Genomic DNA, 112,232 nt, shown 5'->3' with positions numbered 1-112,232 from the left:
AGACGCCCCGGTCGGCCGGCAGCACCCGGGCCACGTCCTCGAAGCCGCGTACCGTCGCGTCGATCGCGTCCTGGAGCTGGGCGATCTCCCACTCGTCCTTGACCAGCTTCAACTCCGACACGGCGATGGCGAGTTCCCGGTCGCGGGCCGGCTGGCCGTCGGCCCGGGGCCCGTCGTACGGGCGCACGGCCGAGTCCACCGAGGCGTCGAACCCGCGCAGCACCCGGGTACGCGCCGGGGCCAGGTCGCCCAGCGCGGCCTCCAGCTCGGTCAGGTCGGCGGTGGGCAGCCCCAGCTCGGTCGACTTCTCCGCCAGGGTGTGCCGGCGGCCCACCCACAGCTCACCGTGGCGGCTGCGGAAGAACTCGTCGGTCTCCCGCGAGGAGCGGGGGCGCATGAACAACGTGGCGTCGTGCCCCGAGCCGTTGGGCCGCAGCACCAGGACCCCGTCCGGGTCGTAGTCCCCGGTCAGATACGCGAAGTCGCTGCCCGGGCGGAACCGGTACTCGGTGTCGTTGGCGCGGACCTTCTCGCCGCCGGTGGGGATCACCAGCGTCTCGCCGGGGAAGGCCGCGGAGAGGGCCGCGCGACGCTTGGCGTAGTTCGGTACCTCCGGCCGGGGGCCGACCGGCAGCCCGGTGTCCCGCCACCCCTGCCGCATGAACGACAGGAACGCCGGTGGGAAGTCCGGGTCGTGCGACTCCGTGCCGTCGGCCGGCTTGCCGTCGGTGCGTTCCTCGGTCATTCCCCGCTCCCTTCGCCGCATCGCTGGTGCCGACGGTACCCCGAAACCCGTTCCGGTCCAGAGCCCGGCAGTGCTGCGACGCCCGATCCGGACGCGTGGAAAGATGACGGCCATGTGCGGACTCCTGGCCTTTTTCAGTGCCCGCGGCGACGCCGCCGCCCACCGCGACAACATCGCCGCAGCGCTGGAATGCCTGCACCACCGTGGCCCGGACGAGACCGGCGTCGAGGTGGTCGGGGACGCCTCCGGCCGGTACGCGGACGGGGTGTTCGCCCACAAGCGGCTCGCGATCATCGACGTGGCGCTCAGCCACGAGCCGCTGCCCTACGCCGACGGCCGTTACCTGCTCACCTTCAACGGCGAGATCTACAACTACATCGAGCTGCGTGAGGAGCTGATCCGCGACTACGGGGCCCGGTTCGCCACCAACGGTGACGGCGAGGTGATCGTCGCCGGTTACCACTACTGGGGCGAGCAGGTGCTCACCCGGCTGCGTGGCATGTTCGCCTTCGTCATCTGGGACCGGCAGGAGCGCCGGGCGTTCGGCGCCCGCGACTACTACGGCATCAAGCCGCTGCACTACCTGGAGACCGCCGACGGGCTCTACCTCGCCTCGGAGAAGAAGGCCCTGCTGCCGTTCGCGCAGTCCGCGTACGCCGGGGACGCCGGGGTGGACACCGCGAACCTGAGCCACTACCTGACCCTCCAGTACGTCCCCGAGCCGGGCACCCTACACAAGGGGATCAGCCGGATCGGTTCGGGCGAGTACCTCACCTGGACCCCGGGCGGCCGGATCGACGTGCGGCGCTGGTACCGGCCGGTGTTCCGGCCCGGCCCGGTCGCCGACGAGCAGAAGCTCTACCACGAGATCCGTGAGACGCTGCGCGAGAGCGTCCGCATGCACATGCGCTCCGACGTGCCGGTCGGGTCGTTCCTGTCCAGCGGCATCGACTCCACCGCGGTGGTGGCGCTGGCCCGCGAGTTCAACCCGAACATCCTCACCTTCACCGTCGGCTACGACGTGCCCGGGTACTCGGAGATCGATGTCGCCCAGGAGTCGGCCCGCCACCTCGACGTGACCACGATCCCGACGAAGATCGGGCCGCAGGACATGATCGACGCGCTGCCGAAGATCGTCTGGCACCTGGACGACCCGGTGGCCGACCCGGCGCTGGTGCCGCTCTACTTCGTGGCCAAGAAGGCTGCCGAGCACGTCACCGTGGTGCTCTCCGGCGAGGGCGCGGACGAGTTCTTCGGCGGGTACACGATCTATCGTGAGCCGCTGTCGCTGAGCAGCGTCAACGGGCTGCCCGGCGGGGTCCAGAAGGGTCTGCGGGCGGTTTCCAAGGCCATCCCGCAGGGGGTCAAGGGCAAGAGCTTCCTGGAGCGCGGCACCACGCCGCTTGAGGAGCGCTACTACGGCAACGCGCGGATGTTCACCGAGGAGGAGAAGCAGCACCTGATGCGTCGCTACGACCCCTCGGTGCGCTACACCGACGTCACCGCGCCGATCTACGCCGAGTGCACCGAGCTGGACGACGTCACCAAGATGCAGTACGTCGACCTCTACACCTGGCTGCGCGGGGACATCCTGGTCAAGGCCGACCGGATCTCCATGGCGCACTCGCTGGAGGTGCGGGTGCCCTTCCTCGACCGCGACGTGTTCGAGGTCGCGGCGAAGATCCCGGTCGACCTGAAGCTGCCGCCCCGCTCCGACGCCACCAAGTACGCCATGCGTCAGGCGTTGCAGGGCGTGGTGCCGCCGGCCATCGTCAACCGCAAGAAGCTGGGCTTCCCGACCCCGACCCGGGTCTGGCTGCGCGGCGAGATGTACGAGTGGGCCCGCCACGTGCTGAGCACCTCCGGCGCCGGCGACCTGCTCGACCTGTCGTACGCGTTGCGCCTGCTGGACGAGCACAAGCGCGAGGAGGCCGACCACTCCCGCAAGGTGTGGACGGTCCTGATCTTCTGCATCTGGCACGCCATCTTCGTGGCCAAGACGCTGGACCCGGGCATCCAGCGCAACCAGTCCGCGCTGCTCACCAAGCCCGTCGTCGGGTCCATGGTGCGCTGACCTCGGACACGGACGAGCCCCCCTGCGGTACTCCGCAGGGGGGCCGTTTCGCGTTCGACCGCGTCAGCGGGCGGCGCAGGTGGCCGTTGGTAGCGAGGTGCTGCTACCGCTGGCCAGGAAACCGAACGTCGTGCTGCCGTTGGCGGCGACGCTTCCGTTGTAGGACACGTTCGTGGCGGTCACCGTCGACCCGGACGAGGTCTGGGTCGCGCTCCAGATCTGGTTGATCTGTTGACCGCTCGGCCAGGTCCAACTCGCGGACCAGCCGTTGAGCGCCGAGGTGCCGTTGTTCTTGATCTCGACCTCGCCCTGGAAACCGCCGGACCAGGTGCTGGTCACCCGCAGGGTGGCAGCGCAGCCACCGGTGCCGGGCGGCGGGGTGGTGGGCGGCGGGGTGGTGGGCGGAGGCGTGGTGGGCGGCGGAGTGGTCGGCGGGGGCGTGGTGGGCGGCGGCGTGGTGGGCGGCGGGTTGGTGCCGCCACCGATGCCGGTCACCTCACCGTTGCCGCCGTCGAAGGCCACGTCGGAGCATCCGAAGAAGTTCTCCTGGCTGTCCGAGCGGACCCACCGCGAGTAGATGATGTGCCGGCCGGTCTTGTTGGCCGGCAGGGTCCCGGTGAAGTAGTAGTGGCCGTCGTTGGTGCCGACCGCGCCGCGCTGCGGCGGGTTGGTCACCGTCAGGAACGGCTGCTCCTCCAGGTCGCTCCAGGCCAGCGCCCGGGTCGGGCTCCAGCTGTTCTTGGTCACGTAGAAGTAGAACGTGCCCGGGTGGTGCGCCCAGTTGCTGTACCGGAACTCGATGGACCGGCCGGCGGTCAGGTGCGTGATCGGCCAGTCGTTGCGGGCCAGGTCGAAGCCGCGGAAGCCGGTGGCGCCGCCGCTGCACAGCTGGCCGTCGGGGATGAAGCCGGTGGTCCGCCCGTTGGCGTCCGAGCGCAGCACGCTGAACCAGTTGTACAGCGAGTTGGCACCGGACTGGGCGACCGCGGCGGAACAGGCCGGGTTCTGCGGCCGGATCTCACCGGTGGGGGAGAGGCCGTCGCGCCAGCACAGGAACGTACGGGCGCCCGGCGTCATCGCCGCGCCGTGCGCGGCGGCCGGATCGGGGCTGGCCGTCACGGCGACGACCGCGCTCGCGGCGAGAGTGACGGCCGCGAAGAACATCGCGGCCAGACGAGGTCGGTGCACAGGTTCTCCTGACTCGCGGGGCACACCGTGCGGGGTGGCCCCGCCGAAGCGCGCGGGAGGGTGAAAGTTCGCTCCCGCAGCTAGGGGCGAATGCGACGATGCGGCGACGTGTGCACGGGGTCTATGCCCTCCCGGCACGATGCCGCCAGTGATATGTCGACGCGTATGTATGCCCTCGCGTGTCCATGACCCGGCGCCGATGACGCGCAGCCCCCGCGCCATCCGGCATCACCATCCCAGCACGCCGACGCCGTCGATGCAATAGCTCTTCCTCGATGTGCGCGATGCCGGCTCGCGTCGGCCGGTGCCCGCCAATACCGTGGCGTGCACGTCCGGCGGCAGATCGCTGTGCCAGCCTGGGCGGCAGCGGACGGCCGACGGAAGGGACCGGGATGGGATACGCGGTGGTGCTCGGCGAGGCGCTCGTCGACCTGCTCGACACCGAGAGCGACGGCGGGCCCGTCTTCCGGCAGGCCGTCGGTGGCGGCCCGCTGAATGTGGCCGTCGGTATCGCCCGGCTCGGCGGCGCGGTGCAGTTCGTCGGCTCGCTCGGCGACGACGTGCTGGCCGGACGGATCCGCGACCTGCTGGCCGCCGAGCGGGTTGGTACGGTCGGGACCCGCACCGCCCCGGTGCCGACCACGTTGGCCGTCACCACCTTCGCCGGCCCCGAACCGGACTTCCGTTTCTACGGCGACCCGCCCTCCTATGCGCTGCTCACCGCCGAGGACGTCGACGCGACGCTGGTCGAGGGCGCCGACGTGCTCTACTGCGGGTCGATCGTGCTGCTGGAGCCGGCCACCCTGGCCGCCGCCCGTCGGGCCTGGTCGCTGGCGTCCGGGCTACGGGTGTTCGACCCCAACGTCCGTCCCCGGCTGCTGGACGGTCCGCCGGCGCTGACCGAGCTACGCGGGGTGGTCGCCGAGTTCGCCGCCGGTGCGCACCTGGTCAAGCTGAGCGCCGCCGACGCGGAGCTGCTCTACCCGGGCGAGCCGGTGGAGTCGGTGGCGGCGTACCTGCGCGAGGTGGGGGCGGGCACCGTCGTGGTCACCCTGGGCCCCGAGGGCGCGGTGGTCGCCGCCGCCGGCGCCGATCCGGTACGCGTGCCCGCGCCGAGGGTGCACGCGGTCGACGCCACCGGCGCGGGCGACTCGGTGATGGCCGCGCTCGTCGCGGACCTGCTCGTCGACGGCGAGCCCGCCGAGCCGGGCGGCTGGACCGAGCGGGTGGCCTTCGCGTTGCGCGTCGCCGGGCTCGTCTGCGAACGGCCGGGCGGGGCCGTGGCCATGCCGACCCGGGCGCAGGTGCGCGAGCGCTTCGCCGACTGAGGGCACCGGATCAGGCGGTGCCGTCCAGCTCGGCGTAGCCACGGCGGGCCGCGATCAGCGCCGGACGGGCCGGGAAGGGCGCCTCGGCGGCGACCCGCTCCGGCGGCGCGCTGCCGGTGTGCCCGGCCCGGATCAGCCAGGCCAGCTCGGCCAACTGGGCGTGCTGTGCCCGGACGAACTCGGCGTCGACCGGCTCACCGTGCCCGGGCACCACCACCGTTGCCGGGGTGGTCCACCGCAACAGCTCGGCCACCGCGTCGGGCCACTGCAACGGGAAGGAGTCCTCGAACGCCGGTGGGCCGGACTGCTCCACCAGGTCACCGGCGACCAGCACGTCGGCGTCGGGCACCTGCACCACCAGGTCGGCGTCGGTGTGGCCGCGCCCGGGGTGCCGCAGCACCACCTGCCGGCCGCCGACGTCGAGGGCGGCCTCGGTCCGGACCGTACGGGTGGGGGCCAGCAGCGGCGTGTCGGCCAGTTCGGCGGCCAGTTCCGGATGCTCGTCGCGCAGTTCCGCGTACGCCTGGCGGCGCAGCCTGTCCGGGTCGCCGCGCATCGCCTCGGCGGCGAGGTCGTGTGCCCACACCGGGCGGGGCGGGTCGGCGGCGAACGTGGCGTTGCCGAACCAGTGGTCGTAGTGGTGGTGGGTGTTGACGATCGTCAGCGGGTCACCGGTGACCGCCCGTACGGCGGCGGCCAGTTCGGCGGCCTGCCGCGCGCTGGAGAGCGTGTCGACCAGCAGCGCCTCGCCGGCACCGCAGACCAGCGTGACGTTGACCGCGAGCAGGGGCTCGCGTAGCACGTGCACCCGGTCGGCGACCTCGACGAAGCGGACGGTCATGACGGTCGGCCGGCGCGTTCGACGAACCGCTGCCGGTCGACCACCACCCGTTCCACCCGGCCCTCGGCCACCCGCTGCCCGCCCTCGGTCACCTCGACGTCGAAGACCAGCCGGCGCCGGTCGACCGTGGTCAGGCTGGCCTGCGCCACCACCGTACGGCCCACCGGCGTGGCGGCCAGGTGCGTCAACTCGACCCGGGTGCCCACGCTGGTCGAGCCGGGGGGCAGGTGGGCCGCGCTCGCCGCCACCGTCGCCGCCTCGGCCAGCGCCACCACCCGAGGGGTGCCGAGCACGGGCACGTCACCGGAGCCGACCGCCTCGGCGGTGTCGGCGTCGGTGACGGTCAACTCGACCCGGGCGGACAGACCCGGCGTCAGGGCGAGATCCGACTGCGCCTGCATGGCCACAGCGTAGGGGCTCGCCGCGTCCTCGGCGACGCGTGCCGCCGGATGGCCCCCCGTCGGGCTCCGCTTCGCCGTGCCGACGGCGGTGCCGACACGACGGCACGGCACGCAGGTGGTCCTGCGTGGGATGCCTCAGGGTGCGCCGTTAACCTTGTCCGCGATGTCTGCCGTGACCGACCCCCAGCCCCCGGCCCCGACCGAGCCGTCCGCCTCGCCCGACGGCGGTCGCCGCCGTGTGATCGCGATGTCGGTGTGGAGCGTCGCCTTCGTGGCGGGCTGGCTCGTCATCGGCCTGCCCACCGACCCGCTGTACGCGTTCTTCTGGATCTGGGCGGGGACCATCGCCTGGAACTCCGCCCGCCCGTGGCGCAGTCACCTGCGCTTCGCCCGGGACTGGGTGCCGGTGGTGCTGCTGCTGGTCGCCTACAACCTGTCCCGGGGCTTCGCCTATCACGACGGGACGGTCCCGCACGCGTACGAGCTGATCCTGGCGGACCGGTGGATGTTCGGCTGGGCCATGGACGGCCAGGTGCCCACCGTCTGGTTGCAGCAGCATCTCTACCACCCCGAGGTGCGGTGGTGGGACGTCCTGGTCAGCTGGGTGTACTTCTCGCACTTCGTGGCGGCGTTGGCCGCCGCCACCGTGCTCTGGATGCGGGAGCGCAGCCGGTGGGCGGCCTTCATGCGGCGCTGGTTCTTCCTCTGCGCCACCGGCCTGGTGACCTACTTCCTGTACCCGGCCGCGCCGCCGTGGTGGGCGGCGCAGAACGGGCTGATCGAGGAGGTCGCGCGGATCTCCACCCGTGGCTGGCGGGCGTTCGGCATGCACGGCGCCGGCAACCTGCTCAACGCCGGCCAGCTCGCCTCGAACCCGGTGGCCGCGATGCCGTCGCTGCACACCGCCTTCGCGCTGTTCGTGGTGCTGTTCTTCATGAACAGCGTCCGACGCCGGTGGTGGCCGCTGCTGCTGGCGTACCCGCTGGCGATGACCTTCACCCTGGTCTACAGCGGCGAGCACTACGTGATCGACGTGCTGGTCGGTTGGGCGTACGTCGGGATGACCTTCCTGGCGGTCGGCGCGGCCGAGCGGTGGTGGGCCCGGCGCAAGGCCCGCCGGGCCGCCACCGACCCACCCCCGGACGACCGGGACGCACCGGCCGAACCACCGGTGGTCCCGGCCACCCGCTGACCGGCGGCCGTCAGCCGCGGCGGGCGGCCTGGCCCCGGGCGGTCAGCTCGGCCGCCAGCGCCCAGGCGTCGGCGAGGTCCCGGTCGACGGCCGCCGCGCCGGCCCCACCGGCGGTGTCCACGTGCACGGTCGCCAGACCGAGCAGCCGCTGGATCGGGCCCTGCACCACCCGGACGCTCTGGAACCGGGCGTACGGCACCATGGTCAGTTGACGGGTGAGCAGCCCGGACCGGACGGCGAAGACCTCGTCGGTCAGTCCGGCGCCGAGCACCTGGCGGCTCAGCGGGTTCACCCAGCGGGCCCGGCTCGGCGGCGGGACCAGCGGCAACGACGCCAGGGTGACCCCGGGTAGCACCTCGGCGAGGATGGTCTCACCGGTCGCCAGGTCCCCGACCGGCAGCAGCCGGTCCGGCCGGTTGCGCTGGTCCGGCTCGCCCGCCGCGTAGCCCGCCACCTCCAGTCGCATCCGCAGCCAGCCCTTCATCCGCCAGAGCAGCGGCCAGGTCATCCCCACCGTCTGCACCCGGTGCAGCGGCACCGTCTGCACCCGCGTCTCCAGCAGGCCGTTGCGGATGCGCAGCCGGTCGGCGTCCCGCGCGAGCTGGAACCGCCAGTCGTCGAGCACCCGACGAACGGGTTGCAGCAGGATGCCCGCCATCGCGGTCAGCGTGCTCGCCACCGCGATGAACGACCACGATCCCTCCGACAGGAACTGCACGGTGACGAAGGCCACGCCGAGCGGCAGCAGGAACGCCTGCGGCGTCAGCAACTGGCTGATCAGCAGGTCCCGGTTCTCGACCGCGTGTAACGGCCGTCCCGGCGATGGGCCGGCCGCCTCGCCGGCCGTCGTCTCCGGCTGCTGATCCGCCGGCCCGCCCGGCACCGCCGCGCCCGTGCGGGCCTGGGCGACGGCCGGCCCGCCCGCGAGCGCCAGCAGCCGCTGGCGCAACACCGACGCCTCGGCCACGCTGAGGTACGCCAGCGGCGCCTCCGTCTTGCCGCCCCCGACCACTTCGAGCCGTAGTTCGGCCAGGCCGGTGAGCTGGGCCAGCAGCGGGCGGACCACCTCGACGGCCTGGAGCCGTTCCAGCGGGATGGCCCGGGTCCGCCGCCAGAGCAGGCCCTCGTGGATGCGCAGTTCCCGGCCCACCACCTGGTAGCCGGTGTAGTACCAACTGATCACGGCCAGCACGGTGGCGCCGAGCGCGAGCACGATCACCATGGCCACGAACCACCCGAACCCGACCCGGGACAGCGTCGACCAGGACAGTCCGGCGATGACCACGGCCAACGACTTCGCGCCGTGCAGCGCCGGGCTCAGCGGATGCAGCCGCTGCCGCTCCTGCGCCGCGTCCGGCGACCCGCCGGGCGGGTACCCCGGGCCGACGGGATACGGCGGGTAGGGCGCGCCGTGCGGGTAGGGCGCTCCCGGCGGGTACGGCATCCCGTGCGGGTACTGCGCGCCCGGCTGGTGGGGTCCGCCGTGCGGGTACGGCGAGCCCGGCTGGTGCGGCTCGCCCTGCGGGTACGGCATCCCGTACGGATACGGCGTGCCCGGTTGGTGGGGCGTCGCCTGGGGGAACGGCGTGCCGGGGGCGACTGGCGGGGCAGAGGGCGCGGGCCCAGCCGGTGGTCCGCCCTGGGTCTGCTCCGGTGGCGGTACCGCCGAGGTGTCCGTGTCGGGTGGCCTCGGATCGGTGACCGGTGGCGCCAGATCGCCCGTGCGGGGCTCGGGTCGGTCCGGTGCCGCCCCGACCGGGCCCGTCACAGCCCTTCCGCCCGGTCCTCGCCCAGCGCGGTGAGCCGGTCCCGCAGCCGGGACGCCTCGGCCGGACGCAGGCCCGGCACCCGGGCGTCGCTGGCCGCCGCCGCAGTGTGCAACTGCACGGTCGCCAGGTCGAACGCCCGCTCCAAAGGGCCGGCGCTGACGTCGACGAACTGCATCCGGGAGTACGGAACGATGGAGAGGCGGCGCACCAACAGCCCGTGCCGGACCAGGAGATCGTCCTCACGTTCGGCGTAGCCCCAGGCGCGTACCGCGCGGACGATGGTCACCGCCCGCCAGACCGCGAACAGCAGCACGGCACCGAGCGCCGCGCCGAACGGCCAGGTGCCGCTGAGCGCCCAGCCGATGCCGATGCCCGCCGAGACGACGACCACCACGGCCGACAGGCGCAGCAGTTCCACCCAGATCAGGTCGGACGAGATCGACTGCCACCGTACGGTGTCCGGCCAGGGCTCCAGCGGACCGGACGACACCGGGGGGTCGTTGCTCACCATGAAAGTCCGTTGTACGCGTTCACTCTTCGAGCGTAGGCGATCCCGGGAGCGGGGTGACCTCACGCAGGAAGCCCCGCGCGGTGAGGAAGTCACCGAGAGAGGGGCGGTGGAGTTCGCAGGCGAGCCAGGTCTTGCGCCGCTCCGGCGTGTGCAGGCGAGGATTGTTCCAGCGCAATGACCATCCGGCGGGGGCGCGACACCCTCGGGCCGAACAGATCAGAGCCTCGACAGGAGTGTCGGAATCGTCCATCGCACCCAGTCTAGGGCGAGGGGAAAGAGTGAGCGCCGGGCGGCCACGGGGGAAGCCGCCCGGCGACGGAAGAATGGTACACACGCGGGGGCGGCATCTGTCCACTGGCGATCGGCGATTCGCCTAGCGCGCAACGGCGTGGCGGAAATCGGTCGCTCCCCCAGTCGGTACTCAGTCGGGCATGCGAGGCTTGGTGACGCACACGCCGCTACGACCGAGCACGCTGTGGAGGACCGGTGGCCCAGCCGACCACGCCCGACGCTCCGACGCCGAACGGGGCAACGCCCTCGGCGGTCTCTTTGCCGACCACTCCGGCGCAGGACGCCACGCTGCTGGAGCGGGCGCTGTTCGAGATCAAGCGGGTGATCGTCGGGCAGGACCGGATGGTCGAACGGATGTTCGTGGCGCTGCTCGCCCGAGGGCACTGCCTGCTGGAGGGCGTACCCGGGGTGGCCAAGACGCTCGCGGTGGAGACGCTCGCCCGGGTGGTCGGCGGGTCGTTCGCCCGGGTGCAGTTCACCCCGGACCTGGTGCCGGCCGACATCATGGGTACCCGGATCTATCGGCAGTCCAGCGAGAAGTTCGACGTCGAGCTGGGTCCGGTGTTCGTCAACTTCCTGCTCGCCGACGAGATCAACCGGGCGCCGGCCAAGGTGCAGTCGGCGCTGCTGGAGGTGATGAGCGAGCGTCAGGTCTCGATCGGCGGCGAGACGCACCGGGTGCCCAACCCGTTCCTGGTGATGGCGACGCAGAACCCGATCGAGCAGGAGGGCGTCTACCCGCTGCCGGAGGCGCAGCGGGACCGGTTCCTCATGAAGATCGTCGTGGGCTATCCCACCGACGCCGAGGAGCGGGAGATCGTCTATCGGATGGGGGTGGCCCCGCCCGAACCCACCGCGGTCTTCGACACCGCCGACCTGATCGCCCTGCAGCAGAAGGCGGACCAGGTCTTCGTGCACAACGCGTTGGTCGACTACGCGGTCCGGTTGGTGCTGGCCACCCGTACGCCGGCCGAGCACGGCATGCCCGACGTGGCGCAACTGATCCAGTACGGTGCCAGCCCACGGGCCTCGCTCGGGCTGGTCCGGGCGACCCGGGCGCTGGCGCTGCTGCGTGGCCGGGACTACGCCCTGCCGCAGGACGTGCAGGACATCGCGCCGGACATCCTGCGTCACCGACTGGTCCTCAGCTATGACGCGCTCGCCGACGACGTGCCGGCCGACCATGTGGTGCACCGGGTGATGTCGACCATCCCGCTGCCGTCGGTGGCGCCCCGGCAGCAGGCCACGCCACCGGGTCCGGTGGCGCCGACCTCGGGGTGGCCCGGGCAGCGGCCGTGACCCCGAGCACCCCTTCACCCCAGCAGTCACCGAACGCGGCGGACAACCGCTCCGGCGCGGTGCTGTCCCGGTTGCAGCTGATGGTCACCCGGAAGCTGGACGGGCTGTTGCAGGGCGACTACGCCGGTCTGCTGCCCGGCCCGGGCAGCGAGGCGGGGGAGTCGCGGGAGTACCGACCCGGTGACGACGTCCGGCGGATGGACTGGCCGGTGACCGCGCGGACCACCACCGCGCACGTGCGGCGTACGGTGGCCGACCGGGAGTTGGAGACGTGGCTCGCGGTGGACCTGTCGGCCAGCCTGGACTTCGGCACCGGCCGGTGGCTCAAGCGGGACGTGGTGGTGGCCGCGGCGGCGGCGATCACCCACCTGACCGTGCGCGGCGGCAACCGGATCGGGGCGGTGGTGGGTAGCGGTGGTGAGCGTCCCGCCGCCCGGCGGGGCTGGCGGGCGACGCCCGAGCCACCCGGGCCGGGGCGTCTGGTCCGGCTGCCCGCCCGGTCCGGGCGCAAGGAGGCACAGGGCATGTTGCGCGCCATCGCCGGTACCCCGATCGAGCCGGGCCGGGGCGACCTCGGTGCGTTGATCGACATGCTCAACCGCCCGCCCCGGCGGCGCGGGGTCGCGGTGGTCGTCTCCGACTTCCTCGCCCCGCCGGCCCAGTGGGCCCGGCCGCTGCGCAAGCTGCGGGTACGCCACGACGTGCTGGCGATCGAGGTGGTCGACCCGCGTGAGCTGGAGTTGCCCGACGTGGGGGTGTTGCCGGTGGTCGACCCGGAGACCGGGGAGTTGCACGAGGTGCAGACCGCCGACCCGAGCCTGCGGCACCGCTACGCGGCGGCGGCCGCCGCCCAGCGGGCCGAGATCTCCGCCGCGATGCGCGCGGCCGGCGCCGCGCACCTGCGCCTACGTACGGACCGAGACTGGCTGCTGGACATGGTGCGTTTCGTAGCCGCCCAGCGGCACGCCCGCACCCGGGGGACGACGCGATGATTCGACTGCTCCAACCGTGGTGGCTGCTGGCCGTACTGCCGGTGCTGGCCCTCGCCGCGCTGTACGTGTGGCGGCAGTTGCGCCGCCGCGAGTACGCGATGCGGTTCACCAACGTCGACCTGCTGCGGACCGTGGCGCCGAAGGGGCTGGGTTGGCGGCGGCACGTGCCGGCGACCGCGTTCCTGCTCGCGCTGCTGGTGCTGGCTGGTGCGCTGGCCCGTCCGGCGGTGGACACCCGGGAGCCGCTGGAACGGGCCACCATCATGCTCGCCATCGACGTGTCGTTGTCGATGCAGGCGGACGACGTGGCGCCCAGTCGGCTGGAGGCCGCGCAGGAGGCGGCCAAGCAGTTCGTCGGGGAGTTGCCCGAGACCTACAACGTCGGGTTGGTGTCGTTCGCCAAGTCGGCCAACGTGCTGGTGCCGCCGACGAAGGACCGCCCGGCGGTGACCAGCGCCATCGACGGGCTGGTGCTGGCCGAGGCGACCGCGACCGGTGAGGCGGTCTTCACCTGCCTGGAGGCGATCCGCTCGGTACCGGCCGACGGAGCGGCGGGTATCCCGCCGGCCCGGATCGTGCTGCTCTCCGACGGCTTCCGGACGGCCGGTCGGTCGGTGGAGGAGGCGGCTGCGGCGGCGCAGGCGGCGAACGTGCCGGTCTCCACCATCGCCTTCGGCACCGACACCGGGCACGTGGACATCGGTGGGCAGTTGCAGCGGGTGCCGGTGGACCGGATGGCGTTGGCCGAGTTGGCCGAGACGACCGAGGGCTACTTCTACGAGGCGGCCACGGTCAACGAGCTCAAGCAGGTGTACCAGGACATGGGCAGCTCGATCGGTTTCCGGACCGAGGCGCGGGAGATCACCCAGTGGTATGCCGGCATCGCCCTGCTGCTGGCGCTCTGTGCCGGGGCGTTCAGTCTGCTCTGGTCGTCCCGGATGCTCTGACCGGTGCGGCCGTGCGGTCAGTGGGTGCTGCTGGCCAGCACGAAGAGCACGGCCACCCAGACGGCGGCGAGGGTGAAGCCCAGCGGGGCGACGTAACGGCTCATGGAACGCTCCGGGTGGCGACGGCGGTCCGGGCGGGGTGGACCGCGTGGGGGTGGATCGAGGAGGCGCACACGAAGTCGTGACCGAACGGCTTCCGGTCGCACCCGCGGGTTCCGTCGCCCCGGCGGGTGGGCCGGGCGGTGGCGCAGGGGGTGCGTGGGGAGCGGTGCCAGCTCAGGCGGAGCGGTGCTCAGCGTGACTGGCTGTCGGCCCGGCCACGACTGGGAGGATCGCTATCTCGCACAGCGATCACCTCCTGCGGTCGGGGTCCGGACGCGCGGTGCCGCCGGGCGGCCCGCAAACGCGATGATCGTACACCCGTGGTGGCGTACGGGCCCACTCGGTCGCCCGGCCCTGCGGGCCCGGCCGTTCATCGGCGCGGACGGTGCCGGTGCCGGGCGGGGCGGGTTAGTGATTACCGTGCGGTAGCGCCTAGTCTCCAACCCGCAGCGATCTTCCGGAGAGGACCCCACCGTGTCTCGAACTGTGCTGGTTACCGGCGGCAACCGCGGAATCGGTCTGGCCATCGCCCAGGCGTTCGCCAAGCAGGGCGACCGGGTGGCGATCACCCACCGGGGCAGCGGGGCACCGGAGGGGCTGTTCGGCGTGCGGTGCGACATCACCGACGCCGAGTCGGTCGACGCCGCGTTCAGCGCGGTCGAGGCGGAGCTGGGGCCGGTGGAGGTGCTGGTCGCCAACGCCGGGATCACCGACGACACGCTGCTGCTACGGATGTCCGAGGAGCAGTTCACCCGGGTGGTGGACACCAACCTGACCGGTGCGTACCGCTGCGCCAAGCGCGCCTCGGGGAAGATGCTGCGGGCCAAGTGGGGACGCATGATCTTCGTGTCCTCGGTGGTCGGCCTCACCGGCTCCGCAGGGCAGGTCAACTACGCGGCCAGCAAGGCCGGCCTGGTCGGGGTGGCCCGCTCGATCACCCGGGAGTTGGGCACCCGGAACATCACCGCCAACGTCGTCGCGCCCGGATTCATCGAGACCGACATGACCGCGGTGCTGACCGAGCAGCGCAAGGCGGAAATCCTCAAGTCGATCCCGGCCGGTCGGATGGCCGCGCCGGACGAGGTCGCCGCGGTGGTCACCTGGCTGGCCGGTGACGGCGCCGGGTACGTCTCCGGCGCGGTCATCCCGGTCGACGGCGGCCTCGGCATGGGCCACTGATCCTGAGCACGGAGGAATGAGCGTAATGTCCGGACTGCTGGCCGGTAAGCGGCTGCTCGTCACCGGCGTCATCACCGACGCCTCCATCGCCTTCTCGGTGGCGAAGCTCGCCCAGGAGAACGGCGCACAGGTCGTGCTCACCGGGTACGGCCGGCTCTCGCTGGTGGAGCGGATCGCCAGGCGGCTGCCGGAGCCGGCACCCGTCATCGAGCTGGACGTGACCAACCCCGAGCACCTGGCCGGGCTGGCCGACAAGGTCCGGGAGCACGTCGACGGGCTCGACGGGGTGGTGCACTCGATCGGGTTCGCCCCGCAGAGCTGCCTCGGCGGCGGCTTCCTCGACGCCTCCTGGGAGGACGTGGCGACCGCGCTGCACGTCTCCACGTACTCGTACAAGTCGCTCGCGACGGCGGCGCTGCCGCTGATGTCGCCGGGCGGCGCGGTGGTCGGCCTGACCTTCGACGCCACCCAGGCGTGGCCGGTCTACGACTGGATGGGCGTGGCCAAGGCCGGGCTGGAGTCCGCCTCCCGCTACCTCGCCCTGCACCTGGGCAAGCAGGGCATCCGGAGCAACCTGGTCTCCGCCGGGCCGCTGCGCACCATGGCCGCCAAGTCGATCCCCGGCTTCGAGCAGTTCGAGGACGCCTGGTCCGAGCGGGCCCCGCTGGGCTGGAACCTGGCCGACCAGGAACCGGCCGCGCGGGCCTGCCTGGCGCTGCTGTCCGACTGGTTCCCGGCCACCACCGGCGAGATCGTGCACGTCGACGGCGGCTACCACGCCATCGGCGCCTAGGGATGTAAGGAGGGGTCCCCTGCTATCGCCTCAGGTATAGCAGGGGACCCCTCCTAACGTCCGGGACCCGGCGGCGCTACCGCCGGCGACCCGGGGGCGTTGCCAGGGCGCTGCCGGCCACCGGCAAGAATGGGCCCATGGCGTACGACGCGGTGGTCCTGCTCTCCTTCGGTGGCCCGGAGGGGCCGGACGACGTGCTGCCCTTCCTGCAGAACGTGACCCGGGGGCGGGGTGTGCCGCCGGAGCGGCTGGCCGAGGTGGCCGAGCACTACCAGCACTTCGGTGGGGTGTCCCCGATCAACCAGCAGTGCCGGGACCTGCTCGCCGCGATCCGCGCGGACTTCGCCGCCCACGACCTCGACCTGCCGGTCTACTGGGGCAACCGGAACTGGCACCCGATGCTCGCCGACACCGTGGCGCAGATGCGCGACGACGGCGTACGGCGGGCGCTGGCGTTCGTCACCAGCGCCTACGGCGGGTACTCCTCCTGTCGGCAGTACCAGGAGGACGTCACCGCCGCGCGGGCGGCGGTCGGTGCCGACGCGCCGGTGATCGAGAAGCTGCGTCAGTTCTGGGACCATCCCGGTTTCGTCGAGCCGCACGTCGACGCGGTCCGCGAGGCGCTGACCCGGCTCGACCCGGCCCGGCGGGACAGCACCCGACTGGTCTTCACCGCCCACTCCGTGCCGATCTCGGCGGCTGACAGCGCCGGACCGCACGGCGGCCGGTACACCGCACAGCTCGCCGAGACGGCGCGACTGGTGCACGCCGCCGCGGCCCCGGACCTGCCGTACGACCTGGTCTGGCAGAGCCGCTCCGGCCCGCCGCACGTGCCGTGGCTGGAGCCGGACGTCAACGACCACCTGGCCACCCTCGCCGAGCAGGGTGCGACCGGGGTGGTGGTCAGCCCGATCGGGTTCGTCTCCGACCACCTGGAGGTGGTGTGGGACCTGGACACCGAGGCGCTGGACACCGCCAAGCAGCTCGGCCTGGACTTCGTCCGGGCCGCCACCCCCGGCGTCGACCCGCGCTACGTGGCCATGGTGCGGGAACTGGTGCGGGAGCGGATCGACCCGGACGGCGCGCAACTGCGTCGTCGCCTCGGCGAGCTGCCGATGTGGGACACCTGCCCCACGGTCTGCTGCGTCCCGCCGCGCCGTCCGTCCTGACCGCACCGACGGCCCGACACCCCAGGGATGACGATCATGCATGACCGCAAGCCCGTGCAGAGCTGGCTCACCGACATGGACGGTGTGCTGGTGCACGAGGGGCAGCCCGTGCCGGGCGCGCCGGAGTTCGTCAACCGGCTGCGTGCCTCCGGCAAGCCGTTCCTGGTGCTGACCAACAACTCGATCTACACCCCGCGCGACCTCCAGGCCCGGCTTGCCCGGATGGGGCTGGACGTGCCGGAGCAGGCGATCTGGTCGTCCGCCCTGGCCACCGCCCAGTTCCTGGCCGATCAGCGGCCCGGTGGCACCGCGTACGTGATCGGGGAGGCCGGGTTGACCACGGCCCTGCACGCGGTGGGCTACGTGCTCAGCGACTTCGCGCCCGACTACGTGGTGCTGGGGGAGACCCGCACCTACAGCTTCGAGGCGATCACCAAGGCGATTCGGCTGATCGACGACGGGGCGCGGTTCATCTGCACCAACCCGGACGCCACCGGCCCGTCGGTGGAGGGCGCGCTGCCGGCCGCCGGGTCGGTGGCCGCGATGATCTCCAAGGCGACCGGCGTGGAGCCGTACTTCGTCGGCAAGCCGAACCCGATGATGATGCGCTCGGCGTTGAACACGATCGACGCGCACTCGGAGAGCACCGCGATGATCGGCGACCGGATGGACACCGACATCCTCTGCGGCCTGGAGGCCGGCTTGGAGACGATCCTGGTGCTGACCGGGATCAGCACCCGCACCGAGGCGGAACGCTACCCGTACCGGCCGTCCCGGATCGTCGACTCGGTGGCCGACCTGATCGACGAGATCTGATCGGGCGTGGGCGGTCTCAGGGCCGCAGGGGCGCGTTGCAGGCGGCGACCAGGGCCTGTCGGCAGGCCGTGGTGAGCGGACGCAGCGCGGCGTCGCGCTGCTGGGCCTCGTGGTTGTTCACCGCGCCGCCCGGTGCCGCGTGCCCGGCCAGCGCGAGCACCCGGTCGAGCACGGCGGCGCGGGCGAACAGCCGGCGGGAGCGCGGGTCGAATCCGGGCGGCAGGTCGGTGGTGCCGTCGGGGCGGCGCAGCGCTTCCAGGGCACCGGCCAGTTCGGGGCGCCACTGGGCCACGTCGAGCCGGGTGAGTGCTGCGGTGGTGTCGGCCAGGGCGGCGGCCAGTTCCGCCTCCGCCTCGGCCGCGCCGGGCAGGGTGAGTGACGCCGCCGGGGCATTGGGCGGCAGCGGGTAGACCCGCCAGAGCACCGTGGAGAAGGTGTCCCCGGAGCCGGAGGTGTGTACCCGCACTTCAGGGATCAGGCCGAGCGCACCGGCGATCACCGCCTCGCCGGTCACCAGCGCGGCACCGGCGAAGTCACCGGGGCCGGGCAGCCCGCGCGGGTCGCCGGGGGCCGGCAGCACCAGTCGGATCTCGTCCGGCGAGAGCTTGGCCAGGGTGGGCAGGGCGTCCCGCAGCGGCACGTCGGTCCAGGTGCCGGGCGCGTCGGCGACGAGGTGCTCCTCGTCACCGGCGACTTCGTCGGCGACCTCGTCGAAGGGCACGAGCCCGGCGCGCCATGCGCGCACCCAGGCAACGAACCGGCTCGACCGGCGCGGCGCGAGGATGGCCGCACCCGCAGCGGGGGTGGACATGCGGAAAGAGTACGTGCTGACGCCCGCCCCTGTCTCGACTGCCGCGCGCCCGCCTCCCCGGCGCGTCGATCATGCGACTCTGCCACGTGATTTGTTAGTGGACGCGGCTTTTGCAGTGCATCGCACCCGGTGGGCCGGGCGTGGCGGCGGCGAGTCGGCGGCGGCGCGTGCAGGACCGGCGGTTAGCGTGATCGGATGGGGCGGCGGTATGGCGACGACGTGTTGGCGGGGGACTGGCGGCGGCGGAAGGTGACCCCGGAGGTCGACGCCGAACCGGATCTGGTGGTGGAGGACGCCGACTCGGGCTTCTGTGGAGCGGTGGTCGGCTTCGACTCCGGCGCGGTCGTGCTGGAGGACCGGCACGGCAAGCGGCGCAACTTCCCGTTGCTGCCGGCCGCGTTCCTGCTCGACGGTCGTCCGGTGACGCTGCGTCGACCGGCCCGCGCCCCGGTGCCGGCCGCGCGTCGGCGTACCGCGTCCGGCTCGGTGGCGGTGGACGGTGTCCGCGCCCGGGTCGCCCGGGCCAGCCGGATCTGGGTCGAGGGCGTCCACGACGCCGCGCTGGTGGAGCGGATCTGGGGTGACGACCTGCGAATCGAGGGCGTGGTGGTGGAGCCGCTGGAGGGCGTCGACGCGCTCGACGAGCGGGTGCGGGAGTTCGGTCCCGGACCCGACCGCCGGCTCGGTGTCCTCGTCGACCACCTGGTGCCCGGCTCGAAGGAGAGCCGGATCGTGGCCCGGGTGAACTCCCCGCACGTGCTGGTCACCGGGCACCCCTACGTGGACGTGTGGCAGGCGGTGAAGCCGTCGGCGCTGGGTATCGCGGCGTGGCCGGTGGTGCCGCCGGGACGCCCGTGGAAGGAGGGTGTCTGCGCCGCGCTCGGCGTCGCCGAACCGGCCGGCATGTGGCGGCACATCCTGTCCCGGGTGAACACCTTCGCCGACGTGGAGACCCCACTGATCAACTCCATGGAACGCCTGATCGACTTCGTCACCGAGTGAGCCGGCCCGCCCCGGTTACGGGGTGTCGTCGGGGGTGCGGGTGAAGAGGAAGGTGGCGATGTCCAGGGTGACCGGGCGGCCGGCGGGGTCGCGGTGGACCCGGAGGAGCTCGCCGATCTCCGTGCCGCTGTGCCCGCGCCAGCGGTCCGGGCCGTCCGGGCGGTAGCGGCTGACCCGGTCGCCGCGCAGGGTGCCCACCAGGTCGCCGGTGCTGTGGTCCCAGGTCACGTCGAGCGCGGTGCCCATCCACCACCAGCGGCCGGTCAGCGCCGACACGTCGGCGGGGGGCGGGGCGTCGGCGGGTCGCCACGGCCGGACCGGTGCCGGCTCGGCGTCGAGCACCCGGTTCAGCACCTGGAGGCCGAGCGGACTGATGCCGCCGGTGCGGAAGCCGTACGAGTTGGCGAAGCCGACCAGACCGGTACGGCTGGACCGGTGCACCAGCAGCACGGCGACGTGGCCGGGCATCGAGCCGCCGTGCCCGACGTAGACGCGTTCGCCCTGGCGGGTGAGTTGGATGCCCAGGCCGTAGCCGCCGCGCCAGGAGTCGAGATCGCTGAGGAACACGGGGGCGCACATCTCGTCGAGGGTGTCCGGGGCGAGTACGGCGGGGTCGGGGTCGGCGAGGAACGCGGCCCATCGGGTCAGGTCGGCCACGGTCGACCAGAGTTGCCCGGCGGGGGCCATCGCCCCGGTGTCGGTGTGCGGCTCCTCACGCAGGGTGTCGTGCCACGGGTGCACCACGTACCCGGGGGCGTACGGCGTGGTGGCGGCGTAGGTGGTGCGGTGCATGCCCAGCGGCGCCAGGATCCGTTCCCGTGCCAACTGCGCCCATCCGGTGCCGGTGATCCGTTGCAGCGCGCCGCCGAGCAGGCCGAACGCCAGGTTCGAGTAGTGGTGGGTGCGGTACGCGGGCAGCGCGATCTTCGGGGCGCCGAAGTCGGCCAGCAGGGTGTGCAGGTCGACGCCCTCGCTCCGCTCCCACCAGGGACCGTCCGGTTCGCGTTGCAGCCCGCCCGCGTGCCCGAGCAACTGGCGCAGGGTGATCGGCCCGGCGGCCGCGGCCTCGGGCAGGTGCCGTCGCAGCGGATCGTCGAGCGCCAGCCGCCCGGCGTCGCGTTCCTGCATGATCAGCACGGCGGTCATGGTCTTGGTGATCGAGCCGATGCGATATTGCAGGTCGGCGTGCGGCGGGGGATCTTCGCCGGCGGCGGCCAGGTGCGCCAGCGTGCCGTCTCGCACCACGCCGACGACCAGCGACGGCACGTGGCCGGCGGACTGCGCGTCGGCTACCAGGGCGTCGACGTGCCGTATCGTTTCCGGACGCAGGGACACGAAGGCTCCTTCGGGGGCGATGGTCAGGCGCCTCCGATCATGACAGTTCGATGACACGTGCATTGTCATGTCACGATCGGTACGTGGATGCCGTGCTGTGGATCGTGCTGGGTGTGGTACTGGCGGTCGCTGAGATCTTCACGGCGACCCTTTTCCTGATCATGTTTTCGGTCGGTGCTTTCGCCGCCGCGGGCGCCGCCGCGCTCGGAGCGCCAGTGGCGATACAGGCGGTCGTCTTCGCGGTGGTGTCGGCGTTGACCGTGCTCGCGGCGCGGCCGGTCATCCAGCGGCACAAGCAGACCGCGATGGAGACCGGCGAGACCGCCTTCGGGGTGGAGGCCATCGAGGGGTCGTCGGCCCTGGTGCTGGAGCAGGTCGACGCTGCTGCGGGCATGGTGAAGATCGACGGCGAGGTGTGGAGCGCGCGGTCCTACGACGCTACGCAGGTTTTGGCACCCGGTGAACGGGTGCAGGTTATTCAGGTCAAGGGAGCGGTAGCCCTGGTCTGGCGGGACGTTGCGGCGCCCGGTGAGCTACCCGAAGCGGAGAGGTGAACGGATGGAACTAGTCGTACCCGTCCTTTTGATAGCATTTGCCCTGATCTCGGTGATCACCCTGGCGAAGTCGGTGCGGATCGTGCCGCAGCAGCGTCAGGACGTGGTCGAGCGGCTCGGCCGGTACAAGCGGACGCTCAACCCCGGGCTGAACATCCTGGTGCCCTTCGTCGACGCGGTGCGGACGAAGGTGGACATGCGCGAGCAGGTGGTCAGCTTCCCGCCGCAGCCCGTGATCACCTCGGACAACCTGGTCGTCTCGATCGACACCGTGCTCTACTTCAAGGTCGTCGACTCGGTCCGGGCCACCTACGAGATCTCCAACTTCCTCCAGGCGATCGAGCAGCTCACCGTCACCACGCTGCGGAACGTGATCGGTTCGCTCGACCTGGAGCGCGCGCTGACCAGCCGTGAGGAGATCAACCGGCACCTCTCCGGGGTGCTGGACGAGACCACCGGCCGGTGGGGCATCAAGGTGACCCGGGTGGAGATCAAGGCGATTGAGCCGCCGCCGAGCATCCGCGACTCCATGGAGAAGCAGATGCGCGCCGAGCGGGACCGCCGGGCCGCGATCCTGAACGCCGAGGGCCACAAGCAGTCGCAGATCCTCTCGGCCGAGGGTGAGAAGCAGGCGGCGGTGCTGCGCGCCGACGGTGACCGGCAGGCCCGCATCCTGCAGGCCGAGGGTCAGGCCAAGGCGGTCCGTACGGTGTTCGACGCCATCCACCAGGCCAACCCGAGCCAGAAGGTGCTGGCCTACCAGTACCTCCAGGCCCTGCCGCAGATCGCCAACGGCACGGCCAACAAGGTGTGGATCGTGCCGGCCGAACTGACCAAGGCCCTGGAGGGTATGGGCGGCGCGCTCGGCGGGCTGAACCAGATGGTCGGCGACGCACCCACCCGGCAGGCGTCCGAGGACGCCAGCGCGGTGGAGCGGGAGGCGGCCGAGGCCGCGCAGGCAGCCGCGCAGGCGGCCCAGGAGATCCACAACGAGGTACGCGTCGCCGAGGCGCAGGCCACCGGCGGCAAGGAGCCGCAGGGTCTGCCCGCGCCGGAGCCGGTCTCCCCGGGAAGTCTGCTGAACGACCCAGCCGACCAGCGCGAGCGAGGCTGATCCGGGACGGGTCCGGGTCGGGGTGACCCGGGCCGGACCCGCGTCCGGACAAATGCGAGAAACACTCATGAGGCGCTTCGGTGCCTGCCACCATCGGTCCTAGGCGGGTGGTGACCAGGCATCGGGGCGCCTCGGCGTGTCCCGGCACCGCTCGTGGATGAGCGAGGTGACCGATGGATCCGCTGAAACGGCTGTGGTCCCCGCCGGACGTACCCGGGGCACACGACCCCGCCGGGCCGCTCGGCACCCGACGGACCGGTGGGGGCTTCGGCGTCCTGCCCTTCGTCGACGATCCGGGACCACCCGGTCCGGCCACCAACGCGAGTTGGGCCTGGTCGCTGCGCCGTCTGGCCCGCGCCGCGGTCTGGCTGCTGCCCGCGTACGCGATCCTCTACGGCGCGGTGGCGATGGCCAGCGACGGCGGGGTGGGCAACGACCCGTACCCGGCCGACGGCCGCGCGGTGTACCTGATCGGTTGGGTCGCCGCCATCTGGCTCGGGCTGCTGGCCCTGCTCGGCCTGGCCGGTCTGCTCGCCGCCACCCGCAGTCGCCGCAGTGCCGTCGCCGGGCTGCTGGTCAGCATCGCCGGCACGGTGCTGATGCTGCCCTTCGCCGGGTTCGCCGAGGACACCCCGGTCTTCGGCGCCACCGCCCGGTCGCTGGTGCTGGTCGGTGCGACCTTCTACAGCGTCGGTTGGCTGCTCACCGGATGGGCGGTGGCGCGGTCGGGGATGTTCAGCATGGGCGACGGCACGATGCTGATGATCGCCAGCCCGCTGCTCGGTCTCGGTGGTGCGCTGATCGGCTCCCTGCAGACCTTCGGGGCGATCTTCGTGCTGATCGCCGGCATCGGCATCGCCTACCGGTCCGGTCGGCTGCTGCCCCGGGAGATCCTGCGGGACGCCACCAGCGCCAGCGTCGCGACGGCCGGTCCGACCGGCGTGGGCCCGGCGGGCCCCGGCGGTCCCGGCCCGCTGGGCACGGCCTGATGCCCGGATGTAAGGAAGGGACCCTTCCTATACACGAGGCGTTAGTAGGGGGCCCTTCCTTGCACCGGTCGTCTGCGGCGGGCGTCCTGTATGTGCGGGTTTCATCTGGCAACCGTCGCTGGCCAGCGCAAAGGCCCCTGGCATCTGGCCGTGAATTGCCTGACAACTGGGCCGATTCGGTGGTCGGATCGTGGCATTCGCGGCAATCCTGGTGACCATGGCCACCCCTACGCCACTGTCGCGACTGTTCACCGTCCTGCTGGCCGGCGGTCTCGTCGGTCTCGTCGTGGCGGGCCTCATGCTGCCGGTGAACCTGGTGTTCGGGCTGACCGCCAAGGCGGCGCTGGGCAGCTACGCCGAGCTGCCGGGCGTGCTGGAGACCCCGGCCACCCCGCAGCGTTCCTACCTCTACGCCAACGACGGCAAGACGCTGATCACCACGTTCTACGACGTCAACCGGACCGACGTGACGCTGGACGAGATCACGCCGGTGATGCGGCAGGCGATCGTGGCCGCCGAGGACCGGCGCTTCTACGACCACAGCGGGGTGGACCTGCGGGGCATGGCGCGCGCCCTGGTCACCAACGTCACCGAGGGCGGCACCGAGCAGGGTGGCTCGACGTTGACCATGCAGTACGTGCGCAACGTGCTCAAGACCGACTCGACCCGGACGACCGAGGAGCGGGCCTCGGCCACCGAGCAGACCGTCGGGCGCAAGCTCCAGGAGATCCGGTACGCCAACGCGCTGGAGCAGCGCCTCGGCAAGGACGAGATCCTCAACCGCTACCTCAACATCGCGTACTTCGGTTCCGGGGCGTACGGGATCGCCGCCGCCAGTGAGCGCTACTTCTCCACGGTGCCGGCGGACCTGACTCTCGCCGAGGCGGCGCTGCTGGCCGGTCTGGTGCAGGCGCCGGAGGCGTACAGCCCGATCGACGGTGACGCCGACGCGGCGCTGGCCCGGCGCGCGTACGTGCTGGACTCCATGGTCGCGACCGGTGCGATCACCGCGGAGCAGGCCGCCGACGCCAAGGCCGAGGAGTTGCGCCTCAACCCCAGTGAGCAGGCCAACGGCTGCGCCGCCACCGCCGGTGGTCGGGACGGCTGGGGCTTCTTCTGCGACTACCTGCGCCGGTGGTGGATGGAGCAGCCGCAGTTCGGCGACACCCCCACCGAGCGTGAGCAGGCGCTGCGTCGGGGCGGCTACACGGTGGTCACCTCGCTCGACCCGGAGATCCAGGCCACCGCGCAGGAGCAGGCCACCAGCGTCTACGGGTACCGCAACCCGCGCGCCCTGCCGATCGCGGCGGTCGAGCCCGGCACCGGCCGGGTGCTCGCCATGGCGGTCAACCGTCACTACAGCCTCGCGGAGAACCCGGACGGGCAGGCCAACTACCCGAACACGGTGAACCCGCTGATCTCCGGTGGACCCGGCGTGACCGGCTACCAGGCCGGCTCGACGTTCAAGCTGTTCACCATGCTCGCCGCGCTGGAGTCCGGCCGGCCGCTGGCGACCGGGTACGACGCGCCGAGCCGGCTGCCCACCCGGTACCCGGCGGAGGGGGACAGCAGTTGCGACGGCCGGTGGTGCCCGGCCAACGCCAACCCGGCCTGGATGGACGGGTACCGGATGATGTGGGACGGCTTCGGTCGCTCCGTGAACACGTACTTCGTCTGGCTGGCCGAGCAGGTCGGGCCGGACAATGTGGTGGAGATGGCGCAGCGCCTGGGCATCACGTTCCGGGCCGAGGCGGACGCGACCTTCGCCGACCAGCGTGCCGCCGACTGGGGCGCGTTCACCCTCGGCGTGTCCGCCACCACCCCGCTCGACGTGGCCAACGCGTACGCGACGGTGGCGGCGGAGGGGACGTACTGCTCCCCACTGCCGGTGGTGTCGGTGACCGGCCCGGACGGCGCCCGACTGCCGGTGGGTGACCCTTCCTGCCGCCAGGTGCTCGACGCCGACGTGGCCCGGGCCGCCACGGACGCGGCCCGCTGCCCGGTGGGCCAGCAGTCCGCGTTCGGGCAGTGCAACGGCGGTACCGCCACGGCGGTGAACGGGATTCTGGACGGCCGCCCGGTGGCCGGCAAGACCGGCAGCTCCGACGGTGCCGCCACGGAGAGCTTCGTCGCGTACACCCCGCAGGTCGCCGTCGCCGGCATCGCGGCGAACCCGGACGACCCGAACGACTCGGTCGGTGCCACCGTGCAGTCCCGGGTGATCTCCGGGGTGGCCCGGATCATCGCCACGGCGGTCGAGGGCAAGCCCGAGCAGTCATTCACCGCGCCCAGCCGGGAGTTGGTGGGTACGCCGCGCCGGCCGGTCGAGCGGGATCCGGTCGTCGACCGCCGTACCGGCGACAATCCGCTGTCCGAGCTGCGCCGCTGGTTCCAGGGCCGAGGCTGATCCCCGCTCACCCGCGCCGCATCCCGCGCGGGGCGTGCCGGGCGGGACGGTGCTGAAGTTAGGAAGGGTCCCCTGCTATACGCGAGGCGATAGCAGGGGACCCTTCCTTGCACGAAGGCTCAGCGGCGCGGGCGGTACGTGCTGACGACGCTGGGCAGGCCTCGGCGGATGATGCCCGCCCAGTCGGTGTCGCCGCGCAGCATGGCCGCAGCGGTCTTGCGGGCCTGCTCGGCGGTGAAGTGCGGCGGCATCATCAGCTCCGCCGGGTCCACCAGCGCGTTGATCACCGTCGGACGGTCGGCGCGCAACGCCCGCTCCCAGGCCTGCGGCACCTGGTCGGGGTGGTCGACGAGTTCGCCGCGCAAGCCCAGCACCTCGCCCCACTGGTGGTAGGCGATGTCGGGCAGTTGCTGGCTGTCCGGGAACATCGGGGTGCCCTCGGTGGAGCGTTGCTCCCAGCTCACGAACGCCAGGTCCCGGTTGTTGAGCACCAGCACGACGAAGCGCGGGTCGGTCCAGCCGCGCCAGTACTTGGCCACGGTGATCAGTTCGTTGACGCCGTTCATCTGCATCGCGCCGACGCCGATCAGGGCGATCAGCGGTCGGTCCGGGTGGGAGAACTTCGCCGCCAGGGCGTACGGCATCGCGCCACCCATGGAGAGCAGCGTGCCCGAGAGGCTGGCCAGCATTCCGGGTCGGACCTGGAGGTGGCGGGCGTACCAGGCGGTGGCGGTGCCGCAGTCCACGGCGAGCATCACGTCGTCGGGCAGTCGTTCGCTGAGGCTGGCGAAGATCATCTGCGGGTTGACCGGGTCGGCCTGCTGTGCGGCCAGGTCCCGCTGGGCCTGCCGCCAGGCGGCGGTGGCACCGGCGATGGTCTGCCGCCAGCGGGTCGGTCCCGGTCCCGGTCCGAGTTCGCGCAGCAGGGCCCGCAGAGTGGGTGCGGCGTCGCCGGTCAGGTTCACCTCGGTGGGGTAGCGCAGGCCGAGCTGCGTGCCGTCACTGTCGATCTGCACCGCCCGCGCCTGCCCGGGCGCCGGATAGAACTCCGAGTACGGCATGTTGCTGCCGACGATCAGCAACCGGTCGCACTCCTTCATGAGCTGCCAGCTCGGGCGGGTGCCGAGCAGGCCGATGGCGCCGGTGACCCAGGGTTCCCGGTGGTCCACCGCGGTGAACCCGAGCAGCGCGGTGGCCACCCCGGCACCGAGCCGGTGGGCGATCTCGCGGACCTCGTTCTCGGCGCCGAGGGCACCCTGCCCGACCAGCATGGCCACCCGCTCGCCGCTGCCCAGCACGTCGGCGGCGTGCCGGACGTCGGCCTCCGGCGGCACGGTCGGGCCGCTGCTCGGCACGCTGCTGGTGTGGTAGTAGCCGTGCGCGTGCGGCGGGTTGGGCACGGCGGCGAGGTCCTGCACGTCGAGCGGCAGGACCAGCGCGGTGACGGTACGCCGGGCCAGCGCGGTCCGGCAGGCCCGGTCGACCAGATGCCGTACCTGGGAAGGGTGGTCGAGTTGGGCGAGGAAGGCCGCCGCCACGTCCTTGTAGAGCGCGAGCAGGTCCACTTCCTGGTAGTAGCCACCGCCCTCGGCAGTGGTGGCGGTGTGTCCGACCAACGCCACCACCGGCTGGTGGTCCAGCTTGGCGTCGTAGAGGCCGTTGAGGGCGTGGATGGCGCCCGGTCCGCTGGTGACCAGGACGCAGCCGATCGGCCCGCCGCCGTACTTGACGTGAGCGGACGCGGCGAAGCCGGCGGTCTCCTCGTGGCGTACCTGGACGAACTGCGCCTGCTCGTCGGTGCGTTGCAGGGCGGAGGTCATGCCGTTGATGCCGTCACCCGGGAAGCCGAAGTACCGCCGCACACCCCAGCAGGCGAGCCGCTGCACGATGTGGTCGGCGACGGTGGCGTCCCGAGGCAGTGGCCACGGGTCCGCCGGTACGAGGGTGTGGTCTGTGCTCACCTGGTCCGCCTCTCCGGTCGGGCTCACCCCGCGAAGGGTGGGCCCGGCATTCCCCGGCTTCCCAGGACAAAACCACGCAACCTGCGGGTACGCGCCGAGGCGCCGACGTGGTGCGGCGGCTGACCTGCGGGCGCGGTGCTGCTCCGCACGGGCACCCTGGTGCGCTACCGCCCCACTTCGGGAGGCGCGGCCGGCAGTGATTCAGCGTTGGCTGACGATGACCCGGGCGGGGCCGTGGTGGCCGAGGGCGACGCTCACCGCGTCGGCGGCCTCGATCACCGCGGTCGCCAGGGCCGCCTCACGGGCGGCCAGGTTGATCGCGGACAGCGGGCCGGAGATGGACAGCGCGGCGACGATCTCGCCCGAGGCGTTGCGGATGGGTGCGGCGAGGCAGGCCCGGCCGAGGGCGAGTTCCTCCTCCTCGGTCGAGTAGCCGCGCGCCCCGCTGGTGGCCAGTTCGGCATCGAGGCGGTCGTGGTCGGTGATGGTGCGGTGGGTGAACCCGACCAGGGTGTCGCCCAGCAGGACCCGCCGCTGCGCCGGGTCGACGCCGAGTAGCAGCGCCTTGCCCAGGCCGGTGGCGTGCAGCGGGATCGACTGGCCGATCAGCGAGAACGCCCGGGGTGCCGAGCGGCCCTCGAAGTTGCCCAGATAGAAGCCGTGGTCGTCGCGGCGGATCGCGAGGTTGACGCCGAGACCGTGCTCGGCGGCGAGGTTCTGGGCGGTCTGTCGGGCGGCGCGGTAGACGGGGGACTGGTTGAGTGCCACGCCGCCGAGGGTCACCGTCTTCGGACCCAGCCGGTAGAGGTTGGAGATCGGGTCGCGTTCGACCAGGCCGAGGGATTCCAGGGTGCTCAGCAGCCGGGACGCGGTGGAGACACCGAGCCCGGCCTGCCGCGCCACGTCGGTGACCCGCAACTCGGGGCGCCCGAGCAGGAAGGCGTCGAGGATCGCCACTGCTCGCAGGATGCTCTGATTCGATCCGTTGTCGGAAGTCACGTGCGTCCTCTGATATCGGGTTGCGGCATCGACACTGTAGCGGCCGGCCGGGCCAATCTCGGTTTCAGTCCTCGGTATTTCGGACCCTTATCCGGGCGGTCAGCGCCAGCGACACCGGGACGTCGAAGGGCAGCGACGAGTGCCCCAGCGCCGACCGTGCGTGCCGCCCCCGCTCACCGAAGACGTCCCGCAGCAGCTCCGAGGCGGTGTCGGCGACCGGGACGTGCTCGGTGAACCCGGGGGTGGCGTTGATCGCCACGGTGAGCGTCAGCAACTGCTCCACGTGGTCGAGGGAACCGGCGGCGGCGCGCAGCGTGGCGAGCAGGTTCAGCGTCGCCTGGCGTACCGCGGCCTGCCCGTCGGGCACGCTCAGTTCGGCGCCGAGCTTGCCGGTGGGCAGCGGGTGTCCCGGGCGGACCGGGCCGTGTCCGGAGAGCACGGCCAGGTCGCCGCTGACCACCACGGTGTCGTACGCCCCGGAGGCGGTCCGGGCCGGCGGGAGCGTGATGCCGAGGTCGGCGAGGCGGCGCTCGGGGGCGGTGGCGTCGGTGCCGCTCATCCGCGTACGCCCCAGTCCGCGCTGATCGCGGCGGCCCGTTCGGCACTGATCGCGCCTGCCGTCGGCGCCTCGGCGAGGTGCCGGATCAGCGTGACCGTGCGGTCCCGCACCGCCTCGAAAAGTTTGCGGCCCTTCTCCACGTCGTGCTTGGCCGGGTCGCCGAGTGCGCCGTTGGTGCTGAACTCGGCCAGTGACCGGGGCGTGAACCCGCCGACGGCCCGGTCCGGGATGGCCTGGCCGCGCAGCAGCTCGTGCGCCGAGGGCAGCAGGGGAGCGGGGCCGCCCAGTTCCTCGGTCACCACCACGTCCGGCACCAGGTGCAGCGCCAGGCTCGTCTCCACCTCGCAGGCGTGTCCGTACATCTCGGACTGGGCGATGTCCACCACCACGTCGCGGCCCATCATCGACCAGTGGACCACCGCCACGGTGTGCCCCGTGCGCTGCTTGTACTCGGTCAGGAAGGCGGGTAGGAAGGCCAGGTTCCCGCCGTGGCCGTTCATGATGACGAACCGTTCCAGGCCGTGCCGGGCCAGGCTGGCCAGGTAGTCCTCCAGCAGCGAGCAGAGGGTGCTCACCCGGGCGGTCAGGGTGCCGGGGAAGTCCATGTGGTGCGGGGAGAAGCCGACCGGGATCGGTGGCGTCATCAGGGCCGTACCGTCGGCGGCGGCGACCACCTCCTCGGCCAGCCGTTCCGCGATCCGGTAGTCGATGCCGGCCTTGAGCGCGGGCCCGTGCTGTTCGGTGGCGCCGAACGGGATGACTCCGACGGTGGCGGTGGTCAGTGCCGCGCGTACCTGCGGCCAGGTCATGTGGTGGAGTCGGTAGTCGCTCATCGCGGTGCTCCTTCGTCGGTGTGCGGGACGTCGGACGGGAACGGATGCGGGGCGAAGACGTTGGGTGAGCCGCCGGTGTGCAGGAACAACCACGAACCCGGTCGGTCGTCGGCGAGCAGTGCCGCCATCGCCTTGCTGTTGTAGGTCAGGTCGAGGAACGCGCCGCTGGCCCGCGCGGTGGCCCGTTGTGCGGCGACGGCCGCCTCGGTGGGCACCCCGTGGCCGCCCCCGAGTTGGCCGTCGGTGACCTCCAGGTCCACCTCGTCGAGCAGGGCGGCGGGCAGCCCGACCCGGTCGAGCGCGGCGGCCGCCCGGTCGCGGACCAGTGCCCGCAACCGGGCTGCCGGGGCGAGTGCGGAGGCGACCACCAGGCCGACGGTGGCGCGGCGGGCGGCCAGCGCGGCGAGGACGCCGCCGGCGGTGTTGCCGGCCCCGCCGGCGAGCATGATCCGGTCCGGCGGTCGGTCGGCGAGGGTGTCGGCGAGTTCGTCGACGACTGCGGTGGTGGCCAACGCGCACAGGGTGCTTCCGGGCGCGGTGCGGACGTCGACGACGGCCGTGGTCGACCCGTTCGCCCGGGCCTCGTCGGCGATGGCGGTCATGGTCTCGGCCTGGACGGGATCGAACGCGTCGGTGGTCCGCACCCAGTGCAGCCGGGCGCCGGCGAGCTCGTAGAGCACCTGGTTGCGGCTGGGTTCGGCCGGTGGTTCGCCGCGCAGCACGAGATGGACGCCGAGGCCGGCGGCGCGGGCGGCGGCGGCCACCACCCGGCAGAGGTTGGACTGCGGTCCGGCCGAGGTGACGACGGTGTCGGCGCCGGCCTCGCGGGCCTGGCCGAGCAGGACATCGACCTGACGGACCTTGTTGCCGCCGAAGGCGAATCCGCCGTGCTCCTCGGCGATCACGACGTCGTTGCCGGCCGGGTGCAGGGTGGACGCCGGCCAGCAGGTGACCGGCCAGCGGTGGATCCCGACGCGGGGCAGGGCCCGCACGGTGTCGGTCAGCCGGGGCTCCGGGTGTCCCCAGGACGGTGCGCTGCCACCCATGGTCAGAACCGCTCGTACTGCTGGTAGAGGGCGCCCACCGACTCCCCGGCCTGGACCCGCTGGCGGATCTCCGTCTCGGTGCGGACCGTCGCCTCGGCCTCGACGAGCACGTCCACCGCGATGGCGCGGGGGACGACGACCACCCCGTCGCTGTCGCCGACGATGATGTCGCCGGGGTGCACCGGGACGCCGCCGCAGACCACCGGGGACTGCATGTCGACGACGTTCCAGCGGCCCTTGGCGTCGCGGGCGCTGCGGAACCGGTTGAAGACCGGGAACTTCAGCGGCAGGATCGCGCCGGTGTCGCGGACACCGCCGTCGATCACGGCGCCGACCGCGCCGCGCGCCATGGCGCCGTTGGTGAGCAGCTCGCCCCAGTGCCCGACCGTCCGGTCACCGGCGCAGTCGAAGACCGCGACCTCGCCTGCGGAGAGCTCGTCGATCATCCGGGCGCCCAGGCGTACGGAACGGTCGGTGCTTCGTTCGGGGCGGCCCAGCGCGGTGAAGGCCACGCCCGCCACCGCCATGTCGGTGGTCAGCGGCAGCACATCTGTCATCACCTGGTGCCACAGCCCGGCATCGTCCAGCGCGTCGGCGATCGCCGCCACGTAGAGCTTGCCGAAACGGCGGCAGATCTCCTCGACCGGCGGGGTTTCCATCGAACTCCATTCATAGATTGGAACGTGGTTGCACGGACAGTACATGACGTTCCATTCTCAGAACATCCCTTGCAGCCTGTGGAATGGGCTGGTAGGAATCCCTGCAACAGGTTGCGCTGGCTGCATCCGGGCCGACCGAACCGTGCGCCGACACATCCGGCACCGCCGAGAACCGACCGTCGTCGGGCTGATCGGCCCGCCGGGACCGCGAGAAACGGAGAGACGATGCTGAGAGCGGCAGTCGTGGGGATGGGCTGGATGGGTCAGCTCCACGCCGGGATCTACCACCAGCACCCACGGGTCGACCTGGTCGGTCTGGTCGAGCCGGATCCCGCTGCGGAACAGCCGCTCCGCGACCGGTTCGGCGTACCGGTGCACCGCGACGTGGAGGAACTGCTCGACCGGGTCGACGTGGTCAGCGTCTGCACCCCGGATCACCTGCACCCGCAGACCACCATCCCGTTCCTGCGGGCCGGGGTACGGGTGCTGGTCGAGAAGCCGCTGGCCACCAGCTCCGTGGACGCGCAGAAGATCCTCGACGCCCGACCCGACCCGCACGCCCTCTCGGTCGGCCACATCCTGCGCTTCGACCCCCGGGTGATCCGCGCTCGCGAGCTGGTCCGCTCCGGCGAGCTGGGTCCCCTGTGGCACGTCGATGTATGGCGCGACACCACCCGCGCGGTGGCCGTACGACCCTCCGAACGCACCAGCGTCGCGTGGTTCCTCGGCATCCACGACGCCGACCTGGTCCGCTTCGTCACCGGGCTGACCGCGGTCCGGGTCTGCGCCCTCGGCCGGGCCGTGCTCTCCGCCCACGCCGACGCCGTCTACGCCACCGTCCGCTACGAGGACGACGTGATCGGCTCGATGGAGAACAACTGGACCCTGCCCGACGGGCGACCCAACCGGGCACTGGCCGGACTGCGGGTGGTCGGTGAACGCGGCTCCGTCGAGATCGACCTCGGGCACGTCGACCTGCTGCACGCCACCGCCGACGGCGCGGTCAACGGCGACACCCGCAACTGGCCCAGCCGCGCCGCCACCGGCGTGTCCAACATCCGGACCGAGGTGGAGGAGTTCGTCCGGGCCGCCGAGGAGGGCGCACCGGCGCCGGTGCCCGGCGAGGAGGGCCTCGCCGCCGTCCGGGTGGTCGAGATGATCCACGCCTCGCTGGCCGCCGACGGCGCACCGATCGGTGCCGGAGACACCTGGTGAGCGCCGACGTCCGATCCTGGCTCGGCGGCCGGTACACCGACCCGGCCGCCGCGCGCTACCAGGTGCGCAGCCCGGTCGACGGCGAGGTCGTGGCCGAGGTGCACCGCGCCGGACCGGACACGGTGGACGAGGCCGTCCGGGCCGCGTCGGCGGCGGTCGTCGCCGACCGGCGCAGCAGCCCGTACGCGCGGCGCGACCGCTGCCTGGCCGTCGCCGACCGGCTGATCGCCCGACGCGAGGAGATCGCCGCCCTGGTCACCGCCGAGACCGGCCGCACCTATCAGGGCACGTTGGCCGAGGTGGACAAGGCCGCCGAGGGCTTCCGGCTGGCCGGTGAGGAGGCGGTCCGGCTGTCCGGGCGTACGCCACCGGTCGCCGCCACCGACAAGCTGGTGACCACCCGCTGGCGGCCGACCGGGGTGTGGGCCGTGGTCACCCCCTGGAATTTCCCGGTGAACATCCCGGTCGAGTACCTCGGCCCCCTGGTGGCCACCGGCAACGCCGCCGTCTGGAAACCGGCACCGACCACGGTGGCCTCGGCCGACCTGGTGCTGCGGTGCATGGTCGAGGCGGGCCTGCCCGAGGGGCAGGTGACCCTGGTCGCCACGGACGACACGACCGTGGCCGAGTATCTGGTGGGCCACCCGCAGGTGGTGGGGGTCGGGCTGACCGGCAGCACCGCCACCGGCACGGCGGTGGGTCGGCGGGCCGCCGGCAAGCGGCTCCTGCTCGAACTGGGCGGCAACGGCCCGATCATCGTCTTCGCCGACGCCGACCTGGCGCACGCCGCCGACGCCATCGCCGTCTCCTGCTTCACCGCATCGGGCCAGATCTGTAGTGCCGGCGGCCGGGTGCTGGCCGACGCGCGGATCGCCGGTCCGCTGGCCGAGGCGGTCGCCGCGCGTGCCGGGGACTATCCGACCGGCGATCCGTACCAACCGGCCACCGTGCTCGGACCGGTCCACCTGGCCGCGCTGGCCACCCGGTTCGAGGAGCAGGTCGGCGCGGCGGCCGGCGGTGGCGCCCGGGTGCTCACCGGCGGCCGGCACCTGTCCGGCTTCCCCACCGGGCAGTACCTGCCGGCCACCGTGGTCGGCGACGTCGCGGTGGACGCGGCACTGAGCCGCCAGGAGTCCTTCGCTCCGGTCGCCCCGATCGTCCCGCTGCCCGCGTCGGAACTTGTCACCGAGGCCAACCGGAGCGGGTACGGGCTCTCCACCGCCGTCTTCACCGCCGACCTGGGGCGGGCCCTGGACGCCCTCGACGACCTGGAGTTCGGCAGCGTCGTCGTCAACGACCGCTCCACCTACTGGGAACTGCACCTGCCCTTCGGCGGCTGGGAGGGCAAGGACTCCGGGACCGGCCGGGTGGGTGTCCCGGCCGTCGTCCGCGCCGTCTGCCAGCAGCAGACCCTCTCCCTGTCCCGCCCGTGACCCCGCCCAGCGGCAGAACCGGAAGGTGGTGACCCTTTGATCAACTACACGATCCGCAGACTCCTGCTCGCCGTGGTCATCCTGTGGGGCGCGCTCACCCTGGTCTTCGCGGTGGTCCGGCTGGTGCCCGGTGACCCGGTCAGCGTCATCCTCGGCCCCGACGCCACCGCCGAGGAGGTCGCCGACGCCCGCCGGGAACTCGGCCTGGAACGCAACGTCGTGATCCAGTACGCCAGCTTCCTCGGCCGGGTGACCCAACTCGACTTCGGACAGTCGTTCCGGCACAACCGGGACGCCTTCGAGATGGTCATCGAACGGCTGCCCGCCACCGTCACCCTGGCCCTCACCGCGATCTGCATCGCGCTGGTGGCCAGCTTCCTGCTCGGCATCGCCGCGGCGCTGCGTCCGCGCGGCCTCGCCGACCGGGCCATCTCGGTGCTGTCGCTGATCGGCCAGTCGCTGCCCAGCTTCTGGGTCGGCATCATCCTGCTGCTGATCTTCGCCCGGCAGCTCGGGTGGCTGCCCAGCGCCGGCAACAGCACGCCGCAACACCTGATCCTGCCGGCGGTCACGCTGGCGCTTCCCTTCACCAGCATCCTGGTCCGGTTGATCCGGTCCGGGCTGCTGGAGGTCCTCGGCGAGGGCTACATCCAGACCGCCCGCTCCAAGGGCCTGCGCGAGAGCGTAGTGCTCTTCCGGCACGCCCTGCGCAACATGTTGATCCCGGTGGTCACCGTCGCCGGGCTGCAACTCGGGGCGCTGCTGGGCGGCACGGTCGTGGTCGAGGAGGTCTTCTCCTGGCCCGGCCTGGGACGGCTGCTCGTGGACGCGATCGGCAACCGGGACTACACCGTGATCCAGGCCGCCATCGCCTTCGTCACCACCGCGTTCGTCCTGGTGAACCTGGTCGTGGACCTGCTCTACGCGTACATCGATCCTCGCGTGCGGGTGGTGAACTGATGGCTGACGCAACCTCGACCACGGCGCTGCGGACCCGGTCCCGCCGTCGCCCTCCGCCCCTGTTGTTCTGGTCCTGCCTGGGCATCATCGGCCTGGCCGTGCTGGCCGGCGCGATCGGTCCGTTCCTGGTGCCGTTCGACGTCACCGAGACCAACCTCGCCGACCGGCTGCAACCGCCGGGTGCCGTGCTCTCCGACGGCTCCCGGGCCTGGTTCGGCACCGACGACGTCGGACGCGGCATGCTCAGCCAGATCTTCATCGGCGCCCGGGTCTCGCTGCTGGTGGGGGTGGCGACCCTGCTGATCTCCGGCCTGTTCGGCACCGTGGTCGGCATCGTCGCCGGCTTCGTCGGCGGATGGGTGGACGGCCTGCTCATGCGGCTGGCCGACATCCAGCTCGCCTTCCCCTCCATCCTGTTGGCCATCCTGATCGCGGCCCTGCTCGGGCCCAGCCTGGTCAACGTCATCGCGGTGCTGGCGGTGACCATCTGGGTGATCTTCGCCCGGGTGGCCCGGGCGCAGACCATGGCCGTACGCAACCGCGAGTACGTCGACGCCAGCCGGGTGCTCGGCGCCCGGCCGCTCTTCCTGATCTGGCGGTGCATCCTGCCCGCCTGTGCCGCGCCGCTGCTGGTGGTCGCCACCGTGGAACTCGGCATGGTGATCATCACCGAGGCCGCCCTGAGCTTCCTCGGGCTCGGCACTCCGACCGCGACCCCGAGTTGGGGGCTGACCATCGCCAACGGCCGCGGCTACGTGGCCGACGCGTGGTGGATCTCCACTCTGCCCGGTGTCGCGCTCTCCCTGCTCGTCGTCGCCTGCGGGGTGGTCGGCGACGAACTCCGCGACCGGCTCGATCCACACCTGAAGCACCGGTGAGGTCGCGGCCGACCCTTCACGAGCGAACGATGGAGGAGACAATGACATGGATAAGCAGAGCACGTCGGCCCCTGGTGGCCGGCCTGCTCGCGATGACCCTCGTCGGTGTCGGCGCCGCCTGCGGCGGCGGTTCCGGTGACGGCGACCAGGACCAGACGCTGCGGGTCGGGGTGCCGATCCGGATGCTCTCGGTCGACCCGCACGGCACCGCCATCTCCGACCGCAGCACCCTGACCCTGGCCCTGCACCTGTTCGACCCGCTGGTCGCCAGCGACGGCGGCGAGATCACCGGCCGGCTCGCCGAGAGCTGGGAGAACGTCAACGACACCACCACCCGGTTCACCCTGCGCCAGGGCGTGACCTTCCACGACGGGTCGGCGCTGACCAGCGCCGACGTCAAGGCGTCGCTGGACCGGCTCTTCGCGGCGAGCACCGCCCTCGCACCGCTGTTCGCCACCATCGAGGAGGTCAAGGCCCCCGACGAGCAGACCGTCGAGATCATCACCAGCCGGGCCACCGGCTCGCTGCTGACCAACCTCTCGATGGCCTACATCGGCAGCAAGGCCCAGATCGAGTCGGGCGAGATCGAGAGCCGCCCGGTCGGCACCGGCGCGTTCAAGCTGGAGGACTTCCGCTCCGGCGAGCGGGCCCACATGGTCGCCAACGAGTCGTACTGGGACGGCGCGCCCAAGTACGAGCGGTTGGAGTTCCAGGAGATCTCCGAGGACGCCGCCCGGCTCACCGCGCTGCGCACCGGCGAGATCGACGTGACGTACTCGCTGCCGCCGGACCAGCTCAGCCAGGTACGCGGATTCGACGACGTCACCGTGGAGAGCGGACCGAGCGCCACGTTCTACGTCATCTGGTTGAACAACGCGCGCAAGCCGTTGGACGACCCGAAGGTCCGGCAGGCGCTGTGGCACGCGGTCGACTTCTCCTCCATCCAGGAGAACCTGTTCGGCGAGAGCGCCGTACTGGCCCAGGCGCCGGTGCCGCAGCCGGTGTTCGGCGCGGCGCAGTTGCCCGGCTACACCTACGACCCGCAGCGGGCCCGGCAACTGCTGGCGGAGGCGGGCTACCCCAACGGCTTCAGCACCAGCATCCAGTGGAGCGCGAACTGCTGCGCCAACATCCGTCCGCTGGTCCAGTCGATCCTCAGCGCCTGGAAGGAGGTCGGCGTGAACGTGGAGATGCAGGAGAAGGAAGCCGGGCAGTGGCTCGACGACCTGCTGGCCCTCGACTGGGACATGAACATCCAGGACGGCGTCGTGGTCACCCAGGACGCGGAGTTCGTGCTCGGCCGCCTCTACACCTGCGCCGCCAAGCGACTCGGCTACTGCAACGAGGAGTACGACCGGGTGATCGCCGACGCCTCGGAGGAACTCGACCCGCAGGAGCGGCAACGCAAGCTCCAGCGAGCCCAGGAGATCCTCTGGGCCGACGCGCCCGGCGCCTGGCCGTTCGAGCTGACCGCCTCGGCCGCCTGGCGCGACCGGGTCAGCGGCTTCGGTCCGCCGCCGACCAACGTGCCCGACTTCCGTGGTGTCTCGCTGAACTGACCGCACCGGTCGGGTGCACCGGCCGACGAGGAGGACCTGATGTCCCTGCTGTCCCTGCATGATGTCGTCGTCGAGTTCGACTCCCGGGTGGGACCGGTGCGGGCTCTGGACGGGGTCAGCCTGGACGTCGCCGAGGGGGAGACCCTCGCCCTGCTGGGCGAGTCCGGCAGCGGCAAGAGCGTCACCGCACAGGCCATCCTCGGCCTGCTGCCCCGGCCCGCCGGCCGGATCGCCGCCGGCCGGATCACCTTCGACGGTACGGAGCTGACCACGGCCTCGGCACGGCGGATGCGCGCCGTACGCGGTGGCGAGATCAGCATGGTCTTCCAGGATCCGCTCTCCTCGCTCAACCCGGTGCACCCGATCGGTCGGCAGATCGGCGAGACGTTGCGGGTGCACCGGGGCCTGTCCAAGGCCAAGGCCCGCGCCGAGGCGCTCGATCTGATGCGCCGGGTCGGCATCCCCGACCCGGCGCGCCGGATCGACGACTATCCGCACCAGCTCTCCGGCGGGATGCGTCAGCGCATCATGATCGCCATCGCGATCGCCCTGCGTCCGCGCCTGATCATCGCCGACGAGCCGACCACCGCGCTCGACGTCACCGTCCAGGCGCAGATCCTGCAACTGCTGTCCGAGCTGCAACGCGACTACCGGATGGCACTCATCCTGATCAGCCACGACCTCGGCGTGGTGGCCGCGCACGCCAGCCGCATCGCGGTCATGTACGCCGGGCGCATCGTCGAGACCGGCGAGCTACGCCAGGTGTACGAGAACCCGGCCCACCCGTACACCCGCAGCCTGCTCCAGTCGGTGCCGACACTCACCGCGCCGACCGCACGGCTCACCCCGATCCCGGGTGCGCCGCCCTCGCCGGAGGCCCTGCCACCCGGCTGCCCGTTCCACCCCCGGTGCGCGTGGCGGGTCGACCTGTGCACGCAGCAGCGGCCCACGCTGGAGGTGCTGCCCACCGCCGACGGCCCGGGACGCGCCGCGGCCTGCCACCGTTCCGAGGAGGTACGCGACGATGCCTGACCCCACCGCGCCGGCCCTGTTGGAGGTCGAGGACCTGCGGGTGCACTACCCGATCCGGTCCAGCGTGCTGCGTCGCACGGTCGGTCACGTCCGCGCCGTCGACGGCGTCTCCTTCCGGATCGGGGCCGGCGAGACGCTGGCGCTGGTCGGCGAGTCGGGCTGCGGCAAGACCTCCACGGCCCGCGCCCTGATCGGTCTGGAACGCGCCACCGGAGGCACCATCCGCTTCGACGGCCGGGACCTGACCCGCCTCAGCGCCGCCGAGCGTCGCCAACTCACCCGTCGGGTGCAGTACGTCTTCCAGGACCCGTACGCCTCGTTGAACCCACGGCTGACCGTCCGGGAGATCCTCCGCGAGGGCTGGTTGATCCACCGTGACCTGGTACCGCGCCGCGACCAGGCCGACGAGGTGGTCCGGTTGCTGGAACAGGTGGGGCTGACCGCCGCACACGCCGACCGGTACCCGCACCAGTTCTCCGGCGGCCAGCGGCAACGCATCGGCATCGCCCGGGCGCTGTCGATGCGGCCCGCCCTGATCATCTGTGACGAGCCGGTCTCCGCGCTGGACGTGTCGATCCAGGCGCAGATCCTCAACCTGCTCGCCGACCTGCGTGCCGAGATGGGACTGTCCTACCTGTTCATCTCGCACGACCTGCACGTGGTGCGCCACGTCAGCGACCAGGTCGCGGTGATGTACCTCGGCACCGTCGTCGAGCAGGGGCCGACGCGGGAGGTCTTCGAGTCGCCGACCCACCCGTACACCCAGGCGCTGCTCTCCGCCGCGCCCGACCCCTTTCCATGGCGGCAGCAGGGCCCGGAGCCGATCGTCCTCGCCGGGGACCTGCCCTCCCCGGCGGACCCGCCCTCCGGTTGTCCGTTCCGCACCCGCTGTTGGCTGGCCCGACCGGAGTGCGCCGAGCATCGGCCGCCGTTGGTGGGGGAGCGACACCAGTGGGCCTGCCCGGTCGTGTCCGCTCCGGCGGTCTCCCGATGAGCAGACGGGTCCTGGTCACCGGTGCCGCCGGGGCGATCGGCGGCGAGCTGGTCGCCGCCTTCCTGGCCCGAGGCTGGCGGGTCGCCGCCCTGGACCGACCGCCCGAGCCCTCGACCACCGCCGGACCGGCCCGGCGGCGACCCGAGCATACGGGCGCTACGGCGCTGGACACTCCGCCCACCGACGGGCTGACCTGGCTGTCCGCTGACGTGACCGACGCGTCGGCCGTAGAGGCCGCCGTCGACCGGCTCCGTGCCGACTGGGGCGGGCTCGACGTCCTGGTCAACAACGCGGCGGTCGGTCCGCCCCGGGCGCCGGTGGGCCGGGAGACGGCCGCGCACCTGCGGGCTGTGCTGGAGGTGAACCTCGTCGCCCCACTCGCCCTGGTCCAGGCCACGCTGCCCCTGCTCACGGTCGGGGACGCGCCCGCCGTCGTACAGCTCTCCTCGATCGGTGGGTCCCGGGCGTTCCGGGGCAACGCCGCGTACGTGGCCAGCAAGGGCGGCCTTGAGGCGATGACCCGCGCCCTGGCGCTGGACCTGGCCGGACGCGGCATCCGGGTCAACGCGGTCGCCCCCGCGATGGTGCGTACCCCAGGTTGGGACGACGCGGGCCCGGAGGAGGTCGCCCGGCGCGCCGGCCTCGTCCCCCTCGGTCGCGCGGGCACCCTCGCGGAGGTCGCCGCCGCGGTGAGCTTCCTCGCCGGACCGGAGTCCGGCTACATCACCGGGGTGGTGCTGCCGGTCGACGGTGGCCTGGGCGTTCAGGCGTACAGCCCGGTGGAGGAACCCGGGGTCGCCGCCACCCTCGACCCGTCCGCCGGGGACGACTGATGCGGATCGCCACGCTGGCCCGGCTGCTGCCGCACCCGGAGACGGTCTGCGTCGGCGCGGACGGGCACCTCTACGCCGGACTCGCCCTGGGCAGCCCACAGGGGCGCGGCCCGATCGTCCGGATCGACCCCGACGACGGCACCGCGCAGTGGTTCGCCGACACCGGCGGACGCATCCTCGGACTTGCCCGCGCCGAGGACGGCCTCGTCGGGTGCGACGTGGCCCGCGCGGAACTGGTCCGGATCTCCTCCGACGGCACGGTCACCGCCCGCATCGGCACCGCCGACGGCCGGCGGCTGCTCCGCCCGAACGGCTGCGTCGTCGACGCCGCCGGAGGCGTCTGGTTCACCGACTCCGGCACCGCCACGGCCGGCGAACCGACCGGCTCGGTCTGCTACGCGGCACCGGGGCAGACCGACATGTGCCGGGTGGCCGCCGCCGACCTGGTCTATCCCAACGGCATCGGGATCAGCCCCGACGGCACGATCCTGTACGTCTCCCTGACCCGGGACAACACCCTGCTCGCCTTCGACGTGACGGCTCCCGGTCGGCTCTGCGGCCGCCGGACGGTCGCCACCGGTGGCGCGCTGGCCGACGGGCCGGACGGGCTCACCGTCGCCCCCGACGGGACCTGCTACCTGGCCGTCACCCGGGGCTCCCGGGTCGTCCGGATCACCCCCGACGGCCGGGTCGACACCGTGATCGAGGCACCGGACCTGCTGCGGATGCCGTCCCACGCGGCGCTGCACGGTGATCGGCTGCTGGTGCCCTCGTTGTTCGGCGACACCGTCACCGCCGTCGACCTAGACGCATAACGCGTCACCGCAGCCGGGGTTGCATGGCGGGCTGGCGGTGGCTCAGTGGCACTTGGCGGAGGCGACGAACGACCGCCAGGCGGTGGGGTCGAAGGCGAGTACCGGACCGGTGAGGTCCTTGCTGTCGCGCACGGCGACCACCCCGGTCAGGTTGTCGGCGACCTCGATGCATTCGCCGCCGCTGGTGCCGCTGCGGGTGGACTTCCGCCAACGCGCGTTACTGAGGTCCATGCTGGCTCTCAACTTCCTTGATCAGGGCGACCGAGAGGGTTCTGGGAAGGGCGACGCCCCTTACGCATTCCCATCTGGCCAGCAGTGTAGCCACTCGCTCCTCTTTGTCGGCTTGCTCGCCACCGAGCTGGTTCTCCATGTGGCCGATCCAGGTGCCGTCGGCCAGGCGAGCCAGGGACAGCGCGCCGGACAGGCCGACGTGCAAGCCTGCGCTGGCCGGAACGATGTGGATGTGGACAAATGACAAGTCCGCCATCCGCAGCAGATGGGCGAGCTGTTCGGCCATGATGGCGTCGGTGCGGCGCAGGACGGACTCGTCGATCACCGCGACGATCTGTGGCGGGCGTTCGAGCTTCAGGATCTCCTGGCGCTCCAGTCGGGCCGTCACCTGTTGCTCGATCTCCAGCTCCGGGCGGGTGTCGTCAAAGCGCAGCACCGCTCGGGCGTAGTTCTCGGTCTGGAAGAGACCGGGAATCAGTGTCGGGTTGAAATAGCGAAGTTGAGTCGCGGCGCGCTCTGCCTTCAGCCAGGGCATGAACCACTCGGGCTGGGCGTCACGTTGGGCCGTGTGGAGCAGTGACTCGAAGAGCCCGCCGGTCTCCAGGATCTCGTCCGCGTGGCGGGCGTAGGGCAGGTCGACCGGGCGGGTGCCGGTCTCGACAGCGGACACGGTGGAGGCCGAGTAGTTCGTCCGCTTGCCGAACTCGTCCTGGTTCATGCCCGCCAGCGCACGCTGCTTGCGTAACTGGGTGCGGATCAGTTCCACGGTCTGCTCACGTTCCATCGGCCCTCCAGGGAATCGCCAAGATCACCAGATGTCACCGGCCGGCCTGATGTACGAGGCAATGCGCGACCTCTACCAACTCAACCCCCACGACGGCCCCGAACCCACCACCATCTTCACCCGCTTCCTCTCCTGGGCCCGACCCCGCCGCCCCACCACCGCCCCACCTCCATGACCCGCCCGCCGCAACCTCCCGGCTGGTCGGCCGGGTGGCGGCAGTTTCGGGGATGTTGCTGCCTCCGGTCCACTCGGAGGCAGCAACATCCCCGAAGATGTGCGGATCTTGGAGACCCGGACCGGCGGGCCGGCGTTCACGGGGTCAGCTCAGCGGGTCCGGGGTCGGCGGGGTGAGCCGTCGGGCGAGTAGGGTCGGCGGGTGGTCGTGTCTCGGCTGAGCAGGGGTGAGGCGCGTCGGGTCGCGGTGCACGCCCAGTTGTTGGCGGCGCCGCGCCCGACCGATCTGGTGGCGGTCGTCGAGCGTCTGACGTTCCTCCAGATCGATCCGACGGCGGCCATCGCGCCGAGTGCGGACCTGGTGCTGTGGAGCCGCATCGGCCCGACCTACGACCCCGCCGACCTGGTCCGGGCCGTCGAGACCGATCGGACCCTCGTGGAGACGGTCGCCTACATCCGCTCGCCCCGCGACCTGCCCGCCGTGATCGCCGAGACACGCGGTGCCGAGATGCACCCGACCATCGGGGAGTGGCTGCACGGCAACGAGTCGTTCCGCCGCGACATCCTGGCGTTGCTGGCGGAGTCGGGGCCGCTGCTGTCCCGGGACATCCCCGACACCAGCGTCGTGCCGTGGCCGTCGTCGGGGTGGACCAACAACCGCAACGTGACGAAGATGCTCGAATCCCTGGCGCTGCACGGACACATCGCGATCTCCGGTCGGAAGGGACGGCAGCGCTACTGGGATCTGCCCACCCGTGTCTACGCCGTCGAGCTGCCCGAACTCGACCACGATCACGCCGTCCGGCTCCGCAACGAACGCCGACTCGCGGCCCTCGGCATCGCCCGGTCCACCGGCCCGCAGATCCCGGGTGAGTCGCCGTACGTCGGTGACGCGGGTGAGGAGGTCGTGGTGGAGGGCGTGCCGGGCACCTGGCGGGTCCACCCGGCGTACGTCGGGCTGCCGTTCGAGGGCCGTACGGCGTTGCTCTCACCCTTCGACCGGTTGATCCACGACCGGGTACGCACCGAGCAGCTGTTCGACTTCGAGTACATCCTGGAGATGTACAAGCCCAGGGAGAAGCGCCGCTGGGGCTACTTCGCCCTGCCTGTCCTCCATCACGACCGGCTCGTCGGCAAGCTGGACGCGACCGCCGACCGTAAGGCCGGCCGGCTCATCGTCCACGCCGTCCACGAGGACGTCCCGTTCACCGACACGATGACCGCCGATGTCCACACCGAGGTCGAGAGCCTCGCCGCGTGGCTCGGACTCACCGTCGACGACTAGGTGTCGTACTCGCCGAGATCCCACGGTGGGCTGAACGCCATGTAGTCGCCGGGCTCGACGATGACCCACCAGGTGTCGTCGTCCTCCTCCGGCGCGCGGGGGATCAGCCCGAAGGTGGTGCCGTACCGGTCGACCGAGAAGGGTTCGACCTCGATGCGGTCGAAGGTGACGGTGCCCAACTCCGCCAACCGGGCTTCGTACGCCGTCCGCCTCGCCTCGCGGTCCATCAGCGCCCTCGGACCGAAGGCGTCGATCCTCGCCTCCAGGAACCGTCCGTCGGCGTCGAAGAGGTAGAGGGCGACGAACTCCTGGCCGTCGTGGTTGCCGTGAGTGCCGGGCTCGAACGGGGTGGTGAGGAAGAACTGCCGGCCGTCGCCGGTGCGTCCCACGTGCTCGGCGTGGTAGTCGTCATGGTCGATGACCAGGCGGGTCGGTGGTCCGGCGTCCATCCGGCGGGTCCTCTCGCGTCCACGGGTGAGCCGCAGCGGCCACCCCGGCGACATCATGGCCTCAGGGTGCGACACGGTCGCCGAAGCGACCCGAGCGGGAACGCCCTGACCTGATCGTCCACGAGCCGCTGGGCGAGGCCGGTGCGAGGCACTGCGCGTCGCCGCGCAGTCTCCGTGCTGAAAGAGGTCGCCGGTAGCTGACAGATCCCGGACCGTCTATGGATTCGGGTCCGCTGACGGCCCACAATCTGTTGTGGACTGTCGCGTGGCTCTGACGTAGCCAGCTCGGGCGGCAGGGGAGACAGCGAGCGGGCCGCCGACCACCGTCCATCACACCGGCGACAACGGGAGGCCACCGTGGCGTACCCCCGGCACCCCGACGAGGCGGGCAACTCGTCGTCGCATCCGTCTCCCGTTCCAGGGGCGGCGGCGTACCCCGGCATGCCGCCGCCGAGGTCCCGCAAGAACCAGAACGCGGTGCTGTGGATCGTCGGGGCTGTCGTCTGCCTACTGCTCCTCTGCTGCGGGATCGGCGTGGGCGGCGTGCTGCTGTATTCCCTCCGGTCGAACCAGGTCGCGGAGAGCGCCACGAGCCCGCCGACGACGCCGCAGGCGCCGACTGCCACGCCGACGAGCACACCAACCTCGTCGGCTGCCGCGCCCGCCCTGCCCGGCACCTTCGAGACGATCACCGAGCGGCAGTGGAGACGGATGGCCGAGCGGCCGGACGATCACACCGGCCGGACGTTGGTCGTGTACGGCCAGATCACCCAGTTCGACGACGCCACGGGTAAGGACAGGTTCCTCGCGCTGGTGGGAGCACGGAGAGCGACCGACGAAGGTGGCTACGACACGAACACGATGCTGTACGGCGATCCGAAGGTGCTCGGCGACATCGCTGCGGATGACGAGTTTCAGGCGGAGGTGACGGTGTTGAAGGCGTACACGTACCAGTCGTTGGTGGGTCCTACCAGGGTGCCGCTGCTGCTGGTGCACTCGTTACGGGTGTTGTAGCTGACCGAGGGGCGTGGCGGTCACCTCGGTCACTGCGGCGGAGGTGCTCCGTCGCAGTGACCGGAGGACGAGGCGTTCGACGTCGGCCCAGGTGGGGGTGGCGTGCCCGTAGCCGGGGACCGGTCGGCGCTGCGGCCCGAAGAAGTACTGGTGGGCGACGGCGCCCCGGATGGCGGAGTGCACCTCGGGGTGGTCGTCGACGAAGTGGGTGAGACCGAGGTCGAGACAGTGCCCCCGCTTGTCGGCCCGTGCACGACAGAACCGGACCCGTTCGCGGTCGACCCCGGTACGCCGGTGGAAGTCGTGGGCGTCGAGCCAGCGCAGCGTACGGGCCTGGATGCGCGGGCCGCACTTGGAGACCAGCCAGACCTGTCCGTCGAAGCGGGGAACGAGGCGGGCGATCGTGTCGAGGGCGCCGGGCACCTCCGGGGTGGCCAGCATGGTGGTCTCGTCGCCGGTGAAGAAGGCCGTGTCGCCTCCGCCGGGGTGGCGGGGGCCGTCGATGACGACTCGGCCGATGTCGATGCCGAGCCGGGGCACATGATCGTTCATGCCACCCAGGATGCGGGCCAGATGGTCGGGGCAGAACTATCGATCGATGTGTGTTCTATAGTTGCACGCTATGAACGGGCGGGACCTGCTGGAAGCCGACGCACTGCGGTCGTTCGCGGTCTTCGCCGAGCACCGCAACTTCACCGCCGCCGCTGCGGCGCTGCACATCAGCCAGCCCTCGCTCCACGTGAAGATCCGCAAACTGGCCACCGCGCTCGGGGTGGACCTCTACGAGCGGGACGGCCGTCGGCTGACCCTGACCGTCGCCGGTGAACGCCTCGCCGCGTACGCGTCGGACACCCGCCGCCGCACCGACGAGTTCCTGCGGGAACTGCACCAGGACTCCGCACCCACCATGACCATCGCCGCCGGCCGGGGCACGCTGCGCTGGGTGATCGCCGAGCCGATCCGGCAGTTCGGCCGCCAGGGCCGCCGGGTCCACGTGATCACCGCCGACCGGGACGCCGCCCTCGCCGCGATTTCCGCCGGTCGTGCCGACCTCGCCGTGGTCGCGCACGATCCACCGGGACGGCAGTACGAGTCGACGCAGATCGCCGCGTACCGGCAGGTGCTCGTGATCGACGACGGGCACCCGCTGGCCGAGCGGCAGCAGGTCCGACTCCGTGACCTCGACGGGCTGGACCTCGTCGTCCCCCCGGCCGGGCGCGCACACCGGCGGGCGCTGGACCGTGCGCTGCTCGACGCGGGCGTCACCTGGCAGGTCGCCGCCGAGGTCGACGGCTGGGACCTGCTCGTGCACCTGTCGGCGCTCGGCGTCGGCGCCACCGTCGTCAACGGTTGCGTGGAACTCCCCGACGGGCTGCGCGCCGTCCCCGTGCACGGTCTGCCGAGGATCCGCTACTGGGCGGCCTGGCGCCCACCACGCGAGCCGGTCGTGCGGGACCTGCTCGACCGGCTCGGGCCACGACCGTGACCGACCGAACCACCGCGGCCAGCAAGTTCCTGGCGTACGTGCTGCGTCACCAGCCCGCCGCCGTCGGGATCACACTCGACTCCGCCGGCTGGGTGGACGTGCAGGTGCTGCTCGCCGCGCTGGCCCGCCACGGTCGGCGCATCGACGGCGCGCTGCTGGCCCGGCTGACCGGCGACACCGACAAACAACGGTTCGAGGTCCGAGACGGGCGGATCCGGGCGGCCCAGGGCCACACCGTCCCGGTCGACCTGCGCCTGACGCCGGTGCCGCCTCCGCCGCTGCTCTATCACGGCACCGTCGCCCGCTTCCTGCCCGGCATCCGCGCCGACGGACTCCGGCCGCGCGGTCGTACCCACGTGCACCTCTCCGGCGACCGACGGACCGCCGTCACGGTCGGGGCCCGGCGCGGCGAACCGGTGGTCCTCACCGTCGACGCCGCCGGCATGCGGGAGACCGGCCACCTGTTCTACCGGGCCGCCAGCGGCGTCTGGCTCACCGCCCACGTCCCGCCCGACCGGATCGTCGTCGCTGAGTGAGGCGGTACGCCGGTGCGGAGGATGGTGACGTGTCCGGCAGAATCGGCGGGTGCCTGTCCACCTGATCACCGACCCGGACGACGAGCGGATCGGCGACTACCGTGCGCTGACCGACGTCGAGCTGCGGACCCGCTGGGAGCCACCGCACGGCCTGTTCATCGCCGAGGGCGAGCTGGTGCTGCGCCGGGCGTTGCGTGCCGGGTACCCGGCACGGTCGTACCTGGTCGACGCCAAGCGGGTCGACCAACTCGCCGACCTGGACACCGGTGACGCCCCGGTCTACGCCGCCAGCCAGGACGTGCTGCGCGAGGCCACCGGATTCCACGTGCACCGGGGGGTCCTCGCGTCGTTCCGGCGCACGCCGCTGCCGAGCGCCGCCGAGGTGCTCGCCACCGCCCGCCGGGTGGTGATCCTGGAGGACGTCAACAACCACACCAACCTGGGCGCGATCTTCCGTGCGGTCGCCGCGCTCGGGGTGGACGCGGTGCTGCTCTCGCCGTCCTGCGCCGACCCGCTCTACCGGCGCAGCGTACGGGTGAGCATGGGCGAGGTCTTCGCCGTGCCGTACGCGAAGCTGGAGCCCTGGCTGGCGGCGCTGGACGAGGTGCGGGCTGCCGGGTTCACCGTGCTGGCGATGACGCCGGCCCCGGACGCGGTGCCGATCCAGCGGCTCGCGCCGGAGCAGCGGGCCCGCGCCGCGCTGCTGCTCGGCGCGGAGGGGGCCGGGTTGACGTCGGCGGCGATGGCGGCCAGCGACGTCCGGGTGGTGATCCCGATGCGGCGCGGCGTGGACTCCCTCAACGTCGCCGCCGCCACTGCCGTGGCCTGCTGGGAGTTGGGCCGCGACGACGCCTGACCGTCGAGGTTCGGGCCGACCTGCGGGTACCGTGTCGCCCGTGTTCCCTACCGTCCGTGAGGTCCTCGCGCTGGACCCGGTCCGCCACGGTGCGCCGCGCCTGGTCGCCGGGGAGGCGGGGCTGGACCGGCCGGTTCGCTGGGTGCACGTGGCCGAGGTGCCGGACATCGCCACCCTGCTGCGGGGTGGCGAGCTGGTGCTGACCACCGGCATCGGACTACCCGGCGAGGACGCCGGGTTGCGGGCGTTCATCGCGGACCTCGCCGAGGTCGGCGTCTCCGGGCTGGTGGTCGAGCTGGGCCGTCGGTATCACACCGGGGTGCCCCGGGTGATGGCCGCCGCCGCCGAACGGCACGGGCTGCCGCTGGTGGAGTTGCGCCGGGCCACCCCGTTCGTCCGGGTCACCGAGGCGGTGCACGGACTGATCGTGGACGCGCAGCTCTCCGAGTTGCGGGCGACGGAGGAGATCCACCAGCGGTTCACCGAACTGTCGGTGGAGGGTGCCGACCCGGGTGAGGTGCTCCGGCAGGCCGCCGAGCTGTCCGGCTGCCCGGTGGTGCTGGAGAACCTGTCCCGGCAGGTGCTCGCGTACGACCCGGCGCGGGAGAACGCCGAACTGCTGCTCGACGGCTGGGAGCAGCATTCGCGGCGGATCCGGCCGGCCGGCCGGACGGTCTACGACCCGGACAGCGGCTGGCTGGTGACCATGGTCGGCGCGCGGGGGGAGGACTGGGGACGGCTGCTGCTGCGCTGGCCGGGCGGGGGCGAGTGGAACTCGGCGCGGGACGCGGTGACCGGCGGGCTCTCGCCGCCGACGCGGTTGACCATCCTGGTCGAGCGGGCCGCGTCGACGCTGGCGTTGGGCCGGCTGATCCGGCGGGACGCCGAAGGGCTGGAACGGCAGATCCACCGCACCCTGCTCACCGCGCTGCTGGACCGTTCCCGCCCGGTGGACGAGGTGGCCCTGCGGGCCCGGGGGCTCGGGCTGGTGTTGGAGCGTCGGCACCTGGTCGGGGTGGTGGTCCGGCATCGGGCCGACGACCCGGAGAGCGGCGCGACCGGGGCCGGTGACGGGGACGATCCCGGTCCGGCCCGGCTGCGGGATCTGGCCGAGGCGGTGGGTCAGGCGGTGCGGGAGGCGAACCTGACCGGCCTGACCAGTGCCGTGGACGACCAGGCGGTGGGGGCGTTGCTGGCCCTGCCCGACCCGGCGGCGGAGGAGCGGTCGCTGGCCTCGTTCGCCGCCGCGCTGCGCCGGCACCGTCCCGAGGCGAGATCGTCCGATCCGGCGGCGACCCGGGCTGCCCGGGGCGGGAGGGATGCCGGTGGGCTGATCATCGCGGCCGGTTCCGGGGTCAGCAGCCTGCGGGAGGCGGGCCGGTCGCTGATCGAGGCTCGGCAGGTCGCCGAGGCCGCCCGCAACGACCGGCGGGACCTGCCGATCTTCCGGCTGCCGCACGTCGGGCTCGCCGGGCTGTTGCACCTGCTACGCGACGAGCCGCGCCTACAGACCTTCGTCGAGCGTGAGCTCGGGGCACTGCTGGCGTACGACGCCCGGCACCCGCGTGAGCCCCTGCTCGGCACCCTGCGGGCGTACCTGGAGCAGGGCCGCAACAAGTCGGCGGCGGCCGCCGCGGCACACCTGTCCCGGCCGGCGTTCTACGAGCGGCTGGCCCGCATCGGCCGCATCCTCGACGTCGACCTCGACTCCGTCGACGCCTGCCTCTCCCTGCACGTCGCCCTGCTCGCCCTCGACGCCATCCGCACCTCCTGACCCGACGGGATGCGGTGGAACGGCGTGGCTCCACCCTGATCTCCACCCTGTGGTGGTGCCGGTCCACCCGGTGCCGTTCGTAGCGTTCCGGGACATGACCGAGCGGAACCACGGCAGGACCACACCCCGGACCGAGCGTCACGGCACCGTCGTACGGGCCGCGAACTATCTGCTGGCCGGCGACGGCAAGGGCAACCGGAGCACCCGGCTGGCCGGAGCCGTCATCGACCGGGTGATCGAGAAGGAGGGCGGCCGGATGACCGGTCGGGTGATCGTCGCGATTCTGGTGGTACTCGGCGTGGTGGGGCTCGCGTTCGTCGCCTACCGTCTGCTGGTGCTGGACCTGATCCTGACCCTGGTGCGGGAACGCGAGTGATCGTGGGCGGAGGACTGCGGCGGGCGACCCGCCGGGGCGTACGGCTGCTGCGGGCCGACGACCCGGAGACCGGCTGGCTGGTGCGGATCGTGCTCAGCGCGCTGCTGGTCTGGGCCTGGCTGTACCTGACGCCGCCGGGTGCCGGAGTGCGGCCGGTGCTCGCCGCCGCCCTCGCCTGCTGGGTGCTGTTCCTGGTGGCCGACAGCCGGTGGCCCCGGCTCGCCCGAGGCGCGTTGGCCCTGGTCACGCTCACGGCGTCCACCGTCGCCGGGGTGCCGGACGACGCCTCGGCGTTGATCTTCGTGTATGCGGGGCTGTTCACGTTCGTGCTGCTGCCCCGGATGCCGATGGCGGCCATCCTGACTCTCACCGGCGGGGTGATCGCGGTGCTGTCGGTCGTCCTCTGGTTCTCCGGGCGGGGACCGACGGCGATGCTGACCCAGCCGGCGTTGATCGCCGTGCTGGTGCTGTTCAGCCTGCACCGGCGTGAGTACCGGCTGCGGGCCGAGCAGACCGCGTTACTGCTGGAGCAGACCTCGCGTACCCAGCAGGCCCAGGCCCGGGCGGCGGCACTGGACGAGCGGACGCGGATCGCCCGGGAGCTGCACGACGTGCTGGCACATTCGCTGGGTGCGCTCGGTGTGCAGTTGGCGGTCGCCGAGGCGCAACTGGGCGAGCAGGGCGACGTGGTGGGCGCGACCGAGCGGATCCGCCGGGCCCGGCGGCTGGCCAACGACGGCCTGGCCGAGGCACGGGCGGCGGTGGCCGCGCTGCGTACCGACGTGCCGCCGCTGCCACGTGCCCTCGGTGACCTGGTGGCCGGGTTCCGTGCCGACCATGCGGCGACCATCACGCTGCGGACCGAGGGCAGTCCTCGGCACCTGCCGTCGGGGGCGGAGGTGTCGTTGCTGCGTACCGTCCGGGAGGCGCTGACCAACGCGGCCCGGCACGCCCCGGGTGCCCCGGTCAGCGTGGCTCTGGACTATCGCGGGCCGCGCACCCGGCTGATCGTGGACAACCCGGCCCCGGACCCGGCCGGCACCCGACCCGGACCGGGCGGGCACGGGCTGACCGGGGCGCGGGAGAGGATCGCGTTGGTCGGTGGCACCCTGGAGGCGGGCGTCGTCGACGGCGCATGGCGTGTCGCGGCGGAGGTGCCGGCATGAGCGAGCGTCAGCGAGCGGATGGTCAGTTGCGGGTGGTGGTGGTCGACGATCAGCAATTGGTTCGGGAGGGGTTGACCGCCCTGCTGGAACTCACCGACGGGGTGACCGTGGTCGGGGCGGCCGGCGACGGCGCGCGGGCCCTCGATCTCGTCGCCGAACACCGGCCGGACGTGGTCCTGATGGACCTGCGCATGCCGGTGCTGGACGGCATCGCCGCGACCGCCCAGGTCCGGGAGCGCTTCCCGGAGGTGGCGGTGGTGGTGCTGACCACGTACGCCGACGACGAGTCGATCGCCGGGGCGCTCGCGGCGGGGGCGTGTGGCTATCTGACCAAGGACGCCGGGCGGGCCGAGATCGGGATGGCGTTGCGCGCGGCGGCGACCGGGCACGGGTTGTTCGATCCGGTGGTGGCCGCCCGGCTGGTCGAGGCGATGGCCCGGCCGGCGCAGGTGGTGGCGGACCGGCTGCCGGACGGGTTGACCCAGCGGGAGGCCGAGGTGCTCGGCCATCTCGCGTCGGGGCGGACCAATGCCGAGATCGCGGCGGCCCTGTTCGTCGCCGAGACGACGATCAAGACGCACACCAACAACGCGTTCGCCAAGATCGGTGCGCGAAACCGCACCGAGGCGGCGGCGTACGCGATCCGGCACCGGCTCGCCTGACGCCCGTCACTCGCTGAGCGAGTGCAGGGCCTTGGTGTAGGCGGGCGGGACGAAGCTGGGGCCGCCGCCCGGGGTGAAGACGTCGGAGGTGGCGGCCGTGGCCCACGCGCTGTCCGGCACGGCGGCGACCAGCGTGCGGACGACCGGGGCATCCCGCCAGTCCGGCTGCTGGGCGAGCAGGCTCAGTGCCACCACCGACTCCTCCACCTCGCCGACGCACTCGAACGGCTTGTGCCCGTCCACGCCGAGCAGCTCCCGGTAGCCGGGGATCTGCGTGTCGTCGGCGAGCAGGTCACCGCCGAAGATGTGGGTGATCCGCTCGCGGGACATGAACGGGGCCAGAGCCAGGAAGACGAACCGGCACTTGGGGCAGTCGCGGCACCAGCGCTCGCTGGCGTCGCGCAGCTTGAACGCCGCGTTGCAACTGGTCACCACGTCGTCGTACCGGTCGATGGTGGCGAACAGCCGGGCGATGTGCAGCTCCGACAGCGGGCGCAGCAGGGAGAAGTACGGTTCGGTGAGCCCGGCGTGCTCGGCCAGCGCCGCCCGGAGCAGCCCTTCGGCCTCGACGCCCTTGGACCACTGGTGGTTGACCTCGTGGCCGTTCCAGATGAGGTTCGGGTCGGAGGCGGAGCGCTCGTTGGACATGACCACCGGTCCGAGCCCGTGCAGCACGGCGGTGGCGACCGCGATCAGCGAGTTGATCGCGGTGACCGGGATGTGCCCGTTGCGGGCGCCGGCCGCGTTCAGCTCGAACAGCACCGGGTCGAGGCGTCGCCGGGCGGCCAACGGGGTGAGTCCGGAGGCCGCGTTCACCGCGTTGATCACGTGGTTCGGGTTGACCGAGAAGGGGACCGGGTCCAGGCCGGCGCGACGCATCGCCTCCAGGCTGACGATCGAGTCCTTGCCGCCGCCGACCGCGCTGAGCGGTCGACGGTCCGAGTTGTCGTACTCGGTGACGGGGGCGACCCGGCCCTCCGGGATCACCGGGGACAGGTCGAGCACGTACGGCAACTGGTTGCGGTAGGCGTACTCGGCCAGGCCCTTGGTGTAGACGGCGGTGACGAACTCGGCGGCGGCCGGGCCCAGCGGCGCCGGCAGCACTAGCTGCCCCGGCGCGGCGGCCTTGTAGTAGCTGACGCCGGCCACGACGTGCAGCAGCTCCAGCACCCGGCCGAGCGCCGCCACGGCGGCGTCCGACGGTGACTCCTCCGGCACCGGGAGCGTGATCACCTCGGTGAATCGCTGCTCGCCCTCGGGCCCGGTCAGGGCGTAGTCGAACAACGCCTCCCCGGTCGAGAGATCGATCGAGTAGGACGGGAAGGTGAACGCGTCCATCCGCGCCAGCTGCGTATTGGGCACACGCCATACTAGGCCCTGGTTCGTCCGGCCGTGCCCGGCTCCGCCGGACCCCGCACGTGCCCCGTTGCCGTCGCACCCGAGGAGAAGCTGTGCGCCTGTCTGACCTGCGCGGACGTACCGTCGCCGTCTGGGGGGCGGGTCGGGAGGGCCGGGCCGCGGTGATCGCGATTGCCGCCCACGGCCCGGCCGACCTGGTCGCCGTCGACGACAGCGCCAACTTCCTCTCGCTGCCCTGGGAGGGGCCGCTGGCGGAGGCGGCCCCGCTGATCATCGGCGAGGAGGGCTTCGCCCGGTTGGCCGCCGCCGACGTGGTGGTCCGGTCGCCGGGGGTGCCGCAGACCCACCCGTGGCTGGTGGAGCTGCGCCGCCAGGGTGCCACCGTCACCCAGGGCACCTCGCTCTGGATGGCCGACCACGGCTCGCGCACCGTCGGGGTGACCGGCAGCAAGGGCAAGAGCACCACGTCGAGCCTGATCCACCACCTGCTGACCGCGGTGGACCGGCCGAACGTCTTCGGCGGCAACATCGGCGTGCCGACGTTGGATCTGCCCGACGCCGAGCTGTACGTGCTGGAGCTGTCCAGCTACCAGTGCAGCGACCTGACCGACTCGCCGCGGGTCGCGGTGGTCACCGCCCTGTTCCCCGAGCACCTCGACGCGCACGGTGGCGAGCGGGAGTACTACCGGGACAAGCTCAACCTGCTGGCGTACGGGCCGAACACCGTGGTCGTCAACGGTGGCGATCCCCGGCTGCTTGTCGAGTTGGGCGACCGCGCGGCGGTACGCGCCGGCACTGCGGAGTCGGTGAACGTGGCCGCCGGCCCGGACGGTACGCCCTGGTTCCATCGGGTCGACCAGCCGTTGTTCCCCCGGGCGGTGCTGCCGCTGGTCGGTCGGCACAACGAGGGCAACCTCTGCGTGGCGCTGGCCGTGCTCGACGCCCTCGGCGTGGACCTGGTCGACCGCAAGGACACCCTGGCCGTGGCGGTCGCCGGCTTCCAGGGGCTGGCCCACCGGTTGACCGAGATCGTCGACCCGTCCGGTCTGACCTTCGTCGACGACACACTGGCGACCAGCCCGTACGCGGCCATGCACGCCATCGACGCGTACGACGGGCGGCCGTTGACCGTGATCGTCGGTGGCGCCGACCGGGGCGTGGACTACACCCCGCTGCGCGAGCACCTGGCCGAGCGGGAGCTGACCGTGATCGGCATCCCGGACAGCGGGTCGCGCATCGTCGAGGCGCTGGACGGGCTGCCGAAGGTGCGGACCGAGCTGGTCGAGGACCTGGCCGACGCGGTCCAGTTGGCCCGGCAGGTCACGCCGGCCGGTGGCGTGGTCCTGCTCTCCCCGGCCGCGCCCAGCTACGGCCGGTTCCGCAACTTCGAGCACCGCTCGGAGGTCTTCGCCGAGGCGGTCCGCGCCACCGCCCCGGCCTGACCGTCAGCCGGTCCGGTCGTCGGGCTGACCGACCTCGGTCAGCGCGGCGTGCAACGTACGCATGGAGCGGATGGCCGAGCGGATCTCCTGCAGGTACCGGCCTGGGGTGAGGGTGGGCTCCGGCAGATGGTCCAGGTCGGGTCGGGCGGGGTCCACGCCTACGGTGTCGATCTCGCAGCCGTACGGCACCGCCAGGGTGCGCAGCGCGTCGCAGTGCTGGAACGGCACGTAGATCGGTGCGGTGACCAGCAGGACCGGCTCGCCGGGGGAGAGTCGGGCGTGCTCGGCCCAGAACCGCTGGGTGTCGGCGGTGTGCGCGCGTCGTCGTTGCGGCTCGCTCGACGGGGCGGCCAGCACCCGCACCGGCGGCAGCCCGGCCGGCTGGTAGGTCCGCGACGACCAGGAGTGGTGCGGATGTCCGGCGTCCACGCCGTCGCTGGCGTCCGGTTCGCGTAGCCCGAACGTGCGCCGGACCGCCGCGTCGAGCACGTCGACCTCGGTGTCTGCGCCGGCCACGTCGGCGTCGGCGAGGGTGCGGCGTTCCGCCTCGGACAGTGGCCGGAAGCTGCCCAGCACCGCCACCTCGCCAGTGACGTCGACCCGTTCCCGCAGCAGGTGGGCGGCGTAGGCCACCCGGCGCAGGCAGGCGTGGGCCAGGCCGCCCAGCACCACCAGGTGCGCGTACCGGGTGCGGGCCGGTGGCCGGGGCCGCACCAGACCGAGCGCGTCCGCGGCGGCGCGGACCCGGGTGCGGCGGTTTGCGTCGAGGTCGGGTTCCCGGGCCTCGGGTCGCTCCCGTCCTGCGCGGAAGTCCCAGTGCGCGGCGGAGAACTCGTCGAGCGCGGCGAGCACGGCACCGAGGTCGCCGGTGGGCCATCGGCCGCCGAAGCCGGCGACCAGGTCCCGTATCGGCGGGCTGTCGACCCAGCGGCTGATGCCGTAGGTGATCGCGGCGGCCGGGTCGGCGGGGTCGCTGCACGGCAGCGGGACGGGATCGCGGGTGCCGGCGGGCGGTGGTGGCCCGGCCGGTCCGGCGGCGGGAGGTGACGCGGCCACGGGCGGTGGGACGGGACGCTCGGGCACGGATCGGATCGTACCGGCCGACGGCCCGGCGCGACGGTCGAGCGGGCCGGTGGGCGGCGGAGCGGGCTGGCGGGTCGGTGCGGCTGGTCCGTGGCCTGTGGGTCGTACCCTGACCACAGTCCGTGACGGGAGGTGGTCGATGGCATCACCACTGCGCCGGGTACGGCACGGCGGGTTCGGTGCACCGGTCGGCATCGCCCGGCTGATGGCGTACGCCGATCCGATCGCCCTGATCGGCATCGCGTTGTCGGTCACGCTCTCCGTGACGTTGGACCTGACCGGTGCGGCCAGCGGGGTGGAGTCGCTGCTGGCCGGCCTGATGGGCATCACCATCTCGCTGCTGGTGGACTCGCTGGCCCGCGCCGAGCGCCGGTTCCAGCTGCGGACGCTGCTGGTCGGCCCGCCGTGGCTGGTGCAGGCCACCCCCGAGGTGGTCGCCGCCGCGCGGGAGGCGGTCGACCGTCATCCCGGGAGCCGGGTGGCCGAGGAGACGCAACGTCGGTTCGCCCGCTTCCAGGCCGACCTGGCCCAGTTGCGGCAGGGTCGCATCGTGCGTCCCGGCACCGACTACCAGGACATGCTGGCGGCCACCCGGGACTGCGTCCGGGAGGTGCAGGCGCTGACCAACGTGCTGCCACGGCTCGCCTGGTGGCGCAGCGACATCGGCCGGCAGTACTGGACGGAGAACCAGGCCGCGCTGGCCCGTGGGGTGCGGATCACCCGGATCTTCACCTACACCGACCTCACCGACGAGTTGATGGAGCTGGTGGCGGCGCAGCGCTGCGCCGGGGTCCGGGTGGGACTGCTGGCCACCGTCGTGGTCCCCGCCGACCTGCACGTCAACCTGATCCGCTGGGACGGCACGGCGTGCTGGACGGCGGGCATGAGCGCCCACGGAGTGATCACCGAGAACCGGTACTCGGTGCACCCGGACGACGTGGTCCGGGCCGGGGACACCTTCGCCGCGTGCGCCGCGCTGGCGACCTTCGACGGCTGACCCGGCCCCGCCGGTGACCGCGCAGGGCGTACTGCTGGTCACGGCGGTGGTCTGGGCGGTGAGCCTGATCCGCCCGCTGCACTGGCGGGCGTTCGTCGCGGCCCTGCCGGTGCCGATGACGGCGGCGCTGCTGGCCACCGACCACCGCGTGGACGGGGCGCAGGTGGTCGGGGTGGTCGGGCTCACCGTGTTCTTCGGCGTCGTGGCGGCGGCCCACCACCGGCTGCGCTGGCCGATCCTGCTGGCCGACGCGGCCGGCGTCGTGGCCTACCTGGCGCTCGCGGCGGCGGTCCGGCCGTTCGCCCTGCCGTTCCTTCCCACGCTGGCCGGCGTCCTGGCGTTGTGGCTGCTGGCCGTGCCGGTCCTGCGCCGCCGCACCGCGCGGCACACCCCGGCCATCCGGCACACCTCGACCACCGGGCACGCCCCGGCCGCGTGGCCCGCGCCGACGTCGGACACTCAGCCCGTCGGCGCGGTACGGCCGCCGGGCCGGCTGTCGGCGGTGCGACGCCTGCTACTGATCCTCGCCGGTGCGGTACTGACCGGACTGCTCGGCCAGCTGCTGCGCGGGTTGGTGGTGACCTTCCCGTACGCCGGCGTGCTGGTGGCGGTGGAGGTCCGGCGGGACCTGCCCGCGTTCTGTCGGCACTTCCTGCGCAACAGCCTCGCCCTGCTCGGTTTCCTGACCGGTGTCCACCTGGGACAGGACGTCTCCGGGGCGGTCGCCATCGCCGCCGGGTGGGTGGGCTTCGTCCTGGTCGCGGTGGCCCTGCACGCCTCGGCGTACCGGCGGAGGGCTGGCGGAAAACGCAAGCCGAGGCCCGGGGTCGCCACCGGAAACGTGGTCGAATCCGTTGTCGACGACGGAAAACGTTGACGTTCTGTCAACGGCTGCGGACCAGCAGGCGACACGTTGGCTCTTGTCCGGGCGGTGACGGTGGTGACACCGTCGCGGTGACCGCGAACCGAAGGGTGCGACGATGACCGACGATCTGCTGGCCCGGCACCGGGCCGTGCTGCCGTCCTGGATGCCGCTCTACTACGCCGAGCCGCTCGAAATCGTCTCCGGTGAAGGGCGCCGGGTCACCGACGCGCAGGGGCGCACCTACCTGGACTTCTTCGGCGGGGTGCTGACGAACATGATCGGCTACGACATCGCCGAGATCCGCGAGGCGGTGCAGCGGCAGTTGGGCACCGGGATCGTGCACACCTCGGCGCTCTATCTGATCCGGCAGCAGGTGGAGTTGGCCGAGAAGATCGCCCGGCTCTCCGGGATTCCGGACGCCCGGGTCTTCTTCACCAACTCCGGCAGCGAGGCCAACGAGGCCGCCCTGCTGATGGCCACCAACCACCGCCGCTCGCACCAGATCCTCGCGGTCCGCAACAGCTACCACGGCCGCACGTACGCGACGATGGGCGCCACCGGCAACCGGGGCTGGTCGGCCAGCGCGCTCAACCCGCTCCAGGTGGCCTGGCTGCACTCCGGTGAGCGGCTGCGCGGCCTGCTGGCCCGGCTGCCCGAGGGCGACCGGGTCGACGCGGCGGTGGAGGACCTGCGTGAGGTGCTCGCCACCCAGACCTCCGGCGACGTGGCCTGTCTGATCGCCGAGCCGATCCAGGGCGTCGGCGGGTTCGTGCACGGGCCGGACGGCCTGTTCGCCGGCTGGAAGAAGGTCCTCGACGAGCACGGCATCCTGCTCATCTCCGACGAGGTGCAGACCGGTTGGGGGCGGACCGGCGAGCACTTCTGGGGCTACCAGGCCCACGGCGTCACCCCCGACCTGCTCACCTTCGCCAAGGGCGTCGGCAACGGGTTCGCCCTGGCCGGTGTGGTCGGTCGGGCCGAGGTGCTGGAGTCGGTGCCGGCGATCAGCTTCTCCACCTTCGGCGGCAACCCGCTCAGCACCGCCGCCGGCAACGCCGTCCTGGACTACCTGCTCGATCACGACCTCCAGGCCAACGCCGCCCGGGTCGGCGCGATCATCGCTGACGGCCTGCGCGCCGCGGTGGCCGGTCTCGACCAGGTCGCCGAGGTACGCGGCAAGGGCCTGATGCTCGCCGTGGAGTTCGTCCGGCCGGGCACCGACGAGCCGGACCCGGCGCTGACCGGGCGGGTGTTCGAGGCGTGCCGGCAGGGTGGACTGCTCGTCGGCAAGGGCGGCCTCTACGGCAACGTGCTGCGGATGGGGCCGCCGTTGACGCTCACCGAGGAGGAGGCCCGCGAGGGGCTGGCCGTCCTGGTCGAGGCGATCCGGGCGGAGGTGGCCGCGTGAGCGCGAGGAGTGAGCCGGTTCTGCGAGCCCCGCAGTCGCGAACGGAAGGTGACTCAGTGAAACTGATCGGGCACTTCGTGGACGGCAAGCGGGTGGGCGGCGCCTCGACCCGGCGCGGGGACGTTTTCGACCCGGCCACCGGTCGGCGTACCGGCCAGGTGGAGCTGGCCTGTGCCGCGGACGTGGCGGTGGCCGTCGAGGCGGCCGCGCGCGCCGCGCGGACCTGGCGGGACGCGTCGCTGGCGAAGCGGACGGCGGTGCTGTTCGCCTTCCGGGAGCTGGTCAACGCCCGCCGGGACCGGCTCGCTGAGGTGATCACCGCCGAGCACGGCAAGGTGCTCGCCGACGCCGCCGGGGAGGTGCAGCGCGGCCTGGAGGTCATCGAGTACGCGTGCGGCATCCCGTCGGTGCTGCGCGGCGGGTTCAGCGAGAACGTCTCCACCGAGGTCGACTCGTACAGCCTGCGGCAGCCGCTCGGGGTGGTCGCGGTGATCAGCCCGTTCAACTTCCCGGTGATGGTGCCGCTCTGGTTCGTGCCGGTGGCGGTCGCCGCCGGCAATGCGGTGGTGCTCAAGCCGAGCGAGAAGGACCCGAGTGCGGCGCTGCTGCTGGCGGAGTGGTTCGCCGAGGCTGGCCTGCCCGACGGGGTGCTGAACGTGGTCAACGGCGACGCCGAGGCCGTCGACGCGTTGCTGGATCACCCGACGGTCAAGGCGGTGTCCTTCGTCGGCTCCACCCCGGTGGCCCGGCACGTCTACCAGCGCGGCACCACCGCCGGTAAGCGAGTGCAGGCGCTCGGCGGTGCGAAGAACCACATGGTGGTGCTGCCCGATGCGGATCTGGACCTGGCCGCCGATGCGGCGGTCAACGCCGGGTTCGGGTCGGCGGGGGAGCGGTGCATGGCGATCTCGGCGCTGGTCGCGGTGGAGCCGGTCGCCGACGACCTGGTGGCCCGGATCGCGGAGCGGATGGCCGGGCTGCGTACCGGTGACGGGCGGCGTGGCTGCGACATGGGTCCGCTGGTCACCGCGGCGCACGCGGACCGGGTCCGGTCCTACGTCGAGGCGGGCGTGGCGGCCGGCGCGGTGGCGGTGGTGGACGGCCGGGACGTGACGCCCGACGGTGACCCGGACGGCTTCTGGCTGGGTCCGACGCTGTTCGACCGGGTCACCCCGGACATGTCGATCTACACCGACGAGATCTTCGGCCCGGTGCTCTCGGTGTTGCGCGTGGGCTCGTACGACGAGGCGGTGGCCCTGGTCAACGCCAGCCCGTACGGCAACGGCACGGCGATCTTCACCAACGACGGCGGTGCGGCCCGCCGCTACCAGCACGAGGTGGAGGCGGGCATGGTCGGTGTCAACGTGCCGATCCCGGTGCCGATGGCGTACTACTCGTTCGGCGGCTGGAAGGCGTCCCTCTTCGGTGACCTGCACGCGCACGGCGCCGACGGGGTGGCGTTCTTCACCCGGGGCAAGGTGGTGACCAGCAGGTGGCTGGACCCCCGCCACGGCGGGGTCAACCTCGGCTTCCCCACCCAGACCTGAGCAGGCGCAGGACACCCGCCCCGGCCAGGTAGGCGACCAGGGCGGCGGCTGGCAGCCCGAGCGGCTCGGGCGCGGTCTTGGCGGTGGCGCTGTTGGCCACCAGGGCGTACCCGACGGCGGCGAAACCGGCGACGGCCAGTACGCCCCGCACGACCGCCCACCGGCCGGGCGGCTGGCGGTCCTCCTGCGGGTGGTGCGGGATCTCCGGGCGGCCGGCGTCGGGTGAGCCCGACGTGGGCTGCGGGGCGTCGGAACCGTCCCGACTCGCGGTGGAGCGGCCGGTGCGGGCCTCGATCGGGCCGAAGACCGCGACCAGCGCGGCGAGCACCACGGCGAGCAGCAGTACCCAGGGCAGCCGCCAGGCCAGCCAGGCCGCCGACCCGGCCGGTGGGGTGGGCAGGACACCCAGCCGGTCCAGCGCGCCGACCAGCAGGATCACCGCGCTCAGGTGCCACAGGAAGACGGTGAGCACGACCGAGTTGACGGCGATCACGACCTGCCAGGGTCGGCTGCGGTGCAGCCACCGTTCGGCCCGCTCACGCAGCAGCAGGATCAGCCCGAGCTGGGCGGTGGCCACGGCCAGCAACGCCACGCTCGGCGGAGCCGCGTTGTCCAGGCGCTGTCCGGGCAGGTTGATCATGCTGACCGGGTACGGGCCTACGCTGGTGAGCAGCACCGCGACGCCCAGACCCGCGACGGCCAGGACCAGGGCGGCACGGCGGGACATCGGCAGGCAGCGGGTCCACCGGCCCGCACCGGTCGGGTCGCAGTGCCCCCGGCGGGCGTCGTACCAGGCGAAGCCGACCTGGTGCACGGCCAACCAGCCGAGCAGGTAGTTGGGCAGGGCCGCCGTCTCGTAGCCGATCGCCCGCCCGACGTCCCCGGCGGCCACGAGTAGCGCCAACGCGACCGGTACGGCCAGTCCGAAACGGCGGTGTAGCGCGTACATGAGCGGGGTCAGCGGCACCACCACGAGATAGGCGGCGAGGAACCACAGCGGGATCGTGGCGAACCAGACGACGGTGCGGACCATGCTCGGCTCGACCCCGACCAGCCGGGCCGCCAACGCGCCCCCGGCCAACACCAGCACCAACGCGCTGGTCGGACGCAGCAGGCGGGCGCTGCGCCCGAGCAGCCACCCGGCCGCGTCGCCGCCACGGCTGCGGTGCGCGGTCAGCGAGGCGGCGTTGGCGTAGCCGCCGACCAGGAAGAACACCGGCATCACCTGGACCGCCCAGGTCAGCGGATAGGCCCACGGGATCGCGGGCAGGGCGGAGTGACCGTCGGGCTGCCCGCGCTCGTCGTAGCCGATCGTCGCGACCGCCCAGTGCCCGAGGACGACCATCATGATCGCCAAGGCCCGCAGCAGATCGAGGTAGCGCTCGCGGTCGGCCGGCGTCCGTGCGGCGAGTCGGGCCAGGCGGCGCATGGTCCGAGGGTATGCGCCCGTGACGCGCAGCGGGCGGCTGACCGTCGTCCGGGGCGGCCGACCGCCGTCCGGGCGGGGTCGCCGAGAATGGGACGATGAGATCGGCTCGACATCGATTCCCGGCCTGGCGGCGAAACCGATCATCGACATGTTGGCGCCGGTCCGCAGCCTCTCAGAGGCGGTTGCCGCCATCGAAGTGGTGACCGCACTCGGCTACCGCAATGGTGTGCACCGCCCGGAGGAAGCGCACTATTTCTTCAAGCCGGCGACCGACAACTGGTGGGAGCGCACTTTTCAGCTCCACCTCACCGAACCGGTTTCGCTGCTGTGGCGGCGACGGATCGCGTTCCGCGACGCGCTACGGGGGCGCGCGGACTACCGGTCCCGGTACGAGCGACTCAAGCGCGATCTCGCGCGGGCGCACGGCACCGACCTGGCGGCCTATGCGCGCAACAAGGACGACTTCGTCAACGAGGTCCTCGGTGTACGGGACAGGACGCAACCACCGACCGCCAGTCATCCGGAACGGTGACGACCTGATCGCGCAGCTCGTCGGCGCTCCGCCGCAGCCGCAGCAGTCCGCCCCGACGCGTGGACCCGAGGACGGCACCTGACTGCCCGCCGCTCATGGGGTCCTCCCAGCCCCCTTTGCTCTGCGTCAACCGACGCAATGAATCTGAGCCGATTCCGTCGCGTGGGTTGAAGCAGAGCAAAGGCGGTTGAGGAAGATGGACCGGCTGCTTTCGGGAGTGCTCGACTGCAACATTCGGCAATGCCCTCCATCGATGTCCGAAATATTGCCGCGAGTGTGAGTGCACATGCGAGCGTCGTGGCGTGGCCGTTGGCCGAGGTGGTCGGGGGCGGGTGGGTCAGGTGGGTGGGGGGACCAGGCGGGCGTGCAGGGCGGTCGGGTCGGTCACCTCGGGCAGTTCGCGAGCGGCCAGCCAGGCGGCTGCGGCCGCGCCGTCCCCGGCCGGTCGGACCGGGGCGTACGGCCAGCGTCGCCGGGCCTCGGCGTGGACGGCGGCGGCCAGCGGGGTGTCGCCGGTCAGCAGCCCGCCGCCGAGCACCAGGACATCGGTGTCGTCGGCCGGTCGGATCCGGCCGACCGTGTCGGCGAGGTGCGCGCTGGCCGCGTCCAGCAGCGCGACCCCGGTCGGCTCGCCGGAGGCGGCGGCATCGAGCACCAGCGGGGCGAGTCGGGACAGTTCCACCGGTGGGCGGCGGGTGACGACCTGCACGAGCGCGTCGACGGTGTCCCGGGGGCGGGGCGCGATCTCGGCGGATCCGGTCAGTTCGGTGAGTACCCGTCGGCCGAGGTCGCCCGGGTCGGTGCCGCTGTCCAGGGCGGTGAGCAGTCGGCGTACCGCCGCTCGGCCGAGCCAGAAGCCGGAACCGGCGTCGCCGAGCAGCCAGCCGTGCCCGTCGGAGACGCGGTCCAGGCACAGGTCGCGGACCTGGGCGGCGACGGCGCCGGTGCCGGCGACGAGAACGGTGCCCCGGGGTGCGGCGGTGCCCGAGGCGTACGCGATGAGGGCGTCGCCGTGCACCGCGTACGGGCAGTGGAGCCCGGCGGCCCGCCAGGCGTCGGCGAAGGCGGCGAGTCCGGCCGGGTCGGCCCGGAGGCGGCCGGCTCCGGCCAGCCCGATGGCGCCGGCGCGTACCCGGGTCGGGTCGATGCCGGCGAGTGCCGCGCGGAGGGCGGTCAGGAGTTCCCCGGCGGCGCGGGTGGCGCCGTGACTCGTGGGGTTGCCGCCGCCGGCTCGGCCGGTGCCGAGTCGGCTGCCGTCGAGGGTCACGACGAGCGCCCGGGTGGACGTGCCGCCGATATCGAGGCCGATCACGACGGTGTCGGACATCGGCGCCCACCTCCTTGATCGATCTGCGTTCATGCTGGTCGCGGCGTCTCTCCAGAGCAAGACGGGGATGGGTCCCCGGACGGTGCGCCAGGTAACAGTTTGAAAACTTCGCCCACGGTCTTGACACAGAGGTGGCTTCAGTAAGAACTTTTACCACTATCAGTTAACAGTCTTTTCCGAAAGGCGTCCCATGGTTGATCACGAGGCGGACACCTCCGCGGGCACCGCGGTGGCCGACGCCGACCGGGTTGACCGGCGGGGCGCCCTCGGCGTCGCCTCGGGCGGGATACTCGCTCGGGTGCGCAGCGGGTCCGACGAGCTGACCGGCGCGCTGCGCCGGGTCGCCGAGCACGTCCTCAGCGACCCGGAGGCGGCGGCGCGGGCCACCATCGTCGAGTTGGCCGAGCGCAGCGGCACCTCACCGGCCACGGTCACCCGGTTCTGCCGGGCGATGGGCTTCGACGGCTACGCCGACCTGCGGCTGGGCATCGCCGCCGAGACCGGCCGGGCCCGGTCGGCCGGGTGGACCGTCGACATCGGACGCGAGATCCAGCCCAGCGACCCGCTGGACCGGGTCCTGGAACAGATCATGGCGGCCGACACCCGAGCCATGCACGACACCGCCGCGCTGCTCGACCTCGACGAGGTGGAACGGGCCGCGAACGCCATCGCCGGGGCCAGCCGGGTCAACATCTTCGGCGCCAGCGGCAGCGCCCTGGTCGGCGAGGAGATGCAGTTCAGCCTGCACCGCATCGGGGTGGCCGCCTGGGCGTGGAACGACGTGCACTCCGGGCTCGCCTCCGCCGCGCTGCTGCGCCCGGGCGACGTCGCGCTGGGCATCTCGCACAGCGGCCAGACCCGGGAGGCCATCGAGATGGTGGCCGAGGGCGGCAGCCGGGGCGCGACCACGATCGCGCTGACCGGGTTCCGTCGCTCGCCGCTGGCCGAACTGGCCGACATCGTGCTGCTGACCGCCAGTCACGCCACCACGTTCCGCCCGGACGCGCTGTCGGCCCGGCATCCGCAACTGGTCGTCCTCGACCTGCTCTACATCGCGGTCGCCCAGCGCACCCACGACCGCGCACACGCGGCCTTCCGGCGTACCGCCCAGGCCGTCGACGGACACAAGGCCGCGAGGGGAGCCAGCGCATGATCAGCGCCCAGGGGTACGCGGACGCCGTCCGCCCCGTCCTCGACCGTCTCGTCGACCGGGGGCACGAGCCGCTCGGCCGCGCCGCCGACCTGATCGCCGCCAGCCTGCGCGACGGCGGGGTGCTCCAGGCGTTCGGCGCCGGGCACTCCGAGGCGTTCGCCGCCGAGTTGGTGGCCCGGGCCGGCGGGCTGGTGCCCACCAATCGGATCACCCTGCACGACCTGGTGCTGCACGGCGACGCCCCGCGTGACGTGCTCGCCGACCCGAAGCTGGAGCGCGACCCGGCCATCGCCCACCAGCTCTACGAGATCGCCGCGCCGCAGCCGCAGGACGTGTTCGTGGTGGCGTCCCAGTCCGGCATCAACGGCTCGGTGGTCGAACTGGCCCTGCTGGTCACCGGTCGCGGTCACCCGTTGATCGCGGTCACCTCGGTCGAGCACACCGGACGGGTCGCGCCGCGCCACCCGTCCGGCCGGCGGCTCGTCGATCTCGCCGACGTCGTGCTGGACAACGGCGCGCCGTACGGCGACGCACTGCTGCCGCTCGAGGGCGGCGGCGCGGTCTGTGCGGTCTCCTCGGTCACCTCGGCGCTGCTGGCGCAGCTGCTGACCGCAGAGGTCGTACGACGGTTCCACCAGGCCGGAGAGGCACCCCCTATCTACCTCTCCGCCAACGTCCCCGGTGGGGACGAGCACAACCTCGCCCTCGAGTCGCGGTACGCCGGACGTCTCCGGCGCACCGCCTGACCCGACACCACAAGGAGAGTCAGAGATGACCGTTTCCCCCGATCTGAACCGCCGGACCCTGCTGCGCCGCGCGGCTGCCGCGGGCCTCCTGGTGACCCCGGCCGCGGGTCTGCTCAGCGCCTGCGCGGGCAGCACGCCCAGCGAGAACACCGACAACGCCGGGGAGAAGAGCACCGACAACCCCTTCGGCGTGCAGGCCGACAGCGCCGTGAAGGTGGTCATCTTCAACGGTGGACTGGGTGACGCCTGGGCGAAGGAAGACCAGGCGATCTTCAACGCCAAGCACCCGAACATCACCGTCAACATGAGCTCGACCCAGAAGATCAAGACCGAAGAGCAGCCCAAGATGGCGACGCAGCCCAGCGACGTCGTGATGAACTCGGGCGCGGACATGATGGACATCAGCACCCTGGTCAACGAGGGTGCCATCGAGCCGCTGGACGACCTGCTCGCCGCCCCGGCCTGGGAGGGTGGGGGCACCGTCGCCGACACCCTGCTGCCCGGCACCGTCGCCGACGGCACCTTCCAGGGCAAGTTCTACGTGGTGAACATCGCATACACGGTCTGGGGCAACTGGTACAACTCGGCTCTGTTCGACCGGGAGGGCTGGGCCCCGCCGAAGACCTTCGACGAGTTCTTCGCCCTCGCCCCCAAGATCAAGGCCAAGGGCTTGTCGCCGTACGTCTACGACGCCGTGCACGGCTACTACCCGCGCTGGGCGCTGATGGCCACGGTCTGGAAGTCGGCCGGCAAGCAGGCGGTCATCGACATCGACAACCTCAAGGAGAACGCCTGGCGCGCCGACGGCATCCTGCCGGCCCTGGAGGTGTGGGAGAAGCTGGTCAAGGACAAGCTGGTGCTCCCGGGCAAGCTCGACCACACCCAGTCGCAGCAGGCCTGGCTCGACGGCAAGGCGGCCTTCATCCAGGTCGGCACCTGGCTCAAGAACGAGATGGCGGCGACCATCCCGCCGGGCTTCGAGATGAAGATCTCCGACTACTGGGGCCTGGGCGCCACCGACAAGGCGCCCAACGACGTCTACGCCGGTGCGGGCGAGGGCATCGTGGTGCCGAGCAAGGCCCCGAACAAGGCGGCGGCCAAGGAGTTCCTGCGGGCGGTGCTCTCCAAGGCCGGTTCGGCGAAGTTCGCCGAGCTGACCAAGTCGCTCGCCTCCACCGCCGGCTCCGGCGACAACGTCCAGGACTCGGCGCTGGCCAGCGCCAACGAACTGATGAAGAACGCGCCGAAGGACCTGGTCTCGATCAAGTTCTGGAACTTCTACGCGGACCTGGACAAGGAGAGCCAGAACCTCTCCCAGGAGCTGATGGCCGGCCGGCTCACCGCCGCGCAGTTCGTCGACAAGATGCAGGCCGCCGCCGACAAGGTCGCCAAGGACTCGTCCATCACCAAGCAGACCCGCGACGCGTGACACCCGTCGGACCCAACCGAACGAGGAAGTGAGAGACATGCGGCACGGTGTTGGCCGTTTCGTCACGGGTTTCCTGGCACTGCCGGTCGGCCTCTACGTCTTCTACGTGGTGTGGCCATTTCTGCAGGCCGCCGGGTACTCGCTGACCGACTGGGGAGGCTACTCCGACAGGCAGCAGTTCGTCGGGCTGGACAACTACATCCGGCTGTTCTCCGACGAGCTGATCAGGAAGGCCTTCTGGCACAACGTCTTCTTCCTGATCACCGTGCCGCTGTTCACCATCGCGCTGGCCCTGTTCCTCGCGTTCCTGCTCAACGTGGGCGGACGCGAGGACAAGGCCGGCATCCGGGGCGTCTTCGGCTCCGGGTTCTACAAGGTGATCTTCTTCTTCCCGCAGGTGCTGTCCCTGGTCGTCATCGCGGTGATGTGGCAACAGATCTACCGCGCCGACAGCCAGGGCCTGATCAACGGCCTCCTGATGAAGATCGGGCTGGTCAGCGAGGAAGACCCGATCACCTTCATGTACGACCCGGAGCCCTTCCTCGGCGTACCGGCGGTGTTGTGGTGGCTGTTGCTGATCGCGGTCTGGAGCGGCGCCGGTTTCTACATGGTGCTGTTCTCGGCGGCCATGCAGTCGATCCCGAAGGACGTCTACGAGGCGGCCATCCTCGACGGCGCGGGACGCTTCCACACCTTCTTCCGGATCACCCTGCCGCTGCTGCGGGACACCGTCTCGGTGGCCTGGGTCTACCTGGGCTTCATCGCCCTGGACATGTACGCCCTGGTCTTCGTGATGACCCCCAGCCAGGGCGGACCCAACCACGCCAGCGAGATCTTCGCGTCGGTGCTGAACTTCACCGCCTTCCAGAAGGGCCAGTTCGGCTACGCCTGCGCCATGGGCGTGGCGCTGGCGATCTTCACGATCCTGCTGGCCGCGCTCCAGCTCCGGATCACCCGTCGTGAGCGGATCGAGTACTGAGGAGACCTGGACGATGAGCACGGTGACCCACACCCCGGGTGGCCAGGCCGGGCCCGACCAGGCCCCGCCGCCGGGGCGTACGCCGGCCGACCGCGCCGCCGTCGGTGGCGGTCGTGCCGGGGCACGGTTCTTCAACGGCTTCTCGCACCTGTTCCTCGCCGTCTGGGCGATCATGGTGGTCTACCCGCTGCTGTGGGTGGTGATGTCGGCGCTCAAGACCGACTCGGAGGTGATCCGCAAGCCGCTGTCGCTCATCCCCGAGCAACTGCAGTGGGACAACTTCGCCCGGGCCTGGACCGAGGGCCACATCGGCGAGTTCTTCCTCAACACCGTGCTGGTGTTGACCGGCAGCGTCTTCCTCACCATGCTGCTCGGCTCGATGGCCGCCTACGTGCTCGCCCGCTACGAGTTCCCCGGCAACCGGCTGATCTACTACATGTTCCTGTCCGGCCTGACCCTGCCGATCTACCTCGCCGCGGTGCCGCTGTTCAAGGGCGTCTACAACACCGGTGTGGTGCTGCCGTTCCTCGGCCCGAACAAGCACCTGATGCTGATCCTGGTCTACGTGGCGTGGTCGCTGGCGTTCACCGTCTTCTTCATGCACTCGTTCTTCCGGACGCTGCCCAATGCGATCGCGGAGGCGGGCATGGTCGACGGGGCGTCGCACAGCCGGCTGTTCTTCAGCGTGATGCTGCCGATGGCCAAGCCTGGCCTGATCAGCATCGGCATCTTCAACGTTCTCGGCCAGTGGAACCAGTGGTACCTGCCGACCCTGCTCATGCAGTCGGTGGCCGGTGAGCCGAAGAACCAGGTCATCTCCCAGGGCCTGATCGAGCTCTCGGTCAACCAGGGCTACCGCTCCGACTGGTCCGGCCTGTTCGCCGGGGTGACGATGGCGATGCTGCCGGTGTTGATCGTCTATATCGTCTTCCAGCGCCAGGTGCAGTCCGGCCTCACCGCCGGCGTCAGCAAGTAACGCCTACCGTCCCGCCCCCGGCCCACCGGTCGGGGGTGGGACGGCGGCCTGGGATGGCCGGCGCCTGGTCCCGTGCACCAGCTCCGCTCAGACAGCCAGCACCGGTACGTCGTACTTCTGCACGACAGAGTCGCGTGTCGCCAGGACCAATTTCTCGCACTGGGCCTGAGCCACCAGCATCCGGTCGAACGGATCACGGTGGATGCCGGGAAGTCGACCGGCCACGACCGCGTGGTCAGCGATGATGGGCAGGTGCCGGAAACCGCTGTCGCGAACGAGTTCAGGTAGGTTCGCCGGCTCTTTGATCTTGCCGATCGCCTGTTTGATGGCGATCTCCCAGATCGTGGCGGCGCTGACGTAGACCTCCGGCTCGTGATCCAGGCGGTCCGTGATCTCTGACGACAGGCTCGGATCGTCGGTCAACCACCAGATGACGACGTGAGTGTCGAGCAAGAGCGTCACGCTGTCGTCCCGAAGTCGTCCGAGATGCGGTCGTTCACCTCAGGGGAGTCCCAGTCGTCCGAGAGCACCACCCTGCCGCGCAGGGACCCGCGTGCGGTGCGATTGACCCGTCGCACGAGTGGGATGACCTTCGCGACCGGCTGGCCGGCTCGGCTGATCACTATCTCCTCGCCGTGCTCGACGCGCTCGATGATCCGCGACAGGTTCGTCTTCGCCTCGTGGATGTTGAACTGGGCGGCAGCCTCGCTTCCCATCTGACCTCCTTGGCTAACAGGTTAGTCCACTCGGATGCCCCGGTCGAGGAACTTGACCTCGACTTCGGTTGAGGTTGCACGATGTCCTCTCGGTCCACCGAGGGAGCAACCGTGATCGACCCTGCCGCCAGCATCCGGATCGCCCGACCGTCCCGTGACCTCGCCGTCGCGGAGCGCTTCTATCGCGACGGTCTCGGCCTGCACGTGCTCTGGCGAGGACAGGGCGATCCCGGCGAGCACGACCTGATCATGCTGGGCTGGCCGGAAGCCTCCTGGCACCTGGAACTGGTCGGCGGCCCGCACCTGGCGGTACGACCGACACCGGGCCCCGAGGACCTGCTCGTGATCTATCTCGGTGAAGTCCCCGACGAGGCACTCGTCTCCCGACTCGAATCCGCCGGTGGCCGCCGGGTCTCCCAGGGCGCCTACTGGGACCGGTGGGGGGTCACCGTCGAGGACCCCGACGGCTACCGCCTCGTGGTGTCCCAACGTTCGTGGTCGAACGCCGACTGACTCTGCTCCTGCCCGCCGGGTTGTCGCACCCGAGCGGAAGAATGCTGTTCGTGCTGGTGGCGGTGGTGCCCGACGAGCGGGGCGGGGGAGTGCTGCAACCCCTCGACCCCGCCGGCACCGCCGTGGGGCCGCCGGAAACGGTCGCCGACCTGGCCGCCGCAGTGGGCGCCCGGGAGCGGGCCGACTCGCCGCGCTGGGTCTGGGCCTGCGGCGCCACCCTCTATCCGGCGCTGCTGCGGGCCGGGGTCCGGGTCGCGCGCTGCCACGACGTGGAGCTGACCGAGGCGCTGCTGCTCGGTTACGCCGGCCGCTTCGGTGAGCCCCGGGCGCTGGCGGCGGCGTGGGCGCGGTTGACCGGCGCGCCGGTGCCGGCCGATCCGCCACCGCGCGCGACAGCCCCGCCGGGCGGCGGGCAGGGCGCGCTCTTCGACGCCGTGCCCGGGCCGCCGGGTCCGGGCATCACGGCGTTGACCGGGGTGTACGCCGACCAGCTCGACCGGATCGCGGCGACCGAGGCACCGGGGCGGTTCCGGCTGTTGGTGGCGGCCGAGTCGGCGGGTGCGCTGATCGGGCCCGAGATGGGGGCGGCCGGCCTGCCCTGGCGCGCCGACGTGCACGACGCGATCCTGACCGAGCTGCTCGGGGAGCCGTCACCGGTGGGCGGGCCGCCCCGTCGGCTGGCCGAGTTGGCCGCGCGGATCGCCGAGGCGTTCGGCGTACGGCAGGTGCACGCGGACAGCCCGGCGGAGCTGTTGCGGGCGTTCGCGCGGGCCGGGGTGGAGCTGCCGAACACCCGGGCCTGGGTGTTGCGCGGGGTGGACCATCCGGCGGTGCCGCTGGTGCTGGAGTACAAAGAGCTCTACCGGATTTGGACGGCACACGGGCGGGCCTGGCGGGACGCGTGGGTCCGCGAGGGGCGGTTCCAGCCGGAGTACGTCCCCGGCGGGGTGGTGTCGGGCCGATGGGCGACCCGGGGTGGTGGCGCGTTGCAGATCCCGAAGGTGATCCGCCGTGCGGTGGTGGCCGACCCGGGGTGGCGGTTCGTGGTGGCCGACGCGGGGCAGTTGGAGCCGCGGGTGCTGGCGGCGGTCTCCGGTGACGCCCGGCTCGCGGCGGCCGGTGCCACCGGTGACCTGTACGCCGCGTTGGCCCGGGACGCGTTCGGCGGCGACCGGGGCCGGGCCAAGCTCGCCCTGCTGGGGGCGATGTACGGGCAGACCGGTGGCGCGGCGGTGCCGGCTTTGGCGGTGCTGCGGCGCAACTATCCGACCGCCTTCGGCCACGTGGAGGCGGCGGCCCGCACCGGTGAGGCGGGTGGCCTGGTGCGGTCGTGGTTGGGGCGTACCTGTCCGCCGGGAACGGCCGGGTTCGGCGCGGGTGACGACGGGCCGGCCGACCCGGACGAGGCCGGTGACCCGCAGTCGCCCCGGGCTCGGGCGGCCCGGTCCCGGGGGCGGTTCACCCGCAACTTCGTCATCCAGGCGACCGCCGCCGAGTGGGCCTCGACGCTGCTCGCGGTGTTGCGGGGCGAGTTGGTCGACTTCGATGCGGAGTTGGTCTTCTTCCAGCACGACGAGGTGATCGTGCACTGCCCGGCCGCGCAGGCCGAGCGGGTCGCCGAAGCGGTCGACCGGGCCGGGCGGCGGGCCACCGCGCTGTTGTTCGGCGAGACTGCGGTGCGGTTCCCGTTGGACCTGTCGGTGGTGGAGTGTTACGCCGACGCGGCGTGAGCGGCGTTCGGCTGACCGGATCGGGGCCGTCGACGTCCTGATGACGCCTATGGTGGGTGTTATGCGCAGTTCGGGGTGGGTGCGGGTCGACGGGGCTCGCCGGTGAGCGCGGCCGTCGGGCGGCGGCACACCCGGCTGGAGGCGTACGACAAGGTGACCGGTGGCGCCCGGTACGCGACGGAGTACCCGGCGGATGGTGTGGCGTACGCGTGGCTGGTGCCGGCGACGGTCGCGCGGGGGACCGTCGCCGAGGTGGACACCACGGCGGCGCTGGCGGTCGACGGGGTGTTGGCGGTGCTGCACCACGGCAACGCGCCCCGTCTGGTCCCCGGGGTCGACGCGGAGGTGTTCCGCCTCCAGGATCCGTCGGTGTACTTCCGGGGGCAGGCCGTCGCGCTGGTGGTGGCGCAGACCTCGGAGGCGGCCCGGGAGGCGGCGGGGCTGGTCCGTCTCCGCTACGACGTGCAGCCGCACCACACCCGGCTGACCGCCGGGGACGACGGCTTCTATCGGCCCGACCATGTGAACCCGAGCTACCCGACCGACGTCCTCACCGGTGACTTCGACGCCGGCTTCGACGCCGCCGAGGTGCGGCTGGACCTCACCTACCGCACGCCGTCCTACCACAACAGCCCGATGGAGCCGCACGCGTCGACCGCGCAGTGGCGCGACGGGTGCCTGGTGGTGCACGACTCCAGTCAGGGCTCCGGGCCGGTCCGGGACGTGCTGGCCCGGCTGTTCGGGCTGCCGCCGGAGTCGGTCCGGACGATCAGTCGACACGTCGGTGGCGGTTTCGGCGGCAAGCTCTACGTCAAGGTGCAGACGGTGCTGGCCGCGATGGCGGCGCGGCACGTCGACCGGCCGGTCCGGCTGGCGCTGACCCGTCAGCAGACGTTCGGCCCGGTCGGCTACCGGACCCCGACCATTCAACGGATCCGGCTCGGCGCTGACCGGGACGGGCGACTCGTCGCCGTCGGCCATGACGCGCTGAGTCAGACCTCGCAGATGACGGAGTTCGCCGAGCAGACCGCCGTCTACACCCGCCACATGTACGCCGCGCCCCACCTGCGGTCCACGCACCGGGTGATCCGGCTGGACGTGCCCACGCCGTTCTGGATGCGGGCGCCCGGGTTCACTCCCGGTTCGTTCGCGCTGGAGTCGGCGCTGGACGAGTTGGCGTCGGCCTGCCGGGTCGACCCGGTCGAGCTGCGCCTGCGCAACGACACTCCGGTCGATCCGGCGAGCGGGCAGCCGTTCACCAGCCGGAATCTGGCCGCCTGCCTGACCGACGGGGCGCGCCGGTTCGACTGGGCCCCGCGGGACCCGACGCCCCGGGCCCGGCGGTCCGGCCGGTGGCTGTTCGGCACCGGGGTGGCCGGCTGCACCTATCCCGCCCGGGTCCGGCCGGCCGCCGCGTCGGCCGCCGCCCTTCCCGACGGCAGTTTCGAGGTACGGATCAACGCCACCGACATCGGCACCGGCGCGCGGACCGCGTTGTGGCAGGTGGCCGTGGACGCGCTCGGCGCACCGCCGGACCGGGTCCGGATCGAGGTGGGTGACAGCGCCCTGCCGGCGGCGGACGTGGCCGGTGGGTCGATGGGACTGACCTCGTGGAGTTGGGCCGTGCTGCGGGCCTGCGAGCGGTTGTGTGACCGGCTCGGCGCGGCCTCCGGTCCGGTGCCGGCGGGAGGGTTGCTCGTCGAGGTGAGCACCGAGGAGGAGGTCGCGGCGCAGCCGACGCTGCCGCGCTTCGCCTATGGGGCGCAGTTCGCCGAGGTCCGGGTGGACCAGGAGACCGGCGAGGTGCGGGTGCTGCGGCAGCTCGGGGTCTTCGCGGTCGGCCGGGTGGTCAACCCGAGCACGCTGCGCAGCCAGTTGATCGGCGGGATGACGATGGGCCTGTCGATGGCGCTGCACGAGGTGGGCGCGTTCGACCACCGGTACGGCACCTGGGCCAACCACGACCTGGCCGGTTACCACGTCAGCAGCAACGCCGACGTGCCGGCGGTGCGGGCGTACTGGGTGCCGGACGCCGACGTCGCGGTCAATCCGCTGGGCATCAAGGGGGCCGGGGAGATCGGCATGGTCGGTGCCGCCGCCGCGATCGCCAACGCCGTGCATCACGCCACCGGGGTACGCGTCCGGGAGCTCCCGGTGACCCTGGACAAACTGCTCGTCGGCTGAGGTCGCGTCGCGCAGAGTTCACTCTGATTTCGGTTGTCGGGCATTGTGGAAAAGGGCCCGCTGACCGTCTCTCACCTGCGGTTTCTTCCACGCTTTCGGTGTGCCACCCTGGTGCCTCCAACTTGACCACTCCGGTCGGGGAGGTGACGATGCCGGGGAGGCGGAATGGCCAGACGCGTCTATGTGCACATCGGTGCGCCGAAGACGGGCAGCACCTTCGTGCAGAACGTGCTCTGGAGCAACCAGAACGTGTTGCGCAAGGCCGGGATCCTGCTGCCGGGCAGCGCGGTGGCGCACGACCAGGCGATGGCGGATCTGCGCGCGGCGCACTGGCGCGACGCCGAGGTGTACTGGACCTGGGACCGGCTGGCCGAGAAGGCACGCCGGTGGTCCGGCGACGTCATCATCAGTAACGAGGGGCTGGGTGCGGCGACCGGTGCGCAGGCGGCTCGGGCGATCGAGAGCCTGCAACCCGCCGAGGTGCACGTCATCGCGGCCGGGCGGGATCTGTGGCGGACGTTCCCGTCGACCTGGCAGCAGAGCATCCGGGCACGTAGCACTTGGCGCTTCGACGCCTTCCTCCGGGCGGTCGAGGCGGGCCGGTTCGACACTTTCTGGGACAATTACACCGCGCCCCGGATGCTGCGCCGCTGGGGTGATCTGGTGCCGGCGCAGCAGCGGCACCTGGTGGTCGTGCCGCCGCCCGGTGCACCGCGTGACCTGCTCTGGCGCCGCTTCGCCGGGGTGCTGGGCATCCCGGACGGCCTGTGCGAACTGACCGCGCCGACGTCGAATCCCTCTCTGGGTGCCGCGGAGAGCGAGGTGCTGCGCCGGGTCAACCAGGCGTTGGGTGACAGGTATCCGCTGCGTACGCCGTACCAGAAGGTGGTGCAGCGGCACCTGGTCGACGCGGTGCTCAAGGGGCGCGCCAACACGCTGCGGTTCAGTGTCGGACTGGACCGGGCCGGGTGGGTGTGCGACCTCGCCGAGCAGCAGATCGCGGAGATCCGGGACTACCCGTGCACCGTGGTCGGTGATCTGGACGAGTTGCGGCCGACCGGGATGGAGCGGACGGTCAGTCCCGACGAATTGGACGACGGGCAGTTGCTCGACGTGGCGATCGAGACGATCGTCGGCATGCTCGGACACGCCGATTCTCTCGGTCGGCGGGCCGAGGGCCAGGCCGACGAGATGCTGTCGCGGCTCAAGGCGCGAGCCGCCGGTGGCGTCAAGCGCCGTCTTCGGCTGGCCGGTCGACGTTCCTGAATTCCGCTGTGCACGCGCGGCGTCGGTGGGTGTGGCAGGTGAGGCGCGGGTGGGTGGTGCGCGGCGGGTCGGCGGCGTGGGCGGCCGACCCGCCGGTCGTGCGTGTCGTCAGGCTCCTGCGGCCGACTTGAGGTCGGCGGCCCGGTCCGTGTTCTCCCACGTCAGGTCCGGCAACTCCCGACCGAAATGCCCATACGCCGCAGTCTGCCCATAGATCGGCCGCAACAGATGCAGATCCCGAATGATCGCCGCCGGACGCAGATCGAACACCTCCGACACCGCCTTCTCGATCGACGCCACCGGCACCGTCTCCGTACCGAACGTCTCCACGAACAAACTCACCGGATGCGCCTTACCAATCGCATACGCCACCTGCACCTCACACCGCTCCGCCAACCCTGCCGCCACCACGTTCTTCGCCACCCACCGCATCGCATACGCCGCCGACCGATCCACCTTCGACGGATCCTTACCCGAAAACGCCCCACCACCATGCCGCGCATACCCACCATAGGTATCCACAATGATCTTCCGACCCGTCAACCCCGCATCACCCATCGGACCACCGATCTCAAACCGGCCCGTCGGATTCACCAACAACCGATACCCCTCGACATCCAACCCCAGACTCTCCAACTCCGGCCCGATCACATGCTCCCGCACATCCGGAGTCAACAACGACTCCAGGGAGATGTCCGCAGCATGCTGACTCGACACCACCACCGTGTTCAACCGAACCGGACGCAGACCCTCGTACTCGATCGTCACCTGCGTCTTACCATCCGGACGCAGATACGGCACCGTGCCGTCCTTCCGCACCGCCGACAACCGACGCGCCAACCGATGCGCCAACGCGATCGGCAACGGCATCAACTCCGGCGTCTCCGAACACGCAAAACCAAACATCATCCCCTGATCACCGGCACCCTGCGCATCCAACGCCGACTCCGACGAACCCGTCCGCAACTCGAAGGCGTTATCCACACCCTGCGCAATATCCGGCGACTGCGCCCCAATCGACACACTCACCCCACACGACGCCCCGTCGAAACCCTTCTTCGACGAGTCGTAGCCGATCCCCAGAATCGTCTCCCGGACGATCGACGGGATGTCGGCGTACGCCTTCGTCGTCACCTCACCCGCCACGTGCACCTGACCAGTCGTGATCAGGGTCTCCACCGCCACACGACTGTGCGGATCCTGAGTGAGCAGGGCATCGAGAATGCCGTCACTGATCTGGTCAGCGATCTTGTCCGGGTGGCCTTCCGTGACCGATTCGGACGTAAAGAGGCGGCGTGACACGCTTGTCCTTCCCAGAGCGAGACGGGGTCAGTGGATAGGGCGTTCCGTGGAATCACCCCTTCATGGCAGCCTGCCATGCGACAACCGGTGGCGGCGAGTCCATGTGTTCGGGAACGCGGCTGCGGACACCACGAGGGAGTGTGACAGCCGGCCGACCCCCTTGACGAAAGGTCGAGGTCGTTCTAAGCCCCGGCGACGGTGCGCGGGATCGGCCCGTCGCCTACCGGCCCGTCGCGGCCAGGTCCAGCAGCGTACGCACGACGGCGTTGCGGGCCAGCGGCACCTTGAAGGCGCTCTCCGGCAGCGGTCGTGCGTCGGCGAGCTCGGCCTCCGCGGCCCGGCGCAGTCTGTCCTCGGTGGGCGGTCCGCCGCGCAGCAGGTCCTCGGCGCGGGTGGCCCGCCACGGCCGGTGCGCGACGCCGCCCAGCGCGATCCGGACGTCGCGGATGCGTCCGTCGGTCAGGTCGAGCGCGGCGGCGACGGAGACCAGGGCGAACGCGTACGAGGCCCGGTCGCGGATCTTGCGATAGTAGGAGCGGGCGGCGAAGGGCAGCGGAGGCAGGTCGACGGCGGTGATCAGTTCCCCGTGGGCCAGCACCGTGTCCCTCTGAGGCGTCGATCCGGGCAGTCGGTGTAGCTCGGTCAGCGGGATGGTGCGGCTGCCGTCCGGCCCGGTGGTCTGCACCAGGGCGTCCATCGCGGCCAGCGCCACGGCCAGGTCCGACGGGTGGGTGGCGATGCACTCCGGGGAGACGCCCAGGATCGCCAGGTCGCGGTGGTGTCCCTCGACAGCGGAGCAGCCGGTGCCCGGGTCGCGCTTGTTGCACGCCGTGGTGACGTCCTGGAAGTAGGGGCAGCGGGTGCGTTGCAACAGGTTCCCGCCCACTGTGGCGAGGTTGCGCAACTGGGTGGAGGCGCCGTTGAGCAGGGCCTGCGCGACGACCGGGTAGCGACGCCGGATCACCGGGTCGGCGGCCAGGTCGCTGTTGGAGACGCCGGCGCCGATGCGGATGCCGCCGTCGGGCAGCTCCGTGACGCTCCGGGAGGTGACGTCCCGCAGGTCGATCAGGAGATCGGGGCGGGCCACGTCGAGCTTCATCAGGTCCACCAGGTTGGTGCCGCCGCCGAGAAAGGCCGCCTGTGGTGAGCGGGCCAGCAGGGCGACCGCGCCGGCCAGGTCGGTGGCGCGCGCGTACCGGAAGGGCCTCATGACCGGGCCACCTCCTGGATCGCCGGGATCATGTTCGCGTACGCGGCGCAGCGGCAGAGGTTGCCGCTCATCCGTTCCCGGATCTCGTCGGGGTCGGCGGTGAGGTCGACCGGTCCGTGCGCGGCCGGGTCGGTGCGGTCCGGGTCGCGTACGGTGACCGCGCTGGGCCACCCGGATGCCGCCTCGGCGAGCATGGCGACCGCCGAGACGATCTGTCCCGGGGTGCAGTAGCCGCACTGGAAGGCGTCGTGGTCGATGAAGCTCTGCTGCACGGGGTGGAGTCGACCGTCGCGGGCGAGTCCGGCGGCGGTGATCACCTCGACGCCGTCGTGGGCCACCGCCAGCGCGAGGCAGCTGTTGGCGCGTCGGCCGTCGAGCAGCACGGTGCAGGCGCCGCACTGGCCGTGGTCGCAGCCCTTCTTGGGGCTGGTATTGCCCAGTCGTTCGCGCAGCGCGTCGAGCAGGGTGGTGCGGGTGTCGACGGTGAGCCGGTGGTCGGCGCCGTCCACGCGGAGTGTGATCTCGGTGTCCATGCGGTCGTTCCCCGGAGGATCGTGGGCCGGCGAGTTAACGCTATTAAACGGATCCGTAACGTCCAAAGTCGTTGAAAGCGATAAAAAGGTACGCAACGACGTCTGGGAGGTGTCGCGGATGTTGGCGGAGGTGTGGCCGTTCGTCGAGCGACGGTACGCGGCCGGGCAGCGGGTCGTGCTGGCCCGGCTGGTGCGGCGGACCGGTCCCGGCTCCCGGCCGCTGGGCGCCACCATGGCGGTCGCCGCCGACGGCGGTTGGGCCGGCTCGGTCTCCGGTGGCTGCGTGGAGGGGGCCCTGCTGGCGGAGGCCCGCGCGGTGCTCGACGGTGCCCGCCCCCGCCTGACGGCGGTCACCCCCGGCGCGGAGTTGATGCCCTGGGAGGCCGCGCCCGCCTGCGTCGCCGAGTTGGGGGTGCTGATCGCGCCGGCGCCCTCCGGCGCGGTGTACGCGACCATCGGTGCCGCGTTGGCCGCGCGCCGTCCGCTGGCGGTGGCCGTCGCGTTGCGGGAGCCGTTCGACTGGTCGGTCGCGGCGAGCCGGGACGGGCTGCCCGCCGACGAGGAGTGCTTCGTCGAGCAATGGCGTCCCGGCCCGCTCCTGGTGCTGGTCGGTGCGACGGACCTGGCCGCCGCGGTGGCCGCGCTGGCCGTGCCGATGGGCTACCGGGTGACGGTGGTCGACCCGCGACCCGCGTACGCCCATCGGGAGCGGGTGCCGGCGGCCGACGACGTGGTCTGCGACTGGCCCGACCGGTGGCTGTCCGCTGCCCCGGTCGGGCCTCGCGACGCGGTGCTGGTGCTGACCCACGACCCGCGCATCGACGATCGCGCGATCCGCGCCGCGTTGTCCGGCCGGGCCGGTCATGTGGGGGTGCTGGGGAGCCGGGAGACGCATGCGCGACGGTTGGCCCGGTTGGGTGGTCTCGCCGGTCTCGACCGGCTCGCCGGACCGGCGGGCCTGGATCTCGGCGGGGACTCGCTGGCTCAGACCGCGCTGTCCATGCTGGCCGAGGTGGTGGCGGTGGCCAACCGGCGTACGGGCGGCCGGTTGCGGGACGCGTACGGCCCCATCCGGGTCGGTGGCGCGTTGCCGGTGCCGGGCTGAGTCGATCCGTCAGGGATCGGGTCGGCGGGTGCGGCATACGTCCGACGCGCACCGAAGGATGAGCTTGTTACCTACTTTATCCGATTTGCCCCGCCACTCTCCTCCGTCCGTGGTCGTTGCAAACGATGTGCGTCGGACGGGACGGACAGCGCCACGGTGCTCACCCGGTCCCACACTGGAGGGAGCGCGGTTCTGAAGCGGATCGCAGGAATGATCATCGCGGCGGGAGGTGGCCGCCGCATCGGCGGCCCCGAAGCCCTGCTGCACCAGGGCGACAAACCCCTGGTCGACCAGATGATCGACACGCTGACGGAGGCGGGCTGCGGGCAGATCGTCGTCGTCCTCGGGGCCGCCGCCGACCAGGTCCGCGACACCGCGCACCTGGACCACGCCACGGTGGTGGTCAACCGGGCGTGGGGCACCGGTGTCGGCTCGTCCATCCGCGCCGGCCTGGCCGGCATCGACGACGACCGGGTGGAGGCGGCGGTGGTGGTCCCGGTCGACATGCCCGGGCTGACCGCCGAGGCGATCCGTCGGGTCACCGCACTGCCCTTTCCCGACGTGCTGGTCTGCGCCACCTACAACGGGCTGCGCGGCTACCCGATGCTGTTCGGCCGTCGGCACTGGCCGGGCATCGCCACCCTGGCCAGTGCCGACGTCGGTGCCCGGCCCTACCTGCTGGCGCACAAGGACCAGATCGTCGACATCGCCTGCGACTCGGTGGCCGACGGCAGTCGGGTGGACACCCCCGAGCTGATGGCGCTGTACGGCCTGACCGTGCCCGAGCAGCGCGTCGGCGTCTGACCCCGAGGGCTCAGTCGGGCAGGACGTTGCCGGCCGCCAGCCGCTGGTACCAGTGGGCGCTGTCCTTCCAGAGGCGCTCCTGGGTGTCGTAGTCGACGCGGATGATCCCGAACCGGCGGTCGTAGCCGTACGCCCACTCGAAGTTGTCCAGCAGCGACCAGACGAAGTAGCCCCGCACGTCGGCGCCCGCCGCCATCGCGTCGTGGGTGGCGGCGATGTGCCGGCGCAGGTAGTCGACGCGGCGGTCGTCGTGCACCGCGCCGTCGGGCGAGACCACGTCGTCGAAGGCGGCGCCGTTCTCGGTGATCATCAGCGGCAGGTCGGGGTACTCGCGGTGCAGCCGCAGCAGCAACTCGGTCAGGCCGGCCGGCTCGATGTTCCAGCCCATCGCCGTGTACGGGCCCGGCTGGGGCAGGAAGTCGACCCGGTCGGCGCCGACCCAGGCGGAGTGCGCCGACCGGCCGTGGCCGTCCGCGCTCGACCGGGCCGAGACGCCGTCCCAGGCGCGGACCAGGGTGGTCGAGTAGTAGTTGACGCCGAGCACGTCGAGCGGGACGGCCGCGGTGCGCTCGTCGCCGTCGCGCACGAACGACCAGTCGGTGACCGCCGCCGTGTCGGCGAGCAGGTCGGCCGGGTACGCGCCGTCGAGCATCGGGCCGAGGAAGGCCCGGTTGGCCAGCGCGTCGGTGCGGCGTACCGCGTCGGCGTCGGCCGCCGAGTCCGAGGCCGGGCGGATCACGTGCAGGTTCAGCGTGACCGACAGCCGCGCCGCCGGAGCCAGGTCGCGGATCACCCGGCCGGCCAGACCGTGCGCCAGGTTCAGGTGGTGTACGGCGCGCAGCGCCGCCTCCGGTTCGGTGCGTCCCGGCGCGTGCACGCCGGAGGCGTATCCGAGGTACGCCGAGCACCACGGCTCGTTGAACGTGGTCCAGGTGTGCACCCGGTCGCCGAGCGCCCCGACGATCGCCGTGGCGTAGTCGGCGAAGCGCAGCGCGGTGTCCCGCTCCGGCCAGCCGCCGGCGTCCTCCAACTCCTGCGGCAGGTCCCAGTGGTAGAGCGTGGCGACCGGCTGGACACCGCGCTCCAGCAGCCCGTCCACCAGCCGGGAGTAGAAGTCCACGCCGGCCTGGTTGACCGGGCCGGAGCCGCCGGGCTGCACCCGGGGCCAGGCGATGGAGAAGCGGTACGCGTCCAGCCCGAGCGCGGCGATGTGGTCCAGGTCGGATTCCCACCGGTGGTAGTGGTCGGCGGCGACGTCGCCGGTGTCCCCGTTCAGGGTGCGTCCCGGTGTGTGGCTGTAGGTGTCCCAGATCGACGGTCCACGGCCGTCCACCCGGGCAGCCCCCTCGATCTGGTACGCGGCCGTGGCCGACCCCCAGACAAAGCCCTCAGGGAACACGACATCACTCACTCCGTCACCTCCGTGACCTCGCAGCGGTACCCCGACGAGTCGCCCGCCACCACCTCGGCGGTGGCCGTCCCGTCGCGGTGGTACACCTCGAACTCCGTGCCGGACCCACGGTCGGGCGCGGGCACGCGTACCCGGGTCCGCTGGCCCGGTGCCGGAGCGTACAGGCGCAGGGTGACGTCGTCCGCCCAGCGGTAGTCGGGCCGGTCGGTGACCGTCCCGAACGGGATCACCGATCCGGGCCGGGCCAGCACCGGGACGCTGTCGAAGCCGTGCTTCTCGGTGACCCAGCCCGGGCCGGTGACCTGCGCGCCGCTGGTCAGATGGGTCCAGATACCGGCCGGCACGTAGTAGGTGACCTGCCCGTCGGCGCTCATCACCGGGGCGACCAGCAGGTCCGGGCCGAGCATGTACTGCCGGTCCAGGTATGCGGCGGTCGGGTCGTCCGGGAACTCCAGGATCATCGGCCGCATCACCGGTACGCCCTCGCGGTGCGCCTCGTCGGCCGCCGCCGCCAGGTACGGCATCAGCGACATCTTGAGCCGGGTGAACCGGCGCAGCACGTCGACCGCCTCGGCGTCGTAGGCCCACGGCACCCGGTACGAGCCGGAGCCGTGCAGCCGCGAGTGCGAGGAGAGCAGCCCGAAGGCGATCCACCGCTTGAACACCGCCGGGTCTGGCGTGCCCTCGAAGCCGCCGATGTCGTGGCTCCAGTAGCCGAAGCCCGAGGCGGCCAGCGACAGGCCGCCGCGCAGCGACTCGGCCATCGCCACGAAGGTGGACTCGCAGTCGCCACCCCAGTGCACCGGGAACTGCTGACCGCCCGCCGTGGCGGAGCGGGCGAAGACGACCGCCTCGCCCTCGCCGCGTTCGGCGGTCAACAGCTCGAAGACGGCCTTGTTGTAGAGGTGGGAGTAGTAGTTGTGCATCCGCTGCGGGTCGGCCCCGTCGTGCCAGACCACGTCGGTCGGGATCCGCTCGCCGAAGTCGGTCTTGAAGCAGTCCACGCCCATGTCCAGCAGCACCTTGAGCTTGTCGGCGTACCACCGGACCGCGTCCGGGTTGGTGAAGTCGACCAGCGCCATCCCGGCCTGCCACTTGTCCCACTGCCAGACCGACCCGTCCGGGTTGCGGACCAGGTAGCCGGCCTGCCGGCCCTCCTCGAACAGGTAGGACCGCTGGGCGATGTACGGGTTGATCCAGACGCACACCTTCAGGCCGCGTTCGTGCAGTCGGCGCAGCATCCCCTCCGGGTCGGGGAAGGTCGCCGGGTCCCAGATGAAGTCCACCCAGTGGAACTGCCGCATCCAGAAGCAGTCGAAGTGGAACACCGACAGCGGCAGGTCCCGCTCGGCCATCCCGTCGATGAACTCGGTGACCGTCTTCTCGTCGTAGGAGGTGGTGAACGAGGTGGACAGCCACAGCCCGTACGACCAGGCCGGCACCCGGGCCGGGCGGCCGGTCAGCGCGGTGTAGCGGCGCAGCACGTCCTTCGGGGTGGGACCGTCGATCACGTGGTAGGTCAGCGACTGCCCCGGCACGCTGAACTGGGTCTGCGACACCACCTCGGAGCCCACCTCGAACGACACGTGCTCGGGGTGGTCCACGAACACGCCGTATCCGGCGCTGCTGAGATAGAACGGCACGTTCTTGTACGCCTGCTCGCTGGCGGTGCCGCCGTCGGCGTTCCAGATGTCGACGGTCTGACCGTTCTTGACGTACGCGCCGAAGCGCTCGCCCAGGCCGTAGATCGTCTCGCCGACGCCGAGCGAGAGCCGGTCGTGCACGTACTTGCGGCCCTCGGCGTCGGTGACCACGCCGATGCTGCGTTCGGTGGACGAGGTGACCAGCTTGTCGCCGCGTAGGAAGTCGACCCGCCACGGGCCGGTCAGCGCCACCCGCACGGTCAACTCGCCGGTGGTCAGCCGCGCGCTGAGCCCGGTGACCTCCACCTGCACCGGGTGTGCGGCGCTGTCGGCGAGGGCGAAGCGGGGCTGCTTGGGCAGCCCGCCGGAGTGGTGCCCGACGGTCACCCCGACCACGCCGGGGGCGGGGGAGAAGAACCGCACGGTGACCACCGGGCGGTTCAGGGTGTCGCCGCGTCCGGTGATCCTGCCGATCGGGGCGAAGACGGTGAAGGACCGCTCGTCCGGCTCCACCGACTCGACCGTGCCGGGGCGCAGCACGCTCACCCCGGGACGCAGCTGCCAGTATCCGTCGGTGAACTTCACTTGTCGGCTCCTGCCGTGATGCCGCGCGCGAGGGTGCGCTGGAAGACGAGGAAGAACAGGATCGCCGGGAGGAGGCTGAGCAGCGCGCCGGCATTGGTGGTGGGGGCGTCCATCAGCCGGTCGCCCTGCAACGAGGCGAGCGCGACCGGGATGGTCTGGGTCTGGTTGTCGATCAGCATGACGAGGGGGATGAGGAACTCGTTCCAGGTCCAGATGAAGAAGAAGACCAGCAGCACCGAGATGGTGGGCCGGACGTTGGGCAGCACCACCCGCCACAGGATCCGCCACTTGCCGGCGCCGTCGAGCGCGGCGGCCTCCAGCAGCGGGCGCGGGAAGGTGCTGAGCACGGAGGCGAGCAGGTACGTGCCGAAGGCGGCCTGGATGACGGTGAAGATGATGATCACCGCCAGGCGGGTGTTGTAGAGCCCGGCCTCCTTGGCGAAGTGGTAGAGCGGATAGATCAGGGCCTCCTGCGGCAGCATGTTGGCCAGCAGGAACAGCCCGATGATCCAGAGCCGGCCGCGGACCCGGCCGATGCCGAGCGCGTACGCGCTGAGCAGGGAGACGACCACGGCGAGCACCGCGACGGAGCCGGAGATGAGGATCGAGTTCCACAGCTTGACCGGGAAGTCGACCTGCTCCCAGTAGGTGCGCAGCCCGGTGGTGTAGAACTCGGTCGGCCAGCTCAGCGGGCCGTTGGTCGAGTAGTCGCCGGGCGACTTGAACGCGTTGAGCAGCATGAACGCGAACGGCACCAGCATGACCAGCGCGGCGACGGTGACCAGGGCCAGCACGATCCAGCGGGTGACGCCCCGGTGGTGCCGGTCGGGCACCCGGCGGGTACGGCCGCCGGCGCGGGGCGGGGTGAGCGTGACGGCCATCAGATTCCTCCGTCCCGGCGTTCGGCGCGGTTCTGCGCCCGGATGAACAGCACCGCCACCACGACGATGATCAGTGTCAGCACCATCGAGATCGCCGAGCCGTAGCCGACGTTGAGCCGCTTGAAGAAGGTGAAGTAGGCGAAGTAGGAGGGCACGTTGGTGGCGTTCTCCGGGCCGCCCCGGGTCAGCGCATAGATCGGACCGAACACCTTCATCGCGGCGATGGTGCAGGTCAGGCCGACCACGAAGGTCTCCGGCCGGATCTGCGGGAGGGTGATCGCGCGGAACCGTCGCCACCAGCCGGCGCCGTCGATCTCCGCCGCCTCGTACAGCTCGGGGTTGACCCGTTCCAGCGCCGCCATGAAGACGACCACCGGGTAGCCGAGCTGCACCCAGATCATCACGGCCATCACCATCGGCAGGGCGGTGTCCGGGTCGCCGAGCCAGTCGTGGCTCAGCGTGCCGAGCCCGATGGCGTCGAGCAGCCCGTTGAGCGCGCCGTCGGGTCGCAGGATCCAGCCCCAGACGATGCCGGCCACCACGACCGGCAGCACCTGCGGCAGATAGAAGGCGGCCCGCAGGGCGGCGGCGGTACGCGGGCGGAACCGGCGTCCGATGGTGTCGAACAGGACGGCCGCCAGGACCAGGCCGATCAGGGTGGGCAGCACCACCATCGCGACGATCATCGCGATGGTGTTCTTGAACGAGGTCCAGAAGACGTCGTCGGTGAGCAGGGTGCGGTAGTTGTCCAGGCCGATGAAGCTGGGGTCGCCGACGCCGGACCACTTGGTCAGGGAGAGGTAGCCGGTGTAGATCAGCGGGCCGCCGATGACGAGCAGGAACAGCACGGCGCCGGGCAACAGGTAGAGCCAGTAGCCGGCGTCGGGGCGTCGGGGGCGGCGTGGGGTCTTGCCCGTCGGGGGAGACGTGGTCGCCCCCGGGCGGGCAGCGACGGTGTCGGGCACTGCCATGGGAGGTCCTTCCAGGGTGGGGCGGGCGTCACCGGGTGACGCCGACGGGTACGCCCGCCCCGGCCGCCGCTCAGTCGCGCGTGATCTCCGCGACGCCGTCCTGGTAGGGCTTGGCGATCGCGTCGAGGACCTGCTCGGGCGACCGGGACTGGTTGATCAGGCCCTGGAAGCCGGAGACCAGCACGTCGTAGTAGCCGGGGACCGGCCAGTCCGGATAGAAGGCCAGGCCGTCCTGGCCGCTGATGGTGTTGAAGTTCTCGATCAGCTTGCGGTCCTTCTCGTCGCTGATCGCGGCCGGGTCACCGGCCACCGGCACGCCGCCGTTGTTGCCGATCAGCGCCTGGATCTCCGGCCGCATGGTGATGTCGATGAAGTCGTAAGCGAGGGTCTTGGCCTTGCTGGTCTCCGGGACCACCCAGAGGTTGCCGGAGGAGCCGGCGTGCATCGTGTTGCCGGGGAAGAGGAAGCTGTCCCAGTCGTAGGAGATCTCGCTCTTGAAGCGGCCGTACCACCAGCTGCCGGAGACGATCATCGGGACCTTGCCGGAGATGAACGAGGTGCCCATGTCCTCGGCCTTGAGGCTGGCGGAGTCCTTGGCGATGTAGCCCTTGCCGACCCACTCGGCGAAGGTCTCCGCGCCGTACCTGAGCGGGTCGGCCTTGAAGTCCACCGGGTTGGCGTAGAGCTGGTAGTTGTTCACGAAGGTGCGATCCGCACGGGAGAGCGCGAGCTGGTAGAAGAGCTGACCGGCCGGGTACTCGGCGCCGGACATGCCCAGCGGCGTGACGCCCTTGGTGACGAAGGTGTCCATCGCGGTGGTCATCTCGGCCAGCGTCGTCGGCACGGTGACGCCGTGCTCGGTGAAGAGTTCCTTGTTGTAGTAGACCATCACGTACTCGCCGTAATTGGGCACGCCGTACCAGTTGCCCGAGCCCATCACGCCCTTGTCGTACCGGGCGGTGGTCTGCAGGCTGGGGCTCAGCGCCTTGTCCCAGCCGCGCTCGGTGGCCTCGGCGGTCAGGTCGGTGAGCAGGCCCTGCGAGGAGAGCAGCCCGGCGGTGGCGTTGCCCTTGTTGTACTCCATGATGTCGGGGCCCTCGGCCGAGTTTATGATCATTCCGGCGTTCTGCTGGATCTGCTCGAACGCCTTGCGCTCGAAGCGCACCTCGACGCCGGGGTGTTCGTCTTTGAAGATCTCGATGGCCCGGTCCCAGGCGATGCCCATCGCGCTGTTGGCGCTCTCGTAGTGCCAGAGCTTGAGGACGTTCGCCCCGCTGTCGTCCCCGTCACCGCCGCAGGCGGCCAGGCTCGTCGCCGTGAGCGCGGCCACCGTGGCCGCCACGGCTACGCTGCGGAATCGTCGCATTGCTAGTCTCCCTGTTGAGTATCGAGCCGGTACTCCTCAAGCCCGTCGTCGCGTGGCAGCGCGACGGCGGGCTGCTTCACTGTCCGGAGCCGGCTGGTCGCCGCCGGCCCCCGTGTCACTCGTGTCGGCCGTGCGCGGCGGAGCGCTGGAACCCCGGACCTCCAGCGCGCACGGCAGCAGTTGCTGGTGGATCTCGCCTCGACCGCCGTCGACGTGGCGCAGCAGCGTCTCGATGGCGATCCGGCCCACCGCGGAGCCGGGCGAGCTCATCGCGGTCAGCGCGGGCGTCGCCAGTTCGGCGACCTGAGGTGAGGTGACCATCGAGACGACCGAGACGTCGTCGGGGACCGAGCGGCCCCGGATGGCCAGCTCGCCGAGCAGGCCGAACACGGCGTTCTCGTTCATCGCCAGGATCGCGGTCAGGTCGGGTGCCTGTCGCAGCGCGGTGTCCAGTGCGGCCCGGCCCCCGGCGGCGCTGTCCTCGGCGGGGATCATCAGTGGTTCCAGGCCGTGTCCGGTCATCGCGACGGTGAACGCGTCCCGGGTCCGCAGAGCCGGACCGTAGCCCTCGGCGAGGGTGTCGGCGGAGTGGTTGACGTAGACGATCCGGCGGTGTCCGAGGTCGACCAGGTGAGCGACGGCGTCCTGGACGGTCTGCGCGAAGTCGATGTCCACGTAGGACAGACCGGTGGTGTCCGCGGTGCGGCCGATGAGCACCAGCGGTACGCCGACCTCCCGCAGCACGTCCACCCGGGGATCGTGCAGCTGCACCTCCATCAGCAGCGCGCCGTCGAGCATCCGCTGGCTGGCCAGCCGACGCAGCTCGTCGAGGTCGCCGACGCCGATGGGGGAGAGCACCAGGTGGTAGCCGGCCGCACCGGCGGCGGCCGCCGCGCCGGTGACGAAGGCGGTCTCGGTGGCGCCGAGGCCCCGCTCGTCCATCGGCAGCAGCAGGCCGAGGATGCGGCTGCGGCGGCTGGCCAGGCCGCGGGCCATGGCGTTGGGCTGGTAGTCGAGCGCGGCCATCGCCGCGAGGACCTTGTCCCGGGTCGCCTGGGAGATCGGGCGGGTGCCGGTGAGCACGTACGACACGGTGCTGACCGAGACCCGGGCGAGGCGCGCCACGTCCTGCATGGTGGCCACGGCACCTCCCCACACGGGCCCGTCGAAACGCTTCGACTAAGCGGTTCGACAGAAGGTAGGTCACGTGTTACAGCCACGTCAATACCCCATGACGAACCGACGTCCAGGCCCCGGATGCCCGCCGCAGCACCCCACCTACCCGCCGATCATGAACGTGTGGTGCTCACAAATGCCACCTGTCGGGGCAATCCTTCAGCCACTACTCCATGATCGACGGCTGCTGGCGGTGCACCCCCCAGCCGTGCGGGCATTCCATGATCAAGAAGCGTGCTGCGGTGCGTCCAGCCCGAATCTTGGACAGTTTCCGTTATCAGCTAACGGAAACTGTCCTAGATCTCGCGTTGGAACCTCGGCCGAGCAGAAGTGGCCTGGGGGCTGGATGGTTCTCGTTGCAGGCAGGCGGTCAGATGTCGAGGTGGAACTTCTCCAGCACCGACGGGGCGACCAGGCCCAGCGCGGCCAGTGCCGAGACCACCATGAGCCCGGTGCGTACGAAGACGGTCTCGGTCCGTCCACCGGCCCGCATCGCGATCTTGTCGGGCAGGCTGATCGGTGTCCACATCCGCCGTTTGATCGGAATCGGCCACAGGATCGGTACGCCGGCTCGGGTGATCATGTCGCCGAGGATGTGCACGAACGAGCCCACCCCGACCGCCAGCCCGATCATCGGATAGCCGCGGTCACCGGGCAGGTTGACGGCGGTGAACACGGCGGCGCCGGCCGAGACCAGCGTGACGATGACCCAGCCGGCGCGCGCGGCCCACTTGTCGAACAGGCCGCGCAGCGCCAGACCGATCATGAAGAACAGGATGCCGATGACCGCCCACTTGCCGTACTGGACGCACAGCGTGGTGGTGCCCCAGCCGACCAGCACGGTGAACGGGATGGTGTGGGTCAGCGTCCGGTGGCCGTTGTTGCGCTTCGGGTCCCGGCTGAGTTTGGTGGCGTAGTAGACGCCCAGCGAGATCTTCTCCACCACCTCGGCGACGAACAGCGAGAAGACACCGAAGGTGCGGGCCACGGTCGCGCCGCCCCGGTTGCGGGTCACCTTGCCGGACAGGTCGATGTCCGGCAGCAGCGCGGCACCGGCGCAGACGGCGGTACCGACGGCCAACGCCAGCGGCGACTGCTCGTAGTCGTAGAAGTGCTGGAGCGCCCAGGACCCGCTCAGCCATACCGCCGCGCCTGACAGCGCGTGCGACGGACCCATCATCTCGGCTCGCCCTCCCCAGGGATCTTGAGCGCCAAAACTACGTCACTGTAGTTCTCCGCCACGCCGCAGGGGGACCGCCGTTGGCCTCCACAAGGGACAGCATGGTGGCGCTGCCCGGGGAACGGCCCGACCACCAGGGAGTATGGCAGCGCCGAAGGGCTCACCGAACCGCTTGTGTCGGCCATGGGACGCGGCGTACCGCCGACCTGTCGTAACCCGGCGGTACGGTCTCCGGGACGTCGTTGGCTACGTCCGGTGCGCCGGTGTCACGTGGGCGTGCTCTCCCTGCGGACCGAACAGCGTGAGCAGTTCCGCGGGCCGCTCGTCGGCGCTGCCGATCCAGTGCGGGATGCGGGTGTCGAACTCGGCCGCCTCGCCGACGCCGAGCCGGAACTCCTGATCGCCGAGGACGAACCGGACGGTGCCGTTGAGCACGTAGAACCACTCGTATCCCTCGTGGGTCTGCGGTTTCGTCGTCGGCGCCCGTCCCGCCGGCGGATGGATCACCTTGTACGCCTGGACGCCGCCGGCCCGCCGGGTCAGCGGCACCAGCACCAACCCGGCGTGCCGGATCGGCCGGAGGTGGATGCGCGGATCGCCGGTGGGCGGCGCCGCGACCAGATCATCCAGCGGTACGCCGTACGCCCGCGCCAGCGGCAGCAGTTGCTCCAGCGTCGGGCGCAGCTTGCCGTTCTCGAGGCGGGACAGGGTGCTCGCGGTCAGGCCGGTCTCGCTCGCCAGCGCTGCCAGCGTGGTCTGACGCGCCCGGCGCAGTGCCCGCAGTCGTGGCCCGACACCGGCCAACACGTCCCCGGCAGAGTCGTCCATGTCCCGATGATTGCGGATCCGCAAGAGAAATTGCAACCGGGCAACGGTGCTGGTGATGCTGGAGGCACCGCACCGCGCGATCGTCCTCTGGCGGACGCGGGCGCGCCGACCTGACGAAAGGGCACCAATGGACGCCACCGGAGCACGCACCGCTCACGAAGCATCGGACCCGAACGGGCCGGACGACGCCGTTCGGTTCTGGGAGCGGCACTACCGCTCCCGGCGTACCTGGGGCGGACGGGCCAACCCGCTGCTCGCCGAGACCGCCACGCCACTGCGTCCCGGCGACGCCCTCGACCTGGGCTGCGGTGCCGGCGGCGACACCCTCTGGTTGGCTCGCCACGGGTGGCACGTCACGGCCGTGGACATCTCCGCCACCGCCGTCGACCGGGTCCGGGCCCGCGCCCGCGAGCTCGGCCTCGGCGACCGGGTCGTCACCGAACGGCACGACCTGACCAGCGGCTTCCCGGCCGGCCGGTTCGACCTCGTCTCCGCCCAGTACTTCCACACGCCGTTCGCGATGCTGCGCAGCCGGATCCTGCGTACCGCCGCACGGGCCCTGCGCCCCGGCGGACACCTGCTGATCGTCGACCACGGCTCCACCGCCCCCTGGTCCTGGAACCAGGACCCCGACGTCCACCACCCGACCCCGCACGAGGTCGCCGCCGACCTCGAACTGGACCCCGCGCACTGGACCGTGCTGCGCGCCGATGCGCCCCGTCGTCGCGCGACCGGACCGGCCGGTCAGGTCGCGACCGTCATCGACCACGTCCTGCTCATCCGACGTGCCACCGGAACGGAGTGACGGACGTGTCGACCGACCGCCCACGACGAACCCGCGCCCGGGACACCGGACCGGCCTGGACCGGCCCCGACGAGAAGGCCACCCTGCGAGGCTTCCTCGACTACCTGCGTACCTCGATAGCGGACAAGGTCGCCGGCGTCGACGAACCGCAGGTCCGTACGGCCGGGGTGCCCTCGGGGACCAACCTCCTCGGGTTGATCACGCATCTCACGCACGTCGAACGCTTCTACTTCCTCGGCGAGACCGTCGACAACTGGCGCGCGGCCATGCGGCCGTCCGCCGACGACACCGTCGAGGGCGTACTCGCCGAATACCGGGCCACCGTCGAGCGGGCCAACCAGGTCATCGACGCCTGCCCGGACCTGTCCCATCCCGCCCCGCGACCGCCTCGACGCGGACCGGCGCCGTCGATGCGGTGGGTGCTGGTGCACATGATCGAGGAGACCGGCCGGCACGCCGGCCACGCCGACATCCTCCGCGAACGGATCGACGGATCCACCGGCCGCTGACCGGCCCGTCACCATCGACCCCAACCATCGGTGTGCCCTGTGACGTTCTAGAGCGGTGAGGGGGTGGGCATGGTCCAGTCGTTCCACGAGTTCGTGGTGCATCGTTCGCCGGGGTTGTCGCGGACGGCGTATCTGCTGACCGGGGACCACCAACTTGCCGAGGATCTGTTGCAGGTGGCGTTGGCGCGGACGTATCGGCATTGGCGGCGGGTTGCCGATGGTGACCCGGAGGCGTACGTGCGTCGGGTGATGTACCACCAGCAGGTGTCGTGGTGGCGGCGGCGTCGGTTGGTGGAGCGGTTGGAGGCGCAGCCGCCGGAGCGGTCGTCCGGTGATGCTGCTGAGGCAAGCGCGTTGCGTCTCAGCCTCGCAGCTGCGTTGCGGCAGCTCACTCCGCGTCAGCGGGTGGTGATCGTGTTGCGGTTCTACGAGGACCTGACGGAGGCGCGGGTCGCCGAGGTGTTGGGTTGTTCGGTCGGCACGGTCAAGCGGCATGGCCATGACGCGTTGCGGCGGCTGCGGCAGATCGCCCCCGATCTGGTCGACGACACGGCCGAGAGGAGTGCACGGTGACCAGCCGACTGCGTGAGGCGTTGCGGGACACGGCGGAGGACGCGCCGGTCTACCCGGTGTACGAGCGGGCGCTGGCCACCGCACGACGCACCCGACGCCGGAACCGGGGCGCGGCGGTCGTGATCCTGGTGCTGGCCGCGCTGGCCGTGACAGTGGCGCCGGTGGGGCCGGCCCCGAGCGTGGACCCGGCCGACGGGGTCGCCGGTGCGCTGCCGGACCGGATCGGCCTCCCGCCGATCGGTGCGCTGCACGTCACCGACCGACCGCGCCTCGGCCCGGCGTCCGTCCTGTTCAGTGGGCACCGGAGTGACGAGGAGGAGACCATCGGCGTGGTCGGCGCCGATTCCGACCGCTATCGGATCCTGCGGATGGGAGCCGATTCGCCGGCCGGCGAGACGGTGCTGCTGTCCCCGGACGGCCGGTACATCGCCCGGTCCGCCGACGATCCGGAGCGGCCGGGTGTCGACGTCATCGACCTGGTCACCGGTCGCACCCGGCACGTGGAGAGCACCTCGGAGCACGTGACGTTCGCGTACCCGGCGGGGTGGGCACCGGACGGCCGGCACATCGCCGTGGTGGACCTCGTGTTCGTCGACGCGCAACGGTCGAGCCTGCGGTCGGTGCTCAGCATCGTCTCGGTCGACGGGCGCGAGCGGACCCGCGTGCGCGAGGCGGCCCAACAGCAGATCTTCGCTCACCCGGTCGCGTTCACGCCGGCCGGCGACCGGCTCGCCTACCAGGTCGGCAACACGGTCTGGGTGGCCGCGCGGGACGGTACGCGGCTGTCGTCGTTCGCGCTGCCCTACGAATCCACGTTGGCCGGCAAGGGAGCGTGGACGCCGGACGGTCGGTGGCTGATCCTGGCCACCCGTCGCGTGGACAGCAGTGAATGGCACCTGCGGCGGGTGGACCCGCTGACCGGCCGCGACGCCGTAGCGCTGGACCTGCCGGCCGTCTCCGACGTGACCACCATCCGCCTGCTCGGCTGGGGACCGGACGGGTCCGCGCTGGTCGTGGGCTTCACCCCGAACCCGCTGTCGCCCACCCGGTTCGACCAGCCGCTGGAGATCGACCAGCGCACCTCGTCCGGCAGCGTGCGGGGCGTTCGGGTGCTCGCGCTGACGCCAGGTGCTGCCGAGCCGCGTACCGTGTTGACCGCTCCGGATCAGATTCTCGCGATCGACGTGGCCGACGGTGTGATCGAGAGCGGTCGGGTGCGGGAGGCGAGTCCGCCCGGTGGGGTGGGCGGCCGGTTCTGGTGGTGGACGGGGCTGATCATCCTGGTCTGGGGCGGGATCGCCGCCTATCGGGGCCGGGTCGGGCTGGCGCTATGGTTCGATGACCGGCGGGTCCGGCGGGCCCGGGCGGCAGCGAGCAGGAAGTGATCAGCTCCACCAGCGTTTGCGGGGCGCCCGGACGGTCACGTCGCCGAAGATCGCCCGGCAGGTCACCTCGATCACCGGGCTGCCGGGGGTGACCGGCCCGGTCAGCTTCGACTTCTTGTCGCCGAAGACCGCGCTGCCGGTGAGCCGTACGTCCGTGCCCTCCGGCACGACGATGACGACGCTGCCGAAGATCGCGTCCGCGTCGATCCGGGTCACGCGGGCGGAGAGCTGGGCCTCGTGCAACTCGATCCGGCAGTCACCGAAGACGGCCCGTGCTTCGATCAGTTCCGGTGCCGCCCAGGCGCCCTTGCGGACGTCGCTGCCGAAGACCGCCAGGAGCTTCTCCGGGGCCGGGGCGTGCCCGCCCACCGGCTGCACGCTACGGCCGGGGTGATCCGGCAGGTCGGTGGTCAGCCGGGCCAACTCGCCCCGCGTCTGCGAGGCGTGTGCGGCACCGGCCCGCTCGGTGTACTCGTCGAGGGTGATCCGGCCTTCGGTCACCGCCTTGCCGAGCACTTCCACGACCTCCTCCCGCTCCCGGTCGGAGACTCGCAGCCGGTCAGTGTCGTCGTGCCGTTCCCGTTCCACGCCCCCGAGCCTAGCGGCGTGGCGCACCGGGCCACCCCACCCCGCCTCCGTCGATCCTCCAGGACAGCCGGTGACCCGGACGCCGGGCAGTCAGCGGCGGGGGCGGAAGCCGGAGCGGATGGTGGCGAACTGGGCGGTCGAGGGCTCCCAGTCGTACTCGTGGGTGATCCAGCCGAGCGTCCAGGCGCGGTCCCGGGTCCGCCCGTCCGGCACGATCTGCGTGGCGCGGAGCCGGTCGCCGTGCGGGGTGAGCCAGCCGAACTCCCACGCGGTGGCGTCGCCCATCCGGCCGAGCCGGAACTCCTGATATCCGGGAAGGGTGCCGGCGGCAAGCTCGCGGTCCCGGACCGCGCGCAACCGCGCCACCGGACCGAGGCTGGTGTCGCTGGTCCGGGCGACGGTGAGCGCGCGTCCGGTCGCCGGATCCTGGAAGCAGGCCACGTCGTCGTCGCGGGAGTACCGCCACTGCTCTGGTACGGCCACCCGGAAGCCGCTGCGGTCGGTGTGCCAGGCCCAGCCGGTCGGCGGCCGGAACGTCTCGTCGTCGGTCGCCGGGGCGGCCGTCTCGATCGGCCCGCCGTCGACCCAGGGCCGCACGCAGGGCAACGGCGGGGGTACCAGCCCGCCCGGTGGCGGTGGAGGCGGACGTCGTCCGTCGCGCGGACCCGGCCCGCCCGGTCCCGGGTCCGGGCCGCCGGCCTCGTAGGGGGCCGTCCCGGGCCACGATTCGGTGGCCCTGTGAGGAGCGTCCGGGTGGTCGTCGCCGGTGCCCACCACGGTCAGCGCGGTGCCGATGCCGGCGGCCATCGCCACCAGGACGGCGACGGCGGCGAGCGCCCAGGGCCGCGCCACCGCACTCCGCTCACGGTTCGGGTCGCCCGCGCGAGTCGGTAGTTCGAGGGGGGCGGGCTCGTCCGGCAGGTCGTCCCGGTCGTCGGGAGCGGCGTCCCGCTTCTCGGTCGTGGGAGCGGCCCGGTCACCGTCCGCCCGCTCGTCGGCTCGGCGTCCGGATGCGGGGTCGTGCGAGGTGGGGCCGAGGGAGTCCGGTTCGGTGGGTAGGAGAGCGGTCTCGTCACCGGTCTGCGGTGGGGTCTCGTCGGGGCCGGCGGCGGCGAGCAGTCGGCGGCGGGTCTCGGGGTGGTCGGCGCGGTGCGCGGGGTCGCGGCGCAGCAGCCCGGCCAGGACCGCCGAGAGCGGTCCGGCGTGCCGGGCCGGGTCCGGTGGCGCGGAGGCCAGCGCGCTGAGGGTGGCCATGGCGGTGCTGCGGGCGTACGGTGAGCGGCCCTCGACGGCCGCGTAGAGGGTGGCGCCCAACGACCAGAGGTCGGCCGGCGCGCTGGACACGCCCTCGGCGGCGCGTTCGGGAGCGACGTACTGCGGAGAGCCGAGGATGGTGCCCGCGCCGGTCATCGCCCCGTCGCCGTCGAAGACGGCCAGCCCAAAGTCGGTCAGCAGCACCCGGCCGTCGTGAGCGAGGAGCACGTTGGCGGGCTTGACGTCGCGGTGCAGGACGCTGGCCTCGTGTGCGGCCCGCAGCGCGTCGAGCAGGGCGAGGCCGATGCGGGCGGCGCGCTGCGGGGGCAGTGGTCCGTCGGTGTCGAGGACGTCCTGGAGGGTGCGTGAGGGCACGTACTCCATGACGATCCACGGTGTGCCGCCGTCGGAGACCACGTCGTAGACGCGGACCACGTTGGGGTGGTTGAGCCGGGCGGCGGTGCGGGCCTCGCGGAGCGTACGGGCGCGCAGGTGGTCGAGTTCGTCACCGCCGAGCCGGGCGGGCAGGACGACCTGCTTGACGGCGACCTGCCGGTGCAGCAGTTCGTCGTCGGCCCGCCACACGGTGCCCATCCCGCCGCGACCGACCAGGTCGAGCAGTCGGTACCGGCCGGCGATCAACGCTCGCACGTGTCCCCCATCCACCGTCCGGCGTACACATTAGCCAGCGGATCGGGGATCACCTATTTCGCGTGCGCGTGTCTCGACGGTCGGCAGGCGGCCCCTCACACGGCCAGCAGGTTGCCGTCGGGGATGGTGATGGTGCGGCGGCGCGGCGACGGGTCGACGGCGGGGTGTCGGGAGTGCGTGGGCCCATGTTCGCGGCGGGCGACGGCGTAGGTCTCGGCGGTGCGGGCGGCGATGGTGGCCCAGCCGTACCGCCGGCCGACCATGGTGCGGGCCGCTCGGGCGACTCGGCGGGCGAAGACCTCGTCGCCGAGGAGTCGGCCGACCGCGCCGGCCAGTGCCGACGGGTCGCTGTGCGGGAAGGTCACGCCGGTGACGCCTGGCTCGACGATCTCGGCCAGGCCGCCGGTGCGGGCCACCGCCAGGGGTGCGCCGGCCGCCGCGGCTTCCAACGCGACCATGCCGAAGGGTTCGTAGAGGCTGGGGACGACGGTGGCGTCGGTGGCGCCGAGCACCGCCGGGAGCTGGGTGTTGTCCAGGAAGCCGGTGAAGCGGACGGTGCCGCCGAGCCCGTGCTGCCCGATGCGCTCCTCCAACTCGCCCCGGTAGGGGCCGTCTCCGGCGATCAGCACCCGCAGCCCGGGGTGCCGTTCCCGCAGTTCGGGTACGGCGTCGACCAGGTGCTGCACGCCCTTCTCGTAGACCAGCCGGCCGGCGTACCCGACGAGTGGGCCGTCTCCGGCAAAGCGGGCGCGGGCGGTGGCGACCGCGCGGGGGCGGGCCCGCCAGGCCCGGTCGTCGACGCCGTTGGGGACCACGTCGACGTGGCCGGCGGGGACGTCGAACAGCGTGGTGATCTGCTCGCGCATGTAGCCGGAGCAGGCGATCAGCCGGGTGGAGGCGTTGCTGAGCCAGTGCTCGACGCCGTGGATGGTGCGGTTCATCTCCTCGGGCAGCCAGCCCTGGTGCCGGCCCGCTTCGGTGGCGTGGATGGTGGTGACCAGCGGCAGGTCCAGGTGTTCGGCGACGGTGATCGCGGTGTGCGCGACCAGCCAGTCGTGGGCGTGGACGACGTCGTAGTCGTCGGTGTCGGCGGCGCGCAGGGCGGCGCGGGTGAGGGTGTGGTTGAACGCCATCGTCCAGGCCAGCAGGGAGCCGGTGGCCAGGGGGAAGGTGACCGGGTCCTCGGCGGCGCGCACGACGCGTACGCCGTCGACGTGTTCCTCCAGCGGCGCGCCGTCGGCGTGGCGGGTGACGACGGTGACCTGGTGGCCGGCGGCGGCCAGGGCGACGGAGAGGGCATGCACGTGGCGGCCGAGTCCGCCGACGAGGACGGGTGGGTACTCCCAGGACAGGATCAGCACCCGCTGCGAGCGTGCGGCGTTGATGTCGATCACGTCGGCGTTCGGTGACATACGCGCCCCCTTGGAGTTGTCCCCGCGCGGCCGGCATCAGGCCCCCCGGCGGGCCTGTCGGTGTCGCGGCTGGATCGGGACCCATCCTGGTCGGGGCTGGATAACCAGCGGAGACGTAGCCGTTGCGGTGGTGTAAAGGGCTGCGGGCGGGTGCGCGGCGGCCGGGTCGCCCGGGTGCGGTGGGGTCGCGCCCCGCGCTTCTGCGACATTCGTAGGAGTCGATCGTCGGTATGTCCCACAGGTGTCGGATGACCTGCCACGTCCGGCTTCGTAGGTTCTATTCGGACGGTGTACCGACGGGCCCTGGGTCCGCCCACCAGCTCCGGTGTGCGGCGGTCGACGTCGGGTGCCGGGAAGGAGAAGCAGGATGCGAACCACGAGGCGATGGTGGGTTCCGGCGGTGGCGGTCGCGGTGATCGCGGCCGTCCTGCCGGTGACCCCGGCGACGGCGCAGCCGGTGTCCGCCGGTCCGGGACCGGTCGTCGCGGACGGCGTCACCCAGCCGGTGTTCGGGTACGCCGACGCGATCCGCGAACGGATCTTCGTGACCTCCGACGTCGACACCGACGCCGACGGCGCGCTCGACGTCGTGGCGATGGACATCATCCGGCCCCGGGCCAGTGAGCAGGGCCTGCGGGTGCCGGTGGTGATGGACGCCAGCCCGTACTTCTCGACGGTCTGCCGGGGCAACGACAGCGAGTGCAAGGCGGACCTGGACGGCGACGGGCTCAACGACCGCTGGCCGCTGTTCTACGACAACTACTTCGTCCCGCGCGGCTACGCGGTGATCCTGCTGGACATGATCGGCACCAACAACTCGACCGGCTGCCCGGTGACCGGCGGGCGGGCGGACAACATCAGCGCGCCGACCGGTATCGACTGGCTCAACGGCCGCCGCAAGGGCGTCGACGCCGAGGGCAACGAGGTCGTCGCCGACTGGCACAACGGCCGGACCGGCATGATCGGCAAGTCGTACGACGGGACGCTGGCCAACGCGGCCGCCGCGACCGGCGTCGACGGGCTGACCACCATCGTGCCCATCTCGGCGATCTCCAACTGGTACGACTACTCGCGCAGCAACGGGCTGGTGACCCGGGCCAACAACTACTCGGGCAGCCTGGCCAACAACGTCACCAACCCGGACCGGCGGCAGTACTGCGCCCCGGTGCGGACCCAGCTCGGCCAGGGCGGCGACGACGCCACCGGCGACTACAACGACTTCTGGGCGGAACGGGACTACCTGCCGCACGCGGGTCAGGTCAAAGCCAGTGTCTTCGTGGTGCACGGCATCAACGACGACAACGTCCGGGCGGACCACTTCAGCAAGTGGTGGTACGCGCTGGCCGAGCAGAACGTGCCGCGCAAGCTCTGGCTGACCGGCACCGGGCACATCGACCCGTTCGACTTCCGCCGCGCCGAGTGGGTGCGGACCCTGCACCGCTGGTTCGACTTCTGGTTGCACGGCATCGACAACGGGATCATGCGGGAGCCGGCGGTCGACGTCGAGCGACTGCCGGACGTCTGGGAGACGCACGCCGACTGGCCGCTGCCGGCCAGCCGACCCACCCAGGTGTTCCTGCGACCCGGCACCGACGGTGGCCCTGGTGGGCTGTCGGTGCGCTCAGGCCCCGGCAACCGTTCGGCGACGTTCCGGGACACCCCGACGATGAGTCAGGCCACCGCGATCCGGCACCCGTCGGATTCGTCGGCCAACACCGAGAACCGCCTGGTGTTCCTCTCCGCGCCGCTGACGGCGCCGCTGCACATCTCCGGTACGCCGATCGTGCGGATCAAGGCGTCGGTCGACGGTACGGACACCAGCTTCGCCGGGCTGCTGGTCGACTACGGCACCCGGGAGCGGTTCAGCACCAGCGGCGACGGCATCCAGACCCGCAGCACCGAGGACTGTTGGGGCGAGGCGGCCACCTTCGGCGGGTACGCGGAGGAGGGCTGCTACCGGCAGACCGTCAAGACCGTGGCGAGCAACCCGCAGGAGTTGGTGACCAAGGGCGTCGTGGACGGGCTGAACCTCGACTCGCTGTACGTGTCGACGCCGCTGGTGCCGGGCGCGAAGTACGGCGTGAACGTGCCGCTGATGCCGGAGGACTACGTCTTCGAGACCGGCCACCAGATCGGGGTGGTGTTGCTCGGCTCCTACTCCGGCTACAGCAGCCGGGCCAAGCAGACCCGGGCGCAGATCACCGTGCACTTCGACAGCACCCGGATCACCCTGCCGGTGGTCGGTGGCCGTCCGGCCGCCGTGGCGGCGGGCCTGGGCTGAGCCGGTGTTCCTGGGCTGACCCGGTGGGCCTGGGCTGACGTGGTGGGGCGCCCGTGCGGGTGCCCCACCACCCGGGTCACCGGCGGGCGCGCAGCAACTCCGCGACCGACCATGCCTGGAACGGGCAGCCGGTGGCGATGTGCGGGGCCCGGCCGTCGGCGGTCTCGCTGACCGACCCGAGGCCGTACTCGGTCAGGTGCGCCTCCAACCCGGTGAACAGCGTGTCGACGGGCAGACCGGCGCGTCGGCTGGCGTCGGCGTACGGGCCGATCAGCCACGGCCAGACGGTGCCCTGGTGGTAGGCGCTGTCCCGCTCGGCCGGTCCGCCCCGGTGCCGGCCGATGAAGCCGGGGCAGTCGGGGGAGAGGCTGCGCGGGCCGAGCGGGGTGAGCAGCCCGGCACCGACCAGGCCGACCGCGCGCGGGTCCGCCTCCAGCGGCGCGAACGGCAACGACCAGGCCAGGAGCTGGTTGGGTCGGAGCAGGTCGTCGTCGTGGAAGGCCGCGCCACCGAGCGGGTACGCCGGGGCGGGGGCGTCGACCACGTCGTGCAGCCAGCCGGACGGGGTGGGGAAGCGGTCCCGGAACGCCTTGGCTGCCCGTTCGTGCAGTCGGTGCAGCCCGTCGGAGTCCTGCCCGGCCAGGTCGGCCAGCTCGGCGACCCCGGCCACCCCGTTGATCCACAGCGCGTTGACCTCGACCGGCTTGCCGTGGCGCGGGGTGACCGGTACCCCGTAGACGCGGGCGTCCATCCAGGTCAGCGCGGCACCGGGGGCGCCGGAGGTGAGCAGCCCGTCGGCCGGGTCGACGGCGATGCCGTAGCGGGTGCCGGCCAGGTGGGCGTCGACGACGCCGCGCAGCGCCGGTAGCAGTTCGTCGCCGAGGTCGGTGTCGCCGGTGACGGTGACGTGTCGGCTGACCGCGTGCAGGAACCACAGCGTGCCGTCGACGGTGTTGTACTCGACCCGGCCGGTGTCGGCGGTGTTGGCCAGCATCCCCTCGGAGAGCGTCGCCGCGTACGCGCGCAGCAGCTCACGCCCGCGATCGGCCCAGCCGGTCCGCAGGAACAGGCCCTCGTAGGAGATCATCGTGTCCCGCGACCAGGCGCCGAACCACGGGTAGCCGGCGACCACGTCCACGGGTGTGTCGGTGGTGCGCACGATGAACGCGTCGGCGGCCAGCGCCAGGGTGGCCTCGACGTCGTCGGCGGGCTTGGTCGACGCGACGACCTCCCGGTTGCGGCGACGGGCCGCCGCGACCACCTCGGTGGCCGGTGGCGGCGTCGGAGCCGCGTCCTGTGCCCAGGCCAGCACCGACACGGTGTCGCCGGGGTGGCGCAGGGTGTCGCGGAACTGGCCCGCGTACCAGAGGTCCTCCTCCGGGTGCAGGCCGCGCGCGGCCTCCTCACGGTGGTAGACGCCCCGCCACCAGTGGCCCTGCGGGGACCAGCCGGGCCCGGACAGCCGGTACGAGCCCTCGATGACCGCGCCGCCGTCGACCGGGTCCATCCGCAGCGGCGGACCGTCGGCGCGCCGCTCGCCGTGGGCGTCGCGCCAGGTGCAGGCCGCCGCCAGTTCCAGCTCGACCGGCCCGCCGCTGATCAACCGGTGCACCACCGCGACGCAGGAGCGGCCGTGCAGCATGGCCAGCTCCCGCTCGATCACCACGTCACCGATGCGCCACCGCCACCGGGGCAGCCCGTCGGCCAGGTCGAAGCGCTCCAGCAGCTCGAAGCCGCGCGGGTCGACGTCGCCGGAGACCCACTCGTGCGCGCCGAGGCGGACCCGGGCGCCGGAGGGCAGCAGCACCGCCGGGTCGAGGCTGACCAGCCCCACCTTGCGGGCGGCCGGGGTGTCTCCGGGCGCTACCAGTAGCCCGTGGTACCGGCGGGTACGCAGCCCGCCGACGGTGCCCATGGCGTACCCGCCGAGGCCGTCGGGCACCAACCACTCGCGGCCGGCGGCGCTGGTCAGCTCTCCGCAGACCTGCGAGCCGAAGCGAATCTCGATCAACTTTCCTCCACCGGCGGCGAGGTGTAACACGACACGACGACAATGGCCGCTGTGGTGAAGTACCCCAGCGGCGTCGAAGATGTAAAGGTGATCACTGACGGTTCGTCCTCCGCCCCGGCCCCCGACGCGGAACGGGTCCGGCTCGCCCAGGCCGATGCCGGCGAGCAGGACTGGCGTGCATGGGGTCCCTATCTGTCCGAGCGGGCGTGGGGGACGGTACGGGAGGACTACAGCGAGCACGGCACAGCCTGGGACTATTTCCCCCATGACCACGCGCGGTCCCGAGCCTACCGGTGGTCCGAGGACGGCATGGCGGGCGTGTGCGACGACCGACAGACCTTCTGTTTCGCCCTCGCGCTGTGGAACGAGCGGGATCCGATCCTCAAGGAACGGATGTTCGGTCTCGGCGGGGACGGCGGCAACCACGGCGAGGACGTCAAGGACTACTGGTGGTACGAGGACTCCACGCCCACCCATTCGTGGATGCGCTGGCGCTACCACTACCCGCAGGCCGCCTTCCCGTACGACGAGCTGGTCGCGGTCAACGGGCTGCGCGGACGGGACGACACCGAGTACGAGCTGGTCGACACCGGCATCTTCGACGACGACCGGTACTGGGCGGTGACCGTCGACTTCGCCAAGGCCACCCCGACGGATCTGTGCATGGTGGTGACCGTGGTCAACCGGGGGGACCGGGCCGAGCGGCTGCACGTCCTGCCGCACCTGTGGTTCCGCAACACCTGGGCCTGGGGACTGCCCGGCGGTGACCGGGTGCCGCAGATCGTCGGGGAGGGTGCCCGGCTCGTCGGTGAGCACTGGGTGCTCGGGCAGGTCCGGCTCGAAGGCGACGGCGACCCGACCCCGCTGCTCTGCGACAACGACACCAACGCCGAGCGGCTGTGGGGGCTGCCGAGCCGGACGCCGTACCCGAAGGACGGCATCAACGACCACGTGGTCGACGGGGCCGAGACGGTGAACCCGGAGCTGACCGGCACCAAGGGCGCGCTGCACTACGTGCTGGACGTGCCGGCGGGTGGGCAGCGTCAGATCCGGCTGCGGCTGACGCGTACGGCCCCGCCGCCCGGTGCCGTCGACTCGCCTCCGGCGGACCTGGGCGACGGCTTCGAGGCCGTGGTGTGGGCGCGGCGGGCGGAGGCGAACCGGTTCTTCGACGGGGTGATCCCGGCCAATGCCAGCGCCGACGAGGCGTTGATCGCCCGGCAGGCCATCGCCGGGCTGATGTGGGGCAAGCAGTTCTACCACTTCGACGTCAAACGGTGGTTGGAGGGCGATCCGGGATCGTCGCCGCCGGCCGGGCGCCGACACGGCCGTAACAGTGCCTGGTGGCACATGACCAGCTTCGACGTGATCTCCATGCCGGACCCGTGGGAGTACCCCTGGTACGCGGCCTGGGACCTGGCCTTCCACTGCGTGAGCATCGCGCGGGTGGACCCCGGCTTCGCCAAGGACCAGCTGCTGCTCCTGCTGCGCGAGTGGTACCTGCACCCCAACGGGCAGATTCCGGCGTACGAGTGGGCGTTCGGCGACGTCAACCCGCCGGTGCACGCCTGGGCGGCGTTGAAGGTGTTCGAGATCGACGGCAGCCGGGACCACGACTTCCTGGCCCGGATGATGCACAAGCTGCTGATGAACTTCACCTGGTGGGTCAACCGCAAGGACACCGGCGGCAACAACGTCTTCGAGGGCGGCTTCCTCGGGTTGGACAACGTCGGCCCGTTCGACCGGTCGGCGGCGTTGCCGGTGGCCGGGGTGCTGGAGCAGTCCGACGGCACCGGCTGGATGGCGATGTACGCGCTCAACCTGCTGGACATCGCCATCGTGCTGGCCGAGCACGACCGCACCTGGGTGGACACCGCGACGAAGTTCTTCGAGCACTTCACCTACATCGCCGCGGCCGCGTACGACCAGGGGCTCTGGGACGACGAGGACGCGTTCTTCTACGACGTGCTGCGGCTGGCCGACGGGACGAAGGTGCCGTTGAAGGTGCGTTCGGTGGTGGGGTTGCTGCCGCTGGCGGCGGTCACCCGGCTGCCCGCGCGGACCCTGCACCGGCTGCCGGAACTGGGTGCCCGGTTGCGCTGGTTCCTGACCAACCGCCCCGAGTACGCCTCGGTGGTCGGCGCCCGACGCATCGGCCCGGACGGGCGGCAGCAGCGGCTGCTGTCCATGTGCGGTCCGGAGCAGGTGGTCCGGGTGCTCGCCCGGATGCTGGACACCGACGAGTTCCTCTCCGAGTACGGCCTGCGGACGTTGTCGCGGGCGCATCTGGACAAGCCGTTCGCGGTGACCCTGGGTGGGCAGGAGTTCTGCGTCGGTTACGAGCCGGCCGAGTCGACGAGTGGGCTGTTCGGCGGCAACTCCAACTGGCGTGGCCCGATCTGGATGCCGACGAACTTCCTGCTGATCAGCGCGCTGCGCGACTACGCGGCGTTCTTCGGTGAGGACCTCCAGGTGGAGTACCCGACGCGCTCCGGGGTGAAGAAGACCCTGGACGAGATCGCCGACGATCTCTCCGCCCGGCTGATCGCGTTGTTCACCCGCGACGACTGGGGGCGGCGGCCGATCTACGGCGCGGCGCAGTTGTTCCAGACCCATCCGGACTGGCGGGACCTGATCGCCTTCCCGGAGTACTTCCACGGCGACAACGGCGCCGGGCTCGGTGCCTGGCACCAGACCGGCTGGTCGGCGCTGGTCGCCGACCTCATCCTCACGCTGCGGCGCTGACCGGCCGGGTCAGAGTCGCCATTCCGTCGCGAGGGATCCACCGGGCGGCACCGCGACTACCCTCGGCGGGGTGTCCGGAGCAGAGCACGGAGACGGTGAGCCGGGCGGCGACGCGATCGTCACCACCGCCTGGCGGTTGGCCGAGGCCGAGGGCTGGGCGGGGGTGACCGCCCGCCGGCTGGCCGAGCGCGCCGACGTCGACCTCGGGGCCCTCTACGAACGCTTCGCCGACCGGGAAGCGGTGGTCGCCGCCGTCGCGGTGCGGGGCTTCGCCGACCTGTCCGCCGCGTTGACCGCTGCCCGCACGGCGGTCGACTGCCCGGCCGAGGTGTGGCCGGCGGTGATGGCGGCCTATCTCGATTTCGCCTACGCGCATCCGGAGATCTACGACGCGATGTTCGCTCACACTCCGGACCTCACCCTCGGGGCCGAGGAGGTGCCGGAGACCGTCGCGGCGGCCTTCGGCGAGCTGCGGGCGGCGCTGACCGCGTCCGCCGCCGCACAGGACGACGACACGCTCGCCGAACTCGGCTGGAGCCTGTTGCACGGCATGGTGATGCTCACCCGGGGTGGTCGGTTGCGTCCCGAGGCCCAGGAGCAACGCGAGCAGTTGCTCGGCAACCACCTCTTCAGCCCGCGCTGAGCCGCTCACCTCGCCGGTGGCGTGGCGCTGTTCCCGCGGGTGTCCCACCTGCCGGGCCCGGGTGGCTTCCCGGTGCCCGGCCGGGGCGGTCCATGTGCACTCGATGTTCACGTGAACATTGCGGATTCCGGCGACTTTAGCCATTCATTTCGGTGGATCTCTTAACGGCCGGGTCGGGGCATCGAAAACGCTGTCATCGACTTGCCGCGAGGTCATCTACACAGGAAAACGTCTACGTGAGTGGGCCACGGAAAAGAGCTTCTTGAGTGCTCCGTAACTTTGTGGCAATCTCACCTTCATCGATGCGTAGCGTCCCCTCGTCTCCCGTCTTCCCTCCGACGAGGGCGTCAGCCGCCCGGTTGTGTTAGCGCTAACTCATCGACGCGACGCGACTGTGGAGGTGCTGGAAGCATGAAGAATCTCGGACATCCGAGCGGTCCTCGGCGGCGGTCCTTCGCCCCGGCGCTGCGTGTGCTGACGGTCGGATTGCTGGTGGCCGGCGCGGCGTTGGTGCCCGCCGGCGCGGCCAGCGCCGGCACCACGTTGGGCACCTCGGCGGCGGAGAAGGGCCGCTACTTCGGCGCGGCGGTCGGGACGTACAAGTTCTCCGACACCACGTACATGACGGTGCTCAACCGCGAGTTCAACAGCCTCGTCGCCGAGAACGAGATGAAGTGGGACGCGACCGAGCCGCAGCGGGGCGTGTTCAACTACAGCGCCGGCGACCGCATCGTCAACCACGCCCGATCCCGAGGCATGTCGGTGCGCGGGCACGCCCTGCTGTGGCACGCCCAGCAACCCGGATGGGCCCAGGGCCTGTCCGGCGGTGACCTGCGCAACGCCGCCATCAACCACGTCACCCAGGTGGCCACCCACTTCCGGGGGCAGATCCACTCGTGGGACGTGGTGAACGAGGCGTTCGCCGACGGCGGCAGCGGCGCCCGCCGCGACTCCAACCTGCAACGCACCGGCAACGACTGGATCGAGGCCGCGTTCCGGGCCGCCCGCGCGGCCGACCCCGGCGCCAAGCTCTGCTACAACGACTACAACACCGACGGGGTCAACGCGAAGTCGACCGGCATCTACAACATGGTGCGCGACTTCAAGGCGCGCGGCGTGCCGATCGACTGCGTGGGCTTCCAGTCCCATCTGGGCACCACGATCGCCGGTGACTACCAGGCCAACCTGCAACGCTTCGCCGACCTGGACGTGGACGTGCAGATCACCGAGCTGGACGTCACCCAGGGGGCCAATCAGGCCAACATCTACGCCACCGTCACCCGCGCCTGCCTGGCGGTGTCACGCTGCACCGGCATCACCGTGTGGGGCGTACGGGACTGCGACTCCTGGCGCGGCGGCGACAACGCCCTGCTGTTCGACTGCGCGGGCAACAAGAAGGCCGCGTACACGGCGGTCCTCGACGCCCTCAACGGCGGCACCACCCCGAACCCGACCGGTAACCGGCTGCGCAACGAGGCGTCCGGCCGGTGTCTGGACGTCGACGGCGCGAGCTCGGCCAACGGTGCCCAGATGCTCGTCTGGGACTGCCACACCGGGGCGAACCAGCAGTTCACCCAGAACGGACGGGCGTTGCAGGTGATGGGCAAGTGTCTGGACGTGCCGAACAACGCCGCCGCCGGCACCCGGGTGCAGATCTGGGACTGCCACGGTGGGGCGAACCAACAGTGGGTCCTCAACGGCAACGCCACGATCAGCAATGCCCAGACCGGCCTGTGCCTGGACGTCAACGCCGCCGGCACCGCCAACGGCTCGACGGTCATCGTGTGGAGCTGCCACGGCGGCACCAACCAGCGCTGGGCCCGGTTCTGACCCGACGGTCGCGACATTCGGCACCGCCCACCCCGGCCGCTGCCCGGACGTGCACACCGTCCGACGCGGCCGGGGTGGCGACAACCAGAAGTGGCAGGTCCAGCAATGAGATCCCACGTCCGTACTGCTCACGGTTCCCTGCTCGCGCTGGCGGTGCTCGTCTCCGCCGCGCTGCCGGCCGTGGTGACGGGTCACACTCCGGCTCTGGCCGCAGTGCAGGAGACCCTCTACGTCGCGCCGGGTGGCAACGACGCCAACCCGGGCACGATCGCGTCACCGTTCCGGACGCTCCAGCGTGCGCGGGACGTGGTCCGCACGAAGACCGCGACCATGACCGGCGACATCCAGGTGCTCCTGCGCGGTGGAAGCTACCCGGTGAACAGCACGGTCGAGTTCGGGTCGAGCGACTCCGGCACCAACGGCCACCGGGTCGTGTACGCCGCGTACCCGGGCGAGACGCCGGTCCTCGAAGCCGGTGTGCAGGTGACCGGCTGGACCCAGCACAGCGGGAACATCTGGAAGGCGCCGCTCGACCGGGCCAACAAGCTGCGGGCGCTCTACGTCAACGGCCAGCGGGCCCAGATGGCCGCCAAGACGATCACCTCGGCGGGGTGCCACGGCACGTACACCATCACCGCCGGGCAGGCCGACTGGGCATGGGAGTCCGGCTCGCAGTGCGACGGCGCGAGGTACGGCCTCGGCGACTTCCCGGCGATCTCCCGGAACCAGGAGGACATCGAGATCGAGACGGCCACCACCTGGACCACCGCCATCGTGGGAGTCCGGCAGGTGACCACGAGCGCTGACGGTCAGAGCCGTATCGCGCTGTTCCAGCAGCCGGGTGCTGCCATCGCGCAGGGGGCGTTCAACGGCAACGCCCAGGTCGCCGGCAGCCACAAGGTGATGAACGCCTACGAGTTCCTGGACACGCCGGGCGAGTTCTATTTCGACAAGTCCAGCCGGACGGTCTACTACTACAAGGCCAGCGCCGACAACATGTCCACCGCCACGGTCTTCGCGCCCAACAACGTGACGACCGCGCTGCGGATCGCGGGCACCTCGACCAGCAGCCGCGCCCGCAACATCACGTTCTCGGGCCTCACCGTCCGACACTCCGACTGGAACCTGTTCAGCGTCGCCGGTTCGGTGTTCAAGCAGGCGCAGCAGGGCAACCTGGGGGCGTCGGCGTACGCGAAGGGCAACTTCCACGTCTATCACTACCGCAACGTGGACGTCACCCCGGGAATCGTCCACGTGCAGAATGCCGACGGGATCCGGCTGGAACGCAACCGGATACAGCACACCGGGGCCGACGGCATCAACATGGTCAACGACGTGGTCAACTCGCAGGTGATCGGCAACTTCACCAGCGACGTCGCCGGTTCGGCGATCACCGTGGGACACCCGCAGCACGTCTACATCGGCGACCACACCTCGACCAACCGCGAGAAGTACCCGCCCCAGGTCGAGGGAGCGCCGAAGAACATCGAGATCAAGAACAACTACATCCATGACAGCGCGGTGCTGTTCAACGGGCACGGCGCGGTCGCGGCGTACTTCGCCGACACGCTCACGATCCAGCACAACCGCATCGAGAAGACGCCGTGGGCGGGCATCACGCTCGGTTGGGGATGGTGGAACTTCGACGGATCCTCAGGATCGATCGTGCCCAACCGGCCCACCACGACGGCGAAGAACAACACCGTCAGCCACAACCACATCATCGATGCGGTGCAGCGACTCAGTGACACGGCACCCATCTACACGCTGGGCAGTCAGCCGGGCACCGCGATCCACGACAACTATCTGCACGGTGTCCCGGCCGGCCACAAGTACGGGCTCCACCCGGACGAGGGCTCGGCGTACATGACCTTCCGGGACAACGTCCTGAGCGTGGACAAGAACATCACCTGGATGATCAACTCCGACGACTTCGGACGCAAGCACGACCTGAGCATCACGCAGACGTACGGTCCGATCAACAAGGTCTCCCAGAAGAACCTGCCCAACAGCACCATCCACGACATCCTGGTCTCCGCCGACTACGTCTGGCCGGCCGCGGCCTACGGAATCGCGGTGAACTCCGGGCTCGAAGCCGCGTTCCGGGACATCACCCAGCCCCGCAACCTGCCCATGGCGGACCTCGTCCTTCCGGCCAGCACGTTCGTCGGCAGCGGCACGACCTCGATCCCGGTCCGCAGCACGGGTGACCCGAGCCGGACGCTCTGGCTGGCGCCCTCCGGCACCACCACCTTCACCGTCGGCCCGACGATGACCAGGGCGGACGGCAACGCGACCGCCATCGCCGTACCCACCACCTCGGGTGACTACCGGCTCTATGTCGTCGATGCCCAGGGCAACCGGTCGGCCGAGTCGACATCGATCGTCCGGCGCCAGGGCAGCGGCAGCGCCCAGGACACCCAGATCGTGGGCGGCCAGTCCGGCCGGTGCGTCGAGGTCCCCGGCGCCGCCACCGCCAACGGCACGCAGACCCAGCTCTGGGACTGCTCCGGCAGCACGCAACAGCGCTGGACCCACACCGCCGGCAAGCAGTTGACCGTGTACGGCACGAAGTGCCTGGACGCCAACGGAGCAGGCACCGCCAACGGCACCACGGTGATCATCTGGGACTGCCACGGCGGGCTCAACCAGCAGTGGAACGTCAACGCCAACGGCACCATCACGAACGTCCAGTCCGGGCTCTGCCTCGACGCCAACGGCGCCGCCACCGCCAACGGCACGAAGATCATCCTCTGGGCCTGTAACGGCGGCGCGAACCAGCAGTGGACTCGACGCAGCTGAGAGCGATCCCGGGGCCAGGCACGTTCCTGTCTGGCCCCGGCCGCCCCACCGCGTGCATCTCGTCGGCCTGAGCGCGGACTCGGGCACAGCCTCCGGCGGGCGGCGGAAGCTGTCCACGATCGGTGCCTGCTGCCGCCCTCCAGGGCAAGGTAATCGGGTGGCCGAGGGAGGTCGGGTTGCCTAGGGTCGCGGCGTGACGCATGACGGGTTGATCGAGCCGGGCCGGGTGCTCGTCTTCGACGCGGACGACACGCTCTGGGAGAACAACGTCGTCTTCGAGCGGGTGATCGACGACTTCCTCACCTGGGTGGACCATCCGACACTCGACCGGACGCAGTTACGGGCGGTGCTCGACGACATCGAGCGGGCCAACGCCGTCGCGCACGGGTACGGCAGCAAGGTCTTCCTGCGCAGCCTGCGGGAGTGCCTGGAGCGGCTGCGGGAACGACCGGCCACCGAGGCGGAGCGCCGCGAGATCGACGAGCTGGCGGTGGCGCTGGTGAACCACCAGGTCGAGCTGATGCCGGGGGTGGCCGACGCGCTGGACGAGTTGGCCGGGCGGCACGAGTTGCTGCTACTGACCAAGGGGGAGCGCGAGGAGCAGCAGCGCAAGCTCGACGCGTGTGGGTTGCTGCACCACTTCGCGGCGGCGCACATCGTGCCGGAGAAGAACGTGGCGACCTATCACCGGCTGAGCCGGGAGCACGGCGTCGACCCGACCCGGGCGTGGATGATCGGCAACTCGCCGCGCTCGGACATCCTGCCGGCGCGGGCGGCCGGCTGGCGGGCGGTGTTCATCCCGAACGCCAACACCTGGGTGCTCGAACACGACGAGTTGGACCCGAGCGACGAGGGCGTACTGCATCTGCGCGCTTTTCCCGACCTGCTCACGCACTTCTGAAGCGGCCGGCCGGTGGCCGGGTGGGCTGGTCGGCCGGTCCGATCGAGTCAGCGCTCGACGTCGGTCGGGTGTTACAGGCTCCTGCCGCTTTTCCCCGCTGCTGGCAATAGTCCGTACCGGCCCGGGCGGGCTCGGCCCCGACCCGCCTAGCCTCGGCCCCAGGTACCGCGACTCGCCGGGGTGGGTCGCGGTACCGGGTCCGGTCGTGGGGCACCGTGGAGCTGAGTGCTGGCGGGCCGGCTGCCGTGCTGGGGCTTGCTGACACGCGCGCCGGCATGCGGCTGGTGCGCTGCCCACGCCGGACGGGTCAGGGCCGGAGCGTGCGGGTCCGGTCCTGACCCGTGTCGTCGTAGAGCCCGGCTCAGGTGGTCTCGCCGCGCACGATGGCGACGGCGACTCGGCAGAACTCGTCCATGTCGGGCTGGAAGGCTGCGGCGATGTCCGGGTGCAGACCGGCGCGGGTCTCGTCGAGCAGCTGCTGACACACCTGCTCCACCGGCTCGCCGGTGTAGGAGTCCCGGATCCGGTCGGCGGCCACCTGGAGTGCCGATGTCAGCTGCTGCTCCAAGGGCCCGCGCAGTTTCTCCTGGACCGGGTCACGAGGTTCCAGCGTGACATGTGGCTCCGACATCGGTGCTCCCTTCGTCGGCGGCAGCGGTACCCGACCACCACCGTCCGTCAAACCACGTTCGGTACCGCCGCGACGCGGATCTGGTACGAGAATTCCTCGCCCGGCTCCTCCACGTAC

104 protein-coding genes (2 of these 104 running past the window's edge) are annotated in these 112,232 nt (G+C 71.7%); 61 read left to right on the top strand and 43 right to left on the bottom strand.

Annotated features, from left to right (window positions below):
• Positions 1-745, bottom strand: partial view of an aminopeptidase P family protein gene (locus tag ACZ31C_RS14420; RefSeq protein WP_465795658.1) — the 5' portion only. 737 nt of this gene lie to the left of the window's left edge; the window shows 745 of its 1,482 coding nt (coding positions 1-745); it begins with the start codon at positions 743-745; its stop codon lies beyond the left edge, outside the window.
• A 112-nt stretch (positions 746-857) separates the two neighbouring features.
• On the opposite strand from ACZ31C_RS14420, the gene asnB reads away from it, so the two are divergent.
• A complete protein-coding gene (gene asnB / locus ACZ31C_RS14415) occupies positions 858-2,819 on the top strand; it encodes an asparagine synthase (glutamine-hydrolyzing) (RefSeq protein ID WP_465795657.1) in 1,962 nt (653 codons plus the stop codon).
• A 63-nt stretch (positions 2,820-2,882) separates the two neighbouring features.
• Here asnB and ACZ31C_RS14410 read toward each other — a convergent pair whose 3' ends face one another.
• Positions 2,883-3,983 (bottom strand): lytic polysaccharide monooxygenase auxiliary activity family 9 protein, encoded by a 1,101-nt coding sequence (locus ACZ31C_RS14410; protein WP_465795948.1) that lies wholly within the window; start codon positions 3,981-3,983, stop codon positions 2,883-2,885.
• Positions 3,984-4,399: 416 nt separating this feature from the next.
• Between ACZ31C_RS14410 and ACZ31C_RS14405 the strand changes: the two genes are divergently transcribed.
• The gene (locus ACZ31C_RS14405) at positions 4,400-5,335 is read left to right on the top strand and encodes a carbohydrate kinase family protein (protein WP_465795656.1); all 936 of its coding nucleotides are present in this window, start codon (positions 4,400-4,402) and stop codon (positions 5,333-5,335) included.
• A 10-nt stretch (positions 5,336-5,345) separates the two neighbouring features.
• On the opposite strand, the gene ACZ31C_RS14400 is transcribed toward ACZ31C_RS14405, so the two are convergent.
• Both ACZ31C_RS14400 and ACZ31C_RS14395 read right to left on the bottom strand, forming a co-directional pair.
• Positions 5,346-6,176 (bottom strand): MBL fold metallo-hydrolase, encoded by an 831-nt coding sequence (locus ACZ31C_RS14400; protein ID WP_465795655.1) that lies wholly within the window; start codon positions 6,174-6,176, stop codon positions 5,346-5,348.
• Positions 6,173-6,577: a thioesterase family protein gene (locus tag ACZ31C_RS14395; protein WP_465795654.1), complete on the bottom strand. Its 405-nt coding sequence runs from the start codon at positions 6,575-6,577 to the stop codon at positions 6,173-6,175. Before ACZ31C_RS14395 ends, ACZ31C_RS14400 begins: the two co-directional genes overlap by 4 nt.
• 163 nt (positions 6,578-6,740) lie before the next feature.
• On the opposite strand from ACZ31C_RS14395, the gene ACZ31C_RS14390 reads away from it, so the two are divergent.
• The gene (locus tag ACZ31C_RS14390) at positions 6,741-7,769 is read left to right on the top strand and encodes a phosphatase PAP2 family protein (protein ID WP_465795653.1); all 1,029 of its coding nucleotides are present in this window, start codon (positions 6,741-6,743) and stop codon (positions 7,767-7,769) included.
• A 10-nt stretch (positions 7,770-7,779) separates the two neighbouring features.
• Here the strand turns inward: ACZ31C_RS14390 and ACZ31C_RS14385 are convergent, their stop codons facing one another.
• From ACZ31C_RS14385 to ACZ31C_RS14375, 3 genes are all read right to left on the bottom strand, one after another.
• Complete coding sequence (locus ACZ31C_RS14385; RefSeq protein ID WP_465795947.1) at positions 7,780-9,213, bottom strand: PH domain-containing protein; 1,434 nt, start codon at positions 9,211-9,213, stop codon at positions 7,780-7,782.
• 320 nt (positions 9,214-9,533) lie between these two features.
• A complete protein-coding gene (locus ACZ31C_RS14380) occupies positions 9,534-10,049 on the bottom strand; it encodes a PH domain-containing protein (protein WP_465795652.1) in 516 nt (171 codons plus the stop codon).
• A gap of 19 nt (positions 10,050-10,068) precedes the next feature.
• Entirely contained in the window at positions 10,069-10,299 is a 231-nt protein-coding gene (locus ACZ31C_RS14375; RefSeq protein ID WP_396743073.1) for a hypothetical protein, read from the bottom strand.
• A 236-nt stretch (positions 10,300-10,535) separates the two neighbouring features.
• On the opposite strand from ACZ31C_RS14375, the gene ACZ31C_RS14370 reads away from it, so the two are divergent.
• The 3 genes from ACZ31C_RS14370 to ACZ31C_RS14360 are packed head-to-tail and all read left to right on the top strand — an operon-like array spanning position 10,536 to position 13,578.
• Positions 10,536-11,639 carry an AAA family ATPase gene (locus ACZ31C_RS14370; RefSeq protein ID WP_465795651.1) on the top strand — a complete coding sequence of 368 codons (1,104 nt, stop codon included), beginning with the start codon at positions 10,536-10,538 and terminating at the stop codon, positions 11,637-11,639.
• Positions 11,618-12,631, top strand: coding sequence for a DUF58 domain-containing protein (locus ACZ31C_RS14365; RefSeq protein WP_465795650.1), 1,014 nt, complete (start codon positions 11,618-11,620; stop codon positions 12,629-12,631). The genes ACZ31C_RS14370 and ACZ31C_RS14365 overlap by 22 nt, the downstream gene beginning before the upstream one ends.
• On the top strand, positions 12,628-13,578 hold the full coding sequence (locus ACZ31C_RS14360; RefSeq protein ID WP_350696648.1) for a VWA domain-containing protein: 951 nt from the start codon (positions 12,628-12,630) through the stop codon (positions 13,576-13,578). Before ACZ31C_RS14365 ends, ACZ31C_RS14360 begins: the two co-directional genes overlap by 4 nt.
• Positions 13,579-13,595: 17 nt before the next feature.
• On the opposite strand, the gene ACZ31C_RS14355 is transcribed toward ACZ31C_RS14360, so the two are convergent.
• A complete protein-coding gene (locus ACZ31C_RS14355) occupies positions 13,596-13,751 on the bottom strand; it encodes a hypothetical protein (protein WP_161595013.1) in 156 nt (51 codons plus the stop codon).
• Between the two features lie 403 nt (positions 13,752-14,154).
• Between ACZ31C_RS14355 and fabG the strand changes: the two genes are divergently transcribed.
• The 4 genes from fabG (at position 14,155) to ACZ31C_RS14335 (ending at position 17,637) form a co-directional block, all read left to right on the top strand.
• A complete protein-coding gene (gene fabG / locus ACZ31C_RS14350; protein WP_396743084.1) occupies positions 14,155-14,859 on the top strand; it encodes a 3-oxoacyl-ACP reductase FabG in 705 nt (234 codons plus the stop codon).
• Positions 14,860-14,884: 25 nt separating this feature from the next.
• Positions 14,885-15,652 carry an enoyl-ACP reductase FabI gene (gene fabI, locus ACZ31C_RS14345; protein WP_350696652.1) on the top strand — a complete coding sequence of 256 codons (768 nt, stop codon included), beginning with the start codon at positions 14,885-14,887 and terminating at the stop codon, positions 15,650-15,652.
• A gap of 137 nt (positions 15,653-15,789) precedes the next feature.
• The gene (locus ACZ31C_RS14340; protein WP_465795649.1) at positions 15,790-16,821 is read left to right on the top strand and encodes a ferrochelatase; all 1,032 of its coding nucleotides are present in this window, start codon (positions 15,790-15,792) and stop codon (positions 16,819-16,821) included.
• A 36-nt stretch (positions 16,822-16,857) separates the two neighbouring features.
• On the top strand, positions 16,858-17,637 hold the full coding sequence (locus ACZ31C_RS14335; protein WP_131054931.1) for an HAD-IIA family hydrolase: 780 nt from the start codon (positions 16,858-16,860) through the stop codon (positions 17,635-17,637).
• A gap of 16 nt (positions 17,638-17,653) precedes the next feature.
• Here the strand turns inward: ACZ31C_RS14335 and ACZ31C_RS14330 are convergent, their stop codons facing one another.
• Positions 17,654-18,448 carry a hypothetical protein gene (locus ACZ31C_RS14330; RefSeq protein ID WP_465795648.1) on the bottom strand — a complete coding sequence of 265 codons (795 nt, stop codon included), beginning with the start codon at positions 18,446-18,448 and terminating at the stop codon, positions 17,654-17,656.
• A 195-nt stretch (positions 18,449-18,643) separates the two neighbouring features.
• Here ACZ31C_RS14330 and ACZ31C_RS14325 point away from each other — a divergent pair, with 195 nt between their 5' ends.
• Positions 18,644-19,450 carry a DUF3097 domain-containing protein gene (locus tag ACZ31C_RS14325; RefSeq protein WP_465795647.1) on the top strand — a complete coding sequence of 269 codons (807 nt, stop codon included), beginning with the start codon at positions 18,644-18,646 and terminating at the stop codon, positions 19,448-19,450.
• A 15-nt stretch (positions 19,451-19,465) separates the two neighbouring features.
• On the opposite strand, the gene ACZ31C_RS14320 is transcribed toward ACZ31C_RS14325, so the two are convergent.
• Positions 19,466-20,785: a serine hydrolase domain-containing protein gene (locus ACZ31C_RS14320; RefSeq protein ID WP_465795646.1), complete on the bottom strand. Its 1,320-nt coding sequence runs from the start codon at positions 20,783-20,785 to the stop codon at positions 19,466-19,468.
• Between the two features lie 83 nt (positions 20,786-20,868).
• Between ACZ31C_RS14320 and ACZ31C_RS14315 the strand changes: the two genes are divergently transcribed.
• The 4 genes from ACZ31C_RS14315 (at position 20,869) to ACZ31C_RS14300 (ending at position 25,849) form a co-directional block, all read left to right on the top strand.
• Positions 20,869-21,339: an NfeD family protein gene (locus ACZ31C_RS14315; RefSeq protein ID WP_465795645.1), complete on the top strand. Its 471-nt coding sequence runs from the start codon at positions 20,869-20,871 to the stop codon at positions 21,337-21,339.
• 4 nt (positions 21,340-21,343) lie between these two features.
• Positions 21,344-22,453, top strand: a complete 1,110-nt coding sequence (locus tag ACZ31C_RS14310; protein WP_465795644.1) for an SPFH domain-containing protein — start codon at positions 21,344-21,346, stop codon at positions 22,451-22,453.
• Between the two features lie 173 nt (positions 22,454-22,626).
• A complete protein-coding gene (locus ACZ31C_RS14305) occupies positions 22,627-23,442 on the top strand; it encodes a hypothetical protein (RefSeq protein ID WP_131054794.1) in 816 nt (271 codons plus the stop codon).
• Between the two features lie 217 nt (positions 23,443-23,659).
• Positions 23,660-25,849, top strand: a complete 2,190-nt coding sequence (locus tag ACZ31C_RS14300; RefSeq protein WP_465795946.1) for a transglycosylase domain-containing protein — start codon at positions 23,660-23,662, stop codon at positions 25,847-25,849.
• Between the two features lie 119 nt (positions 25,850-25,968).
• Here the strand turns inward: ACZ31C_RS14300 and ACZ31C_RS14295 are convergent, their stop codons facing one another.
• From ACZ31C_RS14295 to ACZ31C_RS14270, 6 genes are all read right to left on the bottom strand, one after another.
• Positions 25,969-27,810, bottom strand: coding sequence for a thiamine pyrophosphate-requiring protein (locus ACZ31C_RS14295; protein ID WP_465795945.1), 1,842 nt, complete (start codon positions 27,808-27,810; stop codon positions 25,969-25,971).
• 201 nt (positions 27,811-28,011) lie between these two features.
• Positions 28,012-28,809 carry an IclR family transcriptional regulator gene (locus ACZ31C_RS14290; RefSeq protein ID WP_396743110.1) on the bottom strand — a complete coding sequence of 266 codons (798 nt, stop codon included), beginning with the start codon at positions 28,807-28,809 and terminating at the stop codon, positions 28,012-28,014.
• A 64-nt stretch (positions 28,810-28,873) separates the two neighbouring features.
• Positions 28,874-29,368, bottom strand: coding sequence for a RidA family protein (locus ACZ31C_RS14285; RefSeq protein WP_465795643.1), 495 nt, complete (start codon positions 29,366-29,368; stop codon positions 28,874-28,876).
• Positions 29,365-30,201, bottom strand: a complete 837-nt coding sequence (locus ACZ31C_RS14280; protein WP_396743116.1) for a creatininase family protein — start codon at positions 30,199-30,201, stop codon at positions 29,365-29,367. Before ACZ31C_RS14280 ends, ACZ31C_RS14285 begins: the two co-directional genes overlap by 4 nt.
• The gene (locus ACZ31C_RS14275) at positions 30,198-31,247 is read right to left on the bottom strand and encodes a pyridoxal-phosphate dependent enzyme (RefSeq protein ID WP_465795642.1); all 1,050 of its coding nucleotides are present in this window, start codon (positions 31,245-31,247) and stop codon (positions 30,198-30,200) included. The genes ACZ31C_RS14280 and ACZ31C_RS14275 overlap by 4 nt, the downstream gene beginning before the upstream one ends.
• A gap of 2 nt (positions 31,248-31,249) precedes the next feature.
• The gene (locus ACZ31C_RS14270) at positions 31,250-31,906 is read right to left on the bottom strand and encodes an RraA family protein (RefSeq protein ID WP_465795641.1); all 657 of its coding nucleotides are present in this window, start codon (positions 31,904-31,906) and stop codon (positions 31,250-31,252) included.
• Positions 31,907-32,131: 225 nt separating this feature from the next.
• Here ACZ31C_RS14270 and ACZ31C_RS14265 point away from each other — a divergent pair, with 225 nt between their 5' ends.
• From ACZ31C_RS14265 to ACZ31C_RS14225, 9 genes are read left to right on the top strand one after another with little or no spacing between them, the layout of a single operon-like run.
• Positions 32,132-33,121, top strand: coding sequence for a Gfo/Idh/MocA family protein (locus ACZ31C_RS14265; RefSeq protein ID WP_465795640.1), 990 nt, complete (start codon positions 32,132-32,134; stop codon positions 33,119-33,121).
• Positions 33,118-34,554 (top strand): aldehyde dehydrogenase family protein, encoded by a 1,437-nt coding sequence (locus ACZ31C_RS14260; protein ID WP_396743128.1) that lies wholly within the window; start codon positions 33,118-33,120, stop codon positions 34,552-34,554. The genes ACZ31C_RS14265 and ACZ31C_RS14260 overlap by 4 nt, the downstream gene beginning before the upstream one ends.
• A 36-nt stretch (positions 34,555-34,590) precedes the next feature.
• Complete coding sequence (nikB, locus tag ACZ31C_RS14255; RefSeq protein ID WP_396743131.1) at positions 34,591-35,514, top strand: nickel ABC transporter permease; 924 nt, start codon at positions 34,591-34,593, stop codon at positions 35,512-35,514.
• Complete coding sequence (locus ACZ31C_RS14250) at positions 35,514-36,392, top strand: ABC transporter permease (RefSeq protein WP_449951324.1); 879 nt, start codon at positions 35,514-35,516, stop codon at positions 36,390-36,392. The genes nikB and ACZ31C_RS14250 overlap by 1 nt, the downstream gene beginning before the upstream one ends.
• Positions 36,393-36,433: 41 nt before the next feature.
• Complete coding sequence (locus tag ACZ31C_RS14245; protein ID WP_465795639.1) at positions 36,434-37,951, top strand: ABC transporter substrate-binding protein; 1,518 nt, start codon at positions 36,434-36,436, stop codon at positions 37,949-37,951.
• Positions 37,952-37,990: 39 nt separating this feature from the next.
• Complete coding sequence (locus ACZ31C_RS14240; RefSeq protein ID WP_465795638.1) at positions 37,991-38,983, top strand: ABC transporter ATP-binding protein; 993 nt, start codon at positions 37,991-37,993, stop codon at positions 38,981-38,983.
• On the top strand, positions 38,976-39,977 hold the full coding sequence (locus tag ACZ31C_RS14235; RefSeq protein WP_465795637.1) for an ABC transporter ATP-binding protein: 1,002 nt from the start codon (positions 38,976-38,978) through the stop codon (positions 39,975-39,977). The genes ACZ31C_RS14240 and ACZ31C_RS14235 overlap by 8 nt, the downstream gene beginning before the upstream one ends.
• A complete protein-coding gene (locus tag ACZ31C_RS14230) occupies positions 39,974-40,810 on the top strand; it encodes an SDR family NAD(P)-dependent oxidoreductase (protein ID WP_465795636.1) in 837 nt (278 codons plus the stop codon). The genes ACZ31C_RS14235 and ACZ31C_RS14230 overlap by 4 nt, the downstream gene beginning before the upstream one ends.
• The gene (locus ACZ31C_RS14225) at positions 40,810-41,625 is read left to right on the top strand and encodes an SMP-30/gluconolactonase/LRE family protein (protein WP_465795635.1); all 816 of its coding nucleotides are present in this window, start codon (positions 40,810-40,812) and stop codon (positions 41,623-41,625) included. The genes ACZ31C_RS14230 and ACZ31C_RS14225 overlap by 1 nt, the downstream gene beginning before the upstream one ends.
• 42 nt (positions 41,626-41,667) lie before the next feature.
• On the opposite strand, the gene ACZ31C_RS14220 is transcribed toward ACZ31C_RS14225, so the two are convergent.
• Together ACZ31C_RS14220 and ACZ31C_RS14215 are read right to left on the bottom strand one after the other, a co-directional pair.
• Positions 41,668-41,856, bottom strand: a complete 189-nt coding sequence (locus ACZ31C_RS14220) for a DUF397 domain-containing protein (protein ID WP_465795634.1) — start codon at positions 41,854-41,856, stop codon at positions 41,668-41,670.
• Positions 41,843-42,640: a helix-turn-helix domain-containing protein gene (locus tag ACZ31C_RS14215; RefSeq protein WP_465795633.1), complete on the bottom strand. Its 798-nt coding sequence runs from the start codon at positions 42,638-42,640 to the stop codon at positions 41,843-41,845. Before ACZ31C_RS14215 ends, ACZ31C_RS14220 begins: the two co-directional genes overlap by 14 nt.
• Positions 42,641-42,671: 31 nt before the next feature.
• Here ACZ31C_RS14215 and ACZ31C_RS14210 point away from each other — a divergent pair, with 31 nt between their 5' ends.
• Positions 42,672-42,815, top strand: a complete 144-nt coding sequence (locus ACZ31C_RS14210; protein ID WP_465795632.1) for a hypothetical protein — start codon at positions 42,672-42,674, stop codon at positions 42,813-42,815.
• 201 nt (positions 42,816-43,016) lie between these two features.
• Entirely contained in the window at positions 43,017-44,099 is a 1,083-nt protein-coding gene (locus tag ACZ31C_RS14205) for a DNA glycosylase AlkZ-like family protein (protein ID WP_465795631.1), read from the top strand.
• On the opposite strand, the gene ACZ31C_RS14200 is transcribed toward ACZ31C_RS14205, so the two are convergent.
• Positions 44,096-44,548 carry a hypothetical protein gene (locus ACZ31C_RS14200; protein WP_465795630.1) on the bottom strand — a complete coding sequence of 151 codons (453 nt, stop codon included), beginning with the start codon at positions 44,546-44,548 and terminating at the stop codon, positions 44,096-44,098. The two genes, ACZ31C_RS14205 and ACZ31C_RS14200, sit on opposite strands and share 4 nt — an antisense overlap.
• 357 nt (positions 44,549-44,905) lie before the next feature.
• Here ACZ31C_RS14200 and ACZ31C_RS14195 point away from each other — a divergent pair, with 357 nt between their 5' ends.
• Positions 44,906-45,562 (top strand): hypothetical protein, encoded by a 657-nt coding sequence (locus ACZ31C_RS14195; protein WP_465795629.1) that lies wholly within the window; start codon positions 44,906-44,908, stop codon positions 45,560-45,562.
• Here ACZ31C_RS14195 and ACZ31C_RS14190 read toward each other — a convergent pair.
• Complete coding sequence (locus tag ACZ31C_RS14190) at positions 45,548-46,114, bottom strand: hypothetical protein (RefSeq protein ID WP_465795628.1); 567 nt, start codon at positions 46,112-46,114, stop codon at positions 45,548-45,550. The two genes, ACZ31C_RS14195 and ACZ31C_RS14190, sit on opposite strands and share 15 nt — an antisense overlap.
• 70 nt (positions 46,115-46,184) lie before the next feature.
• Here ACZ31C_RS14190 and ACZ31C_RS14185 point away from each other — a divergent pair, with 70 nt between their 5' ends.
• The 7 genes from ACZ31C_RS14185 (at position 46,185) to ACZ31C_RS14155 (ending at position 52,418) form a co-directional block, all read left to right on the top strand.
• Positions 46,185-47,048 carry a LysR family transcriptional regulator gene (locus tag ACZ31C_RS14185; RefSeq protein WP_465795627.1) on the top strand — a complete coding sequence of 288 codons (864 nt, stop codon included), beginning with the start codon at positions 46,185-46,187 and terminating at the stop codon, positions 47,046-47,048.
• Positions 47,045-47,584, top strand: coding sequence for an RNA 2'-phosphotransferase (locus tag ACZ31C_RS14180; protein ID WP_465795626.1), 540 nt, complete (start codon positions 47,045-47,047; stop codon positions 47,582-47,584). Before ACZ31C_RS14185 ends, ACZ31C_RS14180 begins: the two co-directional genes overlap by 4 nt.
• A gap of 49 nt (positions 47,585-47,633) precedes the next feature.
• Positions 47,634-48,440 carry a TrmH family RNA methyltransferase gene (locus ACZ31C_RS14175; protein WP_465795625.1) on the top strand — a complete coding sequence of 269 codons (807 nt, stop codon included), beginning with the start codon at positions 47,634-47,636 and terminating at the stop codon, positions 48,438-48,440.
• Positions 48,441-48,480: 40 nt separating this feature from the next.
• Positions 48,481-50,214: a PucR family transcriptional regulator gene (locus ACZ31C_RS14170; protein ID WP_465795624.1), complete on the top strand. Its 1,734-nt coding sequence runs from the start codon at positions 48,481-48,483 to the stop codon at positions 50,212-50,214.
• 94 nt (positions 50,215-50,308) lie between these two features.
• Positions 50,309-50,590, top strand: a complete 282-nt coding sequence (locus ACZ31C_RS14165) for a hypothetical protein (protein WP_396743178.1) — start codon at positions 50,309-50,311, stop codon at positions 50,588-50,590.
• Positions 50,587-51,756: a sensor histidine kinase gene (locus tag ACZ31C_RS14160; RefSeq protein WP_465795623.1), complete on the top strand. Its 1,170-nt coding sequence runs from the start codon at positions 50,587-50,589 to the stop codon at positions 51,754-51,756. The genes ACZ31C_RS14165 and ACZ31C_RS14160 overlap by 4 nt, the downstream gene beginning before the upstream one ends.
• Positions 51,753-52,418 carry a response regulator gene (locus ACZ31C_RS14155; RefSeq protein ID WP_465795622.1) on the top strand — a complete coding sequence of 222 codons (666 nt, stop codon included), beginning with the start codon at positions 51,753-51,755 and terminating at the stop codon, positions 52,416-52,418. Before ACZ31C_RS14160 ends, ACZ31C_RS14155 begins: the two co-directional genes overlap by 4 nt.
• Before the next feature lie 6 nt (positions 52,419-52,424).
• On the opposite strand, the gene ACZ31C_RS14150 is transcribed toward ACZ31C_RS14155, so the two are convergent.
• Entirely contained in the window at positions 52,425-53,780 is a 1,356-nt protein-coding gene (locus ACZ31C_RS14150) for a MurL-like N-terminal domain-containing (RefSeq protein ID WP_465795621.1), read from the bottom strand.
• An 89-nt stretch (positions 53,781-53,869) separates the two neighbouring features.
• On the opposite strand from ACZ31C_RS14150, the gene murD reads away from it, so the two are divergent.
• Complete coding sequence (gene murD, locus ACZ31C_RS14145) at positions 53,870-55,219, top strand: UDP-N-acetylmuramoyl-L-alanine--D-glutamate ligase (protein ID WP_465795620.1); 1,350 nt, start codon at positions 53,870-53,872, stop codon at positions 55,217-55,219.
• A 3-nt stretch (positions 55,220-55,222) separates the two neighbouring features.
• Here the strand turns inward: murD and ACZ31C_RS14140 are convergent, their stop codons facing one another.
• A complete protein-coding gene (locus ACZ31C_RS14140) occupies positions 55,223-56,302 on the bottom strand; it encodes a hypothetical protein (protein ID WP_465795619.1) in 1,080 nt (359 codons plus the stop codon).
• Between the two features lie 139 nt (positions 56,303-56,441).
• On the opposite strand from ACZ31C_RS14140, the gene ACZ31C_RS14135 reads away from it, so the two are divergent.
• The 4 genes from ACZ31C_RS14135 to ACZ31C_RS14120 all read left to right on the top strand — a co-directional run bounded on the left by ACZ31C_RS14135 (position 56,442) and on the right by ACZ31C_RS14120 (position 61,119).
• Complete coding sequence (locus tag ACZ31C_RS14135; RefSeq protein ID WP_465795618.1) at positions 56,442-57,299, top strand: hypothetical protein; 858 nt, start codon at positions 56,442-56,444, stop codon at positions 57,297-57,299.
• A 13-nt stretch (positions 57,300-57,312) separates the two neighbouring features.
• Positions 57,313-58,176, top strand: coding sequence for a hypothetical protein (locus ACZ31C_RS14130; RefSeq protein WP_465795617.1), 864 nt, complete (start codon positions 57,313-57,315; stop codon positions 58,174-58,176).
• A 103-nt stretch (positions 58,177-58,279) separates the two neighbouring features.
• Positions 58,280-59,572, top strand: coding sequence for an aspartate aminotransferase family protein (locus tag ACZ31C_RS14125; protein WP_465795616.1), 1,293 nt, complete (start codon positions 58,280-58,282; stop codon positions 59,570-59,572).
• 56 nt (positions 59,573-59,628) lie between these two features.
• On the top strand, positions 59,629-61,119 hold the full coding sequence (locus tag ACZ31C_RS14120) for a CoA-acylating methylmalonate-semialdehyde dehydrogenase (protein WP_465795615.1): 1,491 nt from the start codon (positions 59,629-59,631) through the stop codon (positions 61,117-61,119).
• Here ACZ31C_RS14120 and ACZ31C_RS14115 read toward each other — a convergent pair.
• A complete protein-coding gene (locus ACZ31C_RS14115; protein WP_465795614.1) occupies positions 61,091-62,548 on the bottom strand; it encodes an acyltransferase family protein in 1,458 nt (485 codons plus the stop codon). The two genes, ACZ31C_RS14120 and ACZ31C_RS14115, sit on opposite strands and share 29 nt — an antisense overlap.
• A gap of 19 nt (positions 62,549-62,567) precedes the next feature.
• Here ACZ31C_RS14115 and ACZ31C_RS14110 point away from each other — a divergent pair, with 19 nt between their 5' ends.
• Entirely contained in the window at positions 62,568-63,080 is a 513-nt protein-coding gene (locus ACZ31C_RS14110) for a GrpB family protein (RefSeq protein ID WP_465795613.1), read from the top strand.
• 337 nt (positions 63,081-63,417) lie between these two features.
• On the opposite strand, the gene ACZ31C_RS14105 is transcribed toward ACZ31C_RS14110, so the two are convergent.
• Positions 63,418-64,407 (bottom strand): N-acetylglucosamine kinase, encoded by a 990-nt coding sequence (locus tag ACZ31C_RS14105; RefSeq protein ID WP_465795612.1) that lies wholly within the window; start codon positions 64,405-64,407, stop codon positions 63,418-63,420.
• 190 nt (positions 64,408-64,597) lie between these two features.
• Here ACZ31C_RS14105 and ACZ31C_RS14100 point away from each other — a divergent pair, with 190 nt between their 5' ends.
• Genes ACZ31C_RS14100 through ACZ31C_RS14080 form a run of 5 tightly spaced genes read left to right on the top strand, consistent with a single transcriptional unit; the run spans position 64,598 to position 69,690 of the window.
• Positions 64,598-65,560: a MurR/RpiR family transcriptional regulator gene (locus ACZ31C_RS14100; protein ID WP_350696747.1), complete on the top strand. Its 963-nt coding sequence runs from the start codon at positions 64,598-64,600 to the stop codon at positions 65,558-65,560.
• Positions 65,557-66,306, top strand: a complete 750-nt coding sequence (locus ACZ31C_RS14095) for a sugar isomerase domain-containing protein (protein WP_465795611.1) — start codon at positions 65,557-65,559, stop codon at positions 66,304-66,306. The genes ACZ31C_RS14100 and ACZ31C_RS14095 overlap by 4 nt, the downstream gene beginning before the upstream one ends.
• Positions 66,307-66,331: 25 nt before the next feature.
• Complete coding sequence (ngcE, locus tag ACZ31C_RS14090) at positions 66,332-67,735, top strand: N-acetylglucosamine/diacetylchitobiose ABC transporter substrate-binding protein (RefSeq protein WP_449951256.1); 1,404 nt, start codon at positions 66,332-66,334, stop codon at positions 67,733-67,735.
• A gap of 37 nt (positions 67,736-67,772) precedes the next feature.
• Positions 67,773-68,714 carry a carbohydrate ABC transporter permease gene (locus tag ACZ31C_RS14085; protein ID WP_131055513.1) on the top strand — a complete coding sequence of 314 codons (942 nt, stop codon included), beginning with the start codon at positions 67,773-67,775 and terminating at the stop codon, positions 68,712-68,714.
• A 13-nt stretch (positions 68,715-68,727) separates the two neighbouring features.
• Complete coding sequence (locus ACZ31C_RS14080; protein ID WP_396743245.1) at positions 68,728-69,690, top strand: carbohydrate ABC transporter permease; 963 nt, start codon at positions 68,728-68,730, stop codon at positions 69,688-69,690.
• A gap of 87 nt (positions 69,691-69,777) precedes the next feature.
• Here the strand turns inward: ACZ31C_RS14080 and ACZ31C_RS14075 are convergent, their stop codons facing one another.
• Entirely contained in the window at positions 69,778-70,152 is a 375-nt protein-coding gene (locus ACZ31C_RS14075; protein ID WP_465795610.1) for a type II toxin-antitoxin system VapC family toxin, read from the bottom strand.
• Positions 70,149-70,406, bottom strand: coding sequence for a type II toxin-antitoxin system Phd/YefM family antitoxin (locus ACZ31C_RS14070; protein ID WP_465795609.1), 258 nt, complete (start codon positions 70,404-70,406; stop codon positions 70,149-70,151). Before ACZ31C_RS14070 ends, ACZ31C_RS14075 begins: the two co-directional genes overlap by 4 nt.
• A 114-nt stretch (positions 70,407-70,520) precedes the next feature.
• Between ACZ31C_RS14070 and ACZ31C_RS14065 the strand changes: the two genes are divergently transcribed.
• The 4 genes from ACZ31C_RS14065 to ACZ31C_RS14050 all read left to right on the top strand — a co-directional run bounded on the left by ACZ31C_RS14065 (position 70,521) and on the right by ACZ31C_RS14050 (position 76,099).
• A complete protein-coding gene (locus ACZ31C_RS14065; protein WP_465795944.1) occupies positions 70,521-70,919 on the top strand; it encodes a VOC family protein in 399 nt (132 codons plus the stop codon).
• Between the two features lie 41 nt (positions 70,920-70,960).
• The gene (locus ACZ31C_RS14060) at positions 70,961-72,649 is read left to right on the top strand and encodes a bifunctional 3'-5' exonuclease/DNA polymerase (protein WP_465795943.1); all 1,689 of its coding nucleotides are present in this window, start codon (positions 70,961-70,963) and stop codon (positions 72,647-72,649) included.
• A 102-nt stretch (positions 72,650-72,751) separates the two neighbouring features.
• The gene (locus ACZ31C_RS14055) at positions 72,752-74,833 is read left to right on the top strand and encodes a xanthine dehydrogenase family protein molybdopterin-binding subunit (protein ID WP_465795608.1); all 2,082 of its coding nucleotides are present in this window, start codon (positions 72,752-72,754) and stop codon (positions 74,831-74,833) included.
• A 165-nt stretch (positions 74,834-74,998) separates the two neighbouring features.
• Positions 74,999-76,099, top strand: a complete 1,101-nt coding sequence (locus ACZ31C_RS14050) for a hypothetical protein (protein ID WP_465795607.1) — start codon at positions 74,999-75,001, stop codon at positions 76,097-76,099.
• Positions 76,100-76,207: 108 nt separating this feature from the next.
• Here ACZ31C_RS14050 and metK read toward each other — a convergent pair whose 3' ends face one another.
• From metK to ACZ31C_RS14035, 3 genes are all read right to left on the bottom strand, one after another.
• Complete coding sequence (gene metK, locus ACZ31C_RS14045; RefSeq protein WP_465795606.1) at positions 76,208-77,401, bottom strand: methionine adenosyltransferase; 1,194 nt, start codon at positions 77,399-77,401, stop codon at positions 76,208-76,210.
• Positions 77,402-77,621: 220 nt separating this feature from the next.
• Positions 77,622-78,611 carry an FAD binding domain-containing protein gene (locus ACZ31C_RS14040; RefSeq protein ID WP_465795605.1) on the bottom strand — a complete coding sequence of 330 codons (990 nt, stop codon included), beginning with the start codon at positions 78,609-78,611 and terminating at the stop codon, positions 77,622-77,624.
• Positions 78,608-79,144 carry a (2Fe-2S)-binding protein gene (locus ACZ31C_RS14035; protein ID WP_465795604.1) on the bottom strand — a complete coding sequence of 179 codons (537 nt, stop codon included), beginning with the start codon at positions 79,142-79,144 and terminating at the stop codon, positions 78,608-78,610. Before ACZ31C_RS14035 ends, ACZ31C_RS14040 begins: the two co-directional genes overlap by 4 nt.
• A 118-nt stretch (positions 79,145-79,262) precedes the next feature.
• Between ACZ31C_RS14035 and ACZ31C_RS14030 the strand changes: the two genes are divergently transcribed.
• Together ACZ31C_RS14030 and ACZ31C_RS14025 are read left to right on the top strand one after the other, a co-directional pair.
• Complete coding sequence (locus ACZ31C_RS14030; protein ID WP_465795603.1) at positions 79,263-80,249, top strand: XdhC family protein; 987 nt, start codon at positions 79,263-79,265, stop codon at positions 80,247-80,249.
• A 210-nt stretch (positions 80,250-80,459) separates the two neighbouring features.
• On the top strand, positions 80,460-81,053 hold the full coding sequence (locus tag ACZ31C_RS14025) for a nucleotidyltransferase family protein (RefSeq protein ID WP_131053206.1): 594 nt from the start codon (positions 80,460-80,462) through the stop codon (positions 81,051-81,053).
• Between the two features lie 10 nt (positions 81,054-81,063).
• Here the strand turns inward: ACZ31C_RS14025 and ACZ31C_RS14020 are convergent, their stop codons facing one another.
• The 8 genes from ACZ31C_RS14020 to ACZ31C_RS13985 all read right to left on the bottom strand — a co-directional run bounded on the left by ACZ31C_RS14020 (position 81,064) and on the right by ACZ31C_RS13985 (position 91,094).
• Positions 81,064-82,464: a GH1 family beta-glucosidase gene (locus tag ACZ31C_RS14020; RefSeq protein ID WP_465795602.1), complete on the bottom strand. Its 1,401-nt coding sequence runs from the start codon at positions 82,462-82,464 to the stop codon at positions 81,064-81,066.
• Positions 82,461-84,692: an alpha-xylosidase gene (yicI, locus tag ACZ31C_RS14015; protein WP_465795601.1), complete on the bottom strand. Its 2,232-nt coding sequence runs from the start codon at positions 84,690-84,692 to the stop codon at positions 82,461-82,463. Before yicI ends, ACZ31C_RS14020 begins: the two co-directional genes overlap by 4 nt.
• Positions 84,689-85,573, bottom strand: a complete 885-nt coding sequence (locus ACZ31C_RS14010) for a carbohydrate ABC transporter permease (RefSeq protein WP_449948712.1) — start codon at positions 85,571-85,573, stop codon at positions 84,689-84,691. The genes yicI and ACZ31C_RS14010 overlap by 4 nt, the downstream gene beginning before the upstream one ends.
• Positions 85,573-86,544 (bottom strand): carbohydrate ABC transporter permease, encoded by a 972-nt coding sequence (locus ACZ31C_RS14005; RefSeq protein WP_465795600.1) that lies wholly within the window; start codon positions 86,542-86,544, stop codon positions 85,573-85,575. Before ACZ31C_RS14005 ends, ACZ31C_RS14010 begins: the two co-directional genes overlap by 1 nt.
• A gap of 70 nt (positions 86,545-86,614) precedes the next feature.
• Positions 86,615-87,910 carry an ABC transporter substrate-binding protein gene (locus ACZ31C_RS14000; RefSeq protein ID WP_465795599.1) on the bottom strand — a complete coding sequence of 432 codons (1,296 nt, stop codon included), beginning with the start codon at positions 87,908-87,910 and terminating at the stop codon, positions 86,615-86,617.
• 36 nt (positions 87,911-87,946) lie between these two features.
• A complete protein-coding gene (locus tag ACZ31C_RS13995) occupies positions 87,947-89,044 on the bottom strand; it encodes a LacI family DNA-binding transcriptional regulator (protein WP_465795942.1) in 1,098 nt (365 codons plus the stop codon).
• A 412-nt stretch (positions 89,045-89,456) separates the two neighbouring features.
• On the bottom strand, positions 89,457-90,266 hold the full coding sequence (locus ACZ31C_RS13990) for a metal-dependent hydrolase (protein ID WP_350700646.1): 810 nt from the start codon (positions 90,264-90,266) through the stop codon (positions 89,457-89,459).
• 246 nt (positions 90,267-90,512) lie between these two features.
• Positions 90,513-91,094, bottom strand: coding sequence for a helix-turn-helix domain-containing protein (locus tag ACZ31C_RS13985; protein ID WP_465795598.1), 582 nt, complete (start codon positions 91,092-91,094; stop codon positions 90,513-90,515).
• A gap of 127 nt (positions 91,095-91,221) precedes the next feature.
• On the opposite strand from ACZ31C_RS13985, the gene ACZ31C_RS13980 reads away from it, so the two are divergent.
• The 4 genes from ACZ31C_RS13980 (at position 91,222) to ACZ31C_RS13965 (ending at position 94,366) form a co-directional block, all read left to right on the top strand.
• Positions 91,222-91,899: an SAM-dependent methyltransferase gene (locus tag ACZ31C_RS13980; RefSeq protein WP_465795597.1), complete on the top strand. Its 678-nt coding sequence runs from the start codon at positions 91,222-91,224 to the stop codon at positions 91,897-91,899.
• A 5-nt stretch (positions 91,900-91,904) separates the two neighbouring features.
• Complete coding sequence (locus tag ACZ31C_RS13975) at positions 91,905-92,408, top strand: DinB family protein (RefSeq protein ID WP_465795596.1); 504 nt, start codon at positions 91,905-91,907, stop codon at positions 92,406-92,408.
• A gap of 69 nt (positions 92,409-92,477) precedes the next feature.
• The gene (locus ACZ31C_RS13970) at positions 92,478-92,981 is read left to right on the top strand and encodes a SigE family RNA polymerase sigma factor (RefSeq protein ID WP_465795595.1); all 504 of its coding nucleotides are present in this window, start codon (positions 92,478-92,480) and stop codon (positions 92,979-92,981) included.
• A complete protein-coding gene (locus ACZ31C_RS13965; RefSeq protein ID WP_465795594.1) occupies positions 92,978-94,366 on the top strand; it encodes a TolB family protein in 1,389 nt (462 codons plus the stop codon). Before ACZ31C_RS13970 ends, ACZ31C_RS13965 begins: the two co-directional genes overlap by 4 nt.
• On the opposite strand, the gene ACZ31C_RS13960 is transcribed toward ACZ31C_RS13965, so the two are convergent.
• The 3 genes from ACZ31C_RS13960 to ACZ31C_RS13950 all read right to left on the bottom strand — a co-directional run bounded on the left by ACZ31C_RS13960 (position 94,367) and on the right by ACZ31C_RS13950 (position 98,271).
• On the bottom strand, positions 94,367-94,954 hold the full coding sequence (locus tag ACZ31C_RS13960) for a DUF1707 SHOCT-like domain-containing protein (protein WP_465795593.1): 588 nt from the start codon (positions 94,952-94,954) through the stop codon (positions 94,367-94,369).
• 90 nt (positions 94,955-95,044) lie between these two features.
• On the bottom strand, positions 95,045-96,859 hold the full coding sequence (locus ACZ31C_RS13955; protein ID WP_465795592.1) for a serine/threonine-protein kinase: 1,815 nt from the start codon (positions 96,857-96,859) through the stop codon (positions 95,045-95,047).
• Positions 96,860-96,954: 95 nt separating this feature from the next.
• Complete coding sequence (locus ACZ31C_RS13950) at positions 96,955-98,271, bottom strand: glycosyltransferase family 4 protein (RefSeq protein ID WP_465795591.1); 1,317 nt, start codon at positions 98,269-98,271, stop codon at positions 96,955-96,957.
• 367 nt (positions 98,272-98,638) lie between these two features.
• Between ACZ31C_RS13950 and ACZ31C_RS13945 the strand changes: the two genes are divergently transcribed.
• Positions 98,639-100,552, top strand: coding sequence for a Xaa-Pro dipeptidyl-peptidase (locus ACZ31C_RS13945; RefSeq protein ID WP_465795590.1), 1,914 nt, complete (start codon positions 98,639-98,641; stop codon positions 100,550-100,552).
• Between the two features lie 76 nt (positions 100,553-100,628).
• Here the strand turns inward: ACZ31C_RS13945 and ACZ31C_RS13940 are convergent, their stop codons facing one another.
• Entirely contained in the window at positions 100,629-102,563 is a 1,935-nt protein-coding gene (locus tag ACZ31C_RS13940) for an amylo-alpha-1,6-glucosidase (protein ID WP_465795589.1), read from the bottom strand.
• A gap of 42 nt (positions 102,564-102,605) precedes the next feature.
• On the opposite strand from ACZ31C_RS13940, the gene ACZ31C_RS13935 reads away from it, so the two are divergent.
• The 5 genes from ACZ31C_RS13935 (at position 102,606) to ACZ31C_RS13915 (ending at position 111,484) form a co-directional block, all read left to right on the top strand.
• Positions 102,606-105,308 carry an MGH1-like glycoside hydrolase domain-containing protein gene (locus tag ACZ31C_RS13935; protein ID WP_465795588.1) on the top strand — a complete coding sequence of 901 codons (2,703 nt, stop codon included), beginning with the start codon at positions 102,606-102,608 and terminating at the stop codon, positions 105,306-105,308.
• Between the two features lie 70 nt (positions 105,309-105,378).
• Positions 105,379-105,951 carry a TetR/AcrR family transcriptional regulator gene (locus ACZ31C_RS13930; RefSeq protein WP_465795587.1) on the top strand — a complete coding sequence of 191 codons (573 nt, stop codon included), beginning with the start codon at positions 105,379-105,381 and terminating at the stop codon, positions 105,949-105,951.
• A 411-nt stretch (positions 105,952-106,362) separates the two neighbouring features.
• Positions 106,363-107,781, top strand: a complete 1,419-nt coding sequence (locus tag ACZ31C_RS13925) for an endo-1,4-beta-xylanase (RefSeq protein ID WP_465795586.1) — start codon at positions 106,363-106,365, stop codon at positions 107,779-107,781.
• A gap of 105 nt (positions 107,782-107,886) precedes the next feature.
• Positions 107,887-110,583: a ricin-type beta-trefoil lectin domain protein gene (locus tag ACZ31C_RS13920; protein WP_465795585.1), complete on the top strand. Its 2,697-nt coding sequence runs from the start codon at positions 107,887-107,889 to the stop codon at positions 110,581-110,583.
• 226 nt (positions 110,584-110,809) lie between these two features.
• On the top strand, positions 110,810-111,484 hold the full coding sequence (locus tag ACZ31C_RS13915) for an HAD family hydrolase (protein WP_449948995.1): 675 nt from the start codon (positions 110,810-110,812) through the stop codon (positions 111,482-111,484).
• 361 nt (positions 111,485-111,845) lie between these two features.
• On the opposite strand, the gene ACZ31C_RS13910 is transcribed toward ACZ31C_RS13915, so the two are convergent.
• On the bottom strand, positions 111,846-112,115 hold the full coding sequence (locus ACZ31C_RS13910) for a hypothetical protein (RefSeq protein ID WP_350699500.1): 270 nt from the start codon (positions 112,113-112,115) through the stop codon (positions 111,846-111,848).
• 47 nt (positions 112,116-112,162) lie between these two features.
• Positions 112,163-112,232: the end of a RusA family crossover junction endodeoxyribonuclease gene (locus ACZ31C_RS13905; RefSeq protein WP_465795941.1), read on the bottom strand. 362 nt of this gene lie beyond the right edge of the window; the window shows 70 of its 432 coding nt (coding positions 363-432); its start codon lies beyond the right edge, outside the window; the stop codon is at positions 112,163-112,165.

Source organism: Micromonospora sp. NPDC023869, assembly GCF_055559695.1.
The sequence above is the reverse complement of the archived record's forward strand: the minus strand, read 5'-3'. Positions and strand labels throughout refer to the sequence as shown.

What these genes read in the sequence shown, in the direction of transcription:
- ACZ31C_RS14060 (WP_465795943.1), top strand. Translation starts at nt 70,961, where the DNA reads ATGCTGTTCGTGCTGGTGGCGGTGGTGCCCGACGAGCGGGGCGGGGGA.
- ACZ31C_RS14305 (WP_131054794.1), top strand. Translation starts at nt 22,627, where the DNA reads ATGGATCCGCTGAAACGGCTGTGGTCCCCGCCGGACGTACCCGGGGCA.
- ACZ31C_RS14250 (WP_449951324.1), top strand. Translation starts at nt 35,514, where the DNA reads ATGGCTGACGCAACCTCGACCACGGCGCTGCGGACCCGGTCCCGCCGT.
- ACZ31C_RS14085 (WP_131055513.1), top strand. Translation starts at nt 67,773, where the DNA reads ATGCGGCACGGTGTTGGCCGTTTCGTCACGGGTTTCCTGGCACTGCCG.
- ACZ31C_RS14125 (WP_465795616.1), top strand. Translation starts at nt 58,280, where the DNA reads ATGACCGACGATCTGCTGGCCCGGCACCGGGCCGTGCTGCCGTCCTGG.
- ACZ31C_RS14380 (WP_465795652.1), bottom strand. Translation starts at nt 10,049, where the DNA reads ATGGTGAGCAACGACCCCCCGGTGTCGTCCGGTCCGCTGGAGCCCTGG.
- ACZ31C_RS14360 (WP_350696648.1), top strand. Translation starts at nt 12,628, where the DNA reads ATGATTCGACTGCTCCAACCGTGGTGGCTGCTGGCCGTACTGCCGGTG.
- ACZ31C_RS14375 (WP_396743073.1), bottom strand. Translation starts at nt 10,299, where the DNA reads ATGGACGATTCCGACACTCCTGTCGAGGCTCTGATCTGTTCGGCCCGA.
- ACZ31C_RS14070 (WP_465795609.1), bottom strand. Translation starts at nt 70,406, where the DNA reads ATGGGAAGCGAGGCTGCCGCCCAGTTCAACATCCACGAGGCGAAGACG.
- ACZ31C_RS14165 (WP_396743178.1), top strand. Translation starts at nt 50,309, where the DNA reads ATGACCGAGCGGAACCACGGCAGGACCACACCCCGGACCGAGCGTCAC.
- ACZ31C_RS13935 (WP_465795588.1), top strand. Translation starts at nt 102,606, where the DNA reads ATGGCCGCTGTGGTGAAGTACCCCAGCGGCGTCGAAGATGTAAAGGTG.
- ACZ31C_RS14285 (WP_465795643.1), bottom strand. Translation starts at nt 29,368, where the DNA reads ATGAGCGGCACCGACGCCACCGCCCCCGAGCGCCGCCTCGCCGACCTC.
- ACZ31C_RS14400 (WP_465795655.1), bottom strand. Translation starts at nt 6,176, where the DNA reads ATGACCGTCCGCTTCGTCGAGGTCGCCGACCGGGTGCACGTGCTACGC.
- ACZ31C_RS14190 (WP_465795628.1), bottom strand. Translation starts at nt 46,114, where the DNA reads ATGAACGATCATGTGCCCCGGCTCGGCATCGACATCGGCCGAGTCGTC.
- ACZ31C_RS14340 (WP_465795649.1), top strand. Translation starts at nt 15,790, where the DNA reads ATGGCGTACGACGCGGTGGTCCTGCTCTCCTTCGGTGGCCCGGAGGGG.
- ACZ31C_RS14105 (WP_465795612.1), bottom strand. Translation starts at nt 64,407, where the DNA reads ATGTCCGACACCGTCGTGATCGGCCTCGATATCGGCGGCACGTCCACC.
- ACZ31C_RS13910 (WP_350699500.1), bottom strand. Translation starts at nt 112,115, where the DNA reads ATGTCGGAGCCACATGTCACGCTGGAACCTCGTGACCCGGTCCAGGAG.
- ACZ31C_RS14245 (WP_465795639.1), top strand. Translation starts at nt 36,434, where the DNA reads ATGACATGGATAAGCAGAGCACGTCGGCCCCTGGTGGCCGGCCTGCTC.
- ACZ31C_RS14405 (WP_465795656.1), top strand. Translation starts at nt 4,400, where the DNA reads ATGGGATACGCGGTGGTGCTCGGCGAGGCGCTCGTCGACCTGCTCGAC.
- ACZ31C_RS14275 (WP_465795642.1), bottom strand. Translation starts at nt 31,247, where the DNA reads ATGGGTGGCAGCGCACCGTCCTGGGGACACCCGGAGCCCCGGCTGACC.
- ACZ31C_RS14040 (WP_465795605.1), bottom strand. Translation starts at nt 78,611, where the DNA reads ATGAGGCCCTTCCGGTACGCGCGCGCCACCGACCTGGCCGGCGCGGTC.
- ACZ31C_RS13970 (WP_465795595.1), top strand. Translation starts at nt 92,478, where the DNA reads ATGGTCCAGTCGTTCCACGAGTTCGTGGTGCATCGTTCGCCGGGGTTG.
- ACZ31C_RS14325 (WP_465795647.1), top strand. Translation starts at nt 18,644, where the DNA reads ATGGGGCGGCGGTATGGCGACGACGTGTTGGCGGGGGACTGGCGGCGG.
- ACZ31C_RS14215 (WP_465795633.1), bottom strand. Translation starts at nt 42,640, where the DNA reads ATGGAACGTGAGCAGACCGTGGAACTGATCCGCACCCAGTTACGCAAG.
- ACZ31C_RS13945 (WP_465795590.1), top strand. Translation starts at nt 98,639, where the DNA reads ATGCGAACCACGAGGCGATGGTGGGTTCCGGCGGTGGCGGTCGCGGTG.
- ACZ31C_RS14185 (WP_465795627.1), top strand. Translation starts at nt 46,185, where the DNA reads ATGAACGGGCGGGACCTGCTGGAAGCCGACGCACTGCGGTCGTTCGCG.
- ACZ31C_RS14265 (WP_465795640.1), top strand. Translation starts at nt 32,132, where the DNA reads ATGCTGAGAGCGGCAGTCGTGGGGATGGGCTGGATGGGTCAGCTCCAC.
- ACZ31C_RS14035 (WP_465795604.1), bottom strand. Translation starts at nt 79,144, where the DNA reads ATGGACACCGAGATCACACTCCGCGTGGACGGCGCCGACCACCGGCTC.
- ACZ31C_RS13980 (WP_465795597.1), top strand. Translation starts at nt 91,222, where the DNA reads ATGGACGCCACCGGAGCACGCACCGCTCACGAAGCATCGGACCCGAAC.
- ACZ31C_RS14230 (WP_465795636.1), top strand. Translation starts at nt 39,974, where the DNA reads ATGAGCAGACGGGTCCTGGTCACCGGTGCCGCCGGGGCGATCGGCGGC.
- ACZ31C_RS14235 (WP_465795637.1), top strand. Translation starts at nt 38,976, where the DNA reads ATGCCTGACCCCACCGCGCCGGCCCTGTTGGAGGTCGAGGACCTGCGG.
- ACZ31C_RS13985 (WP_465795598.1), bottom strand. Translation starts at nt 91,094, where the DNA reads ATGGACGACTCTGCCGGGGACGTGTTGGCCGGTGTCGGGCCACGACTG.
- ACZ31C_RS14095 (WP_465795611.1), top strand. Translation starts at nt 65,557, where the DNA reads ATGATCAGCGCCCAGGGGTACGCGGACGCCGTCCGCCCCGTCCTCGAC.
- ACZ31C_RS14385 (WP_465795947.1), bottom strand. Translation starts at nt 9,213, where the DNA reads ATGCCGTACCCGCCGGGAGCGCCCTACCCGCACGGCGCGCCCTACCCG.
- ACZ31C_RS14410 (WP_465795948.1), bottom strand. Translation starts at nt 3,983, where the DNA reads ATGTTCTTCGCGGCCGTCACTCTCGCCGCGAGCGCGGTCGTCGCCGTG.
- ACZ31C_RS14280 (WP_396743116.1), bottom strand. Translation starts at nt 30,201, where the DNA reads ATGAGCGACTACCGACTCCACCACATGACCTGGCCGCAGGTACGCGCG.
- ACZ31C_RS14390 (WP_465795653.1), top strand. Translation starts at nt 6,741, where the DNA reads ATGTCTGCCGTGACCGACCCCCAGCCCCCGGCCCCGACCGAGCCGTCC.
- ACZ31C_RS14310 (WP_465795644.1), top strand. Translation starts at nt 21,344, where the DNA reads ATGGAACTAGTCGTACCCGTCCTTTTGATAGCATTTGCCCTGATCTCG.
- ACZ31C_RS14050 (WP_465795607.1), top strand. Translation starts at nt 74,999, where the DNA reads ATGGCCAGACGCGTCTATGTGCACATCGGTGCGCCGAAGACGGGCAGC.
- ACZ31C_RS14030 (WP_465795603.1), top strand. Translation starts at nt 79,263, where the DNA reads ATGTTGGCGGAGGTGTGGCCGTTCGTCGAGCGACGGTACGCGGCCGGG.
- ACZ31C_RS14115 (WP_465795614.1), bottom strand. Translation starts at nt 62,548, where the DNA reads ATGCGCCGCCTGGCCCGACTCGCCGCACGGACGCCGGCCGACCGCGAG.
- ACZ31C_RS14335 (WP_131054931.1), top strand. Translation starts at nt 16,858, where the DNA reads ATGCATGACCGCAAGCCCGTGCAGAGCTGGCTCACCGACATGGACGGT.
- ACZ31C_RS14200 (WP_465795630.1), bottom strand. Translation starts at nt 44,548, where the DNA reads ATGGACGCCGGACCACCGACCCGCCTGGTCATCGACCATGACGACTAC.
- ACZ31C_RS14000 (WP_465795599.1), bottom strand. Translation starts at nt 87,910, where the DNA reads ATGCGACGATTCCGCAGCGTAGCCGTGGCGGCCACGGTGGCCGCGCTC.
- ACZ31C_RS14240 (WP_465795638.1), top strand. Translation starts at nt 37,991, where the DNA reads ATGTCCCTGCTGTCCCTGCATGATGTCGTCGTCGAGTTCGACTCCCGG.
- ACZ31C_RS14270 (WP_465795641.1), bottom strand. Translation starts at nt 31,906, where the DNA reads ATGGAAACCCCGCCGGTCGAGGAGATCTGCCGCCGTTTCGGCAAGCTC.
- ACZ31C_RS13920 (WP_465795585.1), top strand. Translation starts at nt 107,887, where the DNA reads ATGAGATCCCACGTCCGTACTGCTCACGGTTCCCTGCTCGCGCTGGCG.
- ACZ31C_RS14100 (WP_350696747.1), top strand. Translation starts at nt 64,598, where the DNA reads ATGGTTGATCACGAGGCGGACACCTCCGCGGGCACCGCGGTGGCCGAC.
- ACZ31C_RS13990 (WP_350700646.1), bottom strand. Translation starts at nt 90,266, where the DNA reads ATGATGGGTCCGTCGCACGCGCTGTCAGGCGCGGCGGTATGGCTGAGC.
- ACZ31C_RS14010 (WP_449948712.1), bottom strand. Translation starts at nt 85,573, where the DNA reads ATGGCCGTCACGCTCACCCCGCCCCGCGCCGGCGGCCGTACCCGCCGG.
- ngcE (WP_449951256.1), top strand. Translation starts at nt 66,332, where the DNA reads ATGACCGTTTCCCCCGATCTGAACCGCCGGACCCTGCTGCGCCGCGCG.
- ACZ31C_RS14220 (WP_465795634.1), bottom strand. Translation starts at nt 41,856, where the DNA reads ATGGACCTCAGTAACGCGCGTTGGCGGAAGTCCACCCGCAGCGGCACC.
- ACZ31C_RS14080 (WP_396743245.1), top strand. Translation starts at nt 68,728, where the DNA reads ATGAGCACGGTGACCCACACCCCGGGTGGCCAGGCCGGGCCCGACCAG.
- fabI (WP_350696652.1), top strand. Translation starts at nt 14,885, where the DNA reads ATGTCCGGACTGCTGGCCGGTAAGCGGCTGCTCGTCACCGGCGTCATC.
- ACZ31C_RS13995 (WP_465795942.1), bottom strand. Translation starts at nt 89,044, where the DNA reads ATGCAGGACGTGGCGCGCCTCGCCCGGGTCTCGGTCAGCACCGTGTCG.
- ACZ31C_RS14225 (WP_465795635.1), top strand. Translation starts at nt 40,810, where the DNA reads ATGCGGATCGCCACGCTGGCCCGGCTGCTGCCGCACCCGGAGACGGTC.
- asnB (WP_465795657.1), top strand. Translation starts at nt 858, where the DNA reads ATGTGCGGACTCCTGGCCTTTTTCAGTGCCCGCGGCGACGCCGCCGCC.
- ACZ31C_RS14300 (WP_465795946.1), top strand. Translation starts at nt 23,660, where the DNA reads ATGGCCACCCCTACGCCACTGTCGCGACTGTTCACCGTCCTGCTGGCC.
- ACZ31C_RS14210 (WP_465795632.1), top strand. Translation starts at nt 42,672, where the DNA reads ATGTCACCGGCCGGCCTGATGTACGAGGCAATGCGCGACCTCTACCAA.
- ACZ31C_RS14005 (WP_465795600.1), bottom strand. Translation starts at nt 86,544, where the DNA reads ATGGCAGTGCCCGACACCGTCGCTGCCCGCCCGGGGGCGACCACGTCT.
- ACZ31C_RS14330 (WP_465795648.1), bottom strand. Translation starts at nt 18,448, where the DNA reads ATGTCCACCCCCGCTGCGGGTGCGGCCATCCTCGCGCCGCGCCGGTCG.
- ACZ31C_RS14025 (WP_131053206.1), top strand. Translation starts at nt 80,460, where the DNA reads ATGATCATCGCGGCGGGAGGTGGCCGCCGCATCGGCGGCCCCGAAGCC.
- ACZ31C_RS14135 (WP_465795618.1), top strand. Translation starts at nt 56,442, where the DNA reads ATGGCATCACCACTGCGCCGGGTACGGCACGGCGGGTTCGGTGCACCG.
- ACZ31C_RS13950 (WP_465795591.1), bottom strand. Translation starts at nt 98,271, where the DNA reads ATGTCACCGAACGCCGACGTGATCGACATCAACGCCGCACGCTCGCAG.
- ACZ31C_RS14155 (WP_465795622.1), top strand. Translation starts at nt 51,753, where the DNA reads ATGAGCGAGCGTCAGCGAGCGGATGGTCAGTTGCGGGTGGTGGTGGTC.
- ACZ31C_RS14395 (WP_465795654.1), bottom strand. Translation starts at nt 6,577, where the DNA reads ATGCAGGCGCAGTCGGATCTCGCCCTGACGCCGGGTCTGTCCGCCCGG.
- ACZ31C_RS13925 (WP_465795586.1), top strand. Translation starts at nt 106,363, where the DNA reads ATGAAGAATCTCGGACATCCGAGCGGTCCTCGGCGGCGGTCCTTCGCC.